The sequence below is a fragment of the Halalkalibacillus sediminis genome, from assembly GCF_002844535.1.
Classification (GTDB): Bacteria; Bacillota; Bacilli; order Bacillales; family Alkalibacillaceae; genus Halalkalibacillus_A; species Halalkalibacillus_A sediminis.
Genome location: NZ_PJNH01000002.1, coordinates 519,043 through 618,653 on the forward strand (window position 1 = coordinate 519,043; position 99,611 = coordinate 618,653).

Sequence of the window (99,611 nt, forward strand, 5' to 3'; positions counted from 1 at the left end):
TTCATCGATATCAACATCTTTAGGGTTGAAATAGACAAAGGTACAATCATTAAAAGATGAAACATATCCATACGCTAACTTGTCCCTATCGCTCTGGTTGTCATTTTCAATGAGACCAATTAAATTTTGATTAATTTCTTTGTACGGCAACCTGGAAGACTTTGAACTGAACATAAAATTATAGGAGTCCCTTTCATTAAACTCATTTGTATAGAAGATTTGGTGTTTAGCTAAATACTCACAATACTTTAAAGTGTTTATTGCCCTTTCAACTTCGTGAGCTTTTGTCTGAGGTCCAAGGTTGGCTTCATGTATCCAAAAGCGTCGATTTTTATCAATGGCGATATCGATTCCTAATTCATCTATAGCTAATCCATATAATTTATCTATATGAAAAGATAGATTCAAAGCTGTATCTTGTAACTTGTGAAATATTTCTTCCCATTCAGCATCAAACTCTTTTTTGAGAAAATCTTCTATGTCCTTCAGGGGCTGACCTCTATTGATACTGATTTGATTACTCTTCTTATTACCAGTACGTGGGTATAGTTTAGTAATCTGCCATCTACCTTCACCGTTTTTTTGCATGTGAGCTCTGAAGTCGAATGGTTGCCCAGTTTTTGTACGTGTATGGATATATTTTTGGATAAGATGTTTCTTATTTCTTGAAAAAATCACTTCATCCAGCCAATCATAAAACTTACTATAACTAAGTATGACATGATTTTCTCTTTCTGATAGTTTAATCTTGTCGCCCTTTTCTTCTACGAAATAAATGTTTTCTCCCCTTGCACCTCTTACAGGTTTAATAACTGCTTTTCCGTACTCTTTCAAGCTATCGATTAAAATCTTTTTATCAGTGATTACTCTGAAAGGAACTAACAAATGTGCAAATTCCCTTTGCTTAACAATCTTGAAAGGCAGGGTTAATTTATCTCCGATAACAAATGAGGTGAACGGAATTTCTCTTCTAAGCTTACGTTCAATACGGGATTGACGAGCCACTGTGTTTGGAAAGATGTTATAAATTACTTCCGGAAAATCAACAGTTTCTTTGACCCAAACTCCTTGCCTATGAAATTTACCCAGTATTTTCTTGTCATTTAAATCAACATCCTCATCTGAAAAGAAAAATAAGTTAGTGTTTGTTTCATCCGAAGCTTTTAAAAAGGCCTCGACTCTTTCTTTTGGATAAACCATAGTAGGGTCTTTTTTTCCATAGTATAGTCCTATATTTGTAATATTGTTTATTGACCTACCTTCATATAGTTTATTAACTTCCGCATTAAACCTTTTTAGTGTAGGTAGAAAACTGAATTGTATAATCTCATCGATTTTTATAAAATTTTGTGCTTCCAAATGTGCCGTAATTTCTTTTATCATCTTCAAAAGTTTATTATTAATAGAATTTATAGTCTCGTTGTCTAAGGATTGATCGATGTGTCCCTGTATTGCATTATATCCTTCAACAATCGAGCTGAATATTTGAATTGAACTGTTGAATTGTTTCTGTTTGATTAGTTGTTGGAAGTATTCTGTTGCTTCAATCATTGTTTCAGAAATATGTAAGATCTGTCTTTCTTCTCTTGTGGTTTGTGTCATCATAGACCCTCCTTAATACATTATATCGGATGGTTACGAATGAAGTTCATACTCCTTTAGTCCTTTTAAGAAAAAATTAGGTTTAAATACCATTGTTTTTTAAGTTCATAAGAATTATTTTATGTTATAATCAAAATACACAATATTCTAACTTTTCTCTCAGTTTCAGCTGAAATTGTTGAGGGTAATATAGAATATGTGTTGCACAAGTTGAAAGGAGGACATTATCATGATTTACAACGTAAGAGGTGAAAACATCGAGGTTACCGATGCCATCCGAGAGTATGTAGAGAGAAAGATTTCGAAGTTGGAGCGTTATTTTGATGAACCCGTGACTTCGGAGGTACATGTAAATTTAAGTGTCCATAATGATGAGCAGCGTATTGAGGTTACCATTCCGATGCCGAACTTATTGCTTCGCGCAGAGGTTTCTCACGCAGACTTATATGCCGCGACTGACTTAGTCGTTGACAAATTAGAAAGACAAATTCGCAAACACAAAACGAAAATCAATCGAAAATTCCGTCAGCAAGGAGCTCCAAAGCACGTTTTCGCTGAGATGGAAAAGGAAGCTGCTGCGAACGGTGCGAAATCCCAAGATGATGATGACATTGAAATTGTGAAAAAGAAACGATTCGACTTGAAACCGATGGATGAAGAGGAAGCAGTCCTACAAATGGACATGCTGGGTCACGCATTCTATGTTTTTGAAAATGCGGACACAGGTGAAACGAACGTCGTTTATCGACGAAACGATGGAAAGTATGGCTTAATCGAGCCGACGGTATAATAATGAAAGTACAAGAATCTCTCACTTTGGTGGGGGATTCTTTTTCTGTGTAAATTTATTTGAAAAAGATATGAAATTGTATTTTCCGTTTCGTCTTGTTATGTTTTGCAAAAAATCATCGAATAAAGTCCGTTCACCCCTAAGATACTGCCATTATAGCGATTGGCGGGTAATTCTTAGCCATGATATAACTAATCTAACGAATCATAAAGGGGGAATACGAGATGAGCAAACACCTCAATTGCTCGGATCTGAAACAACAATTGGATCAGCAAGAATTGTTGATTTCTCAGTTAATGCACATTGTTGCAAGTACCAACAAGCGTGTCTCGATTATTGAAAAAAACGTGCCCAACGACATTACCTCCGAATCTTCGAACACAAGCGCCTTACCCACTCCCTCCTCACTTCCTGTCAGATAATGATCCCTTTATGATTCTATTTTAGGTTGACTCTTGTGGTCAGCCTCTTTTTTATTATATTTGGAAAAGTATCTTCATTATATGTCATGCTTTTTCTTGTAGGATTAACAAACCAACTTTCCTAACCAATATCATCGCACGTTTCGAGCTTATATATGCTATTTCGCAACGCCCTATCCAGTTGTCATGGTTGTTTCATTAGTGTTATGATTATATTTGGATAATTGTAATTGTAAAAAAATTGAGGTGCAGATGATGAGGCAATTGTTAACGAAAGTGTTTGGTGATGGAAATGCCAAGCAGTTGAAGAAACTTGAGAAAATTGCAGATCAAATAGAAGAACTGGAGCCGAAGATGCAACAGCTTTCGGATCACGCGCTTCAGGAAAAAACTGAAGAATTTAGAGGGCGTTATAACCAAGGTGAATCATTAGACGATATGTTAGTGGAAGCTTATGCAGTAGCTCGAGAAGCGGCGAAGCGTGTATTAGGTATGCGTCCGTTCTACGTTCAGCTATTGGGTGCGATTGCGCTTCACCATGGTGATATCGCTGAGATGAAAACAGGTGAAGGTAAAACATTGGCATCGACAATGCCAGCATATTTGAATGGTCTCACTGGTAAAGGGGTCCATATTATCACAGTCAACGATTATTTGGCTGATCGTGACGCTCAAGAGATGGGCGAGCTATATAACTGGCTCGGATTGACTGTTGGTTTGAACACGAACTCCCTCTCCAAAGACGAAAAGCGTGAAGCTTATGCGAAGGACATAACATATGGTACGAACAATGAGTACGGGTTCGACTATTTGCGTGATAATATGGTTCTTTATAAGGAAAAAATGGTGCAGCGTCCGTTACATTTCGCCATCATTGATGAGGTCGACTCGATTTTAATTGATGAGGCTCGTACGCCATTGATCATTTCGGGTTCTCAGAAGAAATCGCAGACGAACTACTTACAAGCTGATTCGTTCGTTAGCACTCTTCAAAATGAAGAAGATTATACTTTTGATGAGAAAACTCGTAACGTTCAGTTGACCGAACAAGGTATTTCTAAAGCCGAGCAATATTTCAACATCGAGAACTTGTATGATTTGGACAACGTATCTCTGACTCACCATGTGAATCAGGCATTAAAAGCACATGTTGTCATGCAAAAGGACACGGACTATGTAGTAGATGAAGATCAAGTGGTCATCGTCGACCAGTTTACGGGTCGTTTGATGAAAGGTCGTCGCTATAGTGATGGTCTTCACCAGGCAATTGAAGCGAAAGAAAATCTCCAGATTCAGAAGGAGAGCATGACACTCGCAACGATTACATTCCAGAATTTCTTCCGTATGTACGAAAAGATTTCTGGTATGACTGGTACTGCTAAAACTGAGCAGGAAGAATTCCGTAACATTTATAATATGGATGTTATTTCGATTCCGACAAATAAACCTATTGTCCGTCAAGATAATGCGGATATGATTTATAAGTCTATTGAAGGAAAATATCGTGCACTTGTGCAGGATATTAAAGAACGTAATGCTAAGGGACAGCCTGTGCTTGTAGGTACAGTAGCGGTCGAAACTTCAGAAGTCATTGCGAATCTTTTGAAAAAAGCTGGCGTGAAGCATAATGTGTTGAACGCGAAGAACCACTTCCGTGAAGCGGAAATTATTTTAGAGGCTGGTCAAAAGGGCGCGGTAACAATCGCGACGAACATGGCCGGACGTGGTACTGACATCAAGCTTGGTGATGGTGTAAAAGAACTCGGTGGTCTCGCGGTAATTGGTACCGAACGTCATGAATCACGTCGTATCGATAATCAGCTTCGTGGACGTTCAGGTCGTCAAGGGGACCCTGGTTTGTCTCAGTTTTATTTGGCGATGGAAGATGAACTGATGCGCCGTTTCGGTTCTGACAATATGCGCGCGATGATGGATCGTCTTGGTATGGAAGACGATCAACCAATTGAAAGTAAGATGGTTTCTCGTGCAGTAGAATCGGCTCAAAAACGTGTAGAAGGTAACAACTTCGATGCCCGTAAACAACTACTAGCTTATGATGATGTGCTACGTCAGCAGCGTGACATTATTTACGCTCAGCGTTTTGAAGTACTTGATTCTAATCACCTTCGTGAAATCATCGAACAGATGATTCATTCAACAGTCGAGCGTAATGTCGCTGGTTACACGATTGATGAAGAGGAAGAGAACTGGGATCTTGAAGGTCTAGCTGAGTACTTACATGCAACGGTATTAGAGCCTGATGAGTTAAGTGCAGGTAAACTCAAAGGTAAAGAGCCTGAGGAAATGACTGAGCTTGTAATGGAAATCGTTAAGCGTAAGTACGATCAGAGAGAAGAAGAGTTGTCTGAAGAACAAATGCGTGAATTCGAAAAAGTTATTTTACTTCGTACAGTTGATTCTAAGTGGATGGACCACATCGACCAGATGGATCAGCTTCGACAAGGTATCCACTTGAGAGCTTATGGACAGACTGATCCGTTACAAGAGTACCAAACGGAAGGTTTCTCCATGTTCCAAGATATGATTGGAAATATTGAGCAAGAAGTAGCAAAATACGCTATGAAAGCTCAAATCCGCGAGAACTTGCAACGTGTAGAAGTAGCATCAGGTACTCAAGCAATTGCTGGTGGCAATCAGAAGAAAGAAAAGAAAAAGCCATCTCCTTATATTAAAAAGGATGAAGTAGGTCGTAACGAGCCTTGTCCATGTGGCAGTGGTAAGAAATATAAAAACTGTCATGGTAAAGCCGTTTAGTGATTCAACCAATTTACAATGTTAATGTGTAGTCTTTTAATAAAATGCTACAAAATATGAAACGATAAGGAGTGCCTGCGGAAGAACAGGCACTTCTTTTTCCTAAGGAGTGTTTAAGCGTTATGGATTTATCAGAAATTAAACATGAAATTGATCAACTCCAGCAACGTCTGGAAGATTTCAGGGGGTCTCTTTGACTTAGAGGATGACCGGAAACGAATTGATGAACTTGAGCATGAGATGACTGAGCCGAACTTTTGGGATGATCCTGATGAGGCTCAGAAAGTGATCAATGAAGCGAATGGAATTAAAAGTCGTGTAAACAGTTTCGATGACAATGTGGAACGGGTTGAAAACTTGGAAGTCTCATACGAACTGGTGAAGGAAGAGAATGATGAAGAACTGTTCGATGATCTTCAAGAGCAGTTGAAAGAAACGGTGGAACAGTTCAATGCATTCGAGCTAGAGATTCTTTTAAGTGAACCTTATGATAAGAATAATGCAATTTTGGAGATCCACCCAGGTGCTGGTGGGACGGAATCACAGGACTGGGCGCAGATGTTACTAAGAATGTATACTCGTTTCGCTGAGCGTCGTGGTTATTCGGTGGAGACATTGGATTACTTACCAGGGGATGAAGCGGGTGTCAAAAGTGTGACGATTTTAGTCAAAGGACACAATGCTTTCGGTTATTTGAAGGCGGAAAAAGGAGTACATCGCCTTGTGCGGTTGTCACCTTTTGACTCTTCAGGCCGTCGCCATACTTCTTTTGCATCCTGTGATGTAATGCCTGAATTTAATGATGAAGTTGAAATTGATGTGAAACCTGATGATCTAAAAATTGATACGTATCGTTCAAGTGGTGCTGGAGGTCAGCACGTCAACACGACAGACTCGGCTGTTCGTATCACTCACATTCCAACGAACACGGTCGTGACATGTCAGTCTGAAAGATCTCAAATTAAAAATCGTGAGCAGGCGATGAAAATGCTTAAGTCGAAGTTGTATCAATATGAGATTGAAAAGCAACAGGCTGAGCTTGATGAAATTCGTGGTGAACAAAAGGAAATTGGTTGGGGAAGTCAAATCCGCTCTTATGTGTTCCATCCTTATCAAATGGTGAAAGATCATCGGACGAATTATGAAAACGGAAATACGCAAGCTGTTATGGACGGCGAGTTGGATGACTTCGTTGATGCTTATTTACGTTCGCGTGTTTAATTAGAGGTATACTTAGTGTAATCATAGTCAAATTTTTAATTGCTACTTGGCATATTTTTCTTTACACAGGGTAATATACGAAGTAAGTATATATAGCAGGAGGCGTATTTGATATGAAGAGAAATATTATGGTTGGAGTATTCGGGTTCATGCTTGTCCTCGGTGCTTGTGGTGGCGGAGATGAAGAAAGTGGCGGTGGTGGTGACGATCGCTCAGAAGGTGCAGAGCTTTACACTCAAAACTGCTCAACATGTCACGGCGGGAACTTACAAGGTGGTAGTGGTCCAAACTTAGAAAATGTCGGTGAAAAGTATGATGTAGATACAATCGTGGATATTGCACAAAATGGTAAAGGTGGTATGCCTGCTCAGAATATAACTGAAGAAGAGGCTACTACAATTGCTGAGTGGATTACTAGTAGAGGTTCAGGTGAAGGTGAATAAAATACTTAAAAAACAAGTACTGATTTCGATTAGTACTTGTTTTTTTTATTTCTAATAATAGGTATAATTTCAATAATTAACATTTCATAGGTATTTTGAACTTTTTTATAAATATACATCAATTGGCCTATTTCTTTTGTCGAGGAAACCCGATAAATGAAATATAAATGTAATATGGTGAAGGGTATATTTTCAGTTTAGAGATGTTATAATGTGAATTGTGAAATTGAATTAGTCGAATTCTAACGAACAAAATGGAATCATTTGGACATAATTTCATGAATTGTGGTAGAATATGATTTAATTAAGCGAATTTTCTCACAAAATCAGAGGTCATCAGGAGGCACAGGTGAAAAGATATGATTGAAATGCAGGATCTATATAAGGTATATAAGAATGGGGTCACAGCGTTAAACGGTGTGAGCACGAATATCAATCAAGGTGAATTCGTGTATGTAGTCGGCCCAAGTGGGGCTGGAAAGACATCTTTTATCAAAATGATGTACCGTGAAGAAACACCATCTAAAGGAAAGATATACATAAACGGTGTGGATGTCGGAACAGTTAAAGAGAAGAACGTACCTTTTTTGCGTCGTGACATAGGGGTTATCTTCCAAGACTTCAAATTGCTTCCTCGTTTAACAGTTTACGAGAATGTAGCTTTTGCACTTGAAGTAATAGAAGAAAATCCTAAGAAAATAAAGCGAAGAGTCATGAATGTGTTGGAACAAGTAGGTTTGAAGCATAAAGCTAGATTCATCCCAGCACAGTTATCTGGTGGGGAGCAGCAACGTGTTGCCATCGCTCGCGCAATCGTCAATAACCCTAAATTGATTATCGCTGACGAGCCGACGGGTAATCTAGATCCAGAGACATCATGGGAAATCATGCGTGTATTTGAAGAAGTTAATGCGACTGGTACCACTTTAGTGATGGCTACTCACAGTAAAGATATAGTGAATAAATTAAGAAAACGCGTCATTGCGATGGAGAAAGGCGAAATCGTAAGGGACGAGCATCGAGGGGAATACGGCTATGAAGTTTAGTACAGCCAAAAGACATCTTAGAGAAGGCTCAAAAAATATTATTAGAAACAGCTGGATGACAGTTGCAGCTGTCGGTGCTGTAACCACTACATTAGTATTGGTAGGAATATTCTTAACACTGATTATGAACATCAATCAGATTGCAGATAACATAGAAGAAGATGTTCAGTTAAAGGTATACATAGATCTAGCCGCACAACAGGAGCAAGTTGATGAGTTAGAGCAAGAGATTTCACAGATTTCCGGAGTTACTAAACTAGAATATTCATCAAAGGAGGAAGAGCTGGAGAATTTAATTGAGGACTTAGGAGAAGAAGGCGAGCAGTGGGAATTATTTGAACAAGCCAACCCTTTGAACGATGCATTTGTCGTTCAAACACAAGCGGCTGATCAGTACCAGCGCGTTTCTAAAGAAATTTTAGCTATGGATAATGTTGAGTCAGTCGACTATTCCGAGAATGTGGTTGAAAGATTGTTAACTTTCAATGATTATGCAAGATACATAGGGATCGCATTCATCGGCGCGTTATTACTGACTGCCATTTTCTTAATCTCTAACACGATTAAGATGACGATTTTAGCAAGACAAGATGAAATTGGAATTATGAAGCTTGTAGGAGCTAAAAACAGTTTCATCCGTTGGCCATTTTTCATTGAGGGATTATTGATGGGTGTACTTGGCTCAATCATACCGATCTCAATTGTAATGGGTGGTTATTACTATCTTTACGAGAATTTCAGAGATTCAATTAATGTACCGTTTGTAGAGTTATTACCGTTTAATCCGTTTGCATTGCAGATTTCATTATTACTATTAGGTATCGGCGTATTCATCGGAGTATGGGGAAGTGTTATGAGTGTACGCAAATTCCTAAAAGTTTAATACGTAATAACATCACAGAACACAAACAACAATTATTAAACTAATAAGAATACCAGAGAGGGGTTTGTCAGTTGAAAAGAAAATTAGCAGCTGTAGTCTTAGCCGTAGTAATGATCTTAGGATTAACGAGCGTTTCATCAATCGATGTGAGTGCTCAATCACTAAGCGACATACAAAAACAAATTGAAAGCTTAAAGAAACAGCAAAATGAAGTGAAGAGTGAGAAAAATAAAGTCCAAGAGAACGTTAAGGATGCAAGACAGAAATTGGACGCAATCAAAGCGAAGCAATCTAAAACGAAGAGTGAAATCAACAAACTGAACCAACAAACAGCAACTACAGAAGAAAAAATCGAGCAAAAGAAACAGGAAATCAGTTTGAAAGAGAATGAAATTGCAGTAAAAGAAACTGAGATTAAACAAATCTCTAATGAAATTTATGCTCTTGAAGAAGAAATCAAAGAACTAGAAGCAGAGATTAAGAGATTAAAAGAAGAAATAAAACAGTTAGAAGAAGAAGTCGTCCAATTAAAAGAAGATATTAAAATTAAAAAAGAGAAAATGGAACAACGTGAAGAATTACTTAAAGAAAGATTACGTACCCTTCAGAAAAATGGCGGAAATGTAAAGTACTTAGAAGTTGTTTTAGGTGCAAAAGATTTCGGTGATTTTATCAGCCGTGCTGCTGCAGTCAACAAAATCATGGATCAAGATAACAGCATTTTGACACAGCATGCAGAAGACAAAGTCGAACTGGAACAAATGAAACAACAAGTAGAAGATAATCTTGCGCAAGTGAAAAATAATAAAGCTTCAGTTGAAGATAACAAAGCAACAGTTGAAAAAAACCGTAATCAATTGGCAGCTAAGAAAGCTGATTTGGATCAAGAGAAAGCAACACTTGAAGAACAACGTGGTTCTTTACTAGCTCAAAAAAGCGAACTAGATTCATTGGTTGCTAGTTTAGAAGATAAAAAGGAAACAAAAGATGTTCATTTGGCTAACTTGAACGAGAAAGAAGAAGAAGCTCATAAACACGCAATGTCAGCACAAGAAGAGGCTGCAAACTTAAGTAGCCAAGCTGCTGCATTTGATAAATTGATTGCAGAACAACAAAAGCAAGCTGAAAGAATAAAAGCACAAAAAAACAAGACAGAAAATGGCAATACCAGTTCAACAGCTCCAAAAGAGACTGTACAATCAAGTGGAGGCTTCATTCGCCCTGCTGCTGGAACACGCACATCAAGTTTTGGTCCCCGTCCTAGCTTTGGAGGTTACCATTATGGAATAGATATTGCTAAAACTGGAACAGTACCAATAAGAGCAGCAGCAGGTGGAGTAGTTGTGAGGTCTTATAAGTCTACTTCATATGGACATGTCGTAATGATTGCACATATGATAGATGGTCAAAAGTATACAACTGTATACGCTCATATGAGAGGCAGAGCTGTCGGAACGGGTCAAACTGTTCAACAAGGACAATACCTTGGAAACATGGGTAACACAGGTCAATCTTTTGGTCAGCATCTTCACTTTGAACTCCACCGTGGCGGTTGGAATGGTAGTAAATCAAATGCTGTGAATCCTGCTAGTTATGGTATTCAATAGTTTTTGTTTACGTTAAATTTACCATGTAGTATGATAAAGGCATTACACATTTAGTGTAATGCCTTTTATTACATTTAAATTTATTAAACAAAGAAAGTGATTATTAAACATACAGTCGTTGGGGTGAATACATTGAATCTGAGTAAAAAATTGTTTATAAGTTTACTAGTACTTACATTCCTCGTAGGCGGGGCTGTCTCAATTGCTGCTGTGCAGTGGTTTGGAGATGATACAACTACTCAACCGGTAGAAGAAAATGAAAGTGAAAATGAAGAAGAGGATACAACACCTGATGATCAAAAAGAAGAAGAAGAGAAAACGTCAGGTGATGAGGAAGGATCAGAAGAGTATGATCTTTCAACTGTTGAAGAAACTTTGCAACTGATTGAAAAAAATTATGTTAAGGATGTCGATAAAGAAGAGTTACTTGAAGGTGCCGTTGAAGGCATGGTCAACAAACTTGAAGATCCTTATAGTGAATACATGGACCCCGAAACGACTGAGCAGTTCAATTCACAATTAGAATCTTCTTTTGAAGGAATTGGTGCAGAGGTAACAAAGCGTGAAGGGTATATAACCATTATCGCTCCATTGAAGGACGCTCCCGCTGAGGAAGTTGGGTTGCGTCCGAACGACCGGGTGATTGAAGTAGATGGTGAAAGCTTAGAAGGGTACACTGTATATGAAGCTGTTTCACTTATACGAGGTGAAAAGGGAACAGATGTTACATTGACAATTGATCGACCAGGTGATGATGAACCATTTGAAGTCACCATAACTCGTGATACAATCCCGTTGAAAACCGTTTATAGTGAGGTTGAGGAACAGAATGGCCAGAATGTCGGTGTACTTCAAATCAGATCTTTTGGTGAAGGAACAGCGGAAGAATTTAAGGAAAAGTTGACTAAACTAGAAGAAGAAGAAAATATTGAGGGGCTTATTATTGATGTTAGAGGCAACCCAGGAGGTTTATTCTCTGCGGTTGAAGCAATATTAGGCAACTTCATGAATGATGATGAACCTTATGTTCAGACTGCTCGCGAAGGTGCTGATCCGGAAGGCTACTATGTGAATGGTTCTGAAAAGGATTATCCGATTTCAGTCTTAGTGAATGAAGGTAGTGCTTCAGCTTCTGAAATATTAGCGGCTGCTTTAAAAGAAGTCGGTGGTTATGATATCGTTGGTCAAACGACCTTTGGTAAAGGAACTGTGCAGCAAACGTTACCACTTGGTGATGGAATGCTCAAAGTGACAGTTTTGAATTGGTTGAGCCCTGAAGGAAACCAAATTAATGAAGTGGGGGTTGAACCTACCATTGAGGTTGAACAACCAGAATTCTTCTACTTGTCCCTTATTCAGGCAGAAGAAGAATTAGCTCTTGATTCTAACGGGAAAGAAGTTGAAAAGCTTCAGGTCATGCTTGAAGGGCTTGGGTATGAACCGGGCCGCACAGACGGTTATTTTGATGAAGGAACTGAACAAGCCGTTGAAGAATTCCAAGAAGCGAATGGGCTAGACACCACGGGTGTATTAGATGAAGATACTGAAAACAAATTGGAAGAAATGATTTTGGAAGAAGTTAACGATTCATCGAACGATAAACAATTACAAGAAGCCATGCAAAATCTTTTCGAATAATTGAACGTGTTGATAGGTGGCTCAGCATATGTTGAGCCATCTTTTTTTATTAGGTAAGAAAATATTAAAGTACTGAGTAGCAGGATTATCGACAATTCTTAACGAATAGCTTTACATTATATGAAGATTTGAATCGGGGGTAAGTGACATGGCAGTCGAATGGTTGAAGGAAATTGGATTCGGATTTTTATGGCTGTTTGTTCAGCCGTTACTATATCTAGCAATCGCATATAGCTTTTGGACTGGTTACCGTCGAATCAAAAAGGATCGGCGTCAATTTGGTCATCGGGTTTTTTCAAATGGATTTGAATGGAAAAATACATGGTGGTTGGGAGTGTTATTAGGATTACTTCTTAGTGTAGGTTTAGTTGCTAGTGGTGGATTCCTTAACTACACTTGGGTACTTATGCTATCTTGCGTGGTTCTCATTCTCATGCTTGTCAATCAAGTAGCGCTTCTTTCACCTGTTTATACAATAGGGATCGCAGGAGCAATCACTTTTTCACTAGCATGGTTTGGAAGTGATTTTCTCCCAAACGAATTACAAGATGAAGTAGTTTCGGTCGATGTCATAATGGTTAGTTATTTGTTAATTGCACTATTGATTACTGAAGGATTGCTTTTTCTTAAATCTAAAAGAAATCATTCCTTTCCTATGCTGCACAAAGGAAAGCGCGGAAAATACATTGCTTCCCACACGATAAAAAAATTGATGGTGGTGCCATTGATGGTACCTATTCCAGGTGGAGTGTTAGAGCTAAGCCCTTGGTTGGGATGGTGGCCAGTTTTTGATTATGGTGGGGATGGTTTTGGGTTGATGCTTATCCCATTCATTATAGGCGCATCTCAACGTTTTCAAGGTGTTTTCAGTGATATAGGCGCGAAGAAGGTCGGAAAATCTTTGCTTTTATTCTCTCTTATTTTAGTTGGAGGAGCAGTTGCAGTTTTCTTTTATCCTTCATTCGCTATAGCACTTATTGGTGTAGCGTTCGTAGGAAGGATCCTGATTCATCTGATTTTCCGGTCTTCGGATTTAGAAAAGCGCCCTATATTTACTCCTCAAACAGATGGTATTCTGATTGTCGGAATTACTCCTGGTTCTCCAGCTGACGCGATGGGGCTTCAAGTCGGTGAAAAAATTGAGAAGGTGCACGGCAGACCTGTAGCAAATGAACACGAATTTTTTGAAGTGATGAGTGAAAATCGTACGTACTGTAAATTAGCTGTTCGCGACTTAAACGGGGAAATCCGGTTTGTTCAACGTGCAATTTATGAAGGTGAGCGTCACGAATTAGGGTTGATCTTTATAAAAGAGACACCGCGCTTCAGTTTAAGAACTGAGAGCATTGAAATAGAAAATGAAGAAGAAAAGAGCTCTTAATAGGGCTCTTTTTTATGCTTATATCTAATAGAAGTATTTAAAAGCAATGCACATATTTAGACTTCTCAAGTTCCAAACCTAATCTTTGCAAGATTCGAACCACATTCATGCAAACCCAAACCCTTAGTAATGTAAGTTCCAAACCTAATCTTTGCAAGCCCTAAACCACATTCATTGCAAAATTCTAGTTAAAAAAATATGCTTAATAGAGAGAAGTTTATCTAAATAGAATACACGTTCGTGTTTTTGTGATAGAATATATTTAAGTAACTTTAAAATGGAGATGATGTAGTGGATCAACGTTTTGAACTTCATTCACAATTCGATCCTCAAGGTGATCAACCGCGAGCAATCAAAGAAATTGTTGAAGGCATCAAAAATAAACAAACCCACCAGACGTTATTAGGAGCAACAGGTACAGGGAAGACGTTTACAGTCTCGAACGTTGTCAGTGAAATTAATCGTCCGACCCTTGTCATTGCTCATAACAAAACGTTAGCGGGTCAATTATATAGCGAATTTAAAGAGTTTTTCCCTAATAATGCTGTCGAGTATTTTGTCAGTTATTATGACTACTACCAACCAGAGGCTTATGTACCCTCTACAGATACTTTTATTGAGAAAGACGCAAGTGTAAACGATGAAATTGATAAGCTGAGGCACTCTGCGACTTCGGCGTTGTTCGAAAGGGAAGACGTTCTGATCGTAGCTAGTGTTTCTTGTATATATGGTTTGGGTAATCCGGAAGAATATCGAGACCTAGTCCTTTCTTTACGAGTAGGAATGGAAAAGGAACGGAATCAAGTTTTACGTGACTTGGTCGACATTCAGTATGCGAGAAACGATATAGATTTTCAACGCGGGACATTCCGTGTACGCGGGGATTCTGTTGAAATCATTCCAGCTTCTAAGGAAGAACATTGTATACGTGTGGAATTTTTCGGAGATGAAATCGATCGTATCCGTGAGGTCGATGCACTGACTGGAGAAATTGTCGGTGATCGTGAGCACGTAGCAATCTTCCCAGCTTCTCACTTCGTAACTCGTGAAGAAAAGATGAAAATTGCGATTAAAAATATTGAAAAAGAACTGGAAGAACAATTAGCGAAACTAAAGAGTGAAGATAAATTATTAGAGGCTCAGCGTTTGGAACAACGCACGAATTACGATCTTGAGATGATGCGTGAAATGGGCTTCTGTTCTGGAATAGAGAACTATTCAAGGCATCTGACGTTACGAGAAGAAGGCGCTACGCCTTATACGTTATTAGACTATTTTCCAGATGATTCATTGATTGTAGTCGACGAATCACATGTGACTTTACCTCAGGTTCGGGGTATGTATAATGGTGACCGCGCGAGAAAGATGACGTTAGTGGACCATGGTTTCCGTTTGCCATCGGCTTTGGATAACCGCCCACTGACTTTCGAAGAGTTTGAAAAACATATCGACCAGATTCTATATGTAACTGCGACACCTGGACCTTATGAATTGGAGCATACTCCTAAGGTTACAGAGCAAATTATTCGTCCGACAGGTTTACTAGATCCTGAGATCAGTGTACGACCGATCAAAGGCCAAATAGACGACCTTATTGGAGAGATTAACAAGCGAATTGAATGCGGTGAAAGGACATTGATTACGACATTAACTATAAAAATGTCGGAAGATTTGACTGATTACCTGCAAGAAATGGGTATAAAAGTAGCATACCTCCATTCTGAAATTAAAACACTTGAACGTATTCAAATCATCCGTGATTTAAGAATAGGTAAATACGATGCATTGGTCGGAATCAACTTATTACGTGAGGGGTTAGATATTCCAGAGGTATCATTAGTAGCAATTCTGGATGCCGATAAAGAAGGATTCCTTCGCTCTGAGCGTTCGCTGATCCAGACGACTGGACGTGCTGCACGTAACGAAAATGGTCAGGTGATCATGTATGCAGACAAGATCACCAATTCAATGCAAGTGGCGATCGATGAAACTTACAGACGTCGTGAAAAGCAACAAGCGTATAATGAAGAGCACGGCATTACACCAACAACTATCCAAAAAGAAATCCGAGATGTAATCCGAGCGACTGTCGATTCAGATGGTGAAGAGGAACAAGATGTTGCTAAGCAGTACGAAAAACTTTCTAAGCAGGAGAAAGAAGAGTTGATCGACCAAATGGAAACTGAAATGAAACAAGCAGCTAAAGATCTTGATTTCGAACGAGCGATGGAGCTTCGAGATGTGATTACGGAGTTAAAAGTGGAAGGATGAACGTAAATGTCGAGTAAATCGATTACGATACAAGGTGCACGAGCACATAATTTAAAAAGTGTAGACTTAGAAATACCGAAAAATCAATTAGTGGTCATGACAGGACTTTCTGGCTCAGGGAAGTCCTCTTTGGCTTTCGATACGATATATGCAGAGGGGCAGCGTAGATACGTTGAGTCCCTATCAGCTTATGCACGTCAATTTTTAGGGCAAATGGATAAGCCAGATGTGGATGCAATTGAAGGGCTATCACCAGCGATTTCTATCGACCAGAAAACAACAAGTAAAAACCCACGCTCAACAGTTGGTACTGTAACTGAAATCTATGATTATCTACGCTTATTATTCGCGCGTGTAGGTCGACCAATTTGTCCAATCCATGGTGAGGAAATTTCTTCACAGACGATTCAGCAAATGGTCGATCAAATCATGGAATTACCAGAACGAACGAAACTTCAAGTATTAGCGCCAGTCGTTTCTGGACGAAAAGGCGAGCATGCCAAAATTTTAGAAGATTTGAAGAAAGAAGGTTATGTCAGACTTAGAGTCGATGGTGAGATGCGTGAAATCACGGAAGAGTTCGACTTGAATAAAAACAAGAAACACTCGATCGAAGTAGTTATCGACCGTATCGTTGTCAAAGACAGTGTCCACTCTCGTTTGACCGATTCCCTTGAGACCGCATTGAAGTTATCGAATGGACAGGTAGTCATTGATGTAATTGATGGGGAGGAAATGCTGTTCAATGAAAACCATGCATGCTCGATTTGTGGTTTTACCATAGGTGAGCTTGAACCTCGCCTGTTTTCATTCAACAGTCCATTCGGAGCTTGTAAGACATGTGATGGGCTAGGCACGAATTTGGAAGTTGATTTAGATTTAGTGATTCCGGATTGGAACTTGTCGTTAAAAAAACATGCGATTGCACCGTGGGAACCGATTTCATCACAATATTACCCGCAATTACTGGAAAGCGTCTGCAAACATTATGGAATCGATATGAAGAAACCAGTGAAAAATCTCCCGAAAGAGCATATGGATATTATTCTATATGGTAGCGGCAATGAGAAGCTAACCTTCAAATACGAGAATGATCGCGGGAACACAAGAAAAAATGAAATTTATTTTGAAGGTGTCGTGAATAACGTATCGAGACGTTATCATGAAACTTCTTCAAGCTTTATCCGTGAGCAGATGGAGAAATACATGGCTCAGTCAGTTTGTCCTACGTGTAACGGCTATCGTCTGACTGAAGAAGCCCTTGCAGTTAAGGTCGGTGGCATTCATATCGGTGAATCCACCGAAAAATCAGTTTTGAATGGGTTGAACTGGATTCAGTCATTAGAATTGACAGAAAAAGAAGAACAGATCGCAAGGATGATTACGAAAGAAATCGGAGACCGTTTGACTTTCTTAGTCAATGTCGGCCTTGAATACCTGACTTTATCTCGTTCCGCGGGTACTTTATCAGGTGGGGAAGCTCAGCGTATTCGTTTGGCGACTCAAATTGGTTCTGCCCTTACTGGCGTATTGTATGTGTTGGATGAACCATCCATCGGATTACACCAGCGCGATAATGACCGTCTGATTCAAACGCTGAAGCGGATGCGTGATTTAGATAACACATTAATTGTAGTCGAGCATGATGAAGACACAATGTTAGCAGCTGACTGGCTAGTGGACATAGGTCCAGGGGCTGGTTCCCAAGGTGGAGAGATTGTAGCAAGTGGTTCACCTGAAGAAGTGAAACAGCAGAAAGAATCGCTGACAGGACAATATCTAAACGGAGATAAATTCATTGCTCTACCAACCGAGCGCCGAAAAATTGATAAGAAGCGTACACTGGATATTAAAAAAGCGGAAGAGCATAACTTGAAGAAAGTGAATGCCTCTATTCCGTTGGGACTTATGAACGTTATCACAGGCGTCTCTGGTTCTGGAAAAAGTACGCTCATTAATGAAATTTTATATAAGACTCTATCGCAAAAATTGCACCGCAGTAAGACTAAACCCGGTAAACACGATACAATAAAGGGAATAGACCATTTAGAAAAAGTCATAGATATTGACCAATCTCCAATAGGAAGGACACCTCGATCGAACCCGGCGACGTATACTGGGGTTTTCGATGACATACGAGATGTCTTTGCTTCCACCAGTGAAGCTAAAATGCGCGGTTATAAGAAAGGCCGCTTCAGTTTTAATGTAAAAGGTGGACGCTGTGAAGCTTGTCGGGGGGATGGAATTATCAAGATCGAAATGCATTTCTTGCCAGATGTATACGTTCCTTGTGAAGTTTGTCATGGTAAGAGGTATAACCGAGAAACTCTTGAGGTTAAATACAAAGGGAAAAATATTGCAGATGTACTCGATATGAGAATAGAAGAAGCATTAGATTTCTTCGAAAACATCCCTAAGATCAAACGGAAATTACAAACTGTTTTTGATGTAGGTTTAGGTTATATCAAACTAGGTCAACCGGCGACAACTTTATCCGGTGGTGAAGCTCAACGTGTGAAACTAGCTAGTGAGTTACACCGACGTTCGAACGGCAAGTCGTTATATATCTTAGACGAACCTACTACGGGACTTCATGTAGATGATATTTCGCGCTTGCTAGTCGTCCTTCAACGCTTGGTGGAAAATGGTGACACAGTTTTAATCATCGAACACAATCTAGACGTCATCAAGACTGCCGATCACATTATCGATCTCGGACCTGAGGGTGGTGAAGGTGGCGGCCAAATCATTGCGACTGGTACACCTGAAAAGGTATCTGAAATCGAAGAATCTCATACGGGCCGTTACTTGAAACCGATTTTGGAGAGAGATCGTAAACGAATGGAAGAACGAGTGCTAGAAAAATCAACCAACTAATAAGGGGGAGATTCGATGAAACCAATAGAAATTGAAAAGTTACAGGCATATATTGATCAGTTTGCCAACGAACCTGTTTATATCCATTTAGAAACTACAAATGGTGCATATGCACAACATTTTGATTCAAATGCTTATAACGTAGGGGCTTATATCCGTAATGCTTCGATTACATTTTTACAGGGTAAAGTAGTTGAACAGGATCTATCCTATCGAATCGGTCTAAAACACGAAATCGGCTGGATATACGCCGAAGGATTGACAGACTATGAATTTACAGAAGAAGGTCAACTGCTTATTGCAGGTCATGATCGAGAAGGGCGCCTAATGGTTACATTAGAGATTAGCCGTCAACCATTTGCGTATTAAGGGGGAGATTTGATGAATTATAGTGAACACAAACATGTGGTAGTCATATATCCGCACCCAGACGATGAGTCGTTTGGCGTAGCAGGAACAGTTACTAACTTTAGAAAAGCAGGAGTTCCTGTCACTTATTTATGCGGGACTCTAGGGGAAATGGGCCGTAACATGGGTAGTCCTTTCTTCGCTAATCGTGAGACATTGCCAGAAATTCGTAAGAAAGAATTGATCGATGCATGTGAAGTGTTGGATATGAATCTCGAAATGCTAGGGTATCGTGACAAGACGTTAGAATTCGAACCTCGTGAAGAAGTAGCTGAAAATTTAAAGAATTATATTGAGGATTTAGGTGCTACATTGGTCATTACTTTCTATCCACCTTTTGCCGTGCACCCTGACCATAACGCTCTAGGTGCTGCAGCATTTGAAGCGGTTAGAAAAATTGATCGAGAAAAAAGACCTGAGTTGTGGGCAAATGCAATTTCAAATGATCGCGAAGAAAAATTAGGCAAGCCAGAGATTGTAATTGATACAGAAGAAGTTTTCGATATTAAATTGAAAGCACTTAAGTCACACCGGTCTCAAGCTGAAGGAATGCTCAGCAAGATGAATGCTAGCGAGAACTTCATTGGTGAGTATGAAAGCGCACTGAAACGTCTACAATACGAAGCTTTTCATCGTGTAGATGTTGATAAGGTAAGTTATTAGTCCGGTCGATCAGGGTTCCCTCCGTCTGAAGGATGAGTCATTTCTTAAGATTTTTCGGTCCACTGAATGATTACACTTTGACCGTTTGAGGGTAATATATTAGTGACAAGATAAAAATAGGAGGCCCTATTCAATGGATGAGAAGAGAAGGCGCATTTTGAAATTGCTCGAAGAAGGTCATGTGACTGCGGAAGAAGCAGATCAATTACTAGAAGCTCTAAATGATGCAAACAATAGTGAAAATAATCAATCCAAAGCTGAAACGATTGCTGATAAAGAATCTGAAGCTGAAGATTTTACAAAGAATCTAAAGAAAGACCTTAAGAATCTGACAGAAGGGCTTTTCAACATGGTAGATGATACCTTGCAAAAAGTGAAAAGTGGTCCATTCGAATTCAACTTCAAACACACATCTGTCAAAAGGGAATTTCAATTTGATTCGTCAGACATTACGAACTTGAGCTTGAACTTAGCTAGCAGTAGTATTGAAATTTTTCCATCAGAGAATGATGAGATCAGCATGGACTGTAGAGGAAAAGTATACAAAGAAACGAATCAAGAAGAGGCTGAAAAGAAATTCGATCAGTCGTTTCAAGTCTCTGTAAACGACCAGACGCTTCATATCGAGCAAGATAGAAAATATATCATGGTAGAAATTACGCTTTATCTTCCAAAGAAAATTTATCATGATGTATCGATTAAAACGATCAATGGTTCAATCTACTTGCGTAATCATCACTTTGAAGCAGCTCGTATTTCTACAGTCAATGGAAGTGTGAAAGCTAATAAATTTAAGTCTGAGGCATTATATGTCGATACGAAACATGGTTCTGTACGTCTTGATGATGTTCAACTGTCGAAGGCTAAAATTGATACAACAACAGGTGCTGCCTTTATCGACGGTGAAATTGGTCACTTGAAGACGAACGTCATTACTGGAAGTATACGTGCTTATGTGAGGAATTCAGACGCAGGAGATGCTGACTTACATGCAACTACTGGATCCATTCAGTTGTATGTACCAGAAGATATCAGATTGCATGGTCATGCTTCAACGACAGTAAGTAGTGTAGATATCAACTTGCCTGATGCGAATGTCGATACTGAAAGTGATCAAATCATGAAAAAGTTCATCCGCTTCAATAAAGGAATCGACAAGGATAGTGAGGAAACAGACTATTTCGACGTAGACCTTTCCACTAAAACAGGTAGTATACGAGTAAGTAATCTTTAAATCATTCAATGATAAAGTAGTTATTGAAGAAAGAGGAGTTATTATATGCTGAAAAATTGGATATTATCGATAATTGTAACAGCTGTCGCTATTCTAGCAGTAGACCAATTGTTTGATTCATTCATGATTGATGGTTTCGGTGCTGCATTATTAGCTGGGTTTATTCTATCGATTTTGAATGTAATTGTCCGTCCGATTCTAGTATTTTTCACACTGCCGATCACGATTCTCTCACTCGGACTATTCTTATTTGTCATTAATGCAATCACTTTAATGATTACACAGTGGATGCTTGGTGATTCCTTCGTTATTGACGGGTTTGGAGTTGCGATACTAGCAGCAATCATCATAGCAATCCTGAACTTAATCTTGCAGAAATTATTAAAAGAAGTACTAGATTAATTATTCAATGCCTGATTTTTTCATTGTTAGCAGATGAAGAAATCAGGTTTTTGTATTTACCTTAGCTTATCTTTTCTCAAAAAAAATTGTTAATTATTCGAGACATTTGTGAGTTCTGTATTTTTCTATGAAGACTGAAATTATGATATAGTTATGGCAGTATTCTATGTTAGGTGGGAAAGTGATGATAAAAGTTCGGACTCAGGACCTTCTGGATCGATTCGATTTAGAGTTAGTAGCCGGTAAAGACGGCGTACATAGAGAGATTGTAACGAGCGATATTTCCAGACCTGGAATGGAGATGGCTGGTTACTTCAAACATTATCCGAAAGAACGCTTACAGCTGATGGGTCGGACGGAGCTTTCTTTTTTATATGATTTAACGCACAAGGAAATCATTGATCGTATGGAGAAGCTCTGTACGGATGTAACACCTGGAATTGTTATAACGAGGGGTATGGAAGTGCCCGAAGCTTTGACAGAAGCAGCTAATCATGCGGGTGTTCCTGTTATGAGGTCGCCATATAAGACCACTCGTGTTATCAGTCGACTTACGAACTTTTTAGAGACTGAATTTGCACCATCAACTGCTGTTCACGGAGTTCTTGTAGATGTTTACGGCGTTGGTGTGCTTATTACTGGTAAGAGTGGTATTGGTAAAAGCGAGACGGCTCTTGAACTTGTAAAAAGAGGCCATCGGTTGGTAGCAGATGATAACGTTGAAATTAGACAAGAGGATTATGATACGTTGATAGGTAACCCACCGAATTTAATTGAGCACTTATTAGAAATACGGGGGCTGGGCATCATCAATGTAATGACCTTGTTCGGCGCTGGTGCTGTTCGGAATTTCAAACGAATCTCGTTAGTCTGTCATTTGGAGCTTTGGGATGCCGAAAAACAATATGATCGATTAGGATTAGATGAAGACACGATGAAGATCATGGATGTTCATTTGCAGAAGGCTACCATTCCTGTACGCCCAGGTAGAAACTTGTCTGTCATTATTGAAGTGGCGGCAATGAACTTCAGGTTGAAAAGAATGGGAATCAATACTGCAGAGGAATTTTCTGATCGATTGGATTCAATGATTGATGTCGATAAAAATGAAATAGAGTAAGGGGAGTTTTAAATGTATTGTTCTCAAGAACCTTATGATCGAGTATTTATAGAACTCGGTCCATTCCCGGTATACTGGTACGGTTTTTTAATTATGATGGGTGCAGTAATTGCATTGATTGTTGCTACGAGAGAAGCGAAACGTCTAGGTCTACATAAGGATTTCTTCATTGATTTACTCGTGTTCGCAATTCCAGCAGCAATCGTAGGTGCCCGGTTATACTATGTGATTTTTGAATTGGACCGTTATGATAGCTTCATGGAAATGATTGATATCCGTGAAGGTGGATTAGCGATACATGGCGCGTTAATTGCCTCGGTTGCCGTCGCTTATGTTTATGCAAAATATAAGAAGGTTTCTTTCTGGAAGATTGCCGACATTGCAGCTCCCAGTCTATTAATCGGTCAAATGCTTGGCCGTTGGGGTAACTTTATGAACCAGGAAGCATACGGTGGACCTGTATCTCAGTCTGCTTATGATAATTTTCTTCAGTACATTCCTGACTGGATCATGAATCAAATGTGTGTAGAGGGTGCCATCCATCATCCGACGTTCTTATATGAGTCGCTTTGGAACTTGGGTGGATTAATTCTACTTCTAGTGCTTCGTTATAAAGTCAACCCTCGTCGCGGTGTGATTTTCTTAACTTATGTCATCTGGTATTCGTTCGGGAGATTCTTTATCGAAGGACTTCGTACAGATAGTTTATATATCGTGGGGGACTTAAGAACAGCTCAGTTAATTTCTGTCCTACTAATCATCGGAGCGATAATCTTAATAATCTATCGTAAACAAAAAGGTCTTGCGAATGTCTTATACGATGGCAGACCATTAGATGGAAAAGGTATGTCTGATGTTGAAAAGAAGAACAGTCAACCAGCTAAAAAGAAAAGCAATAAAAAGAAGAAAAAGAAGAGAAAATAAGCATCAGAGGTAACTTCCTTCGTCTGGTGCTACAAGGGGAGTTCATCTCGATGAAAGCAACACTGAAACGCGGACTGCAGAGCGGGTGGTCGGTAACGTGGGCTCTTGGGAAAATCATTTTTCCAATCACGTTGATCGTCTCGATTTTGCGTCATACCCCTGTACTACCGATGATCATCGGTTGGCTCGAGCCACTAATGAGGTTCATCGGTTTACCGGGGGAGGCAGCAGTCCCGCTTGTCATAGGTAATGTTTTGAATTTATATGCTGGGATCGGAGCGATTGTCAGCTTTGATTTTACGGTAAAAGAAGTATTCATCTTAGCGATGATGCTGTCTTTTTCGCACAACTTATTCATAGAATCAGCAGTAGCTTCTAAGGTTGGAGTCAACTTCTGGGTCATTCTTTCTGTTCGTGTTGGTTTGGCGTTACTTGCAGCAAGTATGATCAACCTCTTCTGGGACGGTGGTCGAGAGATGGCCAGTTATGGGCTGATTTCGAACGATGGTCCTGAGCCTAGTGGATGGATTGATATTACCTTAAGCGCCTTACAAACAGCATTTATTGGGGTCGTACAACTTGCACTTATCGTTATTCCGTTGATGGTTGTGATGCAATGGTTACGTGAAAATAAATGGATGGACCGAATGTCTCGTGGGTTAGTTCCGTTTACGAAGTTTATCGGAGTTAAACCGAATGCATCAATGACGTTGGTTGCTGGATTGACCATCGGACTTGCCTATGGTGCAGGTTTGATGATCCAAGCTGTGAAAGAAGACGGTGTTTCGAAAAAAGATATGTATCTAGTCCTGATATTCCTAGTGACATGCCACGCGGTCGTAGAGGATACGCTAGTATTTATTCCTCTAGGGATACCAGTGTGGCCGCTTCTAGTCATTAGGCTGACGACAGCTATTGTTTTAACGATGGTCATAGCGACGGTTTGGAACCGTGTGGAAAGAGAAAAAGAGTCAAGAAAGGAAGCCATGAATTCATGACAATAAAAACATTATTATTCGACTTGGATGGCACACTGATCGATACGAATGAATTGATAGCCCAATCCTACGAATACACAATAGAAAAACATACAGATAAACAATATACACGTGAGGAAGTCCTTCAATTTATCGGACCCCCACTACAGGATGCCATGCAAGAAATCGATCCGACGCAAGTAGATGAGATGATGGCGACGTACCGCGAGCATAATCTGGCCCACCATGATAGTTTTGTAAAAATGTACGAAGGTGTTTATGAAACGATTCGCTCTCTTCATGAAAAGGGAGTACCTATGGCGATCGTGACGACTAAATTACGCAGGACAGCATTGAAAGGTCTTGAGGTTACAGGTCTAGATCAATTCTTTGATGTTGTAATTGGTCTAGATGATGTGTCGAACGCAAAGCCTGATCCAGAACCAGTTTTAAAAGGAATGAATGCAATTGACGGCAGCCCTGAAACGACGATCATGATTGGTGACAATTCCCATGATATTCACGCCGGCAAAAATGCTGGTACTCAGACAGCAGGGGTGGCATGGTCAGCAAAAGGCAAAGATTTTATGGAGTCTCTTGAACCAGACTTTCTATTAAACCATATCTCGGACCTGGTCGAACTTGTAGGAGAGTGATCCGATGCGTAACACCAAACGTTACCCTGTGAATAAGAGTAATTCGCTATGGCAAATTTACAGTACAGTTCCCTTTTTCAAAGTGATGAAGAACTTCGTATTCATTCAACTTGGTAGATACTCTCCATCGTTGAAATTGAAAAACTGGATGTATCGTGTTTTTTTACGTATGAAAATCGAGGAACAGACGGCTCTTGCGTTGATGGTCATGCCTGACGTCATGTTCCCAGAAAAAATTCACATCGGCAAAAATTCAATCATCGGCTATAACACGACTATCCTTGCCCACGAGTATTTGATTGATGAATATCGTTTAGGGGATGTCCACATCGGGAATGAAGTAATGATCGGAGCAAATTGCACGATTTTACCTGGAGTGACGATTGGTGATGGGGCTGTAGTGTCTGCAGCGACTCTTGTCCATGATCATGTGGAACCAGGAACGTTTGTAGGAGGAAATCCGATGCGTGTCATTTATACAAAAGAAGAAATGGACCAAAAAATGAATAAGCTGTAAGTAATTAAGAGGGTTTTCTATGTCTGAATCGAATGAGGATAATAGGAAACCTTTTTTAGGTTAAAATTGTATTGAATTGCGAAGGGAGCGGACCATTGATGAAAAAATTCATGATGGCGTTAGACCAAGGTACGACAAGTTCAAGAGCGATTCTATTTAATGACAAGGGAGATATGGTCGAGGTCGCTCAACAGGAGTTTGAACAACATTTTCCGAAACCAGGTTGGGTCGAGCACGACGCGAATGAGATCTGGACGTCGATGCAAAATTGTATAACAGGAGTTTTAAATAAAGCAGGAGTGGAAGCTAGTCAAATTGCAGGTATCGGCATAACGAACCAGCGAGAAACGACGGTAGTGTGGGATCGCCACACAGGTAAGCCGCTTCATCGAGCTATCGTTTGGCAATCTCGTCAAACCGAAGAAATCTGTCAGGAACTAAAAGATGCGGGTCTTGAAGATACCTTCCGATCAAAGACAGGATTACTACTCGATCCTTATTTTTCAGGAACGAAAGTCAAATGGATATTAGACAACGTTGAAGGTGCGAGAGAAAAAGCCGAGAATGGAGATCTTTTATTCGGCACGATGGATACATGGGTCATTTACAAATTAACTGGTGGAAAGACTCATGTCACAGATTATTCGAATGCCTCTCGGACGTTGATGTACAACATTTATGATTTGGAATGGGATGACGAGTTATTGGACCATCTTGGAATTCCGAAGTCGATGCTTCCTGAGGTCAAACCATCTTCTGAAATTTATGGCCATACAGTAAGTTATCATTTTCAAGGAGAAGAGATTCCGATTGCGGGTGCGTGCGGTGACCAACAAGCAGCTTTATTCGGGCAAGCTTGTTTTGAAAAAGGTATGGCGAAAAATACTTACGGTACGGGCTGTTTCATGCTGCTTAATACTGGTAAGGAGCCCGTACGTTCCGATCACGGATTATTGACCACACTCGCATGGGGGCTTGATGGAGAAGTCCACTATGCGCTAGAAGGCAGTATTTTTGTTGCAGGTTCGGCCGTACAATGGCTTCGTGACGGTCTACGTATGTTCCAAAAGTCTCCAGACAGTGAGATCTATGCTGAGAGAGTAGACTCGTCAGAAGGTGTGTATGTCGTCCCAGCTTTTGTTGGACTCGGAACTCCTTATTGGGATAGTAAGGCCCGTGGAGCGGTTTTTGGGTTAACTAGAGGTTCGTCCAAAGAACATTTCATTAGAGCGACACTGGAGTCGATCGCCTACCAGACAAAAGATGTGGTGCAGGCGATGCTTGATGATGCAGAGTTAAATCTGAAAACACTGAGGGTTGACGGAGGTGCGGTAACAAATAATTTCCTCATGCAATTCCAAAGTGATATGCTGAATGTAGAAGTAGAGCGACCTGTCGTTAACGAAACGACAGCTCTTGGGGCTGCATATTTAGCTGGATTAGCAGTCGGATACTGGGATAGTAAAGAGGAGATTGCTAAACAATGGAACCTCGATCATACGTATCAGCCCCATATGGATGAAGAGACACGTAACGAATTGTATGACGGATGGAAACGTGCAGTTAAAGCAACACAGGTTTTTACATCATAAAGGAGTGTGACCCCATGAATCTTTTATCTAACAAAAATAGAAGCCAAAATAAACAAGTTCTTGAGCAGGAGTATGACTTGATCGTAATCGGTGGTGGAATAACAGGTGCTGGAATCGCTTTGGATGCTTCCACTAGAGGGGTGAAGGTGGCTGTCATTGAAATGCAGGACTTTGCCGCTGGAACATCAAGTCGCTCGACTAAATTGATTCATGGTGGCTTACGTTATCTCAAAAACTTTGAAATTAAGTTAGTTTCTGAAGTCGGTAAAGAACGTGAGGTTGTATATGAAAACGGACCACATGTGACGACTCCTGAATGGATGATGTTACCTTTTTACGAAAAAGGGTCGTTCGGTCCTTTTTCTACCAGCATTGGTCTTCGAGTTTATGATTATTTAGCAGGTGTAAAGAAAATGGAACGCAGACGAATGCTGTCCGTTGAAGAAACATTAGAACGTGAGCCGTTACTGAATCGTGAAGGGTTAAAAGGTAGTGGCTTTTATGTTGAATATAAAACCGATGACGCTCGCTTGACACTTGAAGTGTTGAAGAAAGCGATCGACCTTGGTGCGAATGCATTTAATTATATGCGTGCAGATCAGTTCACGTACAGAGATGGCAAATTGACTGGCGTTCAAGTGACGGACTTGACCGATGGTGAAGAGCACACTTTGAAAGCTCGTTCAATCATTAATGCTACTGGGCCTTGGGTTGATGACGTAAGGTCCAAAGACCATACGAAAATGGAAAAGCATCTATTTTTAACCAAAGGGGTTCATTTGGTTTTTGATCAATCGATCTTTCCGTTGAAGCAGGCCGTATATTTCGATACCCCAGATGAGCGTATGGTTTTTGCTATTCCTCGCGATGGTAAGACATATATCGGAACTACTGATACACATTATGAAGGTGACATTGCGAATCCGACCACAACATTAGATGACCGGACATACTTGATGGGTGCGATTCATGAAATGTTCCCAAATGTTCATGTAACAGATGCTGATATCGAATCAACGTGGGCTGGTTTACGACCACTGGTACATGAAGAAGGGAAGGACCCCTCAGAGATTTCTCGAAAAGACGAGATTTTCGAATCGGACTCTGGATTAATTTCAGTGGCTGGAGGTAAGCTGACCGGCTATAGGAAAATGGCAGAGGAGTTAGTTGATCTTGTACTGAAGAGAACGAATAAAGAAAAAGATTTTCCAAAGTCAAACACAAAGAAAATCCCGATATCAGGGGGGGATGTCGGGGGTTCTAAAGGCTTTCAAACCTTTGTAAGAATTGCTCGTGAAGAAGGTCTGAATCGAGGAATTCCAGAAAACTTGATTCATAAATGGGTTCAAAGATATGGATCGAATGTGAACAAAGTGTTTGATTTCTATGATGAAGTGGACTATTTTCCGAACCATAAGAGAGAGGTTTATGCTGAGTTGATGTATGGAATGGAATATGAACTGGTCGCAGGCGTAAATGATTTCTTCAATCGCAGGACAGGGGCATTATATTTTGATGTCGATTGGGTGGAAAAGAACCGAGAAGATGTACTGAAAATCATGAAAGAGTATTTTGACTGGTCCACTGATCGAACTGAAAATGAACGAAAAAAATTGAACCAAGCGCTAAAAGAAGCAAAGGAACCAAGCCAGCATTCTTGATTGGAATGCTGGTTTTTTATGTCAGGTGAAGAATTGAATCGACTTTATTTGAGTGGATTTAAAAATATTAAGCATTGGTTAAATCCTTAGGAATAGGGTCACATCCAACTCATATTATGTTATAATTTGTAATTAGATTGTTTGAATCGGAAATCTTCGACAGAGCGTCGAAAGCGGTAGAATCTTAGGAGGCCTTTATGCAAAATACACAAACGAAGAAGGATACCACTCGAAATGTGATTCCTTTTAGACATCAAGGAGAATTTTATTTTTCGCATGGCGTCAAGGCGTTCCAGCAAAAACATTTTGAACGTGCCGAAAAGTGGATGAAGAAGGCAATAGAATGTTCGCCGAAGAATGCGCTTTATTTATGCCAACTATCTGTACTTTACACAGAGATGGGTGAATATCACCGTGCGAATGAGGTACTGCAAAAGGTCCTCGATACTAATGAGAACTTATACACGGATTGTTATTATCTTTTAGCAAACAACTATGCTCATCTCGGCCTTTTTTATGAATCGAAGAAATATGCTGACAAGTATCTGGATGTGGAAAAAGATGGAGAATTCAAAGAAGAGGTTGAAGAGTTATTATCTTTGATTGACCAAGTTTTCTTAGATGAATTGGAAGAGGACGACCTTGAATTCGAGAATGAAGATGAATTGATGATTTATCAAGAAACAGCTTTTTACCATTTGGAACATAAAGAGTGGACGAAAGCGCTCGATGTGTTGGAAGAAATGATCATGCTTTACCCTGAATATTCTCAATCAAAGCACGAATATGCATATGCGTTATTTGAAAATGGAGATCACGAGGAAGCGATAACCCTTGAAGAAGCATGGTTTGAAAAGGATGAAAAATCGCTTCACAGTATGTTGAATCTCACGTATTTTTATCATCAAACGAATCATGAGAAAGCCAATTCGTTCCAATCTTTAATAAATAATGTATACCCTACATACGAACCGCAGAAATTAAAGATGGCAATCACTTTTGCACGATGTGGCGAATATGAAAAAGCTTATCAACGTTTTCAATCGCTTCGTTCAAAGTCAGTGACGAACTACATGAGTTATTATTACTGGTTCTCTCGCACACTTGAAAAATTGGACTTTCACGAAGAGAGTCAAAAATTGTGGGAAAAGGGAATACACCGTCATCTTGATTTGAAAATAGTGTATGGTCGGTAAGATAAGCAGAAGATTTGTCGCTTTAGACGGAATTTAATATGATATAGAAGGAAGCTAAAGAGAAAACAAAGGAGTTGTAATTATGTCTGAAGAACGTATCTATGATGTGATCATAGCTGGCGCGGGACCGGCTGGTTTGACAGCTGCAGTCTATACCTCTCGTGCGAACCTTGATACATTGATGCTGGAGCGCGGGATGCCAGGTGGACAAATGGCTAACACGGAAGATGTGGAAAACTATCCAGGTTATGACCATATTCTTGGTCCTGATCTATCCAATAAAATGTTTGAGCATGCTAAGAAATTTGGAGCGGAATATGCTTATGGCGATATAAAAGAAATTATCGATGGAAAAGAGTACAAAACGATCAAAACAGGAAGTGGCGAATTCAAAACACGCTCAATCATTGTGACAACTGGCGCCGAGTACAAAAAGTTAGGTGTACCAGGTGAAGAAGAATACAGTGGACGCGGTGTATCTTACTGTGCAGTTTGTGACGGAGCATTCTTCAAAGAAAAAGAATTGTTCGTCATCGGTGGAGGCGATTCAGCAGTCGAAGAAGGTGTGTATTTAACTCGCTTTGCGAAAAAAGTGACGATTGTACACCGTCGTGATGAACTACGTGCACAGAAGATTCTTCAACAACGTGCATTTGATAATGAGAAAATCGATTTTATTTGGAATACCGAAATGAAAGAAATTAAAGAGAAAGACGGAAAAGTTGGAAGTGTCATCCTTCAAAACAATGAAACTGGTGAAGAATATGAGGCTCCGATTGAAGGTGTGTTCATCTATATTGGTATGATTCCACTCAATCAGCCAGTACAAGGCCTTGGAATTACGAATGATGAAGGCTATATTGTGACAGATGATAATATGAAAACCAATGTCCCTGGAATTTTTGCAGCTGGAGACATCCGTGACAAATTGCTTCGTCAGATCGTAACTGCGACAGGTGATGGTAGTATTGCTGCCCAGTCTGCACAGCATTATATCGAGAATCTGATGGAAGAATTAAAGGTAAGTCAGTAAGAAGTTTTAATCGTAAATGCTTCTTAATAGCGCTGTAACACGACTGAAACATTTTTAGGGTACAATAGTATTAATAATTGACCCCCTTTATTCAATATATAGCTTCATGAACACAGGTAGTGACTATAAGCTGCCTGTGTTTTTTTGTTTTATTTTAGAGGTTTGTCGATAGTTTGAGTTGTTGATTGCAAATCATTGTTGGTTTAACTGCATCTATTTAGAGGTTAACTGCACCTAAAGCAAATTTAACTGCATCTATTTGGAGTTTAACCGAACCTAAAGCATGTTTATTAGAACCTATCCAGTTTTCAAATTGGGTTCGCACAAAATTCAATATGAAACACCCGGGGTAGTAGTCATAAGTGTGTATAGGGTGTATAATAATGTAAGAGAGATGATAATACATATATGGGGTGATTACGTTGCAGCGAGTGACCAATGCTTTATTGATCGAGGGTGATCGCGTGTTATTGATAAAAAAGCCCCGGCGTAATTGGTACGCCATCCCTGGTGGAAAGATGGAGCCGTGTGAAAATATCAACGAAGCAGTACATAGAGAAATCGTTGAAGAAACCGGTTTTCATGTTATTGAAATGCAGTTGAGGAGTGTTTGTACTTTCTTGATCCACAATGACAAGGATTTAGAAGATGAGTGGATGATGTTCACTTTTTTAGTGAAGAACTATAATGGAGAACTTCTTTCAGAAACAGAAGAAGGCACACTGGAATGGGTGCCGATATCAGAGCTAGGTCGATATCCTATGGCTAAAGGTGATTATTCGATTATCAGTCATGCGCTTAATGGTGATGCTCGAGTGATGTGTGCTACTTTCCACTACTCCGAGGAATTTGAGTTAATAAAAGAGAAGATAGACGTCTAATAATGAATAAAGGGGATTGTCATGGAAGAAGCAAAAAATGTGGAACTTGTAATAATTACAGGAATGTCTGGAGCAGGAAAAACAGTCGCTGTACAAAGTTTTGAGGATTTGGGGTACTTTTGTGTAGACAATTTACCACCTGCATTGCTTCCGAAATTCATCGAATTGATGAGAGAAAATAGAGAGAACAAAAAATTAGCAGTCGTCATGGATTTAAGAGGTCGTGAGTTTTTTGACGCGCTTTATGAAACATTGGATAAATTGGGAGAAGAAGATTGGATTACAGAACAGATTCTATTTTTAGATGCCGATAATCAAGCACTAGTCTCCCGTTATAAAGAATCACGTCGCTCCCATCCATTAGCACCTAATGGGTTGCCTTTAGAGGGGATCAAGAAGGAACGTGAAATTTTAGATGAGTTGAAAGGTCGCGCTCAAATTATCATCAACACATCTGACTTAGCAGCAAAAAGTTTAAAAGAGCAGATCATTAAACGTTTTAAAGAGAAAAAGCAAAACGTATTTTCTGTTCAAGTCGTTTCGTTCGGTTTCAAGCATGGGGTACCGATTGATGCAGACCTAATGTTCGATGTGCGATTCTTACCAAATCCTCATTATGTTGAATCGATGAGAGATCTTACAGGACTTAATCAAGAGGTTTCTTCATATGTTTTCAAGTGGAAAGAAACACGCAAATTTTATAAAAAATTGATCGATTTGCTGATGTATATGCTTCCTTATTATGTACGGGAAGGAAAAAGCCAATTAGTGATTGCTATTGGTTGTACAGGCGGTCAACATCGCTCTGTAGCATTAGCCGAAAAAATTTCTGAAGCGATTCAAAAAGAGTACACCTCTCACGTGTACCATCGTGATATAGAGAAGAGAAAGGGAAAGAAATAGATGACCAATGTGAATGGGCCGAAGGTTGTTGTTATCGGCGGGGGAACAGGTTTACCAGTTCTATTGAGAGGCCTTAGACAATTTCCGATCAACTTATCAGCCATTGTCACTGTCGCGGATGACGGTGGGAGTACAGGACGCTTGAGGAATGATTTATCCATTCCAGCTCCTGGAGATATAAGAAAAGTCATCGCCTCAATGTCAGACGTCGAGCCCACACTTTTGAAATTGCTCGAACACCGTTTTGATAATGGGGATGGACTATCTGGTCATTCTTTAGGGAATTTGATTCTTGCTGGGATGACCAATGTCACTGGTGACTTTTATAAAGGAATAAAAGAAATATCAAAGGTTTTCAACGTCAAAGGGAGGATTTACCCTATTGCGAATGAAAACATGTACCTAGTGGCAGAATTCGAAGATGGAACTGTTGTACGTGGGGAATCAAGTATTGCGGAAGTAGGAAAACCGATTAAAAGGGTTTTCTATGAGCCCTCGCAGGTCCAACCACTGCCTGAAGCGGTGAAATCAATCGAAAACGCTGAATTGATTGTCATAGCACCGGGTAGTTTATACACGAGTATTTTGCCGAATTTAATTTCCCCGGAAATAAAAAATGCATTAAAACGAACGAAAGCCAAATCTGTTTACGTATGCAACATTATGACTCAACATGGAGAAACGAGTCACTATAAGGCATCGGACCATATTCACGCGATACATAGACATGTAGAAGACGAGTTCATGGATATGATTATTATGCATTCGAATTCGATTGAACAGGATATTCGAATGGAGTATGCGAAGCAACAAGCTGAACCGGTGCAGTGCGATGAAGATAACCTTCGCGAAATTGGCGTCGAAGTTATTCAAGGAAATATCGCAAATCTGCAAAAAGACGGTACATTGAAGCACAATGAGCATAAAATCGCAAAAATACTTTACGAGTTGTTATAATTAAAGGATAGAAGTTTTAAAGAATGAAGGAGAATGATTATGTCATTCGCATCAGAGACCAAAAAAGAATTGACGAACATAGAGATTGACGACTGTTGCAAATCATCTGAATTAGCTGCTTTGATTCGTATGAACGGATCATTATCTTTTTCGAATCAGCAATATATTTTAGATGTCCAGACGGAAAACGCAGCGATTGCTAGAAGAATTTATACACTGATCAAAAAGCTGTACGATTCTCCTGTAGAGTTGTTAGTGCGGAAAAAAATGCGTCTGAAAAAGAACAATATCTATATAGTTAGAATGTATGAGGGTGTTAAAAGCTTACTAACTGATCTAGAAATATTAGAAGAGCCTTTCACTTTCAAGAGGAATATCTCTGAAAGGTATTTAGAAAAAGACTGTTGCAGGAAGTCTTATCTGAGAGGTGCATTTTTAGCAGGCGGATCTGTTAATAATCCTGAAACGTCCTCTTACCATTTGGAGATTTTCACATTTTATCAGGAGCATAACGAAGCACTATGTGAATTGATGAACAAATATCGCTTGAATGCGAAGACTCATGAACGCAAAAAGGGTTATATCACTTATTTAAAAGAAGCGGAAAAAATAACTGAATTGCTTATTTTAATCGGTGCTCACCAAGCGTTATTAAAATTTGAAGATATCCGTATTCTCCGCGATATGCGTAACTCCGTGAACCGGATTGTCAACTGTGAAACAGCGAACCTGAATAAAACGATTGGCGCCGCATTCAGACAAGTGGAGAACATTAAATATATCGATCAAACGGTCGGTTTAGAGTCCTTACCAGAAAAACTGAGAGAAGTAGCCCAGTTGCGTATTGACCACCAAGATGTTTCGTTGAAGGAACTTGGTGAGTTATCTACCAACGGGAAAATCAGTAAGTCAGGGATTAACCATCGTTTGAAGAAAATTGATGAGTACGCCGAGAAATTAAGAAAAGGTGAACTCTTGGAAAACTAGTCATCAGGCGTTGTTCAAATGGTTAAAATCATGTATAATGAAGCAAATAAAAACGCTTACAATCTTGTGAAGAAAACCACTTGAATGGAGAGGGGTAGAAGTTTTGGTTGAAAAGGAAATTACGGTTAAACTAGAAACAGGACTGCAAGCCAGACCTGCTGCAAAGTTCGTACAAGAAGCAAATCGATATTCCTCTGATATTTTCTTAGAAAAAGACGGGAAACGTGTAAACGCAAAAAGCATCATGGGTGTTATGAGTTTAGCAATCGGCTCCAATGAAGTAGTTGCGATCAGCACAGAAGGACCTGATGAAGATCAGGCGCTAGAATCTTTAATTACTTTAGTTGAAAGTGAATAATTGTGAGTTAATGTGCACGGACTAATCAGGGCCGTGCGCATTTTTTAATCCAAAATAAGTGGGAGGGATTTGACTTGGACTCTAACAGAAAAGTCATTTTGTTCATTGCTACAAGTTTGGATGGGTTTATTGCTGACCCTGATGGTGGAATCGAGTGGTTACAAAAAGCAGAAAGTGTTGGTAATGGTGATAATGGATTTGGAAGGTTTTACGATACTGTGGATACCCTTTTCATGGGAAGAAAAACGTACGATCATCTTATGACTTTAGTCGATGAATTTCCTCACCAAGATAAAGAAGCTTATGTATTTACACGATCCGATCGAAGTACGGAAGAGCATGTGAACTTTGTGGATCAAGATATGCCTACCTTTGTTCAAAACTTGAAGCAACAAGAAGGAAAGAATTTGTGGTTGGTGGGAGGCGCGGATTTGACTGATGAGTTCATGCAGAATCAGTTGATTGACGAGATGATCATTACGATAATCCCGGTGGTCTTAGGAAAAGGAATCCCGCTGTTCAAATCAACGGACTTTTCATATGACTTGGAGTTACATTACACGGAACGGTTCGGTGACTTCATGCAACTTCACTATAAAGTAAAAAAATAGACTACCGATCAATTCGGTAGTCTATTTATGTGCTTTCAATTATTTTTGCATTACATCGTCAACTAAGCCATATTCTTTCGCTTGTTCAGCAGTCATGAAGTTGTCACGATCTGTATCGCGCTCAATGATTTCCATTGGTTGACCTGTGCGTTCGGAAAGAATTTTATTCAATTTCTCGCGCATTTCAACAATGCGTTTCGCATGGATTTGAATGTCACTAGCTTGACCTTGCGTACCACCTAATGGTTGGTGAATCATTACTTCACTGTTTGGTAGTGCGTAACGTTTTCCTGGTTCACCCGCTGCAAGTAGGAAAGATCCCATAGATGCAGCCATACCAACACAAATAGTTGATACATTAGGTTTAATGAACTGCATAGTGTCGTAAATAGCCATTCCAGCTGTAATCGATCCACCTGGTGAATTGATGTATAGTGAAATGTCTTTATCCGGATCATCTGCAGCTAAGAATAACATCTGAGCAACGATGGAATTTGCCACATTGTCGTCTACAGGGCCTCCAAGCATGATGATACGGTCTTTAAGTAAGCGAGAATAAATATCGTAAGCACGTTCTCCGCGGTTTGTCTGTTCAATGACTGTAGGTATTAAGTTCATAAAAAATATGCCTCCCTTATTCCTTATCTTTGATTTAACATCTTTATCTTACTTGATTGGTCAATAAAGGTCAAACAAAATGTTCACCTTTTACTATATGCACCTTTAACAATTTTCCCAACATCAAAAGCAAATAAACGTAGCAATTACTACAACATTATCATATGTCAGTGAAAATCAGAAAAGACGAGCTTGAATTATATTTGTAGAAAACGTATAATTACTATTGCGATTTAAACACGCCCTCGTGGTGTAATGGATAACACGCAAGATTCCGGTTCTTGTAATGAAGGTTCGACTCCTTCCGAGGGCATACATAGGTGTTTGAAGGTCACTTTTAAAACCTTTAGAATCTCCCTAATCCCTTTAATATCAAGGGTTGGGGAGATTTCTTATTTTTCGAGTCTACGGAGGAGGTTATACGATGGGGTACATATTATTAATCATTAACACAATAATCATTATATTTTCCTATTGGTTTGTGACGGGGGGATATGACTATTTATGGGATTTTAATTCAACATTAGAGGAAATTATGTTAGCCATAATTTTTTTGGCTGTCATTTATTTGGTGTTTTGGGGTATGGTTGGTGTAATAAAAAAAAGAGCCCCACACTTGTTCAAAAACACACTGGTTTGGTTGGCAGTAACTCCTAATATTATTGTTGCAATTCTATTATTTGTGAACGCCTACTATACATCGCTGGGGGTATATTCAGCTTTTTTGGGACTAACTGTTTTAGTTTCTGTGGTAGTAATCCCTACATTGATTAATAAAATCTAAAAGCATCAATTTTTACCCCCACGATTTGAAGGTGGCCTGTTGCTTTTCCGACTGACAAGATGTGTTAGTGTCGACGTTGGTCACAGGACGTGACCGAACCAAGTCGACCCGCAGGAGTCTCGCGTTTTTTCTATATCAATGATAAATACAACAATGAGCTTTAACAGAGCCTTTCTTATAAATAACATTGTTTGCGAAGGGGGCATGTCCGTTTAGAGAAGTTATACTTTAATGTACTCTTCACTTTCTTTAGATGAGAAGGAAACTTTGTTTCTACCCGTTTGTTTTGCTCTATATAACGCTTGATCTGCCTCTTCTATAAGCATTGAGGGTCTTTCGGTTGTTTCGTTGTAGCTGGCTACCCCTATAGAAACTGTGATTGAAATGGCTTGACCTGTAGTCAATTCAAATGAATAATTTTTGACTGCTGATCGAATTTTTTCGCTTAAATCTGAGGCTCTTTTTAAGGGACAATCTAAGAGAATGATTGTGAATTCTTCTCCACCATTTCGACTAACGATATCATATGGTCGAACAGTATTTTTTAAGATTTTACTCAAATTGATAAGTACTTGGTCGCCCTCTTTATGTCCATAAGTATCGTTCACTTTCTTGAAATGATCGATATCAATATATAATAGGGAGAGGCTCTCACCTTTTTCCTCTGCTTGAGTACTAATAACGTTAAACGTTTCATCAAACCTCCGGACGTTATGAAGTCCTGTTAATCCATCAGTAGCTGCCTCAGATTTGTATTTATACAAAAGCCTGTGGCTTCTCCGGACAAACTCGACCGTGTAGAATGAAACAAAACCAGCAAAGTATGAAATGATCCAGTAAGAGACAATCAAAACGAACAATCGATCAAAATTGGGTAATAGGTAAGAAATAAAAGCTGCAAATATAATATTGGAAGCTGTTATTGATAGAAAGATCTTTTTCTTCTTAGATAAAGAAAGTCTTATGATTAACAGTGTTGCAGCAGTAATAAGTATGATTAAAGCAAAAGCAAAAAAAGCAGACATAGTAAACCCTATTAAAAAACGCCCCAAAATAATGCAAGTCATCGTGATAATTGCTGGGATGGCGCCACCATAATAAGTTACCATAATAACGGGGATATGGCGTAAGTCGATGAACGTCTGGTTAATTTCAATACTATATAGCATGAGAATGTTGCTTAAAATACCTCCAAGCATACCCACTATAAATTTACTTCTCAATGGTGAAGTAAGGGTCAAGGGTGTAGAAGAGGTTGATTGAGTATATAAAAATATTGCTGAAATCAAAATTGCGAAATTAGATAAAAGCTCTTTAAGTATTATGTGAATCACCTTTATTCAGTTAAAACTTTTGTTTAATAATATAAGCTACCAAAATGAAATGTTTGTTTTATTGTAAACAGAGTAATGAACAATAAAATGACTAGTTACATATTATACAATTTTAAGAGAGGGTCAAACGTTAACAGTTTGAACATTTAGTGACTTAAAGATAGAAAGCATTACAACTATGTTTGCTAAGTGATCGCAACCACATGAAGAACATCAATATACAGAGGGGTTGCATTAGAATAATGAAAAAATGCCGCTTAATATGATAGTATTTGTAGCTGAATCATATAAAAGGTTGATTATCTGAGTAAATCGAATTAATAATAGTGGTGATTATTCATGCAAAATCATTCAATGACTGATATACTTCAAAGGTAAGAAAAAAGAACTATCTTAAATGTACTAAAATAGGCTATGTTGAATAGTTTTAATTATCAGCACATTGGGTACAATTTTTAAGACTAACTAAAATACTTACTAATGAGGTATATACTTAAATGTTAAAAAAACGCATGTACATGTTGCAGGACCTGCCAGATTTCAAGATCGTAAGAAAAGATTTGAATCCAAAGCTTGTTCAATACTTCTATGAAGACCAAATGTTGGTTGACCTAGCTATTTATGAAGCATATACAAATGCGTTCATTCACGGTAATAAAAGAAATACTGATAAAATGATTCAAATTACCCTCTTATTTTTGCATCATTCGATGATTATTCGGGTAAGGGATGAAGGAGAAGGATTTTCTCATAAGCAAGTGAAGGAAAAAGCAATGAAAAGAGTGAATGCTCCTCTTGAAGACCAATTGGATCACGGAAGAGGATTAATCATAATGCACCAAATGATGGATAGTTTGCATTTTTCCTCTTCAGGGAATGAGGTCATCATGAGAAAGTGGTATACTTCTAATCGTAAAGGGGATTAACGATGACAGATAGATTAACTGTGTATTTTTACACCAAGGCGAAATGTAAATTGTGCGACGAGTCGAAAGAGTTACTGCAAATGCTACAAAAAGTGTATCATTTCAATATAATCGAACAGAATATATATCAAAATGAAAGATTACTTGATGAGTATCATTTATCGATTCCTGTCGTTCGCATTGATCAAGATGAGTTGACTGCGGAAGACATGGATATTGTAACAATGGAAGATTTCATTACTAAACGGCTGCATTAAAGAAGCGTTAATTGTTAAATACGCTTCTTTTTGCTATCATATAGAAAGAAGAAATTTTTTTGGAATGCGTGGGACGTTTTTTGTCTATCGCAAGGACTTCAAACGACCAATGAGGTTTAATCGGTCCCACTTTTCCGCCAATTAGTGAAGGACTACCTTCTAGTTTCTTTGTACTTTAAGAAATATTAACTTTATTAAAGGGTTAAAGTATGTGAAAAACAAAGGCTTTCGCCATTAGGACTTGGCGAGAAGCCAAGTTTTTCTCAAAAGTAGGTGATTCGGCGATTGCAGAAACTATTTCAGTTCCAACAGAAATTAGTACCTGATTTACTTGAGATTATTGAAAAACGTTATGAGATTTTGAAAAAGATTTATAGTCTTCAACCTGTTGGTCGTAGGTCATTGGCGATCGAAGTCGGTAAGACGGAACGTCAAATTCGCAGTGAGATTGAATTTTTCCAAAAGAATGGTTTGATTTTAGTTACAGGAAAAGGAATGTATGTCTCACAAGAAGGGCAAGAATTAATCGAGATGTATGGTTCTGCAGTGCGTGAATTGACTGATTTAGAGCATCTGGAAAAAGAGTTAGCAAAGCAATTACCTGTTAAAGAAGTACACATCGTTCGTGGTAATGCGGATGAAGATGAAAGTGTAAAATCTGATTTAGGAAAAATCGCTGCTGAGGCAGTTATGAGCCGATTAAAAGATCAGATGATCATTACTGTTACAGGTGGTTCGACAGTAGCTGCAGTAGCTGACTATTTGAAACCTAAGTCGGGCGTCAGACCATTATTCGTCCCAGCCAGAGGAGGACTCGGTACCATGTATGAGTACCAAGCGAGCTCGATATGTGTAAAGATGGCTGGACAAATGGATGGCGAGTACCGTTTGTTATATGTCCCTGATGCTATTGACTGGGATTTGCATTCAAAAGTTTTAGAAGAACCTTCTGTCAAAGAAGTAATGAGTAAAATTGAGCAATCGAGCTTAACGATTCATGGTGTTGGGGATGCTTTGACAATGGCGAAGAGAAGAAATTCAAACGCCGAAGAACTGAAAAAAATCCAACATCAACAAGCAATTGGTGAAGCATTTGGTTATTACTTCGATGAAAACGGGAAAACTGTTCAAAGAGTCCACTCAGTGGGAATGTCTAAAGAGCGGTTGTCCAATATCGAACATGTAGTAACGGTTGCAGGAGGATCATCGAAAAGTAAGGCAATATCCGCCTATTTCAAATGGGGAAAAAGCGATGTATTAGTTATAGATGAAGCACTTGCCCAAAAAATGCTTTCAGATAAAACAAATAACCTTTAGGAGGAATTTTTTATGACAGTAAAATTAGGAATCAACGGTTTTGGAAGAATTGGTCGTCGAGTATTTCGCGCAGCAATGGACAATGACAACGTGGAAGTAGTTGCAATAAATGATTTAACAGATGCAGAAATGCTTGCACATTTATTGAAGTACGATACAGTCCACGGAGAACTGAATGTGGAAGTAAGTGCTGAAGGCGATAATATTGTTGTAGATGGCAAAGAAATCAAAGTTAAATCTGAACGTGATCCAGCACAATTGGCATGGAATAATGACGGCGTTGAAGTTGTAATTGAATCTACTGGTCGTTTCACGCACCGTGACGATGCGAAGAAACACTTGGAAGCTGGTGCGAAGAAAGTCATCATCTCAGCTCCAGGTAAAGAGGAAGATGTCAGCCTAGTTATGGGCGTTAACGAAGATAAGTATGACAAAGACAGTCATCATGTCATTTCCAATGCGTCATGTACAACTAACTGTCTAGCTCCTGTTGCTAAAGTTCTTAGTGACAAATTCGGATTGAAGCGCGGTATGATGACGACTGTACACTCATACACGAACGATCAACAAATCTTGGACTTGCCTCATAAAGATTACCGCCGTGCTCGTGCAGCAGCAGAAAATATTATTCCGACAACGACTGGTGCAGCTGAAGCAGTTGCAAAAGTTCTACCAGAAGTTAAAGGTAAATTGACAGGTATGGCTATGCGTGTTCCGACACCTAACGTATCATTAGTAGACTTGGTTGTTGAATTGGATCAAAACGTATCTGCTGAAGATGTAAACAAAGCATTCAAAGAAGCTTCAGAAGGTGACTTGAAAGGTGTTCTAGGTTATACAGATTTAGAATTAGTATCTCGTGACTATAACGGAAACCCTCTATCTTCAATCGTAGATGGACAATCAACTCTAGTTATCGAAGACAACATGGTGAAGGTCGTATCATGGTATGACAACGAATCTGGTTATTCTCACCGTTGTGTAGACCTTGCTGAATACGTAGCAAGCAAAGGACTATAAAAGTCCATCACTTTAAACAAAGAAAAATTTTATAAAAAATGATAGACTGAAAAGGAGGAGCATCAACATGTTCCTCCTTGTTGTGTACATACTTATTGTGATGGAGGGATGATCATTATGAAAAAAATGAATGTAAGAGATGTGGATTTGAAAGGGAAAACAGTATTTTGTCGTGTTGATTTCAATGTACCTATTTCTAAAGGTGAAATTTCAGATGATACACGGATTCAAGCTGCTTTACCGACAATCATGTACATGATTGAAAAGAAGGCGAAGGTCATATTGGCGACGCACCTTGGTCGACCAGATGGAAAAGTGGACGAAGAACTCCGTTTAGATCCCGTAGCACAATATTTGAGCAACCTCATTCAAAAACCAGTTTATAAAACAGATGATGTTTTCAGCGAAGACGTTGAAAATGCAGCGAAAAATTTAGGAGAAGGCGATGTTTTACTTTTAGAAAATATGCGCTTTCACCCGGGTGAAAAATCCAATGATGAAGAGTTATCAAAACAATTAGCAGGCTTAGCTGATCTATATGTAAATGACGCGTTTGGAACGGCTCATCGTGCACATGCTTCAACAGAAGGTGTAGCAAAGCATTTACCTGCCGTTTCAGGATTCTTGATGGAAAAAGAAATCGAAGTGTTAGGACAAGCTTTAGAGGATCCACAACGTCCTTTCACTGCAATCATCGGTGGAGCGAAAGTGAAAGATAAGATCGGTGTCATCGATCATCTTTTAGACAAAGTGGATCATTTATTGATTGGCGGAGGACTTTCTTACACATTTATTAAAGCCCTTGGTCATGAGGTAGGAAATTCATTATTAGAAGAAGACAAAATAGAGCAAGCAAATAGTTTTATTGAAAAAGCAAAAGAGAAAGGCGTTTCGATTCATCTACCGGTAGATGTGGTCGTTGCAAGTGAATTTTCAAAAGACGCCAATACAAAAATAGTAAGTATCGAAGAAATCCCAGAAGGCTGGGAAGGGCTTGATATTGGGCCTGAAACAGTGAAACATTTCAGCAAGATCATTGAAGACTCTGAGTTAATCATGTGGAACGGGCCAATGGGTGTATTCGAATATGATCAATTTGCCAATGGAACTCGCGGTGTTGCAAAAGCATTAGCAGCTGCTAGTGGTTATACAGTTATTGGTGGTGGAGATTCCGCTTCTGCAGTCGAGAAATTCCAATATGCTGAAGAGATGGATCATATATCAACCGGTGGCGGAGCGTCACTGGAATTTATGGAAGGTAAAGTATTACCAGGAGTTTCAGTATTAAATGATTCTGAGGAAGAAGAGGTGACGGAGTAATGAGAAAACCTATTATCGCAGGAAACTGGAAAATGAATAAATTAGCTGCTGAAGGTGCTCGCTTTTTAATGGATATCCGTGAAAAAGTGCCTGAAGAAGGTAGAGTGGAAACAGTGGTTTGTGCTCCTTTTATCCATTTACCATTCTTATCAGAAGCTGCTAGAGACTTTCCAGTAAGCATCGGAGCACAGAATATGCACCATGAAGAAAGTGGTGCTTTTACTGGTGAAGTGAGTCCAGCGATGCTTTCTGACCTTTTAATTTCTCACGTGATCATTGGACATTCTGAGAGACGCCAATATTTTAATGAAACAGATGAAACAGTCAACCAGAAAACGCATGCAGCTTTCGAACACGGAATCACACCAATCGTGTGTGTAGGTGAATCATTAGAGCAGCGCGAAAATAATGAAACGATGGATTTTGTGGAATCTCAAGTAGTCAAAGGGTTGGAAGGCCTAAGTGAAGAACAAGTGAAAGATGTTGTGCTTGCTTACGAACCAATCTGGGCTATTGGCACGGGTAAGACTGCTTCTAGCGAACAAGCAAATGAAGTATGTACGCACATCAGAAAAGTAATAGAGAAAACTTTCTCAAAAGAAGCGGCTGAAGCTGTTCGTATTCAGTACGGTGGAAGTGTGAAGCCAGAGACGATCGAAGAGCTATTGAGCATGTCTGATATCGACGGAGCGTTAGTCGGAGGTGCAAGCTTAAAAGAAGAATCGTTCTTGAAATTAGTGGAGGCTGGTGCCAATGTCAGCTAATTCATTAGCAGCTCTAATCATCTTAGATGGATATGCACTTCGTGATGAAGAATTCGGTAACGCAGTGAAACAAGCGAATACACCTAATTTCGATCGTTATTGGAATAAGTACCCTACTACTGAAATCACTGCGTGTGGCGAAGCTGTAGGTCTCCCTGAAGGTCAAATGGGGAACTCCGAGGTTGGTCATTTGAATATTGGTGCAGGAAGAGTCGTCTATCAGAACCTTACCCGTATTAATTTATCAATCAAAGATGAAGAATATATGCAAAATGATGCTTTTTTGAATGCAGCTAGTCATGTGAATGACCAGAATGGTGCTCTTCACATTTTCGGGCTGCTTTCTGATGGCGGCGTCCACAGTCATATCGAGCATGTATATGCACTACTGGAAATGGCTAAGAAGCAAGAAGTAGAAGATGTATTTGTTCATGCTTTTCTTGATGGTCGTGACGTTGGTCCTAAAACCGCGACGACTTATTTGAAACAACTTCAGGAAAAGATGGACGAGTTAGAAATAGGAAAAATAGCGACTGTGTCTGGTCGCTACTATGCGATGGACCGTGATAAGCGTTGGGATCGTGTAGAAAAAGCTTATCGAGCGATTCGTTTAGGAGATGGCAAGGAAACAACAGACCCGATTGAAGCTGTCGAAGCTTCATATGCTGAGGACATTGTAGATGAATTCGTAGAACCGATTGTGATGGTGGATGAACAAGATCAACCAGTCGCTATGGTCGAAAACGGGGATGCAATCATTTATGCTAACTTCCGGCCGGACCGTGCAGTTCAACTGACCGATGTCTTTAAGAACCATTTAGTGGATGAGTTCGAAGGTACGTATGAAAAACTAGAAAACTTATTCATGGTGACGATGACACAATATCGCGACGATTTTGATGTTGGTGTTGCTTTTCCACCGAATTTACCGGAAGATACGATCGGTGAGGTCGTTTCGAAAAATGGTTTGAAACAGCTTCGCATCGCTGAAACCGAGAAATACCCACATGTCACTTATTTCATGAGTGGTGGAAATAATCAAGAGTTCGATGGTGAAAAAAGAGTGCTAATCGATTCGCCGAAAGTAGCGACGTATGACTTGAAGCCTGAAATGAGCGCATATGAAGTGACAGATGCGTTGTTAAATGAGCTCGAAAATGATACACCCAACTTGATTGTATTGAATTTCGCTAATCCAGATATGGTTGGACATTCCGGGAAATTGGATCCTACGATCAAAGCGATAGAAGCGGTCGACGAATGTCTAGGAAAAGTCGTCGATCAGGTTCTTGAAATGGATGGTTATGCTGTGATTACAGCTGATCATGGAAACGCCGATCAAGTATATAATGATGATGGTAGTCCGATGACGGCACATACGACAAATCCAGTGCCTGTTATCGTGACGAAGGAAAATGTAACCCTTCGCGGTGGAGGTATCTTAGGTGACCTCTCACCAACCGTCTTGGAGTTATTAAAACTGGATCAGCCAGAGGCTATGACGGGTAAGTCCTTGATTGAGTCTGAGAAGTAAAATTTTTTCAAAGTAAGGTTTACGTTTGATAATGTTTAAATATGAAAAATTAGTCTTTCTTAAAAAATAGGAGTGTTGAATATGCCTTATATTACGGATGTATATGCTAGAGAAGTATTGGATTCTCGCGGGAACCCGACAGTAGAAGTTGAAGTGTTCACGGAATCTGGAGCTTTCGGTTCGGCAATCGTGCCTAGTGGTGCTTCAACAGGTGAGTATGAAGCAGTAGAGATGCGTGATGGCGATAAAGGTCGCTATCTTGGTAAAGGTGTTGAAAAGGCGGTCAAGAACGTGAATGAAGTTGTTGCACCTGAAATGGTCGGACTCGACATTCGCGATCAAGTATTGATTGACCAGCATTTGATCGAGCTTGATGGTTCAGAAAATAAAGGGAACATCGGGGCTAATGCGATTCTTGGTGTGTCGATGGCAAGTGCTCATGCTGCAGCGGACTTCTTAGAAATTCCTTTGTATCAGTATTTAGGCGGCTTCCACTCGACGACGTTGCCAACGCCGATGATGAACATTCTAAACGGTGGAGAACATGCGGATAACAACGTGGATATCCAGGAATTCATGATCATGCCAGTAAGTGCACCGACGTTCAAAGAGGCTTTACGCCAAGGTGCAGAAATCTTCCATGCACTTAAAAAAGTGTTGAAAGATAAAGGTTACAACACGGCTGTTGGTGATGAAGGCGGATTCGCACCGAACTTGAAGTCGAATGAGGAAGCGCTTGAAACGATCGTTGAAGCGGTGGAAGCTGCTGGTTATAAAATCGGTACTGATATCAAGCTTGCAATGGACGTAGCTGCTTCAGAAATTTATTCTGACGGAAAATATGAGCTCAAAGGTGAAGGCGTTACTCGTACAGCTGAAGAAATGGTTGATTGGTATGAGGAGATGGTTAATAAGTATCCGATCATTTCAATTGAGGATGGCTTGGACGAAAACGATTGGGACGGTTTCAAATTGTTGACGGACCGTATCGGTGATCGTGTCCAATTAGTAGGGGATGACCTATTCGTAACGAACACGAAGAAGTTATCTGAAGGAATCGAAAAAGGAATCGGTAACTCGATCCTAGTTAAAGTGAACCAGATCGGAACATTGACTGAGACATTCGAAGCGATTGAAATGGCTAAGCGTGCTGGTTATACAGCTGTCATTTCACACCGCTCAGGTGAAACAGAAGATGCAACCATCGCAGATATTGCTGTTGCAACCAATGCCGGTCAAATCAAAACTGGTGCACCATCTCGTACAGATCGTGTAGCTAAATACAATCAGCTGTTACGCATTGAAGATGAGCTATATACAGCTGCTGTTTATGCAGGCGAATCAGCTTTTTATAATTTGAAATAGGTTTCTTAATACGAAAGGGATGACTTGATGTCATCCCTTTTTTTACTGAGTTAATTGAGCTGAGTTAGAGAATAGCGTTAAGAGGGCTTTTCTTAATGGAATACTCCTGTTGTTGCGATTGCTAGTCATCTGCTTTTTTTCGTTAGATAAGTGGCTGGTATGATGAGTATCGCTCCTAAGATTGCTAGGTAATAAGTAGGGATCGTAAATGACGGACCGAACGATGGCGTAAAATAGATAACAGCCATAAATCCGCCTGTCATCAACATGAAGGTGATCCAAAGAATGAAAAATTCTAAAATTTTGTTGAATTTTTTAAACGCAGACCATCTCATATACCATAAAAATGCAAAGCATACTGCTAGAGCTAAAAGTACGGACAGTAAACTGACGATTGTAGCATACCCAATAGAAATCGTTGACGTTACTGATCCGAAACCTAGTAGCCAGTTCAATAAGGGATTCAGTATGCCGGCAGCCAATAGTGCCCAACCTGCAAACATGAAGATACCCATTGAAAATAGTTCGAATCTTTCCTTCGTGAACATCGGCTGAATCTCACCGATCAATTCATCTGCATAAGATTTCGGAGCGTCCCCGAATACTTCGTATGCCGTTTTTCCCTCAGCCTGCGCGTCAAGCAAATGGTTAAGCAATTCATCTAAAATCTCTTCAGTTGCAAGTTCTGATTTGTTCCCCTGAAGTCGTATATAGACAAGCATATTTTCATAGTACTCCAGGTTCTCTTTATTTAGTTGTTCGCGCTTCGTATTGTTTTGTTCAATCAATTCTTTCGCATTCATTCGTTCTCGCCACTTTTCTTTAAGATTTGATCGACTGGGGTTTTTATTTGCTCCCAATTATTGTGAAAGTCGCTCAATGCTTTTTCCCCTTCTTTTGTTAAAAAATAATATTTGCGATTCGGTCCACTTGGTGACTTCTGGTTCTCCCCATATATCAACTTTTCTTTTTGTAATCGTAAAAGTATTGGATAGATGGATCCCTCACTTACATCCTCGAGCCCATTATCTTGTAATTTTAATGAGAGTTCATAGCCGTAAACTGGCTGTTTTTCAATTATCGCTAGGATACAACCTTCCAAAATCCCTTTAAGCATCTGGCTTCTAAGTTTCAGTTCGATCACCTACCTTGTTATACATAATAGTAAATCACAACTTCTACTACCTTGCAATACAAAGTAGTTATTTTTTCAAAGAAATATATTTGAAAAGTTGTTCATATAATTTAGAGATTAAAATAAGAAGGAGGAGAAGAAATATGCAAGAACGCATGAATTTGACCAAGCCGATTATTATTGCACTTATTTTAGGTATTGTGGTTGGTATTGGCCTGAACTTGATGGGTTCGAATGTATTTAATCCTGTCGACACTTATCTTTTAACCCCTTTAGGCCAAATTTTCTTGCGCTTGATTCAAATGATGGTTATACCGATTGTTGTTATTTCGATTATTTTGGGGACAGCCGGGTTAGGTGATCCTAAGAAGTTAGGGAGGATCGGTGGAAAAACGATTGGTTTCTTCTTAATTTCCACGACGATTGCGATTATCATTGCGATGTCACTAGCATTCATCGTCCAACCTGGTGAACAAGGACTCTTAGATGAAGAAGCGGCTAACTTTGAGGCGACAGAAGCACCGCCAATTATCGATACATTAATCAATATTATCCCGACTAATCCGATCCAAGCGATGGTTGAAGGTGAGATGCTTCAAGTAATTATGTTCTCGATCTTCATTGGTTTCGGATTGGCATTATTGGGCAAGAAGACTGACAAAGTACACAAATTATTTGAACAAGGTTTCGAACTTGTAATGTTTTTAATCATGATCATTATGTATACAGCTCCATTCGGGGCATTCGGACTAATCGCCTCCGCAGTGGGAGGAACAGGATTCGATGCTATTTCGTCCATGCTGGCTTATTTCTTAGTGGTACTTGCGGCATTATTGATTCATGCGGGTATTACGTATAGTGCAGTCGTGAAATTCTTAGCTAAAAAGAATCCGATCTGGTTCTTTAAGAATTTCCTTCCCGCAATTAGTGTGGCGTTTGGTACAGCTAGTAGTGGGGCGACTTTACCTGTGTCCATGAGTACTGCGCAAAAGCGGTTGGGTGTGCGGAAATCGGTAAGCGGGTTTGTTCAACCATTAGGTGCAACAATCAATATGGACGGAACCGCGATCATGCAAGGTGTAGCAACTGTTTTCATCGCTCAAGTGTATGCTCAAGATTTATCCATGACGCAAATCTTGACTGTTGTGATTGTTGCAGTACTAGCATCGATTGGAACGGCTGCTGTACCTGGTGTCGGACTTGTGATGTTGGCAATGGTTTTGAATCAAGTAGGTCTTCCAGTTGAAGCAATAGGTCTGATCTTGGGTGTAGACCGTTTACTTGATATGACTAGAACAGCAGTGAATATCACAGGTGATGCTGCTTGTGCTCTTTGGGTATCAGAGACGGAAGAAGCTGAACCAGATTCTGATTCTGAGGAAGAAAGTGCACCTCAACCAAGTTAAAAGAATTTTTAAAGGATGGGCCATGCGCCCATCCTTTTTTCTATTAGATGGAAGGGGAAAGTTTTAATCCTCCACGTTGGGACTTGAATCCTCCACGTTTGGGGTGGAACCCGTCACGTCACCAATCAAATCCTCCACGTTGGGGGTTGAACCCTCCATGTCAGCGATCTAATCCTCCATGTCGTCAGTTTAATCAACCACAACTGCAATCTAATCAACCATAACTTCATTTCAATCCACCATAACTCAGATTTCACCCATAAAGTATTCTTTACAAAGTGATGCGTTTTAAAAAAAACCGCATGCGGTTTTATCTGAAAATGGACTTGCATATCCATAGTCTTCTATGCTACATTATTGTTATGGATTTGTGCGTAACAATAGGAGGTCAATCAAGTCATGTATGCATTTTTAGTCACATTACTGTTTATCGTAACGATCGGTTTGATCGTTGTTGTATTACTACAATCAGGTAAAAGCGCAGGCTTATCAGGAGCGATTTCTGGTGGTGCCGAGCATTTATTTGGTAAACAAAAGGCTCGTGGAATCGATGGTGTTTTGCATCGCTTAACAATCGTTTTCGGTGTGTCTTTTATGGTCATTACGTTTGTATTAGGTTATTTTATTCAATAGCGGATGATTGATTGATGAACAGTAAGTGTAGAGCTTACTGTTTTTTTATGTTCAAATAAGGTTAACAAAAAACAATTGCGGGAAAGTTAAAGATAGGCGATTGAATCAGAAAGGAAGAAATATCAGATGCAGATTAAACAACCTAAACCATTTACTTTCGAAGCAGGTAAACGTGCAGTACTTTTATTGCATGGCTTTACTGGACATTCGGCCGATGTACGGATGCTCGGTCGTTTCTTAGAAAAAAAAGGATACACAAGCCATGCACCGATTTATAAAGGACATGGAGTGCCCCCTGAAGAGTTGGTGAAAACGAATGCAGATGATTGGTGGAACGATGCTTTAGAAGCATACAATCATTTGAAAGAAAAAGGTTATGAGGAAATTGCTGTTGCAGGGCTTTCATTAGGTGGTGTACTCGCATTGAAATTGGCGAATGAAAAACCTGTAAAAGCAGTCATTCCGATCTGTTCACCAATGTTTTTTGATAATGTGGAAGATTTATCGCAAGGTTTTCGCAGTTTTGCGAAAGAATATAAACAACTAGAGAAAAAAGATGCTGATCAGATTGAAGCAGAATTGGATGAATTGATGGACGAGTCATCAGAAACGTTTAAAACATTGAGCAAACTGATTGAAAGTGTCCATGATAGCGTGGATGAAATCTATGCTCCAACGCTGGTTCTTCAAGCTGAAGAGGATCAAATGATCAACAAGGAAAGTGCCAATTATATTTATGAAAATGTGGAAGCTGATGAGAAAGATCTGAAATGGTATGAAGGAGCTCCACACGTAATCACATTGAGCGACTATAAAGAACAAGTCCACGAAGACGTCTACCAATTTTTAGAATCATTGGATTGGTCAGATTAAATGAATAGAAAATGAGGTGAAACAATGATTGATATGAAAAAGAGGTTGATGCAATTCTTTGAACATGAGGCGAATAAACCACATGGCGTCGAAGAATTACAAGAAACCTTAGATTTTAAAGAAAGTGAAGAATTACAAAATTTAATGAAAGCATTAAATGAATTAGAGCAAGAAGGAAAGCTTGTACTAACAAGAAAGGACCGCTATGGTTTACCAGAAAAAATGAATCTGATCAAAGGTCGAGTGCAGATGCACGCTAAAGGGTTCGCATTCTTGATTCCTGATGACGAAGATCGAGATGATATATATATTCATCAATCCGATTTGATGTCAGCGATGAATGGCGATATCGTTTTAGTTCGTGTAGAAGCAGACTCTAAAGACGGCAATCGTCCTGAAGGAACTGTCGTAAGAATCGTTGAAAGAAATGATCAGCCGATTGTTGGTACTTATCAAGACAATGGCTCATTCGGTTTTGTGTTAGTTGATGACAAAAGGTTCCCGAGTGATATTTTCATTAAGAAAAGTCAAGCGAATGGTGCTGCTGAAGGACACAAAGTAATTGTGAAAATTACCGAGTACCCGAAAGAAAGAAAAAGTGCTGAAGGTGAAGTTGTTGAGATTCTTGGTCACATTAACGATCCTGGAATTGATATTTTAACGATTATTCATAAGCATGGCATCAAGGCGAAATTTGACGAGGAAACCCTGAATCACGCGAACGAAGTACCTGAACAGATTTCAGAAGATGAAATAAAAAATCGTCGTGATTTGCGTGATGAACGTATTGTTACAATTGATGGCGCGGATGCGAAGGATTTAGATGATGCCGTCCGTGTGGAAAAATTAGAAAACGGGAATTATCTATTAGGTGTCTATATAGCAGACGTCAGTTACTATGTGACGGAAGGATCTCCGATTGATAAGGAAGCCTTCGAGCGTGGGACAAGCACATACCTCACAGACCGTGTTGTGCCTATGATTCCGCACCGATTATCCAATGGAATTTGTTCATTGAATCCACAAGTTGACCGTCTGACACTTGGTTGTGAGATGGAAATCGATTCATCAGGTGATGTCGTACATCATGAAATATTCCAGGCAGTAATTAAAACAACTGAACGGATGACCTACTCCGCAGTCAATGAAATCTTGAATGATGGTGACACTGATACAATTGAACGTTATGGTTCGTTAGTTCCGATGTTCAAGCATATGGAGGAACTTGCTCAAGTTCTTAGAAATAAACGTATGCATAGAGGTGCAATCGATTTCGATTTCAAAGAGGCTGGAATTGAAGTTGACGAAGCTGGAAAGCCAACAGATGTAGTATTACGTGAACGCGGTGTTGCCGAGAAATTGATCGAGGAATTCATGCTAGCTGCAAACGAAACAGTTTCAGAGCATTTCCATTGGATGGATGTACCATTCATTCATCGTATCCACGAAGAGCCAGACGCTGGCAAACTGCAGAACTTCTTCGAGTTCGTTGCCAACTTGGGATACACGATTAAAGGTACACCAGATGATATTCACCCGAAAGCTTTACAAAAAGCATTGGATGAAATCAGAGGTAGCAAAGAGGACTTAGTCGTATCTAAATTGATGTTACGTTCGATGCAGCAAGCGAAGTACTCTCCAGAAAACGTAGGTCACTTCGGTCTTGCGACTAAATTCTACACGCACTTTACTTCGCCGATCCGTCGTTACCCTGATTTAATCGTACACCGATTGATTAGAACGTATTTGATTGAAGGCGATTTAAGTTCAAAAACAACAGATAAGTGGAAAGAAAACTTACCAGAAATCGCCAGACACACTTCAGAGATGGAGCGCCATGCAGTTGATGCAGAGCGAGAAACGAATGATCTGAAGATGGCTGAATATATGAGCGAGAGAATTGGTGAGGAATATGATGGTATCATAAGCTCGATCACAAACTTCGGCTTGTTCGTCGAGTTACCGAATACCATTGAAGGTTTAGTACACGTCAGTCAGCTTACGGATGATTATTATCACTATGATGAAAAGCACCACGCAATGATTGGTGAACGCACAGCCAACATTTTCCGAATAGGTGATGAAGTGAACGTCCGGGTTGTTAGCACGAATATAGAAGATAGAGTCATCGATTTTGAAATCGTCGGAATGAAGCCGAATAGAAAATCGAAGAAAAGATAATAAGAAAAACGCCGGTCACAGATGAAAAGTGATCGGCGTTTGTTTGATTGATGGTTAATTTTTTGGAGGACCTGGAATGAACTTGTTTGTGCGGGCTGCATATTCACGATACTCTTCGTGCTCCATGAATTTCTTCTCCAACAAAGGAACTCCTGAAATTTTTAAAAGAAAAAAGGTGAGGATGATTGGACTGATGAATGAGATCCATCCCCATGGAACCGTCGCAGCAATCAATGCAATCGCAAACCACTGGGCAGACTCACCAAAATAATTAGGATGACGAGTATATTTCCAAAGACCGTGTTGAATGAAGCGATGGTCTTTGTTTTCTTTCTTCTTGAATCGATCAAGTTGTGCATCACCTACAGTTTCAAATAGGAAACCGAAAGCCCACAGTGCTGCTCCTATGATTAAAATCGAAGTTACAGAATCAGATGAACTATTCGCAATCCCAATAATGATCGGTAAGCTGAAAAATAAAGAGAGTGCGCCTTGTAACATGAACACGCGGTAAAATGCGGTTCGGTTAGGATGATTCCATTTCTTTCGCATATTTTGATAGCGATAGTCTTCGGTGGTTTACCCACATTCCGGTAAAAAAGATAGCCCGATAATCTTACCCCCCAAATTAGCACTAGGACTAAAATTGTTAGTGAAGTGGCATTGTAATTAGTTGTTAAAAGAAGCGTTGTTACTGCTGTAACAATGAAAGTCAGTCCCCAAGCGATGTCAACGATCGAAAAATCATCAATTTGAATCGCAATGAACCATACAATAGACATAAATAAAATCATTGCTGCTAAAAGTACTGAAAATATTGTCAAAATTTCCACTCCCTTTTTGTTTGAAATTATAGCATAAGGGGGATTTATAAGTAATTATAACGAATCGGGGGAGAACAGCATGAAAATTGCATGGGTAACAGATAGTTCCATATATACCAGAGGGAGATAATCAAAAAGATATATTTATCCTACCTCTCCAAGTCAGTATCGACGGAAAAAATTACAAAGAGAATGTTGACCTGACTTCACAAGAGTTCTATCAAAAGGTTAAAGTGACTAACAAAGCGGTAAAAACCAGTCAACCAGCCTTAGGAGATATCATATCGACTTTCGAACAAATCATTGAACAAGGTTATGAAGAAATCATATGCGTAAACATCTCTTCAGAAGTCAGTGGCACCTTTCAATCAGTAAGTAATATTGCCGATGATTTTGAAGGGACAAAAATTCATGTAGTGGATTCAAGTTTACTATCCTATCCCATGTATGAAATGATTCAACATGGTAAAAAACTGATTGAACACGGAAGGTCAGCTGAGGATGTAGTTAAAATCATTCAAAATGATTATAAAAAAGTGCATACCTACATTTACGTAGCGGATATTAAATATGCTTATCTCGGTGGAGGGATCAATATGTTTGCCTATAATGTGGGGAAAACGTTGAAAGTACATCCCATTCTTACGTTGAAGGAAGGAAAGATGGAGTTAGTAAAGAAAGTCCGTACGGAGAAGAGATCAATTGATTACATGGTGAACCAGGTGATTGAATATGCTAAAAGCCAACCAATTACTCAGTTAAACATTCTACATTGTAATGATCGATCGATTTCAGAAACGATTAAAAATCGTCTGAAAGATTTTTCGAACATCGAAAATATCCACATCGGAGCACTTGGGCCAATCATCGCCGCTCATGGAGGAGAAGGTAGTTTTGCATTATCATGGCAGGAGAAATAGAGCGCCGATGTAAGTCGGCGCAATAATTTTTCCTATAGCCATTTACCGTGCAAAATCCACGCGTCTTGAAAATGGAAGTCGAAATTAGTTGGTATATTTGATTTTTCTTCATCGGTTAAATCAATCCATACATAGGTTTCTTCGTCATTTTTCTTTCGAATATGGTCATACACATCTAATAGGGTATCCCATAACCCAGGCTGCTCGAATGAATCATCCCATAGGTAAACCGCATGGGCATAATGATATTTCTTTTGATCTTCCGATACGATCAACACGCGATTTCTTGAAGAGTTTTCAAAGAAATACCACTCTTCAAGTTTTTCATCAGTGAAGAGTGTGTCACTAGAAGGGAACGGATAGTAACATTCATATGGAAAAATGGTTGATTGATCTCCAGCTACATGTTTGATCCATGCTCTTTTTTCTTTTAACGTTTTTACTTGAGTCCATTTTGCCTCAGGGTTCCTCGCGATGTCGTCAGGATTCATAAGAGTCGATGCGTGTAATTTTTTCAAAGGAGGGAGTTGAACTTTCTCCAAAACTCGTAGGGCTGGGTGGTTGTTTACTTGCGTGTTTGCGCCAACCCAATGAATACCTGGAAGTTTCTCGACCTCATCAATCGTGTGCTGTATCAGTCGTGTAGCATGGCCCTTCCCATAATAGCGGCGGTCTGATCTCCACCGGCCCAGCATGGCATATTGTTCAGCAAAGACTGAGTATCCTGCAACAGCCACGATTTGTTCATCAATAAAAAGTCCATACAAGGCATGTTCCTGGTGTTCGATCAGACGTTGGAAAATACGGACGACGTAATCGTCTTCAATACCAGTGTCCATGCTTGCTAGGTTACTTTCATCATCTATGTTCAATTGGCGAATTTTTATGGTATCAATCATCTGGATTCTCCCTTCATTCTCTCTCTATGAAATAAGAATGCCATAATATTCTTTGAGTTGTCTATTGATGAGTTTGTTTTGAAAAAATGTATACAGATGGCTCTTGTTTAAAATAGGCAGGGAGTTTGGTAAAATAACTTTATGCAGTGAGGAGGTAAGAGGATGGCGAAAAAAGAGAACAATGCCATTGCAACCAATAAAAAAGCGCGCCACGATTTTTTTATAGAAGAAACGTATGAAGCGGGGATGGTTCTTCAGGGGACTGAAATCAAGTCGATACGTGCGAGCCGTGTGAATTTAAAGGATTCATTCGCACGAATTTCAAAGGGAGAACTATTCGTTCATAACTTGCATATTTCAACTTATGAACAAGGGAACCGGTTCAATCACGAACCTACTCGAGCGCGTAAATTGTTACTTCATAAAAAAGAAATCAATAAATTGATCGGTTACACCCAGCAAAAAGGGTATTCAATCGTACCGTTGAAGCTGTATATAAAGAATGGTGTAGCTAAACTTCTGATTGGTGTAGGTAAAGGTAAGAAAAAGTACGATAAACGTGAGGATCTGAAACGTAAACAGGCGAAACGCGATATGGATCGTGCAATCAAAGACCAGTTCCAACGCTAATCACGTGCAATTATTGGATTTTTCATTTGTGGGGAAATGTGATAAAATAAGGTTGTAATAAAGGAGATAAAACCTCCGATTTTTAATCGGGGACGTTTTGGATTCGACAGGGATAGGTCGAGCTTAAGTAGCGAGCCGAGCCGACGACTCGTTAAACCGTCACTCAGTTTATAATAACTGGCAAAAATAACGATTTCGCTGTAGCTGCGTAAGCAGATTCTACAGGATCCTTCCTGGCATCGCCCGTGTGCCAGATCGAAGGGTCTCAAATTAAGCGGGCTACGCTGAAGGCCTCCGTCTGAGGTCTTCAGAAGAGACTAATCAGACTAGCCCCTCGGAAGCTTGTTAGTAGGCTGAAGAGATGGCGAATCATAATCTACTAACTACGCTCGTAGAAGCTTAAGTGCCGATATCTCTGGACGCGGGTTCGAGTCCCGCCGTCTCCATATACAATGAAGGCCCTTACCTAATTGGTAAGGGCCTTTGATTTATATTATAAATTATTTATCTAGGTGCCAAGGTCGTCGGAGCGTCCGGCTTTCAGGCGAGACCATTGGGCAGTAGGACGGCCATCCATAGTAAATTGCCCACCTTTGGATCCCCAGTGTTGCGGCCAGCCCTTGGGTGAATCCTCCCAAAACTCCTGCCGTCCGTAAACAGTTAAGTCCAACAAGCCGTAAGATGGGGACATCGGTTCGTTACCTCGGCCGGTGGTCCAGTAAGTCTCGTATACTTTGTTACCGTCCCGGAGATAACTGACTAAGATTCCAAAATGTCTGTCTGCGATTAACCGTTTCACTGATTCCTGAGGGACCGAGTACCAAGGAACCGTCCACCCCATGAAGTCGCGATATCGAGAGCTCTCTTCATATGGCCCCTCACAGAAAGTAGCGTAACTGACGTCCCGTGAGTGAAGGTAGGAGAGCTCGTTGATGTGAGTCGTGGAAAAGGTGCAACCTTCACACTGCTCTGCGGCGGGTTTGCCCGTGTGCCACATGTGAAAGTAGGCGATCAACTGGGTCCTGCCTTCAAAAGACTCCAGAAGCGTGACTGGACCATCCGGGCCAATCAGTGGTGTGGTGGGGTCAACTTCGACCATCGGTAGCCGTCGACGGGCAGCCGCAATTGCGTCACCTTCGCGTGTATGTGCCTTCTCTCGGATTCGCAATTCATTTAGTTTGTCCTGCCATTTTTCCCGGTTGACCACTTTAGGCAGGGCCGAAGTGTGGTGATTTTGATTCATGTAACATTCTCCTTTCGCTATAGTTCAAATCCTCAACGATAAGATAATTGATCTTTGTTAAGCAGTTTCTTACATATGTTCGAGTAACTCCGCACCTATTTTTATGACTAATCAATTTGAATGGATTGAAAGCAGCTATTTAAAATTACGGTTGGAAGAAAAATCCTCTTAATTACGCTTGAAAAGCATCATTTTCTTCATCATAAATAATGTTATAATATGTTAGATTTCATACGACAGGAGATTCAGTACATGATAAGAAAATTTTTTACATACTACAAACCACATAAACGATTATTCATGATAGATTTTTCAAGCGCTGTTATAGTTGCTATTCTTGAACTAGCTTTTCCAGTTGCAGTTCAATGGTTTATAGATGATTTACTTCATGGGGACGATTGGGGATTAATTGTAACGGTGAGTATTTTACTACTCGTGGTGTATTTATTAAGTACATTCTTACAATACATAGTCAGTTACTTAGGGCATAAGCTTGGGATCAATATTGAAACAGACATGCGTGAAGAACTTTTTACTCACGTACAAAAACATTCGTTTCGCTTTTTTGATAATACTAAGACCGGACATATCATGAGCCGAATTACGAATGACTTGTTTGACATTGGTGAGTTAGCTCACCATGGGCCAGAGGATGCCTTCATTGCAATGATGACATTTTTCGGAGCCTTTGGGATCATGTTTTATTTCAATCCAACGCTAGCTTATATTGCACTCGTCATGGTACCTCTTCTGGTAGCATTGGTTACTTACTGTAATATTGCTATGAACAAAGCTTGGCATAATATGTACGGCAATATTGCCAATGTGAATGCTCGCGTCGAAGATGCTGTATCTGGTGTGCGCGTGGTTCAATCTTTTACGAATGAGGACTTTGAAATTAATCGTTTCCAAAAAGATAATGGGTTATTTAGAATAGCTAAGATTGGTGCTTACCGTGTGATGGCCTGGACTCACTCAAGCATATACATGATGACGCGGTTATTAACATTACTTGTACTAGTCGTTGGTTCATGGTTAGTTTTCAATGATCAATTAACGTATGGTGAGTTGGTTCTATTTGTTTTATTCACTAATGTCCTTATTAAACCAATAGATAAAATTAGTGCGTTATTAGAGCTTTATCCTAAAGGAATGGCTGGGTTCAAGAGGTTCCGTGATTTAGTCGAACAGGAGCCAGATATCGTAGATAGACCAAATGCTAAGGTAGTTGACGATCTTAAAGGTGATATAGAATTTCATCATGTAGATTTTTCTTATGACCGATACAAATCTGTGTTAAAAGACATTAACCTTAAGATCCAACCAGGAGAAACAGTAGCATTTGTGGGTCCATCTGGGGCTGGTAAAACAACAATTTGTTCGTTAATACCTCGGTTCTATGATGTAAACAAAGGGTCAATAACCATTGATGATACCGATATACGAGACATGACGAAAAAATCTCTTCGCTCACAAATCGGAATTGTTCAGCAAGATGTGTTTTTATTTACAGGAACGATACGTGAAAATATTGCTTACGGAAAACAGGATGCTACAGAGAGCGAAATTCGTGAGGCTGCGAAGAAAGCACATCTAGACGACGTTATTGCAGACTTACCTCAGGGTTATGATACTCAAATCGGGGAACGTGGATTGAAGTTATCAGGTGGGCAAAAACAGCGATTAGCAATTGCACGCATGTTCTTAAAAAATCCATCAATCTTAATATTGGACGAGGCTACTTCAGCACTTGATACACAAACAGAAAAAATTATTCAAAAGTCGCTTAATGACTTAACTGAAGACCGTACAACGTTGGTTATAGCTCACCGCCTTGCAACGATTCGGGATGCAGATCGAGTAGTGGTTGTTACTAATGAGGGTGTTGCTGAACAGGGCACATATCAAGAACTCATTAGTGCCAATGGAATATTCTCGAACCTTCATAAGATTCAGTTTGATATAAAAGAATAAGTGAATGTTTTAGTGGAAAGGCACTTGGTTAAATTCCAAGTGCCTTTTCTCTTTTGCAAACGATTATTTCCCATATGCTTGCACGGATTAGATAAATTTAATGATTTTGAAACAATCTCAATTAGGCTTTCGTCTAAGAGGTGCAAAAAGATAAAACCAGTTGAAAAGGAGGGGAGTTATGGAAAAAGAGGTAAAAGAAGATTTGTTAGAAGAAATTATGTTAGAGCATGGTAGTGATTTGGTTCGGTTGGCGTTTAACTACGTAAAAGATAAAGAGACTGCAAAAGATATGGTTCAGAATACTTTTATCAAATGCTATGAATACTTGGATGAGTTTCGTTATGATTCGTCCATAAAAACATGGTTATTTAGAATAACGATTAATCAATGTAAAGATTATTTGGGAAGCTGGCATTATAGAAAAGTGCATGCTAAAAGTCTGTTTGGTAATGCAATTACATCTATTTCACCTTCAGCAGAAGACAGGGTAATCCAAAATTCCCATGACAAGCATATAAAAGATCTTATTTTTACTTTGCCAAAAAATTATCGTGAAGTCATCTTTCTGTATTACTATAAGTCTTTATCGATTAGCGAAATAGCTGAAGTAACACAACTGAATCACAATACAGTTAAAACAAGGCTTAGAAGAGCTAAGCATAAATTGAAAATAATAATGGAGGAGGAAAATGTCTATGGATAAAAAGTCTAATAAGCTATTCTCTTCTTTTGAAGATGAAAACTTAACATTTACTAAAGAGGACAGACTAGAAACCTTCCAGAAAATCAAAAGAAATAATAAAAGCAATCCGAGCAAAAAAAGAAATTTTCTCCCCGAAGGTAAACGTATAGCTCCAGTAATGGGTACTGTAATGGTATTAATATTAGCCATTGGCTTATTTCTGCCAAACCTATATTCAGGGAATGAAGTTAACCTGTACAATTCGGACGAACAGCAGGCGACGACACAAAAAGAAAATTTATCCTTTTCAGCTCTATTAATGAGCAATGGCTCTAATCACAGAAGCAATATCAATATCTTACTCACCTATAATGGTAGGGACAGAAGTGTAAAACTAGTTCCAATTCCTCGTGATACGTATGTTCAAGTTATTGATTCTGAAGGGAAGATGCTTGGTAAGGATAAGTTGATGCATGCTTCTGCTTTAAATGGTCAGCCTGAAACAGTTTTGAATACGGTGTCAAATTTATTTGATATTTCTGTTGATTATTACTCTGTAATTGCAGAAGAGAAGATATACGAAATATTAGGTATTAAAAAGGATAGCCTTAAGGATAATAGTCTTCTTGTTAACGAAGTTGGAAATTCAATTGAAGAACAAGCTTCCAAAATTAATAACCTCTTAGAAGTAAGCGATACAAATATTCCAAATGATATAACTAATGATCTGAAGGATAGTAGCTCAGATTCCATTAAAATAATTGATATGGAAGAAGGAATAGAAAAGAAAGTTATTAATGGTATTTATTATTTAGAAATAAATCAAGAGCATTTACTAAAGACCAAAAAAACTCTTAAACAGCATTTGAGTGACGAAAAATAAAACTATTGTTATCTGTGCTACCAGTCAAGGGGCCAGCATTTATTTCAAATCAAGATACCGCTATTGGCACAACATTCACAAATAAAGTTTAAGCCTAGGAGATCAGATGTGAGGGAGTAATAATATGAAAAATAATTATAAGTTTCTAACGATAATTTCAATGACAATAGTATTATCTGTATTGACTGCGTGCGGAAACCCCGAAGAGTCAAATTCAAAATCAAGTAATGATACAGATAGTAAATCGACGCAAAACGAGAACGAAGAATCAACCAGTAATAGTGATAATGAGGTTACTACAAACCAAAAAGAAAAGTATCTCGATAAACTGAATGAAATGGAAGAATCAGATAGACACGCCGAAACTAAATCAACGATTTCTGACATGGAAGAACAAGAAAAGGAAAGGTACGAAAAGTGGGATCAAGTTTTGAATGAAATATATCGTGAATTGAAGAAGCAACTGAGTGAAGATCAAATGGATAAATTAAGGGTCGAACAACGAAATTGGATAAAACATAGAGATGAAGCTGCTAAAGAAGCGTCACTAAAGTATGAAGGTGGTTCAACAGAAACATTAGAATACATCGCAACTCAGGCAAGTCTTACAAAAGAAAGGTGCTATAAGTTAGTCGCACATTATATGAAGTAATATCTTAATTTTACTGTTTAATTTATTATCCATTTTTTAAACTAGAACAAGAATCCGTCTCAATAATTCCTTTCCATGGCGGATTCATTTTTCTGCCTTTGGGAAGTTACGAAATTTAGAAAAATTTTGCAAGAAAAGCAAGAGAAGAAGACGTGCACTCGCACGCCTTTTTCACATTAATCTATCATAAATCTTAAAGAAAATTCCTCTCCGCTGATCCGTTTAAATAACTCATTATACTTATATCTTCCTGAAGGTTTAATGACTTCATTCAATAAGAACTCACCAAAAGCTTTCGGGTAGTCCATAATTTCCCCACCAGTTCTCTCCTTGAATACTTGTTTCAGCATTTCGCAAGTGACGTCGCCCATGAAGTAGTTATGCATATATATTGGGTGTGTAGTGAAATGAATAATGAAGGCCCATGGTGGTGCTTCTCCAAATGGATCTTCTTGTAAGACTTCCTTATGGTTCTTCCAATACAACTCATATATATCATCTAGTGATTGTATGTCATTTTTATAAAGGCTGTGGTCGAAGAAGATTCTTCCAATGCTACGTAGGGCATTGAGTTTGCTGTATTCTTTTAACTCTTGGAATTCCTGTTCAGCTTGGTCAGGGTCTTCGAAGAATTTCTCAAAGAAACTGCGGCTATATAAGAAACTCTGAAATAAATTCGCGATGCCTTCACTGACGATACCACTAATTCCATTATTCAAAATGAGTTCATTTGGGTCGTTCAAGAAAGAATGTGCTCCGTGGCCAGATTCATGAAGTAGTACGCCGTATTCATAGTACCTATTTTTAACATTTGCCAAAATACGGGAGTCTTTACCAGTCTCAACAGGGAAATTATAACCCCATTCAGATTTATTGTTTCTTGGGAAGATGTCGTAAGTAATATTCATGCCTGCAAGATCGATTCCGAAGCGGTTAAATAATTCGGTTAAATGCTCGTGGTATTCTGACATGTCCACCGTTTGGTTTAGTGAAGGTGCAATCTTAGATTGAATATAAGATTCATCCCAGGGCATGATTTCGCTTTCCCCTAAAAATTTCTGAGCATATTTTTGTCTTCCTTCTTTCATTTTAGGGAGGAGTTCATGCAGTTCGTCGAGCCAACTATCGAAAGTATCAGGATTAAGTTCGTTTGCTTCTAGTTTATAAGCTACATAATCTTTCGCACCATATTTTTCAGCGAATTCTTTACGCAGTTGGACAAGTTCAACAAAACCTGATTCGACCATCAATTCATTAATCTGGTTCCTTGCAAAATAAGCACGCTTTCGTTTCTCACGATCAGGATCCATGCTAAGTACTTGGCTTAATTCTACAGCGGATACTTCCTTTCCATCTAGTTTGTAACGGAATGTATTCAAAATCTTTGAAAGCTCATTGGTCTTCTCTTGAATTTTTACATTCAGTTCATTGAGCTCATCTGATAGGTGAAAGGGTTTAAAGCTGTTATACATGATTTCTGCTTTTCGTGCTTCTTCAGCAGGTAAATCCTTTCTTTTATATGTATCAATTGCCTCGAATTTGGACTGGTCCTTCAGAATCTCCATTATGTTATGATATTGGTCTTTTACTCCGAAGTCGTCTCCAGTAGTAAATAATGCCCAATTCAATTTACTGTATTTAACTTGTTCTTGATGTAGTTCTTTTGCAATGGATTGAATCGTTTCACTGTTCATCTAATACCTCCAATTTTCTGATAATTTCATCGTATCAAAAATGGAAGGAGTAGGAAAGAATTTATTTAGGAATGCGAACTAAATTCCATGACTTAGCTATTTAAAGTTTCTAATTGGTTCGGGTGAAAAATTGATAGATTTAAGGCGATTTCACAATACCATCGGGTAAAAAGTCTGAATTTACAAAAAGTAGTGAAATTACTCAAAAATACCTACAACATGTATGTTATATTTGGAATTGAATACTACATATGGAGGTATTAAACAGATGAAAAACTATTTCATGAAAAGTGTCATGATGGTTATGACTCTAGCAATTGTCATTCCATTAGGTAGTTTACAAGCAGAAGAGGATTTAGTAGATGTACAGTTACAGGGATTAAATGACTGGCATGGACAAATCGATTATGAGGGTTATGATGAAGATTTTGATGGAGATGGTGAAGAAGATCCTGCCGGTAGGGCTGATTACTTAGCTGCATATTTGGACGAGTACAAGGAGGATCATGGAAATACATTACGTGTTCACGCCGGTGACATGATTGGTGGTAGCCCATTGATCGCAGCCTCCTTCCAAGACGAACCAGTTGTTGAAATCATGGAAGCGATGAATATGGATGTGGGTACTGTTGGGAACCACGAATTTGACGAAGGAGTAGATGAACTTCTTCGAATGGTTAATGGAGGAGAGCATCCTGATGGTACAGAAGGGTATGATGGGATGGACTTCCCTATGGTTGCAGCAAATGTAATTTATAAGGATACTGAAGAACTAATTTTTGATCCTTATACCATTGAAGAAGTTGGTGGAGAGAAAATAGGTTTCATTGGAGTTGCGACTACGGAAACTCCGAATATGATTATTCAAGATGGTAACGAAAACCTTGCATTTACGGATGAGGCAGAAGCCATTAACGAATATGTCCCAGAGTTGCAAGAGCAAGGAGTAAAAGCTATCGTCGTGTTAGCTCATAATCCTGCTAGACAGGATGGTGATGTTATAACAGGTGACGCAGCAGATATAGCAAATTCTGTTGATGATGAAGTAGATGTGATTTTTGCAGGTCATAATCATGTGTATAACAATGGATATGTTGATGACAAGCTAATCGTTCAAGCATATGATTATGGAACTGCATTTTCGGATGTTGATTTGAAAATAGATCCTGAAACAGGTGATATCGTAGAGAAAACAGCTGAAATTGTTAAGGTTGACCAATCACAAGTCGAGCCGGATGAAGAAGTAGCTGCAATTTTAGCAAAATATGAAGAAAAAGTAGATGAGATTAAAAATGATGTTATAGGTGAAGCTGCATTTGATCTAGAGGGTGGTTACCCAACTCGCGGAGAAATTGGAGACAATGCGCTAGGTAACTTGATAGCTGATGGAATGGTCGAAGCGATGGATTCCGATTTTGCATTAATGAACGGTGGGGGAATCCGTGCTGATATTCAAGAGGGGACTATCACATATGGAGATGCGTTTACTGTTCAACCATTCGGTAATGTACTTAGTAAAGTGGAAATGACAGGTGCAGCTCTTGAAGACGTATTAAATAAACAGATTTCTGCTGAATACGGACCGGATTATAGCGTGTCAGGCTTCGCTTATACTTGGCAAGACGAGACGCAAGAGGTAGTGGATATCATTTTACCTGACGGCTCAGAGATTGACCCAAATGAAACTTATACTGTTGTGGTCAATAATTATATGTATGGTAACGCAGAAAGTGGCATAGCTGAACTTTCAAGCAATATGGAAGTTGGGCCAGTAGACTTGGATGCTACGGTCGAATTTATCGAATCTTTTGAAGAACCAATCGCCTATGAAGCTGAAGGAAGAATTTCAGAAGTTGAACCGAAAGAAGAATATGATTTACCAGTCGATGGCACACCTGCATCAGATCGTGCTAAGGAAAGATTACAAGAATTAGCTGAGAAAGGTGTCTTCGATCAAAAGAACAAGGGCAAGAATTCTAAGCCTGATCACGCACAAGGTAAATAATTAATCATTAAAAACAGACTCTTCATTGAGTCTGTTTTTTTTCTGTCTTAATACGCTTTTTCCATTAGGAACATATTACTGGCCGGTTGTTTCGGGCGCAGGATATTTCGATTAGAATCTGAAGAGAAGTTTTCTAATACTCGCTCTACTTCTTCTTTTTTGTGATCCGCTCTTAAGAATTGTTGTATTTGAGATAAAGCTTCGCGTATTGTCTCTTTCTGTTTGATTTCTATTGTATAAATGTAAGTCGGTTGACCAGAAATCATCATTTTTTTACTTGAAAGACTTCCGGATAAAAGAGATTGAATGAATACGAGCATCTTCAAATCAGATGAAGTTATTGCGATAACTGGATTGCGTTTCCCCTTAGAGTCTATATTTTTAAATGAAATCGTGCCTTCTCCGTCAATGATGCCTGCCACATATGCAGCTTCCCATGATTTCAACATATTTTGTCGTCCCCTTTCAGGATGATATAGATAAAGTATACATCTAATCCGATAAAAGAACAAGTGTTCGCATTAAGTTTTTTTGCCAATCGATGAGAAAATAAAAAGGCTTCTCACTACGAAGCCTTTGAAATAAGTGGTGATCGCTTGACCTTTTTTGCGGGTCGATTGGTTAAGTAGATCCCTGCAAATATAATAAACATTCCTAATAATAAGTTGCTAGTGATCGGTTCATTCAGTAGGACATAGCCCCAGATCATCGCACTTACAGGAACAATGTAAGTAACGGTCGTTGCAAACTCCGGAGAGCCTTCTGTCATCATATAATAGTAAATGACATGGGCAATTCCTGATCCAAATACACCTAATCCGATGAGGGCCCCGATTGTGCCCCAATCAAACTCAGAGACTGCTGGAACATCCCCGACCATAAAGCCTCCTGCTAAAGCGGATAAAGAAGCAATCAATAACGTGACGGCGGTCATCAAAAATAAATCTACGCCCACAACGAAACGCTTCGTATATTGTGAACCGAAGCCATAGCACAGAGTAGCTAATATCATCGTTCCGATTCCGATAAAGTCACTGCCTAGAAGGGCACCCACTTCGAAGTTCATCAGTACAAGAATTCCCACGAACCCTGTGATAATTCCGATCCATTGTTTTTTAGCTAAAATCTTTCCAAACAATAAAAATCCGATAAAACCAGTAGCAATCGGAGTCAATGCATTAATTACTGATGCGCTACTACTGTTGATCACGGTTTCACTCCAGGCAATCAGACCCCAAGGAAGTGCAGCATTAAAAATACCTACGATGATTAAATGTTTCCACGGTAGGTTGAAGTTGATTTTTCTGCGACGGGCCCATATGAATGGAATCAAAACAAGTGCGCCTAATAGACACCGTAAAAATACCATTCCGAATATCCCTGCCGGCTCGATCAGTACTTTAATAAAAACAAAAGAAAGCCCCCAAATAAGGCTGAGGCTGAATAAAGCTATGTATAATTTCATTTTTTACACTCCAAATCTTACGAGGTCTATCTGTCATTATAGACCTCCAATGTCTAAATGAACAGAGACTAATAACTGACTTGGTTTTTTTTAGCTAGATGTAAACTCTTCAAGTTCTTTCAGCACCAAATCCATATGCATGTATCATATTATATTTTTCGAAAAGGATAATAATAGAACTTAAATTCCGATTTGAAAGAGGATGACGCATGAAATTCATTCAATTTTTAAAACAAGGAAATACATCTTCTGCAGTTTCAGCTCTTGGGAATGTCCTTATAGCCATTGTCAAAGGTATTGCTGCATTTATTACTGGTAGTGGTGCTATGTTCGCAACAATGGTTCACTCGATAGCTGATGCCATTAACCAAGGTATGGTCTTTTTCGGGAGTGCTCTAGCTGAAAAAGAACCGACTAAGAGATTCCCTTCTGGTTTTGGGCGAGTGGTGAACCTATTTGTGTTACTTGCAGTAATCGTCATTTCAATTATGGCTTATGAAACCATTCTCAAGGGATGGGAAATCATTCAAGATCCAGAGGAATCCTCGCGATTTTGGCTAAATGTCATCGTATTGATCGTGTCGATTGGAATCGATGGGTCGGTTTTAGTTAAGGTTATGCTGGAGATCGTCAAGGAGTCACATACGAAAGTTCGAGGGTTGAACTTCATTCCTGAGTCTTTTAAAAATATATCTTATGCATCACCGCCGACTCGCCTTGTATTTTATGAAGATATCGTTGCGACATTTGGAGGCTTCTTAGCTCTTGTCACAGTCATCGTGTCGCAGGTAACAGGTAATTATATTTTTGATGGAATCGGTACGATATTGATCGGGGTTCTGTTAGTCGGCATCGCGATTAAAATAGGGTACGAAAATACGATTGGTTTGATTGGTGTAGCAGCTCCTAAACGTGTGGAAGATAAGGTTGTTAACATGATATTGGACGATCATGATGTAGTAGACATTCGTAGGATGCGTATTTTACAAGAGGGTAAAAATTATCATGTTGAATCCTATATTGAGCTGAGGAAAGGGTTGTCGCTGGAAGAAGCTGATGACATAAAGTTCCGAGTAATTGAGGCCTTGATGGAGGATCCTGACGTGGATGACGTTACTTTAGGTATTATAGAAACGGATGAAATTCAGCATTGGAAACGTACTGAAAAATAATAGCTCTAAAATTCGTCAATTACCCTCCTAAATGATATACTACAATAGGTATATTTTAAATTTGGAGGACTGTAAGATGTTACAAGCAACTAATGTAAGTTTGCGATTTCCTGATCGGAAATTGTTCGAAGATGTTTCAATAAAATTCAATAAAGGAAATTGCTACGGCTTGATCGGTGCGAATGGTGCCGGGAAGTCTACTTTCCTAAAAATATTGTCAGGAGAAATCGAACCTCAAGAAGGCCATGTATCAGCTGGTAAAGACGAACGAATCGCGGTTTTGAAGCAGGATCACTTCGCTTATGATGAGGAAGAAGCTCTTCAAGTAGTGATGATGGGTCACCAACGCCTTTACGAAGTTATGAAAGAAAAAGATGCGATTTATTCTAAAGGTGAGTTTACCGAGGAAGATGGTATGCGTGCAGCTGAACTGGAAGGTGAGTTCGCAGAATTGAACGGTTGGGAAGCTGATGGAGACGCGGCGACTTTACTACGTGGTTTAGGTGTTGCGGATGAGCTTCACTCTAAGCGTATGGGTGATTTACCTGAGACTGAGAAAGTTAAGGTTTTACTTGCTCAGGCCTTGTTCGGAGATCCAGATATTTTACTATTGGATGAGCCAACAAACGGTTTAGACATTCAGGCTATCAGATGGTTAGAAGAGTTCTTAATCAACTTTGAAAATACGGTCATCGTCGTGTCACACGACCGTAGCTTCTTGAATAATGTATGTACGCACATTGCTGATTTAGACTTCGAAAAAATCACGCTATACGTCGGGAACTATGACTTCTGGTATGAATCAAGCCAGTTAGCTCTTAAGATGCAACAGGAATCAAATAAGAAAAAAGAAGAGAAGATTAAGGATTTGAAGGAATTCGTTGCTCGATTCAGCGCGAACGCTTCAAAATCCCGTCAAGCAACTTCTCGTAAAAAGTTACTTGATAAGATCGAGTTGGATGATATCAAACCATCTTCTCGTAAATACCCTTATGTTGCGTTCCAACCTGGACGTGAAATCGGTAACGACGTATTAGATGTTAAAAATTTATCTAAAACTATTGATGGTAGAAAAGTACTCAATAACGTTAGTTTCCGCCTAGATAAGGATGATAAAATCGTTCTTCTTGGCGATGAAATGGCTAAAACAGCTTTACTTGAAATACTGATGGGTAATATGGAGCCGGATGAAGGTACGTTCAAGTGGGGTGTAACTACTTCACAATCCTATTTCCCTAAAGATAACTCAGAGTTTTTCGAAGGAAATGAGAAAAACTTGATCGAATGGCTTCGTCCTTATTCAACTGAGGATGAAAGTGAAACATTCTTAAGGGGTTTCCTTGGACGCATGTTATTCTCAGGAGAAGAAGTATTCAAAAAGCCAAGCGTTTTATCCGGTGGTGAAAAAGTCCGTTGTATGTTATCACGCATGATGCTTTCAAATTCGAATGTGTTATTGCTCGATGACCCGACAAATCACTTAGACTTAGAATCGATTCAATCGTTGAACAATGGCCTTGCAAGTTTTAAAGGTTCGATTATCTTTACCTCGCATGACCACCAGTTCATTCAGACGATTGCGAATCGTATTATCGAAATCAAGGATGAAGGTATTACTGATAAAGAAATGACTTATGAAGAATACTTGGATGATGTGAAAAAGATCGGAACACCAAGCTTATAAAGTGATAAAGCTACCTGCAGAAGCGGGTAGCTTTTTTATATACTTTAAGAATGTCTAACTTTACTAAAGGATTAAAGTATGTGAAAAACAAAGGCTTTCGCCATTAGGACTTGGCAATAAGCCAAGTTTTTCTCTCATGATATACAAAGAACTATACACAATTATTCAAAATCGGTTCTTTTTAAGTAAAAAGTTGCTATCCAATCGTTTCCCATTTGAGTTATAGTGTATATATAGGAGCGTGTTTCGGTTGAGAAAGCATTTAAAAAATATAGATTATCCTTTATTTATAATAGTTCTTTTACTATCAATCGTAGGAATTGTCATGGTATATAGTGCTAGCTTCGTCTATGCTGGCATTGACCCAGATATCCAAAATCCAGCCTACTTTTTTAACCGACAGAGAATGTGGTTAGGGTTAGGTTTTGTAGTATTCTTCCTATTCAGTATTTTCCTCTCCTATAGAAGAATAGGGGAAATTGTACCGTTAATTGTACTAGGTACCTTCGGGTTACTGATAGCTGTATTCATCCCTGAAATAGGTGTCACAAGGAATGAAGCAACTCGTTGGATCGGTGCTGGCCCAATTCTAATCCAGCCGTCTGAAATAGCTAAAATAGCAATGATTTTATATTTCGCAAAGGCTTATACGAACAAACAAGACCAGCTCCATAACTTTGGAAAAGGGGTACTTCCACCTCTGATTGTAATAGGTCTAGTATTTATTTTAATTGTACTGCAGCCCGATTTAGGTACAGCTACATCCATCGTCATTGCTTGTGGGATTATTCTTCTTTTCGCAGGTATTCGTTTCAGACATATTGCAGTTTTAGGCTTAGTAGCTTTGGGCACCGTTTTTGTACTTATTAATGCTGCAGCCTACCGTATGGAGAGGTTGACCTCGTTTATGGACCCGTTTTCTAATCCATCAGGTTCAGGTTATCAGTTGATTCATTCGCTGATAGCTATTGCATCAGGGGAAATTACAGGTGTTGGACTGGCTAATAGTGTACAGAAAGCCGGTTTTTTACCTGAGGCACATACCGATTTCATTATGGCGATTATTGCAGAGGAGCTCGGATTTCTAGGTGTTTTATTCGTTGTCACTTTATACGCAGTATTCATGTTCAAAGGCATTCTGATTGCAAAAAGAGCCCCGGATCAATTCGGTAAATTGCTTGCTTATGGAATAACGTTTCAAATCGTTACTCAAGCGATGATCAACTTCGGTGCAGTGAACGGCTTACTTCCGATTACAGGTATTACATTACCCTTAATAAGTTACGGGGGGTCTTCACTAATTATCACCTTTGCTTTACTTGGTATATTGATGAATATCGCAGTAAAAGGAAACATAAAAAGAAGAAATCCAGTAAGTTAATCTCGCTTAATTATAAGCGAGATTTTATTTTTGCTTAAGATATTGCAAATTATGTCGATAAAGTTGATATATATTAGCTTTTTAAAAAATTGTTCATATTTTACAGAATTTTAGGAAAATTTAGATATATATAGTATAATAGATTTTAATTAGGGGAATTAGGGGGATTCTTGATGCAAAATGAATACCAAATCGAACTGAAACAGCTTAGGCAGTTTCCTCTTAAATTTATCATCATATATTTATCCATAGGTGTTGTGTGGATTACAAGCTCTGATTATTTAGTGGAAATCTTAGTTGATGAAGCTTCGACTTTATCATTTGTGCAATCACTCAAGGGTTGGTTTTATGTTTTTTTTACCGGTGCACTCTTTTATTATTTTATATTTAATGAGAAACAGAGAACCATCCGATTTCACAACCAGGTAATTAAGAAAAAAGAAGAAGTAAGATTAACAGATACGATTATCGATCAAATTGCACAAGGACTTATGATTACAGATGAAACAGGTAGAATTTTAAAAGCGAATCAATACTTTGTGAAAATGTCGGGGCTATCTGTTGAAGATATTGTGGGAGAAAGGTATGAACGGCTGCCTCATTTTGTTTCTGCTAGGCAAAGTTACAGACAAATCAGAAGGGAATTAAAGAGAAACGGTAAATGGCAGGGCGAGGTTTCTACAAAGAATTTACAGGGTGAAAAAAATCCAGAGTTATTATCTCTGCATGAGGTAAGGGATGAGGAAGGCAAACTAAAGAACTATTTCGGTTTTATTGTCGACTTAACGGAAATCAAATCAAAGGAAGAAGCGTTATCGAAGGCTAAAAACCACCTTCAATCCATGATCGATCATTCACCTTTAGGGATTATAGTTTGTGACAAAAAAGGCATCATACATATATGGAACGAACAAGCAGAAAAAATATTGAAAGTAGAGGCCTCAAGGGCGGTTGGTTATGAACTGACTGGAACCGTACGTGAACTCTTGTATGATACTAGATCTAATTTGTCTTCTGTGAAGGGGGATGAGTCTGTTCCAACCCAACTTAAGCAAATAGTTACTAGTGATGGTGAAGAGAAATTTTTGCAGGTCTCTTATTCCAATTTATTCGACCCTGACGGCAGTTTTAGTGGTTTTCAAGTCATCATAAATGACATGACTTCAGAGGAAGCCTACCGCAGAGAACTGAAATACTTAGAAGAATTTGATTTAGCTACTGGACTATATAATTTCAATACATTGAAAATGATCATGAACGAAACGATCGAAAAATACACCAAGGAACAACATGCACTTCTTGTTTTTGATATCGATCGTTTTCATCAAATCAACCAAAACTATGGCCCTTCTTTTGGGGACAAGCTGATCAGCGAAGTTGGTCGGAGGATCAGATCTCTAGTAGGTGATCGATGTAGTGTAGGGAGACTGCGAGGAGATGAATTCGGTGTTTTCGTTGATATCACTTGCCAAGAGGAGGTCAGGCAGATCATCCGCCAAGTGATTCGACACTTTCAGGAACCTATCGTCGTCCGAAATGAGCAACTTCATGTAACAGTTTCCACAGGCATAACACTTTATCCTGAGGACGGGCTGAGATTTGAAGGCTTATATCAAAAAGGGAACGCAGCTCTTAAGAAGGCAAAGAAAGAGCAGAGTCATTACTTTTTCTATGATGATAGCTCAGAAGATAGTCTTTACACTTATGAGATGGAAAATGAATTGCATCGTGCAATTAAAAATAAGGAGATAGTTGTTTATTATCAACCACAGTTTAATATGAAAACTGGGGAGCTGTTTGGCTTTGAAGCATTAGCAAGGTGGCGTCATCCAAAAAAAGGTTTAGTGCCACCAAATCAATTTATTCCTCTAGCTGAAGACACAGGTTTGATTATACCTATGACGGAATTGATCATTGATCAGGTATGTCAAGACTATGTTTCTTGGCAAAGGTCTGAAATGAATGTGCCTAGTGTCTCTATAAATATTTCAGCAAACCATTTCATGAAAGAAAGTCTGGTTGAGGATTTGTTAGCAGCTAAACAAACATATCAAATACCGGACGATGCACTACAAATAGAAATTACTGAGTCGATCATGATGGATATTGAAAATGGGATTGAGGCCCTGACCCAATTAAGAGAAGCCGGAATTAAAATCAGTATTGATGATTTTGGTACAGGATATAGCTCTTTAAGGTATATCAGAGAACTACCAATAGATTTCATAAAAATTGATCGATCTTTCGTGAATAGGATTGATCAATCAGATGAGAATATGATTGATTTCATCATCCAATTATCGAAGCTCTCAAGTGTTCAAGTAGTAGCAGAAGGTGTTGAGACAAAAGAACAAATCAATTATCTCCTAAGTAAAGGCTGTGAAGTCGGGCAAGGCTTCTATTACTTCAAGCCAATGCCAACAGAAGAGGTATTTGGATTAAAAGTAGGATAAAAAAACGTCACGATAAACTCGTGACGTTTTTTTGCATTATAAGAAAGAATATATGAGATATCTCATGTTTTTAATGACATTGAGGGCAAAACCCGTATACTTCAAATTTGTGATTTTCAATCATGAAGCCACTAAGATCTTTTTCAATTTCATCCATTGGACATGTTTCAATCGTCTCTGTACGCCCACATGACTTACAAATGAAATGGTGATGATGGTGGTGATGACCACATGATAAACGGAAATGTTTTTCTCCATCGAGTTCTGTTGATTCCAAGATCTCCAAGTCATTGAACAAATGTAGATTACGATAAATAGTATCATAGCTGATACCTTCGTATTTCTGCGCCATGAATTTTAATAGATCACTGGCAGTGCGATAACCGTTTTCTCTATTAAAAAATGTCAGGATATCTTCACGCTTTTCGGTATATTTGTACCCTTCATTTTTAAGAGTTTCTAATGCTCTTGATAGATTCATCCAATCACCCTTTATATATACGAGCCATGTACAATTTTTTAATTAGCAAAGTTAATCCTAAAAGTGATGCAGCTATGATAACGATTGTACCACCAGGTGGGATCTCAAAATAGTACCCAGTGATTAATCCTGAAATGACTGCCACTTCACCGTAAATAATACTATAGAAAATAGCTTGTTTAAAGCTTTTAGCAATCCGGATACTGGTAGCTACTGGAAGTGTCATAAGTGCAGAGACTAGTAACACACCCACAATCCTTATTGATGCTGAAATAACAAGTGCAGTCATCACGATGAATATGAAGTGGATAACTTTAGAACGAATACCAGACACAGTTGCGAATTCTTCATCAAAAGATAAAGCTAATAATTCCTTGTACAGTGTAATGACCATAATAATTACAAAAAGTGTAACAGCTAGTACTAAATAAAGGTCCGTTCTGCTGACTGCAGCTACTGAACCAAATAGATAAGCAAAAATGTCAGTATTGATTCCATCGGCTAATGCAATGAACACAACGCTCAACCCAACCCCAACCGATAAGGTAATCGGAATAGCGATTTCTTGGAATGCTTTATAAACGCTCCGAAGATTTTCTATAACCAAAGCACCTATAATTGAAAAGGCGATTCCTGAATGAAAAGGAGTAAACATGAGCAGCGTATATTTTTTTTGCATGAATAATCCGAAAGCAATTCCGGCTAGTGTTACGTGAGATAAGCCGTCAGCAATCAATGACAGCCTTCTGACTAATATAAATGTTCCTAATAAAGGGGCAATGAGCCCTACTAGTAGTCCTGTATAAAAAGTGTTACGTAATAATTCGAAATTCATTAGTGCATCTAACAAGATTGCCCCTCCTTTATCTAGTGGTCGTGGGTAATGGTATGCATATTATGTCCATAAAGTTTTGATCGTTCCTCGTCACTCATTTGTTCGAACTCGCTTGGGTTCCCGTGATAATGGACCGATTTATTCAAGCATAAGAGGTCGGTAACATGTGTCGTAATGGTCCCTATATCATGCGAGACAAGAACAAGAGTGATTCCAAGGTCACGATTCAATTCGGAAAGTAGTCTGTAGAAATGCCCAACATTTTCAAAATCCACACCTACTGTAGGTTCATCAAGAATCAGCAGTTGTGGCTTATTCACAATGGCTCGAGCGATGAAAATACGTTGTTGTTGTCCTCCTGAAAGGTCACCAATGTTTGTATTAGCGTACTCCATCATGTTCACTTGATCCAAGGCTTCAAAAATAAGATGCTCGAATTTTTTCTGAGAAGGATTCCACATTTTTTGACGCGAAATCAATCCCATACCGACTACTTCTTTAGCAGTTGCAGGAAATCCACGGTTAAATGAATTTGCTTTTTGCGAAACAAAACTGATGTGCCCTTTATTTGTAAACTTTTGAATGGGCTTACCGAAAGCGTCGATCGAACCTTTCTGTAATTTTTCTATTCCAAGTAAGAGTTTGATAATGGTAGTTTTACCTGATCCGTTCGGTCCGACTAGTCCGACGAAGGATCCTTTATCGATTCTGAATGAAACATCCTCTAATACAAGATGTTGATCATACCGGTGCGATACGTTTCGCACATCTATAAGTGGCTGTGTCATAATGGTCGCTCCTTTCCTTTAGACTTTTAATGCATTACTGTTGTGATTCTTTAAGCACCTCTAAATTCTCTCTCATTAATTCTATATAATCTTTCTCTTCTTCGATTTCATCTTCAGTACGAGTGGCTAGATTATGCAAATATAGTAGCTCCATGTTCTGTTCCTCCACAATAGTTTCTACTAAACGATCATCTCTATTTTTCTCTAGTATGATGTGATTGATCTTCATCTCTTCAATCTTTTTAAATATTTCTTGAAGTTCTTTTTGTGATGGCTCTTGGGAAGAAGAGATTCCCCTGATTGAGAATTGTTCGAGGCGATAACGGTTTTCCCAATATCCGAATGCCTTATGAGCTACAAGTATTTGATAATGTTCGTCTCCATGTAGTGTTTGTTCAAACTCACTATCTAATTCTATCATTTCTTCAGAAAATGCTTGGTAGTTTTCTTTAAAAGTTGATTCTTTCTCAGGATATAATTTGATTAATTCTTGTAAAACGATATCACCAGCATCAATCATTCTAGTTGGATCTAACCAAAAATGTGGATCGAAGTCTCCATGGTCATGGCCGTCATCTTCATCGCTATGACTTTCCTCATCATCATGACCCTGTTCATCTTCTTCACTATGGCTTTCTTCTTCATCACTATTGTGTTCATCGTCTTCATTATGGCTTTCCTCTTCACCTTTTAGAAACAGTTCTTCATGTTCAGAAAGAGCTAATGTATGGACGCCTTCACCTTCAATAGTGTCTGACATCGCTTCAGCGAAACTTTCTAAACCTGCTCCTACATAAAAGAAACCATCACTATCAGCTAGTTCGATCATTCTTTTCGTTGAAGGTTCATAGGTATGTGCATCCGCACCTGCTGGCATGACCGTTTCAACTGAAACCTCATCACCACCAATTTCTGAAACAATGTATTCGATAGGATAAATTGAAGTTATGATTTTATTATTTCCAGAGGAACCTTCTTCAGATTCTCCCTCGCTTGTGTTACATGCTATTAAAAAAGATAATAATAGAGTTATTATAGCTAGTTTCAAGTAGTTCATCTTTATCTCTCTCCTTCACGAATTTTAACTAAAACGATTGTATCGTAATCGTTACGATTTGTAAATAGTAATGTTTACGATTTATATTATCGTTTTTAAATTCACAGAAAGAGGGTAAACTTGCAGTAGGTTAATAAATAGGAGGGATATTATGTTTGATTATACAGTTCAAACTTCACAATCAATCGATCAAGCAGTCGAATCGATTACCAATTCATTGAAAGATGAAAGTTTTGGTGTGTTATGGGATTTCGACGTAAAAGAAACTCTACACAAAAAAGGGTTTGAAGACTTTGAAGAATCCTATCGTATCTTAGAGGTATGTAATCCACGGGCAGCAAAAGAAGTTCTTGCAATGGAGAGCAAGGTGAGTTACTTTCTTCCTTGTAAAATCGTTGTGTATGAAAGTGGTGGACAAACGAATATCGGAATGCCTCGCCCGACGGTACTGATGGATCATATAGAAAATAATGATGTGAAAAACTTTGCGAGGGATATTGAAGAGACGATGAAACAAGCAATCGATCGAGCAAAATAAATTTGATTTGCATCAATGGGATAAAAGAGTTGAAATATTATTCCAATTAAGAAATAATAGATGTAACTTAACGAAAAGGTAGGGTTATATAATGGAAATTACATTAAGTGTTTCAGGTATGACTTGTGGTCACTGCAAATCAGCAGTCCAAGATGCATTGAAAAATTTATCAGGTGTTACATCTGTTGAGGTTCATTTAGATTCAGGAAAAGTTGATGTCGTTTATGACGATGCACTTGTTTCAAAAGAGGACATGGAAGAAGCGATTGAAGAACAAGGATATGACGTCGTTAACTAATAAAATTAAGGTCCCATACTACTACTCTTAAGTGATTATTATCGCTTTTGAGTAGTTTTTATTTATTTTATTATATTTTTTTATAATAAAGTGGTAAAATAGGAAGCGGTTTCACAATTTAACGTACATAGTGATTGGGGGATTTTTAAATGGAAAAGTTGATGCGCAAGTTTTTTCTATTTCTATCAAACAATAAGTTGTTCACTAAGGCAGCTAAAAAATATGGACTACGTGTTGGTGCTGCAAGGTTCGTCGCTGGTGAAACAAACCAGAAAGCTGCAGAAAAAATCAAGGATTTAAACGACAAGGGCCTTTCAGTTACTCTAGATTATCTAGGTGAATTCGTTACTGATGCTTCAGAAGCTAGAGAGCGTGCAGATGAATACGTTGATACGATCAGAACGATTGCTGAAAATAATTTAGACTCTCAATTGTCAGTGAAGATGACCTCAATGGGGATGGATATTTCCGATGATTTAATTATGGAGAACATGAAGAAAATCCTCGATGCCGGAAAAGAAAATGGTGTCTTTGTCACTATTGATATGGAAGATTATTCACGCTGCCAAAGAACTCTTGAGATCTTCGAAGAGTTCAGAAAAGATTACGATAATGTCGGCACGGTAATACAAGCATATCTTTACCGCGCAGCTGGTGATATTAAATATTTGAACAAGTTGAATCCGAATCTCCGCTTAGTCAAGGGAGCTTATAAAGAATCACCTGAAGTAGCATATCCAGAGAAGAAAGATGTGGATAAGAATTTCAGAAAGCTGATTACTATGCATCTAAAAAATGGTAACTACACAGCTGTTGCTACTCATGACGACGAGATCATCAGATTTACTAAGAAACTTGTGGAACAAGAAGAAATTTCACGTGATCAATTTGAATTCCAGATGTTATATGGGATTCGTAAAGAATTGCAGGAAGAATTAGTAGCAGAAGGATACAAAGTAAGAGTCTATATTCCATACGGAAAAGACTGGTACGGTTATTTCATGCGTCGTTTAGCAGAAAGTCCTGCCAATGTAGCCTTCGTAGTAAAAGGCGTTCTCAAAAAGTAATTCAAGAAAAAGATGGGAAAAGGATTGCGAAATGTCTGAAAATATCTTATGATAAATAATAGAATGATTTTGGATAGTATATCTATCCAAAATTTTTTGCGATAAAATGAATGAGTATTCATTCAAAGAACAGGGGGAACAAAAATGAACCGTAGAATCAAGCGCGCAGCGGTATTAGGCTCTGGTGTTATGGGTGCAGGTATTGCCGCACACTTGGCAAACGTAGGAATCCCGACATTGATGTTAGATATTGTACCTCGTGAGTTGTCAGACGAAGAGAAGAAGCGAGGACTGACATTGGATGATGCTGTTGTAAGAAATAAGATTGCGGCATCAAACAAAGCGAAATTGAAAAAGCAAAATCCATCTCCAATCACAAGTAAGAAAAGTCTTGACCTGATCAAGGTGGGTAACTTCGAGGATCACATGGAAGAATTGAAAGATGTAGATTGGGTTATCGAAGTTGTTGTGGAGAACCTGGATATTAAAAAGAAAGTATATGAACAAGTTGAAGAGCACCGTAAAGAAGGATCTTTTGTTACCTCAAACACTTCTGGAATTTCAATTGAAGCGATGGCAGAAGGTCGTTCTGAAGATTTCAAGAAGCATTTCATGGGAACGCACTTTTTCAACCCGCCTCGTTATTTGAAATTACTAGAAGTGATCCCGACAAAGGATACGGATCCAAATGCTTTATCTTTCATGAAGCAATTCGGTGAGGATGTATTAGGTAAAGGTGTCGTTGAGGCAAAAGATACGCCGAACTTCATTGCAAACCGAATCGGTACTTATGGATTGTTAGTAACAGTTCGTGAAATGTTGAAAGGTGGCTACAGTGTCGGTGAAGTAGATTCTGTTACTGGACCGATGATCGGCCGACCGAAGAGTGCTACTTTCCGTACCCTAGACGTTGTAGGACTTGATACATTTATTCATGTAGCTAAAAACGTCTATGACAAAGTAGAAGGTGAAGAAAAAGAAGTATTCGAAGTACCTGAATTCATGAAGAAAATGAATGAAAAAGGTTGGTTAGGTGCTAAGTCTGGCCAAGGATTTTATTATAAAGAAAAAGGTAAAAACGGCAGCACAATTTATGAATTAAACCCAGAAACGCTTGAATATCAGGAGCAACAGAAATTGAAAACGAATGCTACTGGTATGGCTAAACAGGAAAAAGGTCCAAAGCGTAAGTTGAAAGCTCTTATTTCAGCTAAAGGTGACCGCGGAGGCGACTTGATTTGGAACATCACTAAGCCGACATTGGTTTACTCTGCTGAGTTATCAGGCGAAATTGCTGATGATATAACAGCGATTGACGATGCGATGAAGTGGGGCTTCGGCTGGGATCTTGGACCATTTGAAATGTGGGACGCTATTGGTGTGAAAGAATCAGTTGACCGTATGAAAGAAGAAGGCACTCAGGTTCCAACATGGGTTGAAAGCATGTTAGAACAAGGGCATGAATCTTTCTATAAAACTGAAAACGGCAAACTATATTTCTACCATAATGGTGAGTACGTTGAAAAAGACGTGAACAAGAAAGAGATCAACCTCAAGCTTCACAAGCAAGCAAACGGGGTCATCAAGAAGAACAGTGGCTCAAGCTTGATCGACCTGGGTGATGATGTTGCTTTACTTGAATTCCATTCACAAAGTAATGCGATAGGCTTCGATATTATCCAAATGATCAATGATTCACTTGAAGAAGTGAACAAAAATTATAAAGGTTTAGTCATTGGTAACCAAGGTAGTAACTTCTGTGTAGGTGCGAACTTAGGAATGATCTTGATGGAAGCACAGGATTTCAACTTCATGGAAATCGAAATGGTCGTCAAGCAATTCCAACAAGCAATGATGAACATCAAATACAATGATACTCCGGTTGTAGCAGCGCCATTTGGTATGACTCTAGGTGGAGGTACAGAAGTTTGTCTCCCAGCTCATAGCATCCAAGCTTCACAAGAATCTTATATGGGGTTAGTTGAAGTTGGTGTCGGATTGATTCCTGGCGGTGGAGGTAATAAAGAATATTACTTGAAGCAGCTTAAAGGAATTCCGGAAGGTCAAGGTTTTGATTTACAGAAAATAACGAATGACGTTTTTGAAAAGATTGCTATGGCGAAAGTGTCTACTTCTGCAATGGAAGCGAAAGAGAACGGATTACTAGATAGCCACGATGCAATCAGTGTTAATGGTGATCATTTAATCCATGATGCGAAACAACAAGTATTAAGTCTTTCTCAGGCTGGATTCCAAGCGCCAAAACGCGAAAAAGTTCCAGTTGTAGGTGAAAGTGGTTATGCAACCATGCTTCTTGGAGCACAAGGACTTGCGCACGGTGGATATGTTTCTGAACATGACATGAAAATTGCAGATAAGCTAGCATTTGTTCTTGCTGGGGGTCGTCTGAACTACGGTACAAAAGTTGATGAACAGTATTTACTCGACATTGAACGTGAAGCATTCTTAAGTCTTGTCGGCGAACCGAAGACACAAGAACGTATGCAACATATGTTGATGAAGGGTAAACCGTTACGCAACTAATTTTGCAAACCTCTTACAAGAGGCTGAGCAAATAAGAGCATCATCTCCTACTGAATGTAGGTACTAACTCCAAAATGAATAGGGGGAGAAATTATGAGAGAAGCAGTTATTGTCTCAGGTGCACGAACACCTGTAGGTAAAGCGAAAAAAGGTGCGTTAGCGAATTCTCGTCCGGATGATCTAGCTGCATTGACTATAAAAGAAACGTTGAAGCGTGCCAATAATTATGATGGAAATATAGATGACGTCATTATCGGATGTGCGATGCCTGAAGCTGAACAAGGTATGAATATGGCCCGTAACATTGCTGGTTTAGCAGGACTTCCGGATGATGTTCCCGGAATTACAATCAATCGTTATTGCTCTTCTGGACTACAAAGTATCGCCTATGCTTCAGAGCGCATCATGCTAGGTAACAGTGATGCAATCATTGCTGGTGGTGCTGAATCGATGAGTTTGATTCCAATGGGTGGTCACGTGATCCGTCCAAACATCGACCTTGTGCAGAATGCTCCAGGGTATTACATGTCTATGGGACACACAGCTGAAGAAGTAGCGAAGCGATATGGTATTACAAGAGAAGAACAAGATGCATTTGCAGTAAGAAGTCACGAACGTGCAGCGAGGGCTCTTGAAGAAGGCAAGTTTGACGACGAAACGGTGTCTGTTGATGTTGTTAATCGTGAAGTCGGGCCTGATAATAAGGTGAAAGAATCAACACTTACTCTTGAACGTGATGAAGGTGTTCGCGTTGGTACTTCTATGGAAGGTCTGGCTAAGTTGAAGCCTGCTTTTGCAGCTAAAGGTTCAGTAACAGCCGGTAATGCTTCTCAGATGAGTGATGGAGCTGCATCCGTATTAGTAATGGATCGTGAAAAAGCTGAAAAAGAAGGTTTGACTCCTCTTGTGAAGTTCAAATCTTTCGCGGTTGCTGGTGTAGAACCCGAGATCATGGGTGTTGGACCAGTGAAGGCAATACCGAAAGCTGTAGAACAAGCTGGATTAGAACTATCAGACATTGGATTGTTCGAGTTGAACGAAGCATTTGCTTCTCAATCAATTCAAGTAATCCGAGAACTAGGTTTAGATGACGAAATCGTTAATGTGAACGGTGGAGCAATTGCTTTAGGACATCCACTTGGTTGCACAGGAACGAAACTGACATTGTCATTGATTCACGAAATGAAGCGTAGAGATGTAAAGTACGGCGTCGTTACGATGTGTATCGGTGGCGGAATGGGCGCAGCTGGCGTATTCGAATTGATATAAAACGACTGAGCGTGTTGGAACTACAAAGCTTCGATGCGCTCTTACGTTCATAAAAAATAAGATGGATTAAAAAGGAGGATTTTTTCCCATGGGTGAAACGACTGAAAAAGTATTTAAGGGTGGCGGATTCTTAGTTGAAGACGTATCTTCAGAGGATGTACTGACACCGGAAGATTTTACAGATGAGCATAAGATGATCGCAAGAACTGCAGAAGAATTCGTTAAAGGTGAGGTATTCCCTTTAATCGATAAGCTTGAAAACCATGAATTCGAAAATTCAGTAGATCTATTGAAAAAAGCTGGTGAGCTTGGACTTTTAGGTGCTGATGTACCTGAAGAGTATGGTGGTTTGGAATTAGATAAAATCACTTCTTCATTGATTACTGAAAAAATGGCGCTTTCTGGTGGGTTCTCAGTAACTCACGGTGCGCACGTTGGTATCGGTTCATTGCCGATCGTTTTCTTTGGTAACGAAGATCAAAAGCAGAAGTACTTGCCTTCATTAGCAACTGGTGAAAAAATTGCAGCATACGCATTGACTGAACCTGGTTCTGGTTCGGATGCACTAGGTGCAAAAACGACTGCGAAATTGAATGAAGCTGGAACTCACTATGTATTGAATGGTGAGAAGCAATGGATCACAAACTCTGCTTTCGCAGATGTGTTCATCGTTTACGCTAAGATCGACGGCGAAAAATTCACTGCCTTCATCGTAGAGCGTGACTACTCAGGCGTTTCTACTGGCCCTGAAGAGAAGAAGATGGGTATCAAGTCGTCTTCAACTCGTACACTGATCTTAGAAGACGCAGAAGTACCAGTTGAGAATGTATTAGGTGAAATCGGTCGCGGTCACGTTATCGCGTTCAACATCTTGAATGTTGGTCGTTATAAGTTAGCAATCGGTGGGGTTGCTGGTGCGAAGCGTTCAATTGAATTAGCTGTAAAATACGCAAATGAGCGTAAGCAGTTCAACACACCAATCTCTTCGTTCCGTTTGATTCAGGAAAAATTAGCGAGCGTTGCTGCTAATACGTATGCAAACGAAAGTGCAGTTTATCGTACAGTTGGACTTTTCGAACAACGTTTAGGTAATTTGACGAAAGAACAACTGAACGACGGTGCCGAAGTTGCTAAAGGTATTGCAGAATACGCAATCGAATGTTCTATGAACAAATATATGGCTACTGAGCTATTGGATTACGCTGCTGATGAAGCGGTTCAAATCCACGGTGGTTATGGTTTCATGGCTGAGTATGAAGTGGAACGTATCTATCGTGATTCTCGTATCAACCGTATTTTCGAAGGTACAAACGAAATCAACCGTATGATCGTACCAGGTACGTTCATGAAGAAAGCAATGAAAGGTGAATTGCCATTACTTCAGAAAGCACAAAGCTTACAAGAAGAACTGATGAGCATGATGCCTGAACAAGTCGGCGATGAGCCACTTGAGCAAGAGTTCTATTTATTGAAGAACGCTAAGAAAATCGGCTTGTTAGCTGCTGGTATCGCTGCTCAGAAATATGGTGAGAAGTTAGAGCAAGAGCAAGAGGTTCTTGTAAATATCGCTGACATTGCTGCTGAAATTTACAATATGGAATCTGCTATTCTACGTACAGATAAAGCAATGAACAAAGACGGTGAAGAGAAAGCGAAACAGAAGCTTCTTTACACTCAAGTTTATGTTCAAGAAGCCTTCAACCGTTTAGAAGCACATGCGAAAGAAACATTGATCGCAAGTGATTCTGGAGATAGCCTTCGTATGATGTTAGGTGCTCTACGTAAACTTACTCGTCACGATCCAATCAACGTGATCGAGAAGAAACGTGAAATTGCAGCTGGAATCATCGAAGCTGAGAAATATACAGTATAATACTGAATCCTAGGAGTGACTTTCACTCCTAGGATTTTTATTTGTAAGTAAATTAAATTTAGTTAAGACATTAGAATCTAACACTTAGAACTCAGTATCTAACACTCAGAAGCTCGAATCTATCAATCAGTAGAGGATATCTAACACTCGGCTTAATTATTTAAAACTTAGATCCAATTATTTAACACTTAGACTCATTTATCTAACACTTAAAAGTTCTTTTCCTCTAAGGATATTCAACATGTATGACATTCAATCTTGATGATTTGGGTAGACGACTGTACCGTCGCTTTCTATAATAGGCACTGCTCCCCATTTACCAAGTTCATGGCGGACTAGCTCAGGATTATCTTTTGGGCCATTGATGATGTGAAAGACTTCCCAGCGGTTTGCTTCTAGCCAATTACTAATCAGCAGACGGTGACATCTTGCAGGGTGACGTTCCGAACACATGTAGACTAGATTTTTCTTTTCTGCACGAGTTTTCAATTGTTCTATTCCTCTTTTGAAATCATCAGTCATTGTATAGTCCGCATAATTGTGAAATGAGCGGTTCTTCCATCCGTCATTCAACGTTTCTCCAGTTTGGCCCGATCGCTGGCGTCTGCCACCTAGAAGAGGAAAATGGCAGTATTCGATGTTAGATTCATCAAGCCAATATTTCAAATTTTCTTTATTAAAATGAGGAAATTTACGGCTTGCTGGAAATGCACGAATATCTGCAACGTAGTTGATGTCTGCTATCGATAACATTTTTAGGAACTGATCTTTTGTATGACCGGAATGGCCAATCGTATATATTTTCATAGGTATAGTATTCCTTTCTTAAACAACTCGATTTAGTTGAATCTTACATAGGTATATACCCTTTTAATGATTGATTTAAATAAAGCTGTGATATGTAGTAACCTGTTTGTATACTAGATACGTGAAGTGGCTGGGTGTATCTTTTTCGAATGGGTGAGAATTTGTGATAAACTAACATTACCATTTAGGAGGTGCAGCAGTCATGGGAGTAATAATTTATCAATATCCAAAATGCGGAACTTGTCGTAAAGCTTTGAAGTGGTTGGATGAGAACAAAGTAGAATATGAATCAATCAATATTGTCGAGAATCCTCCAGGGGAAGATGAGCTACATGATCTGATTGAAAAAAGTGATCTTCCACCTAAGAAATTTTTCAATACTTCTGGAAAAAAGTACAGAGAGTTGAATATCAAGGATCGTGTGAATGAAATAACGAAGGATGACATCATGAAATTGCTCGCTTCAGATGGAATGTTGATTAAACGTCCAATAGTGACAGATGGTGCAGAAGTGACTGTCGGGTTCAAGGAAGAAACTTTTCAGCAAACTTGGGCGTAGAGTATGCACAACTTGTCTAAAATGGTGTATGATGAATGTATGTGAAATTTGAATAATGGAGGGTCAGAAAAATGAGTTTACCGAAAGATTATCGTTATTCTGAAGAACATGAATGGGTAAAAGATGAAGATGGAAAATTAAAAATTGGTATCACAAACTTTGCACAAGAAGAATTAGGGGATATCGTATTCGTTGAACTACCTGAGGTCGGCGACGAGTTAGAATTAGACGAGCCGTTCGGTAGTGTTGAATCTGTAAAAACAGTTTCTGAATTGTACGCTCCTGTATCAGGAAAAGTTGTCGAAGTTAACGAAGAGTTAGAAGACAGTCCTGAATTAGTGAATGAATCTCCATATGAGAAAGCTTGGATGGTTGTTGTAGAACCAAGCAATGAATCTGAACTTGATGATCTTATGGATGCAGATGCTTACAAGGAAATGACAGACGAAGACTAATGACGACAAAAGCTGATCCCCTAGAGGGATCAGCTTTTTCTCACTTTAGGTAATCCTGAATATAATATATGAGATTAAAGTATGTGAAAAACTAAGGCTTTCGCTACGTTCCATGCGATAGGCCAAGTTTTATCAAAAAAATTTGGTGATGAAAATGGAAGAACTTTCGAGAGTGTTAATCGTTGAAGGAAAGCAGGATCGAATTAAGGTTCAGCGAGTTTTAGAAGACGATATTCAAATTTTATGTACTTATGGAACCCTTGGTTTGCATGCATTGGAAGAGATGATTGATGAATTCTTATTATACGAGCGAGATGTTTTTATCTTTACTGATACAGATGATTCTGGCGTTAAACTTCGTAAAATGTTGAATCAAGAATTATCACATGCTGAGAATTTATTCATCGACCGTAGATATCGACAAGTTGAAGATACCCCCGATCACGTGTTAGCATCTATTTTGCAAGCAGCAAACATGAAGGTGAAAGTGGATTATTTGAAGGGGCCAGAATATTATGAATGAAATCAATCGTGACAATGCGAATTTTTTAATAAAGAAAAAAGATAGCCATATCATCTTTGTAAACAGTCCCTTTTGTGGAACTTGTAAAGTGGCTAAGAGAATGCTTGAATATGTTGAAGAAGCATTGGAGGAAGAAAAGTTTTATGAGCTGAATGCGACTCTTGCTCCAGATATTTTGCAAAAATATAATATTATGAGTGTGCCTTGTTTGATTGTTTTCAAGAACGGACGGCCGGTTGATCGTATGTATGCTTTCAGGTCCGTCCCGCACGTATTAAAAGAAATGAGTCCTTACTTGGTGTAAGGACTCATATTTTTATACTTATAGAGTATCTAATTTAGCTGGCTTTGGCGGTGAGCCAAGTTTTTCTTATTAAAGAATTTCACTGATTTTCGCGACGATATCAACGAACTTGTCTTTATCACCGTAGCGCCCGACAATTTCTCCGTTACGATCGATGACGATTGTTGTCGGTACAGATGTACCTTCGTATAATTCATATACTTCCCTGCCACGATCTTGTAGTACAGGTTGCGTCAGGAATTTTTCTTGAAAGGCATGTGCTTCCTCTGGATCTCTCTCACGGCCTGGTACGTTGATCGTAATCATTTCAACCGAATCGTCTTTCATATTTTTATAAAATTGTTCTTTCATTGGGAGGTCCCTTGAGCAGTCTGGGCACCATGAGACCCAAAACGTGAGGACGATGATTTTTTTACCAAGGACGTCTTCTAAATGGAATGTCTTGTCTTTGTCTAAATATGGTAATTCAAATAGTGGTGCTTGCATGATAACCAACCTCTTTTCAAAAAAATGAATTCTTTTGTTGACTCTATTATACACCCATGCTAACATATGATTTATCGAAAAATTAATAAATACTTTCTTATCAAGAGTGGTGGAGGGATCTGGCCCTATGAAACCCGGCAACCATCGGACATTGTTCCGGAAGGTGCTAATTCCAGCAATGGTGTTAACCGTTGCAAGATGAGAATGAGTGAACGTAAACAGTTACTCTTTCTTGTGCTTGCAAGAAAGAGTTTTTTTTATTTCATTTAAGACTTAAATATCTCTTATCAAGAGTGGTGGAGGGACTGGCCCTATGAAACCCGGCAACCATCAGGTGACGATCTGACAGGTGCTAAATCCAACAAAGCTGAGTGGCTTTGAAAGATGAGAGAACGATTGGGATACATTCCTTTCTGTTCTCTTATGGACGGAAAGGTTTTTTAATGGTCTGACGTTTTAATGCGAGAAAGGGGTAAAGACATGATTTCGATAAAGGGTTTATCAAAAGTTTTTAAAACGAAGCATCAACAAGTGAGTGCAGTTGACGATGTTTCGTTGGACATACAAAAAGGTGAGATTTACGGGGTCATCGGCTATTCAGGTGCTGGTAAAAGTACATTCGTACGATTGATCAACCGATTGGAGGAACCTTCTGGTGGGCACGTATCCATAAATGATCAAAATATCACCGATTTAAAATCTAATGATCTTCGGAAAGAACGCCAGAAGATAGGAATGATTTTTCAACACTTCAACCTGCTTTGGTCTAGAACAGTTTATGAAAATGTAGCATTCCCACTTGAAATTGCTGGAGTGAATAAGACAGAACGACATGAAAAAGTGATTGAGCTAATTGAACTGGTCGGTTTAAAAGGTCGTGAAAAATCATATCCATCTCAGTTAAGTGGAGGGCAGAAGCAGCGTGTAGGTATTGCTCGTGCACTTGCCAATGATCCGACGGTTCTTTTATGTGACGAAGCGACCTCAGCCTTAGATCCTGAAACAACAGACGATATTCTCGATCTTTTAGTATCTATCAATAAGAGGTTGAACTTAACGATTATTCTCATTACACATGAAATGCACGTAATTCAAAAGATTTGCCACCGCGTAGCAGTAATGGAAGCGGGTAAGGTTGTCGAACAAGGAGATGTGCTGGATGTATTTGTTAAGCCTAAAGCTCATACGACTAAGCGCTTTGTGCAGCAACTAAATCCACTCGAGCACCAGACAGATGAGTTAGCTGAATTCATTAATGAAGCGGACGATAGTGAGATTGTTAAGCTTCATTTCATCGGAGGTCATGCCAAACGTGCCCTTATTACTGAAGTGGTAAGACAATTCCAGGTCGAAGTGAACATTTTACAAGGTTCCATTTCTCAAACCCAGGAAGGTTCATACGGCACATTGTATGTCGAAATGAATGGAGAAAAGCGAGTGATTGAAAATACGATTGCTTATATCGAAGCATCAGGAGTGGAAGTTGAGGTGTTAAGTCATGCTGAGTAAATTGTTTCCGAATGTAGTCATGGAAGATATGTGGACGGCGACTTACGAAACGCTGTATATGACTATCATCTCGGTAGTTGGAACACTGATTTTAGGAATTATGCTCGGTCTGCTTTTGTTTTTAACTGATCGAGGCAACCTATGGCAGAACCGTTTGATCAATGGAATAACGGCTTCAGCGGTAAATATTTTCCGTGCGATTCCGTTTATCATATTAATTTTATTACTGTTTCCATTCACAGATTTTCTGATGGGGACAATTCGAGGACCTAATGCAGCTCTTCCAGCATTAATCATTGGAGCTGCACCATTTTACGCAAGATTAGTTGAGATAGCTTTAAAGGAGGTAGATAAAGGAGTTGTAGAAGCAGCGAAGTCGATGGGAGCCAAAACTCGCACGATCATCTTAAAGGTATTGTTGCCTGAGGCTATGCCAGCATTGATTTCTGGGATCACTGTCACGGCCATTGCATTAATCAGTTATACGGCAATGGCAGGAGTGATTGGGGCCGGAGGTTTAGGTGATTTAGCTTACTTGAAAGGGTTCCAACGTAGAGATAATGACGTTGTATTCGCATGTACCATTTTCATTGTAATCATCGTATTCATTTTCCAAATGATTGGTGATTTATTATCAAATAAAATCGATAAAAGATAGAAGGGGAGTTATTTAAAATGAAAAAATTATTAGCTATTTTATTAGCGACGTTATTGATTGGGTTTTTAGCAGCATGTGGCACAGCTGATGAGGAAGATTCATCAAATGGAGATTCGGAAGGTAGTGAAGAGTCCACTGAGGAAGAAACTGATTCTGAAGATACAGAGTCTGGTGAAGGCGAAAATAGCGAAGCTGAGGGCGAAACAACTGAATTGGTAATCGGGGCAGCAAACGTACCCCATTCTGAAATTTTAGAAGAAGCAAAACCTCTACTTAAAGAAGAGGGTATTGAAATTCAAATCGAAGTTTATCAAGATTATGTATTACCGAATGAGGACTTAGACAATGGCACGCTTGATGCGAACTTCTTTCAGCACATTCCTTATTTAGAGGATCAGAAAGAGGAAATTGGATATGACTTCGTTAGCCTAGGTGGAGTTCATATCGAACCGATGGGAATTTATTCTCAAAATATCTCAAGTGCAGATGATGTAGAGGATGGAACAAATGTGATCATGAGTCGTTCTGAAGCTGATCACGGTCGTATTTTATCTATCCTTCAAGAAGCTGGATTGATCACGTTAGAAGAGGGTGTGGATCCAGTGGCAGCAACTGTTGATGATATCGCAGAGAACCCTAAGAACTTGGAATTCGATGCAAGCATCGATGCAGGGTTACTACCAGAATTTTATGAGCGTGAAAGTGATGCGCTGGTTGCAATCAACACGAACTATGCGATTGAAGCGGGACTAGTACCAACTGAAGATGCAGTGTTCTTGGAAGGTTCAGATTCACCTTACGCAAACGTGATTGCTACAACCGCTGATAACGAAGGTAATGAAGCTCTGCACACACTAGTAGAAGTGCTGCGAACAGATGAAATTCAGAACTTTATGGAAGAAGAATATGAAGGAGCAATCGTTCCGGTAGACGAATAAAAAATAAGCCAATATGTATTTTTTTAGCAAATTCAGAGCATTTGGTTCTATGTAAAAGAAAATAAGGCTATAAATAAAAGGAAGGGATATAACATTAAGTGAGATGTTTATATCCCTTTTTTCGTGGGTAAATTAATAATGAAGCGATTTTTGCTTCTCCTAGCTACGTGTTATTCTTATACATGTAAACAAATTGAAAGGGATGATTTAGTCATTTTAAATGAAAATGAAATTGACGTGACTTACACGGAATTGATGGAAAAAGGTATGCAACAAACACACGGTGTTGGCTTTGAAGAGTACAGCAAGAACCTTGAAAAAAGATTAGACATTGAGAAGAAGCGTCAACAAGATCATGAGAAATGTAATCGACTAGTTGCAGAAGTTGATCGTCAGCTTCATCGTTAATATATGATATGAGAGTCCACCGCTACTGTGAGTAGTGGTGGATTTTTTGCGTTTAGAGGGAGAAGTCGCTGTTCAGGAGTGGGAATCCGCCCGTTGGAATTGGAAACCCGCCGTTTGGAGTGAAAATCCGCCCGTAGGAATGGAAAACCCGCCCGTTGGAACGCAAAACCCGCCGTTTGGGGTTAAAATTCGCCCATTAAACGCCAAACTCGCCCGTGGAACCACGAACTCACGGGCAAGTAGTCGAAACTTACGGACAAGGAAACGAGATTCGCGGGAAAGTAATCGAAATTCACGGGTAAGAGTCGCAAATCCGCGGGCAAGTAGTCGCAATCCACGGGCAAATCCAGAAACTCACGGGAAAGTAACTAGAATTCACGGCCAATATGGAAAACAAACGCTTAAGAAGTTTTATTTTTATCGAAAAATCACTTTAACAAATTAAGCTAGATGTTTGGTTTCAAAAGACTCTCCTAACGGGTATTACTTGTTTCTTCGTGCTTGAGCATGCTGAATGAGATTTTTAGCCTTATTATAATTATAATCCATTTCTGCTACGTTTTTAGCTTGCCTTATTTTCTTTCTGTAGTGTTCAAGTTCTAGATATTCGTCTACTGTCAATTCGACAGTAGGTTTAGGGAAAGGGATGATGTTGTCTTCGTCTTTCATGTAATCACCTCATTTATATTCTATGCGACTCTTGAGAATAGAATCTGTTCTGAATTCCAAATTCGCTACCAAACCGGGTTTACTTCCCGGTTTTTTACGTGTGTTTTTTATCCTAGAAAAAAATAAACTTAATCCAAAGTCCACTGTACTTTTTGAATAGCTCGACTTACTTTAATTTTTGTCGAATCTTCCTTATAATAGAGACAGTGTGCTTTGTTTGGTTATTCCTCATTAGAATGAGTTGAATATAGTTTGTAAATGTTATAAGATTATAATGAGAATAAATTGAGAATAGCCATCAATAATTATATATATGGAGGTATTTACATGGCAGGATCAACTTTAGAAATCAAGGATTTACATGTTGAGATTGAAGGTCAAGAAATTCTAAAAGGTGTGAACCTTACTATTAAAGGTGGGGAATTCCACGCTGTAATGGGGCCGAATGGTACTGGTAAATCAACACTAGCTAGTGCGGTCATGGGTCACCCTAAATTCGAAATCACTCAAGGTTCTGTACACTTGGACGGTAAAGACGTTCTTGAAATGGAAGTAGACGAACGCGCGCAAGCTGGTCTATTCCTAGCTATGCAGTATCCGAGCGAAATTAGTGGAGTGACAAACTCTGACTTCTTACGTTCTTCAATAAATGCTCACCGTGAAGAAGGCGACGAAATTCCATTGATGCAATTCATCAAACAAATGGACGAAACAATGGATTATTTAGAAATTGATAAAAACATGGCGCAGCGTTACCTGAACGAAGGTTTTTCTGGCGGTGAGAAGAAGCGTAACGAAATTCTTCAATTAATGATGATCCAACCAGCAATCGCTGTCTTGGATGAAATCGACTCTGGTTTGGATATCGACGCATTGAAAGTTGTATCTAAAGGAATTAACAAAATGCGCGACGAGCAATTTGGTTGCTTGATCATCACTCACTATCAGCGTTTATTAAACTATATTTCTCCAGACCATGTTCACGTAATGATGCAAGGACGTATAGTTAAATCCGGTGGACCTGAACTAGCTCAAAAACTAGAAGAACAAGGTTATGACTGGATTAAGCAAGAACTTGGAATCGAAGACGAAACAGTCGGTCAAAACGCGTAATAGATAGGAGGTAAAAGGATGACTGTAGAAACTCAGCTACCTTATGACAAGGATTATATTACCCAATATTCTGGTAAACGTAACGAGCCAGAATGGTTTAAAGATATACGTTTGAACGCATTGGAACTGTCTGAAAACCTTCCAATGCCTAAAACTCAAAAAACTAGAACGAAGAACTGGAATTTCACAAAGTTCAAGCATGATGTTGCAGGAAGCAATATCAAAAGCTTTGATGAACTTCCTGAAAAAATTCGTGTGCTTCTTGATGAAGAGACAACTAGTCAGAACTTGATCATCGTACGTAACAACGATGTTGCTTATTCTTCATTATCACAAGATATCAAGGATCAAGGAGTTATTTTCACAGATATTTTCACAGCACTTCAAGACCATGAAGAATTGGTTAAAAAATATTTCATGCAGGACGGAGTTTCAGTTGATGAAAATCAATTGACTGCTCGCCATGCTGCTCTTTTAAACAGTGGAATCTTCTTATACGTTCCAAAAAATGTTGTAGTAAATGAACCAATTCAGGTTGTTTACTGGCAAGAAGATCCTGAGGCTGCATTTTATAACCATTTAATTCTAGTGGCTGATCAGCATAGTGAAGTAACTTATGTAGAAAACTATGTTTCAAACAATGTGGAAGAACAGACAGTTGCTAATATCGTTAGTGAAGTTTTTGCACATGATGGATCGAAAGTCTCTTACGGTGCAGTTGATAATTTCGCAAAAGGAACGACCACTTATGTGAACCGTCGCGGAACAGCTTATCGTGATGCAACGATTGAATGGGCGCTTGGCCAAATGAACGATGGCCATACCATCTCAGAAAATATTACAAACTTAATGGGTGAAAACTCATTATCACATGCTAAAGCAGTATCAGTAGGACGTGGAGATCAGAAGCAGGACTTCACTGCTAACATCGTACACTTCGGAAAAAATTCTGAAGGGTACATTTTGCAGCACGGTGTAATGAAAGATAAAGCAGCTTCTATTTTCAACGGAATTGGTAAAATCGAACGTGGTGCTTCTAAGTCAAACGCGGAACAAGAGTCACGCGTATTGATGTTATCTGAAGGAGCGCGTGGAGATGCTAACCCGATTCTTTTGATTGATGAAGATGATGTAACTGCTGGCCACGCAGCTTCAGTTGGTCGAGTTGACCCGGTTCAGCTTTACTATTTGATGAGTCGTGGTATTTCACAACGAGAAGCTGAACGCTTAGTCATTCACGGATTCCTATCACCAGTCGTGAAAGAGATTCCTATTGCAACTGTTCAAAAGCAGCTGCGTGAAGTTATCGAAGGGAAAGTTAATTAATGTTAAATGAAGACGTTCGTCAACAGTTCCCCATACTCAAACAACAAGTAAATGAGAATGACCTCGTTTACTTGGATAGCGGTGCTACTTCTCAAAAGCCTCAACAAGTGATTGATGCAGTGAGCCGTTATTACGAGGAATATAACTCAAATGTTCACCGTGGGGTGCATACATTAGGTAGTTACGCGACGGATGGTTATGAAGGTGCCCGTGAAAAGGTCAAAAATTTCATTAATGCTTCAAGTACAAAAGAAGTCATTTTTGTTAGAGGAACGACAACTGCGATTAATACTGTTGCTTATAGCTACGGCAGGGAGAATTTGCAGGAAGGTGATGAAATCGTACTAACATCGATGGAACACCACAGCAACATTATCCCGTGGCAGCAAACTGCAAAAGCTACTGGTGCAACACTAAAATATATTCCTCTTCAAGAAGATGGAACGATTACACTTGATGATGTGCGTAAGACAATTACTTCAAAAACTAAAGTGGTTGCGATGATGCATGTCTCAAACGTTCTTGGAACCATCAATCCGATCAAAGAGGTTACTCAAATCGCTCACGAAAATGGTGCGGTCATTGTGGTAGATGGTGCACAAAGTGTTCCTCATATGAAGGTCGACATGCAAGATCTCGATGTTGATTTCTATGCTTTTTCAGCTCATAAAATGTGCGGACCAACAGGTGTCGGCGTATTATACGGTAAGAGGGAGCTCTTAGAAATTATGGAACCGGTCGAATTCGGTGGGGAAATGATTGATTTCGTGCATCTACACGATTCAACATGGAAGGAACTTCCGTGGAAATTTGAAGGTGGTACACCAATCATTGCAGGCGCAATCGGACTAGGTGCCGCAATCGATTTCTTGGAAGAAATCGGCATGGAGAATGTTGAACAACATGAGGAAGAATTGATACAATATGCATTAGAAAGACTTCAAACCATCGAGGGCATCACAATTTTCGGACCAAAGGAAAGAGCTGGTCTAGTCACTTTCAACTTAGATGATGTTCATCCTCATGACTTAGCGACGGCCTTGGATTCAATGGGGATTGCTGTTCGAGCAGGTCATCACTGTGCACAGCCACTGATGCGAGAGCTTGGAGTCGTGGCAACTGCAAGAGCCAGCTTTTACCTGTATAATAATAAGGAAGACGTCGATCGTTTAGTCGATGGATTACAGAAAACAAAGGAGTATTTCGGTGATGTCTTTTAATAATTTAGATACACTGTACAGACAGGTGATTATGGATCATTATAAGAATCCCCGTAATCGAGGACAATTAGAAGGAGACCATACCACTGTTGAATTGAATAATCCGACTTGTGGAGATCGCATTGACCTTCAATTAAAAGTAGAAGATGGAATCGTTGAAGATGCCAAATTCGAAGGGGAAGGTTGTTCAATCAGCATGTCATCAGCTTCTATGATGACACAAGTCGTAATCGGTAAAAACGTGGAAGATGCAGTAAAAATCTCTCATATGTTTTCAGAGATGATGCTCGGAAACGACCCAGATACAGAGGATTTTAAGGTTGAAGAATTAGGAGATATTCAAGCTCTACAAGGCGTTTCAAAATTCCCTGCCCGTATCAAATGTGCAACACTCGCATGGAAGGCAATGGAACAAGGCGTCGATAAAGAGCAAAGTGAGTAAGGTAGAACGGATCCTTACGCAACTATTTTAAGGAGGGTACCAACATGGCTAAAAAAGCACCTGAAGTAGGTGATTACAAGTACGGTTTCCATGATCGTGATGTATCGATCTTCCGTACAGAACGTGGCCTGACAGAGAAAGTTGTCCGTGAGATTTCACGACAAAAAGAAGAACCCGAATGGATGTTGGAATTTCGCTTGAAAGCTTTTGAACAGTTTCATAAAATGCCTATGCCTCAATGGGGCGGCGATTTGAATGAGTTGGATTTTGACGAGATCACTTATTACGTCAAACCATCTGAACAATCAGAACGTTCATGGGATGAAGTTCCTGAGGAGATTAAGCAAACATTCGACCGCTTAGGAATTCCTGAAGCGGAACAAAAATATCTTGCTGGTGTATCTGCTCAGTATGAGTCTGAAGTTGTTTATCACAACATGGAAAAAGACTTAGAAGACCTAGGTGTTATTTTCAAAGACACTGATACAGCACTTAAAGAAAATGAGGAACTTTTCCGTAAACACTTCGGAAAAACGATTCCGCCATCTGATAACAAATTCTCAGCGCTGAACTCAGCTGTTTGGTCTGGTGGATCATTCATCTATGTTCCGAAAAATACGAAAGTAGAAACGCCTCTACAGGCATACTTCCGTATCAATTCAGAGAACATGGGTCAGTTCGAGCGTACGTTGATCATCGTTGACGAAGGTGCTTCTGTACACTATGTAGAAGGTTGTACAGCACCTGTTTATACAACAAACTCACTACACAGTGCGGTTGTTGAAATCAACGTGATGAAAGATGCGTATTGCCGTTATACAACGATTCAGAACTGGGCAAACAACGTATTTAACTTAGTAACCAAGCGTGCTACTGCGGATGCTAACGCAACAATGGAATGGGTTGATGGTAACTTAGGTTCTAAGCTTACTATGAAGTACCCTTCTGTTCTATTGAAAGGTGAAGGCGCACGCGGTATGACATTATCAATTGCACTTGCTGGTAAAGGTCAGCACCAAGATGCTGGTGCGAAAATGCACCACTTAGCACCTAATACTTCTTCTACAATCGTGTCTAAATCGATTTCGAAGCAGGGTGGTAAAGTAACGTATCGTGGTATTGTCCACTTCGGTAAGAATGCTTCTGGTGCACGTTCAAACATCGAATGTGACACGCTAATCATGGATAATGAATCAACGTCAGATACAATCCCTTACAATGAAGTTCTTAATGAGAATATCTCATTAGAGCACGAAGCGAAGGTTTCTAAAGTATCTGAAGAACAGTTATTCTACTTGATGAGCCGTGGAATCAGCGAAGAAGAAGCTACTGAAATGATTGTAATGGGCTTCATCGAGCCATTCACAAAAGAGCTTCCGATGGAATATGCAGTTGAGATGAACCGCCTGATCAAATTTGAGATGGAAGGTTCAATCGGGTAATATCCATCAAACGTTAATATAACAATGTTTATCTGATATTTTGATCAAAAAAATTTGTGTCGTGCCGATTACGTGCCGACTCGTATTTATCTTTTAGTGTAGGAGGCGAACTTTTGGAGTTCGTCTTCTTTTTTTTGTGTTACTTCTAAGTTTGTATCGGCTGTTGTTAAAAGGGATATTTGACCTAACTTATTCGATACATATTTAATACTTACAAAGTGTTGTATTAAGTAATCTAAATGAATATACAAATTTATGGAGAAAATTTGGAAGCAAAAAGAAGAAAGACTTTCAAAATAATTTAAATATTACTGTATTATGGTTAACTGTTGCGACAGTCATATTTGGAAATGTTCCCAGAATGCCAATTCTTTTTTACATTTTCAATTTTAATTAATTCTGTTATATTGAATATAAGAAATGATCTTTGGTAGGGAGATTTTTTTATAATTTCAAAAAAAACTCCAAATTACCTCCACAAAAGTTCATAGTAATTACGTATTAATTGATTAAGATAGAAAAGTTCACAAAAAACTATAAATTAGATAAAGGCAAACTTTCTGAAAGGATGGGGCGCAAAGCTATAGGGGCTAAGGACTACGTCTAAGCCAGCCAGTTGCCGGTAAACAAGTACACACCCTTGTTCACGGGTGTGTGCTTTTTTTTATAAGAAGGGAGGTTTATATATGAAAAAAAATTGGTATTTTGCATTTATTTTATTATTTTTAACTACTTTATTAGTTGCATGTAATGTAGAAACAAAATCAGAATCAGATAATTTAGCAGAGGTTAACAAAAAAGACGATGGTAAAACTGAAGAGAATGAATTACTATATGAAAATGAAAAGTATGGTATTTCAGTTGAGCAAAATTCAGCCTGGACATTTAAATCTGAGGTTGTTAAATCCAATTTGAATGTAGTTCTAAGCCATAACAAGTTAGAAGCAATTATTTCATCTGTTTCAGCTAATAAAACATTTGAGGAAATAAAACAAGAAATAAAATCAGGTGCTGGAGATGTGGAGATCATTTCAGAAGAGGGGAATAAACTGTTTTTTAAGTCAAAATTGAAAAATGCTATTAGAACAGATGTATATTTTAAAGAATATAACGACTCTAATAACTTCATTATTATCTTTATGTCACCAGTTTCTGAGTATGAACAAGCTAAACCAAATATAGAAAGCTTGTTAAATCATATAAATCTATAAAAAAGGAGTGTTTGAAATGAAAAAGCAATTATTATTTTTAGTTTTAGGTACTGGATTGTTTGTTGGTGGCGGGCATGTTTTTGCAGATGAGACAGAAGAAGTAGTAAGACCAGATTCTGAGCTTTATGATACAACTCGAATTATGGAAGAAGTAGAGTACGATTTAACAGAAGATACTAGTGATAAGGCTATTCTTCAAGACCAATATGCAACGAAGAGATTAAAAGAATCTCAAGTAGCAATGGAAAGTGGGGATTTAGAAACATCCGAACAATTATTAGAAGAATCTAATTTAAGTGCAGAGCAAGCGGATGCTGATCTAACTGAAGCAAAATCCTCTGGTGATGATAATGCAGAAGAAGTAGAAAAGTCTCTATCTGCAAGTCTAGAAGAACGTACAAAAGAGTTAACAAAGCTTCTAGAGAGAGAAGATCTACCAGAAGAAGCAAGACAGGGTATTTCTAATGCGATAAAACAAGTGGAACATGTGGTACAAAGAGCTAAACAACGAGAAGAATTACAATCTAAGCTAGCAGCTGATGAAATAACAGAGGAAGAATTTGGAAGTGAGATGAAAGCACTAGCTGAAACCTTTAAGGAAGAGGCTAAGAAAAATAGAGAAGAAGCAAGAAAGAATAGAGAAAAACGTGAAGATGAAGTAGAAAAGGATGAAGAGGAAGCAAGAGAAGAAGCAGAAGAGCGTGAGGAAGAAGCAAGAGAAGAAGCA

General features: G+C 39.1%; 93 protein-coding genes, 1 tRNA gene, 1 other RNA gene, 2 pseudogenes and 3 riboswitches (1 of these 100 running past the window's edge). Of the genes and pseudogenes, 78 read left to right on the plus strand and 19 right to left on the minus strand.

Annotation, left to right across the window (positions count from 1 at the left end; all coding sequences use genetic code 11):
* Positions 1–1,605 carry the 5' portion of a YheC/YheD family protein gene (locus CEY16_RS08720; protein ID WP_101331601.1) on the minus strand. 864 nt of this gene lie to the left of the window's left edge, so only the first 1,605 of its 2,469 coding nucleotides appear in the window; the start codon lies at positions 1,603–1,605; its stop codon lies beyond the left edge, outside the window.
* A gap of 226 nt (positions 1,606–1,831) precedes the next feature.
* Between CEY16_RS08720 and hpf the strand changes: the two genes are divergently transcribed.
* The 31 genes from hpf (at position 1,832) to CEY16_RS08875 (ending at position 36,036) form a co-directional block, all read left to right on the plus strand.
* Positions 1,832–2,392, plus strand: coding sequence for a ribosome hibernation-promoting factor, HPF/YfiA family (gene hpf, locus CEY16_RS08725; RefSeq protein ID WP_101331602.1), 561 nt, complete (start codon positions 1,832–1,834; stop codon positions 2,390–2,392).
* Between the two features lie 224 nt (positions 2,393–2,616).
* The gene (locus tag CEY16_RS08730; RefSeq protein WP_101331603.1) at positions 2,617–2,814 is read left to right on the plus strand and encodes a hypothetical protein; all 198 of its coding nucleotides are present in this window, start codon (positions 2,617–2,619) and stop codon (positions 2,812–2,814) included.
* A gap of 255 nt (positions 2,815–3,069) precedes the next feature.
* Positions 3,070–5,589 (plus strand): preprotein translocase subunit SecA, encoded by a 2,520-nt coding sequence (secA, locus tag CEY16_RS08735; RefSeq protein WP_101331604.1) that lies wholly within the window; start codon positions 3,070–3,072, stop codon positions 5,587–5,589.
* Positions 5,590–5,711: 122 nt separating this feature from the next.
* Positions 5,712–6,810 (plus strand): peptide chain release factor 2 gene (prfB, locus tag CEY16_RS08740; protein ID WP_101331605.1). Its coding sequence is split into 2 segments (ribosomal slippage): positions 5,712–5,774 and positions 5,776–6,810, totalling 1,098 coding nucleotides; the frame shifts between segments, so codons are not numbered across the junction.
* Positions 6,811–6,923: 113 nt separating this feature from the next.
* Positions 6,924–7,253 carry a c-type cytochrome gene (locus CEY16_RS08745; protein ID WP_101331606.1) on the plus strand — a complete coding sequence of 110 codons (330 nt, stop codon included), beginning with the start codon at positions 6,924–6,926 and terminating at the stop codon, positions 7,251–7,253.
* Positions 7,254–7,612: 359 nt separating this feature from the next.
* The gene (gene ftsE, locus CEY16_RS08750) at positions 7,613–8,299 is read left to right on the plus strand and encodes a cell division ATP-binding protein FtsE (RefSeq protein ID WP_101331607.1); all 687 of its coding nucleotides are present in this window, start codon (positions 7,613–7,615) and stop codon (positions 8,297–8,299) included.
* Positions 8,289–9,182, plus strand: coding sequence for a permease-like cell division protein FtsX (gene ftsX / locus CEY16_RS08755; protein WP_101331608.1), 894 nt, complete (start codon positions 8,289–8,291; stop codon positions 9,180–9,182). The genes ftsE and ftsX overlap by 11 nt, the downstream gene beginning before the upstream one ends.
* A gap of 71 nt (positions 9,183–9,253) precedes the next feature.
* A complete protein-coding gene (locus CEY16_RS08760; protein WP_101331609.1) occupies positions 9,254–10,789 on the plus strand; it encodes a PcsB-like coiled-coil domain-containing protein in 1,536 nt (511 codons plus the stop codon).
* Between the two features lie 123 nt (positions 10,790–10,912).
* On the plus strand, positions 10,913–12,427 hold the full coding sequence (locus CEY16_RS08765; RefSeq protein ID WP_420795528.1) for a S41 family peptidase: 1,515 nt from the start codon (positions 10,913–10,915) through the stop codon (positions 12,425–12,427).
* Between the two features lie 148 nt (positions 12,428–12,575).
* Positions 12,576–13,808: a PDZ domain-containing protein gene (locus CEY16_RS08770; protein WP_101331611.1), complete on the plus strand. Its 1,233-nt coding sequence runs from the start codon at positions 12,576–12,578 to the stop codon at positions 13,806–13,808.
* A 291-nt stretch (positions 13,809–14,099) separates the two neighbouring features.
* Positions 14,100–16,079, plus strand: a complete 1,980-nt coding sequence (gene uvrB / locus CEY16_RS08775; RefSeq protein ID WP_101331612.1) for an excinuclease ABC subunit UvrB — start codon at positions 14,100–14,102, stop codon at positions 16,077–16,079.
* Positions 16,080–16,085: 6 nt separating this feature from the next.
* The gene (gene uvrA / locus CEY16_RS08780; protein ID WP_101331613.1) at positions 16,086–18,956 is read left to right on the plus strand and encodes an excinuclease ABC subunit UvrA; all 2,871 of its coding nucleotides are present in this window, start codon (positions 16,086–16,088) and stop codon (positions 18,954–18,956) included.
* A 15-nt stretch (positions 18,957–18,971) separates the two neighbouring features.
* Positions 18,972–19,325 (plus strand): YojF family protein, encoded by a 354-nt coding sequence (locus CEY16_RS08785; RefSeq protein WP_101331614.1) that lies wholly within the window; start codon positions 18,972–18,974, stop codon positions 19,323–19,325.
* Positions 19,326–19,337: 12 nt separating this feature from the next.
* Positions 19,338–20,027 (plus strand): bacillithiol biosynthesis deacetylase BshB2, encoded by a 690-nt coding sequence (gene bshB2, locus CEY16_RS08790; protein WP_101331615.1) that lies wholly within the window; start codon positions 19,338–19,340, stop codon positions 20,025–20,027.
* 133 nt (positions 20,028–20,160) lie between these two features.
* Complete coding sequence (locus CEY16_RS08795; protein ID WP_101331616.1) at positions 20,161–21,261, plus strand: DUF4097 family beta strand repeat-containing protein; 1,101 nt, start codon at positions 20,161–20,163, stop codon at positions 21,259–21,261.
* Positions 21,262–21,306: 45 nt separating this feature from the next.
* Positions 21,307–21,663, plus strand: coding sequence for a phage holin family protein (locus CEY16_RS08800; RefSeq protein ID WP_101331617.1), 357 nt, complete (start codon positions 21,307–21,309; stop codon positions 21,661–21,663).
* 184 nt (positions 21,664–21,847) lie between these two features.
* Entirely contained in the window at positions 21,848–22,783 is a 936-nt protein-coding gene (gene hprK / locus CEY16_RS08805) for an HPr(Ser) kinase/phosphatase (RefSeq protein WP_202908616.1), read from the plus strand.
* A 12-nt stretch (positions 22,784–22,795) separates the two neighbouring features.
* Positions 22,796–23,707 (plus strand): prolipoprotein diacylglyceryl transferase, encoded by a 912-nt coding sequence (lgt, locus tag CEY16_RS08810; protein WP_101331619.1) that lies wholly within the window; start codon positions 22,796–22,798, stop codon positions 23,705–23,707.
* 50 nt (positions 23,708–23,757) lie between these two features.
* Entirely contained in the window at positions 23,758–24,705 is a 948-nt protein-coding gene (locus CEY16_RS08815) for a nucleoside recognition domain-containing protein (protein WP_101331620.1), read from the plus strand.
* Entirely contained in the window at positions 24,702–25,340 is a 639-nt protein-coding gene (gene ppaX / locus CEY16_RS08820; protein WP_101331621.1) for a pyrophosphatase PpaX, read from the plus strand. Before CEY16_RS08815 ends, ppaX begins: the two co-directional genes overlap by 4 nt.
* A 4-nt stretch (positions 25,341–25,344) precedes the next feature.
* Positions 25,345–25,857, plus strand: coding sequence for an acyltransferase (locus CEY16_RS08825; protein ID WP_101331622.1), 513 nt, complete (start codon positions 25,345–25,347; stop codon positions 25,855–25,857).
* A gap of 98 nt (positions 25,858–25,955) precedes the next feature.
* Positions 25,956–27,449 (plus strand): glycerol kinase GlpK, encoded by a 1,494-nt coding sequence (glpK, locus tag CEY16_RS08830; protein ID WP_101331623.1) that lies wholly within the window; start codon positions 25,956–25,958, stop codon positions 27,447–27,449.
* Between the two features lie 14 nt (positions 27,450–27,463).
* Complete coding sequence (locus CEY16_RS08835; RefSeq protein ID WP_101331624.1) at positions 27,464–29,110, plus strand: glycerol-3-phosphate dehydrogenase/oxidase; 1,647 nt, start codon at positions 27,464–27,466, stop codon at positions 29,108–29,110.
* A 197-nt stretch (positions 29,111–29,307) separates the two neighbouring features.
* Positions 29,308–30,306 carry a tetratricopeptide repeat protein gene (locus tag CEY16_RS08840; protein ID WP_101331625.1) on the plus strand — a complete coding sequence of 333 codons (999 nt, stop codon included), beginning with the start codon at positions 29,308–29,310 and terminating at the stop codon, positions 30,304–30,306.
* A gap of 82 nt (positions 30,307–30,388) precedes the next feature.
* Positions 30,389–31,339: a thioredoxin-disulfide reductase gene (trxB, locus tag CEY16_RS08845; protein ID WP_101331626.1), complete on the plus strand. Its 951-nt coding sequence runs from the start codon at positions 30,389–30,391 to the stop codon at positions 31,337–31,339.
* 431 nt (positions 31,340–31,770) lie between these two features.
* A complete protein-coding gene (locus tag CEY16_RS08850; protein WP_238378821.1) occupies positions 31,771–32,220 on the plus strand; it encodes an NUDIX hydrolase in 450 nt (149 codons plus the stop codon).
* Between the two features lie 21 nt (positions 32,221–32,241).
* On the plus strand, positions 32,242–33,123 hold the full coding sequence (gene rapZ, locus CEY16_RS08855) for an RNase adapter RapZ (RefSeq protein ID WP_101331628.1): 882 nt from the start codon (positions 32,242–32,244) through the stop codon (positions 33,121–33,123).
* On the plus strand, positions 33,124–34,080 hold the full coding sequence (locus CEY16_RS08860; RefSeq protein WP_101331629.1) for a gluconeogenesis factor YvcK family protein: 957 nt from the start codon (positions 33,124–33,126) through the stop codon (positions 34,078–34,080).
* 39 nt (positions 34,081–34,119) lie between these two features.
* The gene (whiA, locus tag CEY16_RS08865; protein ID WP_101331630.1) at positions 34,120–35,067 is read left to right on the plus strand and encodes a DNA-binding protein WhiA; all 948 of its coding nucleotides are present in this window, start codon (positions 34,120–34,122) and stop codon (positions 35,065–35,067) included.
* A gap of 103 nt (positions 35,068–35,170) precedes the next feature.
* Positions 35,171–35,425 (plus strand): HPr family phosphocarrier protein, encoded by a 255-nt coding sequence (locus CEY16_RS08870; RefSeq protein WP_101331631.1) that lies wholly within the window; start codon positions 35,171–35,173, stop codon positions 35,423–35,425.
* Between the two features lie 74 nt (positions 35,426–35,499).
* On the plus strand, positions 35,500–36,036 hold the full coding sequence (locus CEY16_RS08875) for a dihydrofolate reductase family protein (protein ID WP_101331632.1): 537 nt from the start codon (positions 35,500–35,502) through the stop codon (positions 36,034–36,036).
* 39 nt (positions 36,037–36,075) lie between these two features.
* Here CEY16_RS08875 and clpP read toward each other — a convergent pair whose 3' ends face one another.
* Complete coding sequence (gene clpP / locus CEY16_RS08880) at positions 36,076–36,654, minus strand: ATP-dependent Clp endopeptidase proteolytic subunit ClpP (protein ID WP_101331633.1); 579 nt, start codon at positions 36,652–36,654, stop codon at positions 36,076–36,078.
* A gap of 241 nt (positions 36,655–36,895) precedes the next feature.
* Between clpP and CEY16_RS08885 the strand changes: the two genes are divergently transcribed.
* Together CEY16_RS08885 and CEY16_RS08890 are read left to right on the plus strand one after the other, a co-directional pair.
* Positions 36,896–36,967, plus strand: a tRNA-Arg gene (locus CEY16_RS08885).
* Between the two features lie 111 nt (positions 36,968–37,078).
* Positions 37,079–37,438: a hypothetical protein gene (locus CEY16_RS08890; protein ID WP_101331634.1), complete on the plus strand. Its 360-nt coding sequence runs from the start codon at positions 37,079–37,081 to the stop codon at positions 37,436–37,438.
* A gap of 221 nt (positions 37,439–37,659) precedes the next feature.
* Here the strand turns inward: CEY16_RS08890 and CEY16_RS08895 are convergent, their stop codons facing one another.
* Positions 37,660–38,772, minus strand: coding sequence for a GGDEF domain-containing protein (locus tag CEY16_RS08895; protein WP_274379933.1), 1,113 nt, complete (start codon positions 38,770–38,772; stop codon positions 37,660–37,662).
* Positions 38,773–39,269: 497 nt separating this feature from the next.
* Here CEY16_RS08895 and CEY16_RS08900 point away from each other — a divergent pair, with 497 nt between their 5' ends.
* From CEY16_RS08900 to eno, 8 genes are all read left to right on the plus strand, one after another.
* Entirely contained in the window at positions 39,270–39,698 is a 429-nt protein-coding gene (locus tag CEY16_RS08900; RefSeq protein ID WP_101331635.1) for an ATP-binding protein, read from the plus strand.
* Between the two features lie 2 nt (positions 39,699–39,700).
* Positions 39,701–39,955, plus strand: a complete 255-nt coding sequence (locus tag CEY16_RS08905) for a glutaredoxin family protein (protein ID WP_101331636.1) — start codon at positions 39,701–39,703, stop codon at positions 39,953–39,955.
* A gap of 285 nt (positions 39,956–40,240) precedes the next feature.
* Positions 40,241–41,272 (plus strand): sugar-binding transcriptional regulator, encoded by a 1,032-nt coding sequence (locus tag CEY16_RS08910; RefSeq protein ID WP_101331637.1) that lies wholly within the window; start codon positions 40,241–40,243, stop codon positions 41,270–41,272.
* Positions 41,273–41,284: 12 nt separating this feature from the next.
* Entirely contained in the window at positions 41,285–42,292 is a 1,008-nt protein-coding gene (gene gap, locus CEY16_RS08915) for a type I glyceraldehyde-3-phosphate dehydrogenase (protein ID WP_101331638.1), read from the plus strand.
* A 117-nt stretch (positions 42,293–42,409) separates the two neighbouring features.
* On the plus strand, positions 42,410–43,612 hold the full coding sequence (locus tag CEY16_RS08920) for a phosphoglycerate kinase (RefSeq protein WP_101331639.1): 1,203 nt from the start codon (positions 42,410–42,412) through the stop codon (positions 43,610–43,612).
* Positions 43,612–44,376 carry a triose-phosphate isomerase gene (gene tpiA, locus CEY16_RS08925; protein WP_101331640.1) on the plus strand — a complete coding sequence of 255 codons (765 nt, stop codon included), beginning with the start codon at positions 43,612–43,614 and terminating at the stop codon, positions 44,374–44,376. Before CEY16_RS08920 ends, tpiA begins: the two co-directional genes overlap by 1 nt.
* Positions 44,366–45,910 (plus strand): 2,3-bisphosphoglycerate-independent phosphoglycerate mutase, encoded by a 1,545-nt coding sequence (gene gpmI / locus CEY16_RS08930; protein WP_101331641.1) that lies wholly within the window; start codon positions 44,366–44,368, stop codon positions 45,908–45,910. Before tpiA ends, gpmI begins: the two co-directional genes overlap by 11 nt.
* An 81-nt stretch (positions 45,911–45,991) precedes the next feature.
* Entirely contained in the window at positions 45,992–47,275 is a 1,284-nt protein-coding gene (gene eno / locus CEY16_RS08935; RefSeq protein ID WP_101331642.1) for a phosphopyruvate hydratase, read from the plus strand.
* A gap of 125 nt (positions 47,276–47,400) precedes the next feature.
* Here eno and CEY16_RS08940 read toward each other — a convergent pair whose 3' ends face one another.
* A complete protein-coding gene (locus tag CEY16_RS08940) occupies positions 47,401–48,078 on the minus strand; it encodes a DUF1129 family protein (RefSeq protein ID WP_101331643.1) in 678 nt (225 codons plus the stop codon).
* The gene (locus CEY16_RS08945) at positions 48,075–48,410 is read right to left on the minus strand and encodes a PadR family transcriptional regulator (RefSeq protein ID WP_101331792.1); all 336 of its coding nucleotides are present in this window, start codon (positions 48,408–48,410) and stop codon (positions 48,075–48,077) included. Before CEY16_RS08945 ends, CEY16_RS08940 begins: the two co-directional genes overlap by 4 nt.
* A 155-nt stretch (positions 48,411–48,565) precedes the next feature.
* Here CEY16_RS08945 and CEY16_RS08950 point away from each other — a divergent pair, with 155 nt between their 5' ends.
* The 4 genes from CEY16_RS08950 to rnr all read left to right on the plus strand — a co-directional run bounded on the left by CEY16_RS08950 (position 48,566) and on the right by rnr (position 53,503).
* Positions 48,566–49,816, plus strand: a complete 1,251-nt coding sequence (locus CEY16_RS08950) for a dicarboxylate/amino acid:cation symporter (protein ID WP_101331793.1) — start codon at positions 48,566–48,568, stop codon at positions 49,814–49,816.
* Between the two features lie 399 nt (positions 49,817–50,215).
* The gene (gene secG / locus CEY16_RS08960; RefSeq protein ID WP_101331645.1) at positions 50,216–50,449 is read left to right on the plus strand and encodes a preprotein translocase subunit SecG; all 234 of its coding nucleotides are present in this window, start codon (positions 50,216–50,218) and stop codon (positions 50,447–50,449) included.
* Between the two features lie 126 nt (positions 50,450–50,575).
* Entirely contained in the window at positions 50,576–51,322 is a 747-nt protein-coding gene (locus tag CEY16_RS08965; protein ID WP_101331646.1) for an alpha/beta hydrolase, read from the plus strand.
* A 33-nt stretch (positions 51,323–51,355) separates the two neighbouring features.
* Complete coding sequence (gene rnr / locus CEY16_RS08970; protein ID WP_101331794.1) at positions 51,356–53,503, plus strand: ribonuclease R; 2,148 nt, start codon at positions 51,356–51,358, stop codon at positions 53,501–53,503.
* A 54-nt stretch (positions 53,504–53,557) separates the two neighbouring features.
* Here the strand turns inward: rnr and CEY16_RS08975 are convergent.
* Positions 53,558–54,064, minus strand: a pseudogene (locus tag CEY16_RS08975) (DUF1295 domain-containing protein); the annotation flags it as partial.
* Positions 54,065–54,090: 26 nt separating this feature from the next.
* Positions 54,091–54,297 (minus strand): annotated as a pseudogene (locus CEY16_RS15600) (DUF1295 domain-containing protein); the annotation flags it as partial.
* 170 nt (positions 54,298–54,467) lie between these two features.
* On the opposite strand from CEY16_RS15600, the gene CEY16_RS08985 reads away from it, so the two are divergent.
* The gene (locus CEY16_RS08985; RefSeq protein ID WP_274379936.1) at positions 54,468–55,247 is read left to right on the plus strand and encodes a DegV family protein; all 780 of its coding nucleotides are present in this window, start codon (positions 54,468–54,470) and stop codon (positions 55,245–55,247) included.
* A 32-nt stretch (positions 55,248–55,279) separates the two neighbouring features.
* Here CEY16_RS08985 and CEY16_RS08990 read toward each other — a convergent pair whose 3' ends face one another.
* A complete protein-coding gene (locus CEY16_RS08990) occupies positions 55,280–56,146 on the minus strand; it encodes a GNAT family N-acetyltransferase (protein ID WP_101331650.1) in 867 nt (288 codons plus the stop codon).
* A gap of 162 nt (positions 56,147–56,308) precedes the next feature.
* On the opposite strand from CEY16_RS08990, the gene smpB reads away from it, so the two are divergent.
* On the plus strand, positions 56,309–56,776 hold the full coding sequence (smpB, locus tag CEY16_RS08995; RefSeq protein ID WP_101331651.1) for an SsrA-binding protein SmpB: 468 nt from the start codon (positions 56,309–56,311) through the stop codon (positions 56,774–56,776).
* 88 nt (positions 56,777–56,864) lie between these two features.
* Positions 56,865–57,225: a transfer-messenger RNA gene (ssrA, locus tag CEY16_RS09000) on the plus strand.
* A 59-nt stretch (positions 57,226–57,284) separates the two neighbouring features.
* Here ssrA and CEY16_RS09005 read toward each other — a convergent pair.
* A complete protein-coding gene (locus tag CEY16_RS09005; RefSeq protein ID WP_101331652.1) occupies positions 57,285–58,019 on the minus strand; it encodes a DUF899 family protein in 735 nt (244 codons plus the stop codon).
* 252 nt (positions 58,020–58,271) lie between these two features.
* On the opposite strand from CEY16_RS09005, the gene CEY16_RS09010 reads away from it, so the two are divergent.
* From CEY16_RS09010 to CEY16_RS09025, 4 genes are all read left to right on the plus strand, one after another.
* Positions 58,272–59,993, plus strand: coding sequence for an ABC transporter ATP-binding protein (locus tag CEY16_RS09010; protein ID WP_101331653.1), 1,722 nt, complete (start codon positions 58,272–58,274; stop codon positions 59,991–59,993).
* A gap of 178 nt (positions 59,994–60,171) precedes the next feature.
* A complete protein-coding gene (locus CEY16_RS09015) occupies positions 60,172–60,696 on the plus strand; it encodes a sigma-70 family RNA polymerase sigma factor (RefSeq protein WP_101331654.1) in 525 nt (174 codons plus the stop codon).
* Entirely contained in the window at positions 60,689–61,558 is an 870-nt protein-coding gene (locus CEY16_RS09020; protein WP_162297911.1) for an LCP family glycopolymer transferase, read from the plus strand. The genes CEY16_RS09015 and CEY16_RS09020 overlap by 8 nt, the downstream gene beginning before the upstream one ends.
* A 124-nt stretch (positions 61,559–61,682) precedes the next feature.
* The gene (locus tag CEY16_RS09025; RefSeq protein WP_101331656.1) at positions 61,683–62,210 is read left to right on the plus strand and encodes a lysozyme inhibitor LprI family protein; all 528 of its coding nucleotides are present in this window, start codon (positions 61,683–61,685) and stop codon (positions 62,208–62,210) included.
* A gap of 176 nt (positions 62,211–62,386) precedes the next feature.
* Here CEY16_RS09025 and CEY16_RS09030 read toward each other — a convergent pair whose 3' ends face one another.
* The gene (locus CEY16_RS09030; RefSeq protein WP_101331657.1) at positions 62,387–63,904 is read right to left on the minus strand and encodes a M3 family metallopeptidase; all 1,518 of its coding nucleotides are present in this window, start codon (positions 63,902–63,904) and stop codon (positions 62,387–62,389) included.
* Positions 63,905–64,172: 268 nt separating this feature from the next.
* Between CEY16_RS09030 and CEY16_RS09035 the strand changes: the two genes are divergently transcribed.
* Positions 64,173–65,909, plus strand: coding sequence for a bifunctional metallophosphatase/5'-nucleotidase (locus tag CEY16_RS09035; RefSeq protein WP_101331658.1), 1,737 nt, complete (start codon positions 64,173–64,175; stop codon positions 65,907–65,909).
* 47 nt (positions 65,910–65,956) lie between these two features.
* On the opposite strand, the gene CEY16_RS09040 is transcribed toward CEY16_RS09035, so the two are convergent.
* Both CEY16_RS09040 and CEY16_RS09045 read right to left on the minus strand, forming a co-directional pair.
* Positions 65,957–66,358 carry an LAGLIDADG family homing endonuclease gene (locus tag CEY16_RS09040; RefSeq protein ID WP_101331659.1) on the minus strand — a complete coding sequence of 134 codons (402 nt, stop codon included), beginning with the start codon at positions 66,356–66,358 and terminating at the stop codon, positions 65,957–65,959.
* Positions 66,359–66,474: 116 nt separating this feature from the next.
* Entirely contained in the window at positions 66,475–67,374 is a 900-nt protein-coding gene (locus CEY16_RS09045) for a DMT family transporter (RefSeq protein ID WP_101331660.1), read from the minus strand.
* Between the two features lie 209 nt (positions 67,375–67,583).
* On the opposite strand from CEY16_RS09045, the gene CEY16_RS09050 reads away from it, so the two are divergent.
* From CEY16_RS09050 to CEY16_RS09065, 4 genes are all read left to right on the plus strand, one after another.
* Positions 67,584–68,546, plus strand: coding sequence for a cation diffusion facilitator family transporter (locus CEY16_RS09050; protein ID WP_101331661.1), 963 nt, complete (start codon positions 67,584–67,586; stop codon positions 68,544–68,546).
* 76 nt (positions 68,547–68,622) lie between these two features.
* Complete coding sequence (locus CEY16_RS09055) at positions 68,623–70,230, plus strand: ABC-F family ATP-binding cassette domain-containing protein (protein ID WP_101331662.1); 1,608 nt, start codon at positions 68,623–68,625, stop codon at positions 70,228–70,230.
* 250 nt (positions 70,231–70,480) lie between these two features.
* Complete coding sequence (gene ftsW / locus CEY16_RS09060) at positions 70,481–71,611, plus strand: putative lipid II flippase FtsW (protein ID WP_101331663.1); 1,131 nt, start codon at positions 70,481–70,483, stop codon at positions 71,609–71,611.
* Positions 71,612–71,784: 173 nt separating this feature from the next.
* On the plus strand, positions 71,785–74,064 hold the full coding sequence (locus tag CEY16_RS09065) for a sensor domain-containing protein (RefSeq protein ID WP_101331664.1): 2,280 nt from the start codon (positions 71,785–71,787) through the stop codon (positions 74,062–74,064).
* A gap of 70 nt (positions 74,065–74,134) precedes the next feature.
* On the opposite strand, the gene CEY16_RS09070 is transcribed toward CEY16_RS09065, so the two are convergent.
* From CEY16_RS09070 to CEY16_RS09085, 4 genes are read right to left on the minus strand one after another with little or no spacing between them, the layout of a single operon-like run.
* The gene (locus CEY16_RS09070; protein WP_101331665.1) at positions 74,135–74,545 is read right to left on the minus strand and encodes a Fur family transcriptional regulator; all 411 of its coding nucleotides are present in this window, start codon (positions 74,543–74,545) and stop codon (positions 74,135–74,137) included.
* Between the two features lie 4 nt (positions 74,546–74,549).
* A complete protein-coding gene (locus tag CEY16_RS09075) occupies positions 74,550–75,395 on the minus strand; it encodes a metal ABC transporter permease (protein ID WP_202908617.1) in 846 nt (281 codons plus the stop codon).
* Positions 75,396–75,412: 17 nt separating this feature from the next.
* Positions 75,413–76,168 (minus strand): metal ABC transporter ATP-binding protein, encoded by a 756-nt coding sequence (locus tag CEY16_RS09080; protein ID WP_101331667.1) that lies wholly within the window; start codon positions 76,166–76,168, stop codon positions 75,413–75,415.
* A 34-nt stretch (positions 76,169–76,202) separates the two neighbouring features.
* Entirely contained in the window at positions 76,203–77,225 is a 1,023-nt protein-coding gene (locus CEY16_RS09085; RefSeq protein WP_101331668.1) for a metal ABC transporter substrate-binding protein, read from the minus strand.
* A 151-nt stretch (positions 77,226–77,376) separates the two neighbouring features.
* On the opposite strand from CEY16_RS09085, the gene CEY16_RS09090 reads away from it, so the two are divergent.
* The 6 genes from CEY16_RS09090 to CEY16_RS09115 all read left to right on the plus strand — a co-directional run bounded on the left by CEY16_RS09090 (position 77,377) and on the right by CEY16_RS09115 (position 84,814).
* Positions 77,377–77,763 carry a DUF302 domain-containing protein gene (locus CEY16_RS09090; protein WP_101331669.1) on the plus strand — a complete coding sequence of 129 codons (387 nt, stop codon included), beginning with the start codon at positions 77,377–77,379 and terminating at the stop codon, positions 77,761–77,763.
* A 91-nt stretch (positions 77,764–77,854) separates the two neighbouring features.
* Positions 77,855–78,061, plus strand: a complete 207-nt coding sequence (gene copZ, locus CEY16_RS09095) for a copper chaperone CopZ (protein WP_101331670.1) — start codon at positions 77,855–77,857, stop codon at positions 78,059–78,061.
* A 149-nt stretch (positions 78,062–78,210) separates the two neighbouring features.
* Positions 78,211–79,128, plus strand: a complete 918-nt coding sequence (locus CEY16_RS09100) for a proline dehydrogenase family protein (protein ID WP_101331671.1) — start codon at positions 78,211–78,213, stop codon at positions 79,126–79,128.
* A 144-nt stretch (positions 79,129–79,272) separates the two neighbouring features.
* Positions 79,273–81,672 carry a 3-hydroxyacyl-CoA dehydrogenase/enoyl-CoA hydratase family protein gene (locus tag CEY16_RS09105; RefSeq protein ID WP_101331672.1) on the plus strand — a complete coding sequence of 800 codons (2,400 nt, stop codon included), beginning with the start codon at positions 79,273–79,275 and terminating at the stop codon, positions 81,670–81,672.
* 93 nt (positions 81,673–81,765) lie between these two features.
* Complete coding sequence (locus CEY16_RS09110) at positions 81,766–82,941, plus strand: acetyl-CoA C-acetyltransferase (protein ID WP_101331673.1); 1,176 nt, start codon at positions 81,766–81,768, stop codon at positions 82,939–82,941.
* A gap of 88 nt (positions 82,942–83,029) precedes the next feature.
* The gene (locus CEY16_RS09115; protein WP_101331674.1) at positions 83,030–84,814 is read left to right on the plus strand and encodes an acyl-CoA dehydrogenase family protein; all 1,785 of its coding nucleotides are present in this window, start codon (positions 83,030–83,032) and stop codon (positions 84,812–84,814) included.
* A gap of 252 nt (positions 84,815–85,066) precedes the next feature.
* On the opposite strand, the gene CEY16_RS09120 is transcribed toward CEY16_RS09115, so the two are convergent.
* Complete coding sequence (locus CEY16_RS09120) at positions 85,067–85,621, minus strand: DUF488 domain-containing protein (RefSeq protein WP_101331675.1); 555 nt, start codon at positions 85,619–85,621, stop codon at positions 85,067–85,069.
* A 202-nt stretch (positions 85,622–85,823) separates the two neighbouring features.
* Here CEY16_RS09120 and CEY16_RS09125 point away from each other — a divergent pair, with 202 nt between their 5' ends.
* The 4 genes from CEY16_RS09125 to CEY16_RS09140 all read left to right on the plus strand — a co-directional run bounded on the left by CEY16_RS09125 (position 85,824) and on the right by CEY16_RS09140 (position 87,462).
* Positions 85,824–86,180 (plus strand): arsenate reductase family protein, encoded by a 357-nt coding sequence (locus CEY16_RS09125; RefSeq protein WP_101331676.1) that lies wholly within the window; start codon positions 85,824–85,826, stop codon positions 86,178–86,180.
* Between the two features lie 71 nt (positions 86,181–86,251).
* Complete coding sequence (gene gcvH / locus CEY16_RS09130) at positions 86,252–86,635, plus strand: glycine cleavage system protein GcvH (protein WP_101331677.1); 384 nt, start codon at positions 86,252–86,254, stop codon at positions 86,633–86,635.
* Positions 86,636–86,789: 154 nt separating this feature from the next.
* Complete coding sequence (locus tag CEY16_RS09135; protein ID WP_101331678.1) at positions 86,790–87,158, plus strand: toprim domain-containing protein; 369 nt, start codon at positions 86,790–86,792, stop codon at positions 87,156–87,158.
* Positions 87,151–87,462: a thioredoxin family protein gene (locus tag CEY16_RS09140; RefSeq protein WP_101331679.1), complete on the plus strand. Its 312-nt coding sequence runs from the start codon at positions 87,151–87,153 to the stop codon at positions 87,460–87,462. The genes CEY16_RS09135 and CEY16_RS09140 overlap by 8 nt, the downstream gene beginning before the upstream one ends.
* Before the next feature lie 69 nt (positions 87,463–87,531).
* Here the strand turns inward: CEY16_RS09140 and CEY16_RS09145 are convergent, their stop codons facing one another.
* Positions 87,532–87,948, minus strand: a complete 417-nt coding sequence (locus CEY16_RS09145) for a TlpA disulfide reductase family protein (protein WP_101331680.1) — start codon at positions 87,946–87,948, stop codon at positions 87,532–87,534.
* Between the two features lie 94 nt (positions 87,949–88,042).
* A riboswitch (SAM riboswitch) is annotated at positions 88,043–88,153 on the plus strand.
* 76 nt (positions 88,154–88,229) lie between these two features.
* Positions 88,230–88,339, plus strand: a riboswitch (SAM riboswitch).
* 89 nt (positions 88,340–88,428) lie between these two features.
* On the opposite strand from CEY16_RS09145, the gene CEY16_RS09150 reads away from it, so the two are divergent.
* The 4 genes from CEY16_RS09150 to CEY16_RS09165 all read left to right on the plus strand — a co-directional run bounded on the left by CEY16_RS09150 (position 88,429) and on the right by CEY16_RS09165 (position 91,461).
* The gene (locus CEY16_RS09150) at positions 88,429–89,457 is read left to right on the plus strand and encodes a methionine ABC transporter ATP-binding protein (protein ID WP_101331681.1); all 1,029 of its coding nucleotides are present in this window, start codon (positions 88,429–88,431) and stop codon (positions 89,455–89,457) included.
* The gene (locus tag CEY16_RS09155) at positions 89,447–90,115 is read left to right on the plus strand and encodes a methionine ABC transporter permease (RefSeq protein WP_101331682.1); all 669 of its coding nucleotides are present in this window, start codon (positions 89,447–89,449) and stop codon (positions 90,113–90,115) included. The genes CEY16_RS09150 and CEY16_RS09155 overlap by 11 nt, the downstream gene beginning before the upstream one ends.
* Positions 90,116–90,132: 17 nt before the next feature.
* Positions 90,133–91,053: a MetQ/NlpA family ABC transporter substrate-binding protein gene (locus CEY16_RS09160; RefSeq protein ID WP_101331683.1), complete on the plus strand. Its 921-nt coding sequence runs from the start codon at positions 90,133–90,135 to the stop codon at positions 91,051–91,053.
* A 138-nt stretch (positions 91,054–91,191) separates the two neighbouring features.
* Complete coding sequence (locus CEY16_RS09165; protein WP_101331684.1) at positions 91,192–91,461, plus strand: YuzK family famiily protein; 270 nt, start codon at positions 91,192–91,194, stop codon at positions 91,459–91,461.
* Positions 91,462–91,944: 483 nt separating this feature from the next.
* On the opposite strand, the gene CEY16_RS09175 is transcribed toward CEY16_RS09165, so the two are convergent.
* Positions 91,945–92,130, minus strand: coding sequence for a hypothetical protein (locus CEY16_RS09175; RefSeq protein WP_101331686.1), 186 nt, complete (start codon positions 92,128–92,130; stop codon positions 91,945–91,947).
* Between the two features lie 327 nt (positions 92,131–92,457).
* Here CEY16_RS09175 and sufC point away from each other — a divergent pair, with 327 nt between their 5' ends.
* The 7 genes from sufC to CEY16_RS09215 form a co-directional block, all read left to right on the plus strand.
* The gene (gene sufC / locus CEY16_RS09180; protein WP_101331687.1) at positions 92,458–93,243 is read left to right on the plus strand and encodes a Fe-S cluster assembly ATPase SufC; all 786 of its coding nucleotides are present in this window, start codon (positions 92,458–92,460) and stop codon (positions 93,241–93,243) included.
* Positions 93,244–93,261: 18 nt separating this feature from the next.
* Positions 93,262–94,569, plus strand: coding sequence for a Fe-S cluster assembly protein SufD (sufD, locus tag CEY16_RS09185; protein ID WP_101331688.1), 1,308 nt, complete (start codon positions 93,262–93,264; stop codon positions 94,567–94,569).
* Positions 94,569–95,789 carry a cysteine desulfurase gene (locus CEY16_RS09190; protein ID WP_101331689.1) on the plus strand — a complete coding sequence of 407 codons (1,221 nt, stop codon included), beginning with the start codon at positions 94,569–94,571 and terminating at the stop codon, positions 95,787–95,789. The genes sufD and CEY16_RS09190 overlap by 1 nt, the downstream gene beginning before the upstream one ends.
* Positions 95,779–96,231 carry a Fe-S cluster assembly sulfur transfer protein SufU gene (sufU, locus tag CEY16_RS09195; protein WP_101331690.1) on the plus strand — a complete coding sequence of 151 codons (453 nt, stop codon included), beginning with the start codon at positions 95,779–95,781 and terminating at the stop codon, positions 96,229–96,231. Before CEY16_RS09190 ends, sufU begins: the two co-directional genes overlap by 11 nt.
* Positions 96,232–96,275: 44 nt before the next feature.
* A complete protein-coding gene (gene sufB, locus CEY16_RS09200) occupies positions 96,276–97,673 on the plus strand; it encodes a Fe-S cluster assembly protein SufB (RefSeq protein WP_101331691.1) in 1,398 nt (465 codons plus the stop codon).
* 540 nt (positions 97,674–98,213) lie between these two features.
* Positions 98,214–98,297, plus strand: a riboswitch (cyclic di-GMP riboswitch).
* A 62-nt stretch (positions 98,298–98,359) separates the two neighbouring features.
* Positions 98,360–98,884 carry a hypothetical protein gene (locus tag CEY16_RS09210; protein WP_101331693.1) on the plus strand — a complete coding sequence of 175 codons (525 nt, stop codon included), beginning with the start codon at positions 98,360–98,362 and terminating at the stop codon, positions 98,882–98,884.
* Between the two features lie 16 nt (positions 98,885–98,900).
* Positions 98,901–99,611, plus strand: a 711-nt coding sequence (locus tag CEY16_RS09215; protein ID WP_162297912.1) for a DUF5667 domain-containing protein, incomplete at its 3' end; no start/stop codon positions are given.

Excerpts from the sequence above, each read along its gene's own strand:
- CEY16_RS08815 (WP_101331620.1), top strand. The coding sequence starts at position 23,758 with ATGAAAGCAACACTGAAACGCGGACTGCAGAGCGGGTGGTCGGTAACG.
- eno (WP_101331642.1), top strand. The coding sequence starts at position 45,992 with ATGCCTTATATTACGGATGTATATGCTAGAGAAGTATTGGATTCTCGC.
- CEY16_RS09105 (WP_101331672.1), top strand. The coding sequence starts at position 79,273 with ATGAACCGTAGAATCAAGCGCGCAGCGGTATTAGGCTCTGGTGTTATG.
- trxB (WP_101331626.1), top strand. The coding sequence starts at position 30,389 with ATGTCTGAAGAACGTATCTATGATGTGATCATAGCTGGCGCGGGACCG.
- CEY16_RS08825 (WP_101331622.1), top strand. The coding sequence starts at position 25,345 with ATGCGTAACACCAAACGTTACCCTGTGAATAAGAGTAATTCGCTATGG.
- CEY16_RS09090 (WP_101331669.1), top strand. The coding sequence starts at position 77,377 with ATGTTTGATTATACAGTTCAAACTTCACAATCAATCGATCAAGCAGTC.
- CEY16_RS09100 (WP_101331671.1), top strand. The coding sequence starts at position 78,211 with ATGGAAAAGTTGATGCGCAAGTTTTTTCTATTTCTATCAAACAATAAG.
- CEY16_RS09165 (WP_101331684.1), top strand. The coding sequence starts at position 91,192 with ATGAAGCGATTTTTGCTTCTCCTAGCTACGTGTTATTCTTATACATGT.
- CEY16_RS09115 (WP_101331674.1), top strand. The coding sequence starts at position 83,030 with ATGGGTGAAACGACTGAAAAAGTATTTAAGGGTGGCGGATTCTTAGTT.
- CEY16_RS09085 (WP_101331668.1), bottom strand. The coding sequence starts at position 77,225 with ATGAACTACTTGAAACTAGCTATAATAACTCTATTATTATCTTTTTTA.
- lgt (WP_101331619.1), top strand. The coding sequence starts at position 22,796 with ATGTATTGTTCTCAAGAACCTTATGATCGAGTATTTATAGAACTCGGT.
- CEY16_RS09040 (WP_101331659.1), bottom strand. The coding sequence starts at position 66,358 with ATGTTGAAATCATGGGAAGCTGCATATGTGGCAGGCATCATTGACGGA.
- tpiA (WP_101331640.1), top strand. The coding sequence starts at position 43,612 with ATGAGAAAACCTATTATCGCAGGAAACTGGAAAATGAATAAATTAGCT.
- CEY16_RS09175 (WP_101331686.1), bottom strand. The coding sequence starts at position 92,130 with ATGAAAGACGAAGACAACATCATCCCTTTCCCTAAACCTACTGTCGAA.
- CEY16_RS08840 (WP_101331625.1), top strand. The coding sequence starts at position 29,308 with ATGCAAAATACACAAACGAAGAAGGATACCACTCGAAATGTGATTCCT.
- sufB (WP_101331691.1), top strand. The coding sequence starts at position 96,276 with ATGGCTAAAAAAGCACCTGAAGTAGGTGATTACAAGTACGGTTTCCAT.
- CEY16_RS09210 (WP_101331693.1), top strand. The coding sequence starts at position 98,360 with ATGAAAAAAAATTGGTATTTTGCATTTATTTTATTATTTTTAACTACT.
- smpB (WP_101331651.1), top strand. The coding sequence starts at position 56,309 with ATGGCGAAAAAAGAGAACAATGCCATTGCAACCAATAAAAAAGCGCGC.
- CEY16_RS09025 (WP_101331656.1), top strand. The coding sequence starts at position 61,683 with ATGAAAAATAATTATAAGTTTCTAACGATAATTTCAATGACAATAGTA.
- CEY16_RS09070 (WP_101331665.1), bottom strand. The coding sequence starts at position 74,545 with ATGAATCTATCAAGAGCATTAGAAACTCTTAAAAATGAAGGGTACAAA.
- CEY16_RS08785 (WP_101331614.1), top strand. The coding sequence starts at position 18,972 with ATGAAACCAATAGAAATTGAAAAGTTACAGGCATATATTGATCAGTTT.
- CEY16_RS09140 (WP_101331679.1), top strand. The coding sequence starts at position 87,151 with ATGAATGAAATCAATCGTGACAATGCGAATTTTTTAATAAAGAAAAAA.
- CEY16_RS09080 (WP_101331667.1), bottom strand. The coding sequence starts at position 76,168 with ATGACACAGCCACTTATAGATGTGCGAAACGTATCGCACCGGTATGAT.
- CEY16_RS08800 (WP_101331617.1), top strand. The coding sequence starts at position 21,307 with ATGCTGAAAAATTGGATATTATCGATAATTGTAACAGCTGTCGCTATT.
- hprK (WP_202908616.1), top strand. The coding sequence starts at position 21,848 with ATGATAAAAGTTCGGACTCAGGACCTTCTGGATCGATTCGATTTAGAG.
- glpK (WP_101331623.1), top strand. The coding sequence starts at position 25,956 with ATGAAAAAATTCATGATGGCGTTAGACCAAGGTACGACAAGTTCAAGA.
- CEY16_RS09005 (WP_101331652.1), bottom strand. The coding sequence starts at position 58,019 with ATGAATCAAAATCACCACACTTCGGCCCTGCCTAAAGTGGTCAACCGG.
- clpP (WP_101331633.1), bottom strand. The coding sequence starts at position 36,654 with ATGAACTTAATACCTACAGTCATTGAACAGACAAACCGCGGAGAACGT.
- hpf (WP_101331602.1), top strand. The coding sequence starts at position 1,832 with ATGATTTACAACGTAAGAGGTGAAAACATCGAGGTTACCGATGCCATC.
- bshB2 (WP_101331615.1), top strand. The coding sequence starts at position 19,338 with ATGAATTATAGTGAACACAAACATGTGGTAGTCATATATCCGCACCCA.
- sufC (WP_101331687.1), top strand. The coding sequence starts at position 92,458 with ATGGCAGGATCAACTTTAGAAATCAAGGATTTACATGTTGAGATTGAA.
- CEY16_RS08900 (WP_101331635.1), top strand. The coding sequence starts at position 39,270 with ATGTTAAAAAAACGCATGTACATGTTGCAGGACCTGCCAGATTTCAAG.
- gpmI (WP_101331641.1), top strand. The coding sequence starts at position 44,366 with ATGTCAGCTAATTCATTAGCAGCTCTAATCATCTTAGATGGATATGCA.
- uvrA (WP_101331613.1), top strand. The coding sequence starts at position 16,086 with ATGTCGAGTAAATCGATTACGATACAAGGTGCACGAGCACATAATTTA.
- CEY16_RS08950 (WP_101331793.1), top strand. The coding sequence starts at position 48,566 with ATGAATTTGACCAAGCCGATTATTATTGCACTTATTTTAGGTATTGTG.
- CEY16_RS09150 (WP_101331681.1), top strand. The coding sequence starts at position 88,429 with ATGATTTCGATAAAGGGTTTATCAAAAGTTTTTAAAACGAAGCATCAA.
- ftsX (WP_101331608.1), top strand. The coding sequence starts at position 8,289 with ATGAAGTTTAGTACAGCCAAAAGACATCTTAGAGAAGGCTCAAAAAAT.
- CEY16_RS08745 (WP_101331606.1), top strand. The coding sequence starts at position 6,924 with ATGAAGAGAAATATTATGGTTGGAGTATTCGGGTTCATGCTTGTCCTC.
- CEY16_RS09155 (WP_101331682.1), top strand. The coding sequence starts at position 89,447 with ATGCTGAGTAAATTGTTTCCGAATGTAGTCATGGAAGATATGTGGACG.
- secA (WP_101331604.1), top strand. The coding sequence starts at position 3,070 with ATGAGGCAATTGTTAACGAAAGTGTTTGGTGATGGAAATGCCAAGCAG.
- gap (WP_101331638.1), top strand. The coding sequence starts at position 41,285 with ATGACAGTAAAATTAGGAATCAACGGTTTTGGAAGAATTGGTCGTCGA.
- CEY16_RS08965 (WP_101331646.1), top strand. The coding sequence starts at position 50,576 with ATGCAGATTAAACAACCTAAACCATTTACTTTCGAAGCAGGTAAACGT.
- sufD (WP_101331688.1), top strand. The coding sequence starts at position 93,262 with ATGACTGTAGAAACTCAGCTACCTTATGACAAGGATTATATTACCCAA.
- rnr (WP_101331794.1), top strand. The coding sequence starts at position 51,356 with ATGAAAAAGAGGTTGATGCAATTCTTTGAACATGAGGCGAATAAACCA.
- CEY16_RS09120 (WP_101331675.1), bottom strand. The coding sequence starts at position 85,621 with ATGAAAATATATACGATTGGCCATTCCGGTCATACAAAAGATCAGTTC.
- CEY16_RS08835 (WP_101331624.1), top strand. The coding sequence starts at position 27,464 with ATGAATCTTTTATCTAACAAAAATAGAAGCCAAAATAAACAAGTTCTT.
- CEY16_RS09015 (WP_101331654.1), top strand. The coding sequence starts at position 60,172 with ATGGAAAAAGAGGTAAAAGAAGATTTGTTAGAAGAAATTATGTTAGAG.
- gcvH (WP_101331677.1), top strand. The coding sequence starts at position 86,252 with ATGAGTTTACCGAAAGATTATCGTTATTCTGAAGAACATGAATGGGTA.
- CEY16_RS08770 (WP_101331611.1), top strand. The coding sequence starts at position 12,576 with ATGGCAGTCGAATGGTTGAAGGAAATTGGATTCGGATTTTTATGGCTG.
- CEY16_RS09160 (WP_101331683.1), top strand. The coding sequence starts at position 90,133 with ATGAAAAAATTATTAGCTATTTTATTAGCGACGTTATTGATTGGGTTT.
- CEY16_RS09065 (WP_101331664.1), top strand. The coding sequence starts at position 71,785 with ATGCAAAATGAATACCAAATCGAACTGAAACAGCTTAGGCAGTTTCCT.
- CEY16_RS09035 (WP_101331658.1), top strand. The coding sequence starts at position 64,173 with ATGAAAAACTATTTCATGAAAAGTGTCATGATGGTTATGACTCTAGCA.
- CEY16_RS09055 (WP_101331662.1), top strand. The coding sequence starts at position 68,623 with ATGTTACAAGCAACTAATGTAAGTTTGCGATTTCCTGATCGGAAATTG.
- whiA (WP_101331630.1), top strand. The coding sequence starts at position 34,120 with ATGTCATTCGCATCAGAGACCAAAAAAGAATTGACGAACATAGAGATT.
- CEY16_RS09030 (WP_101331657.1), bottom strand. The coding sequence starts at position 63,904 with ATGAACAGTGAAACGATTCAATCCATTGCAAAAGAACTACATCAAGAA.
- CEY16_RS09045 (WP_101331660.1), bottom strand. The coding sequence starts at position 67,374 with ATGAAATTATACATAGCTTTATTCAGCCTCAGCCTTATTTGGGGGCTT.
- copZ (WP_101331670.1), top strand. The coding sequence starts at position 77,855 with ATGGAAATTACATTAAGTGTTTCAGGTATGACTTGTGGTCACTGCAAA.
- CEY16_RS09125 (WP_101331676.1), top strand. The coding sequence starts at position 85,824 with ATGGGAGTAATAATTTATCAATATCCAAAATGCGGAACTTGTCGTAAA.
- CEY16_RS08860 (WP_101331629.1), top strand. The coding sequence starts at position 33,124 with ATGACCAATGTGAATGGGCCGAAGGTTGTTGTTATCGGCGGGGGAACA.
- CEY16_RS09010 (WP_101331653.1), top strand. The coding sequence starts at position 58,272 with ATGATAAGAAAATTTTTTACATACTACAAACCACATAAACGATTATTC.
- CEY16_RS09145 (WP_101331680.1), bottom strand. The coding sequence starts at position 87,948 with ATGCAAGCACCACTATTTGAATTACCATATTTAGACAAAGACAAGACA.
- sufU (WP_101331690.1), top strand. The coding sequence starts at position 95,779 with ATGTCTTTTAATAATTTAGATACACTGTACAGACAGGTGATTATGGAT.
- CEY16_RS08890 (WP_101331634.1), top strand. The coding sequence starts at position 37,079 with ATGGGGTACATATTATTAATCATTAACACAATAATCATTATATTTTCC.
- CEY16_RS08990 (WP_101331650.1), bottom strand. The coding sequence starts at position 56,146 with ATGATTGATACCATAAAAATTCGCCAATTGAACATAGATGATGAAAGT.
- CEY16_RS08940 (WP_101331643.1), bottom strand. The coding sequence starts at position 48,078 with ATGAATGCGAAAGAATTGATTGAACAAAACAATACGAAGCGCGAACAA.
- CEY16_RS09110 (WP_101331673.1), top strand. The coding sequence starts at position 81,766 with ATGAGAGAAGCAGTTATTGTCTCAGGTGCACGAACACCTGTAGGTAAA.
- CEY16_RS08730 (WP_101331603.1), top strand. The coding sequence starts at position 2,617 with ATGAGCAAACACCTCAATTGCTCGGATCTGAAACAACAATTGGATCAG.
- ppaX (WP_101331621.1), top strand. The coding sequence starts at position 24,702 with ATGACAATAAAAACATTATTATTCGACTTGGATGGCACACTGATCGAT.
- CEY16_RS09020 (WP_162297911.1), top strand. The coding sequence starts at position 60,689 with ATGGATAAAAAGTCTAATAAGCTATTCTCTTCTTTTGAAGATGAAAAC.
- rapZ (WP_101331628.1), top strand. The coding sequence starts at position 32,242 with ATGGAAGAAGCAAAAAATGTGGAACTTGTAATAATTACAGGAATGTCT.
- secG (WP_101331645.1), top strand. The coding sequence starts at position 50,216 with ATGTATGCATTTTTAGTCACATTACTGTTTATCGTAACGATCGGTTTG.
- CEY16_RS08905 (WP_101331636.1), top strand. The coding sequence starts at position 39,701 with ATGACAGATAGATTAACTGTGTATTTTTACACCAAGGCGAAATGTAAA.
- CEY16_RS08920 (WP_101331639.1), top strand. The coding sequence starts at position 42,410 with ATGAAAAAAATGAATGTAAGAGATGTGGATTTGAAAGGGAAAACAGTA.
- CEY16_RS09135 (WP_101331678.1), top strand. The coding sequence starts at position 86,790 with ATGGAAGAACTTTCGAGAGTGTTAATCGTTGAAGGAAAGCAGGATCGA.
- CEY16_RS09190 (WP_101331689.1), top strand. The coding sequence starts at position 94,569 with ATGTTAAATGAAGACGTTCGTCAACAGTTCCCCATACTCAAACAACAA.
- CEY16_RS09050 (WP_101331661.1), top strand. The coding sequence starts at position 67,584 with ATGAAATTCATTCAATTTTTAAAACAAGGAAATACATCTTCTGCAGTT.
- ftsE (WP_101331607.1), top strand. The coding sequence starts at position 7,613 with ATGATTGAAATGCAGGATCTATATAAGGTATATAAGAATGGGGTCACA.
- CEY16_RS08795 (WP_101331616.1), top strand. The coding sequence starts at position 20,161 with ATGGATGAGAAGAGAAGGCGCATTTTGAAATTGCTCGAAGAAGGTCAT.